The sequence below is a fragment of the Enterobacter sp. BWH64 genome (genome assembly GCF_001037645.1).
Lineage (GTDB): Bacteria > Pseudomonadota > Gammaproteobacteria > Enterobacterales > Enterobacteriaceae > Enterobacter > Enterobacter hormaechei_C.
Window position 1 is genome coordinate 2,614,424 of sequence record NZ_KQ089922.1, and the last position, 114,529, is coordinate 2,728,952.

Below are 114,529 nucleotides of genomic sequence, written 5' to 3' on the forward strand. Positions count from 1 at the left end.
TTTATTAAGTTATAACAGCTTTTTCTTAAAAGAGAAGGACGTTGAGTGATTGATTTCACGATTTTTTAACGTAAATTATTTAATTAATTACGGCTGAAATTTAAGTTAAGGTTAGATTAAATTTATTGCGTCTGCGATTATCTGTTCCTTAAGCCATTATTTGAACCCGTGCCTGGATGATTGAGACCCGCAACGGGCGCAGGTATAGTACATCACTCAGATGTAGCCGGAGGATTTCCATGAACCCTGACGACAAATCACTTTTTCTTGACGCCATGGAGGATGTCCAGCCGCTCAAACGCTGCGCGGATATTCACTGGCAGCAGAGCCGCAACACGCGGGCGCGTCAGGAAATAGATACTGAGCAGCTCGATAACTTTCTGACGCTGGGGTTTCTGGAACTGTTGCCCCTTGCCGAGCCGCTCATGTACCAGCGCGAAGGGGTACAGCAGGGGGTATTTGATAAGCTGCGTTCCGGCAAATATTCCCGTCAGGCCAGCTTAACGCTGTTACGCCAGCCTGCGGAGCAATGCCGCCAGCTGGTCTATTCCTTTATTCGCCAGGCCGGACGTGACGGGCTACGCAACCTGATCATCGTGCATGGTAAAGGGCGTGAACAGCAGTCGCATCCTAACGTGGTGCGCAGCTATCTTGCGCGCTGGCTGACCGAGTTCGACGAAGTACAGGCCTTTTGCGAAGCGCAGCCGCATCACGGCGGCAGCGGAGCATGCTATGTCTCGTTGCGTAAGTCAGAGGATGCGAAGCGAGATAACTGGGAGCGCCACGCCAAGCGCAGCCGCTAATCAGGAAGGCGGGCGAGATGCCCGCCTGTCACTCAGAAGGTTTCCCAGTTCGCGTCAGCTGTATTCGCGCCTGCCGCTGACGGGCGCAGCAGTACGGGCGTTTTCACGTTTTTAGGGCGAGCCGCCAGCGATGCCTGAGCGTTCAGCCGGAATGCCGCCACGGCCTGACGCAGCTGTTCAGACTGATCTTCCAGCGCTGCCGCCGCCGTTGCCGACTCCTGTACCAGTGCGGCGTTTTGCTGCGTGACGCTGTCCATCTGCGAGACCGCCAGGCTGACCTGCTCTATACCGCGGCTCTGCTCGTCAGACGCCGAGGAAATCTCAGCCATAATATCGGTTACGCGCGTCACGGCCGCGACGATCTCTTTCATGGTCGCACCCGCCTCGCTCACCTGTTCCGAGCCGGTATTCACCCGGCTGACAGAGTTCTCGATAAGCCCTTTGATCTCTTTTGCCGCCTGCGCGCTGCGGCTGGCCAGCGTCCGTACTTCACCTGCCACGACCGCAAAGCCGCGACCTTGTTCCCCGGCACGGGCGGCTTCAACCGCCGCGTTGAGCGCCAGAATGTTGGTCTGGAAGGCAATGCTATCGATAACGCCGGTGATATGCGCAATTTGCTGAGAACTGTCGGCAATGTCATTCATGGTACGCACCACGTTATCCACCACCTGACCGCCGCGTGCGGCGGTTTCAGACGCATTCTTCGCCAGCAGCGTCGCCTGACGGGCGTTATCCGAGTTCTGTTTCACCGTGGCAGTCAGCTCTTCCATGCTGGCGGCGGTCTCTTCCAGCGAGGCTGCCTGCTGCTCGGTTCGCGCGGAAAGGTCGTTACTCCCGGCGGCAATTTCTCCTGCGCCCGTGTAGATAGAATCGGTGCTGCCGCGCACGGCGCTGACGGTGCTCACCAGCGACTGCTGCATCTCGTGCAGACCAGCAGCCAGCTGGCCCATCTCGTTGCGCCCGGTAATCGCGACATTTTGCGTCAGATCGCCGCTCGCGATGGTGCGAATATGGTTCATGATGGCGTTGAGCGGTTTCAGGAGCAGGTGCTGTAAACCCTGCCAGATCACCACCAGCACGGCGATCACAGTCAGGAAGATCGCCGCCAGCGTCCACTGCATCTGGGTAAAGCTGCTCTGATTCTCTTCGGCGGCGGCTTTCAGCAGCACGTTGTTTTCAGCGCGCCAGCGGGTATAGACCGCCTCCATCTCATCCTGCGCCTGCTGGGCGTCCAGGTCGCCATAGGCCTGATAGTTATCGGCGCGCAGATACTCAATGGACAAGCGCATCACCTCGTGCATTTGCTTCCAGGCTTTCTGCATCTCTTCGGTGAGCGCGGCATTCTGGCCCTTCACCTGCGAAATCGCCTGCCAGTTTTTGTAATAGTCTTCGGCCTTGGTCAGCGAACCGTTCGCGGTGCCCAACAGCGTGTTGATTGCTGCGAGAGAGGCCGGATCGCGCTGGTTTTTCAGGTAGCGGATCGCCACGCGGGTGACGGTAACGCGTGTTTTCACCAGCGTGTTAACGCTGTCGCTCAGGCTCTCCTGTTGGGCATTGAGTAACCCGGAGTTCTGAAAGTTGTGACGATCGTTGTTAACGGCAGAGTAGAACAACCCTCCCGTGACAACTTGCAGCAGACAGAATATGGTGAGGGCAAAGATAATACCGGTAATCACGTGCAGATTTTTCAGCATGGCGGTCATCCGTAAGAGAAGAGGCAGGGTTACATCAATACTATCGTCGTAGCGAATTTAAACTTTAATTTTACTATTGCTTAACTAATGGTTTCGTTGCGGAACCTGTTGTAAATCCGGATCATTTTTTATGAGGAAGGTCAGCATGAGCAGCATAGATAAAAGCGGAACGTTCACGCTCGGAACGCGTACGGTTAAACGATTTGGCTATGGCGCGATGCAGCTTGCCGGGCCTGGCGTTTTTGGTCCGCCAAAAGACAAAAATGCGGCGCTGGCGGTGCTGCGTGAAGCGGTGGCGTCGGGTGTGAATCACATTGATACCAGCGATTTTTACGGACCTCATGTGACCAACCAGCTTATCTGCGAGGCGCTTCATCCGTACCGGGACGACCTTACGATTGTGACCAAGATCGGCGCCCGACGCGGCGAGGATGCCTCCTGGCTGCCGGCGTTTTCCGCGCAGGAGCTGACGCAGGCGGTGCATGACAATCTGCGTAACCTGAAGCGGGATGTGCTGGACGTGGTTAACCTGCGGATCATGTTTAGCGCCCATGGACCGGCGGAAGGCTCGATTGCCGCGCCGCTGAGTACCCTTGCGGAGCTGCAACAGCAGGGGCTGGTTCGCCATATTGGGCTGAGCAACGTCACCGCTTCGCAGGTTGCTGAAGCGCAGAAGATGGTTTCCGTGGTGTGCGTACAGAACATGTACAACGTTGTGAATCGCGGTGACGATGCGCTGGTCGATTCACTGGCGCAGCAGGGGATTGCCTGGGTGCCGTTCTTCCCGCTGGGTGGTTTCACGCCACTGCAATCTTCCGGACTACAGGCGGTGGCGGATTCACTGGGCGCGACGCCGATGCAGGTGGCGCTGGCATGGCTGCTGCAACGCTCGCCAAATATCCTCTTGATCCCGGGAACCTCGTCGGTGGCGCATCTGCGTGAAAACCTGGCGGCAGCCGATCTGGTATTGCCGCCTGAGGCGCTGGAGACGTTAAATTCGCTGGTGGGGTAATCCCGATGGCAGCAAAAGCCCGGAGGATTTTTCGGGCTTTTGCTGTTTATGATCCAATCTGACTTCTTTGGCGGTGAAGCGCTAATGCTTCCGCCACGATTTCCTGCTTACTTTTCCGTGTTTCATACGCAGTAATGCGGATGTACTCCATCAGCGCAGGATCGATGCGCGCGCTTAACATCCTGAGTTCGGCCTCCTTTGCGACACCGCGAGCAACACGCTTATCGGGATAATCACGGGCGGGCATAGAAAACGTCCTCCAAAAATTGTCTTGTTAATTTGTGCTGTAAAATATGCGCCAGTCTAAATAGAAAGTCAATGGATAGTGATTGTGCAGTGAGGCTAAGTTGTGTTTTGTGTATTTAGAAGTCATTAGTAAGTGATTTGATAGTGATGTTTTATGACGCGTTAAGCTTGCTCATACGTAAAAATTTACAAAGCAAATAATCTTCATTGCTATAGGGGGTTATAAGCGAAGCGGTTAAGGCGTAGCCAGCCGCTTACGCTGACATGGCTTGATCGATACCTCAGTTAAAACTACTGTATATAAAAACAGTATGGAGGTATTTATCATGATCTTTTTCAGACCCGCAGAGTTGCGTGAAATCGTTGCTATTCCACTTTTCAGCGACTTAGTACAGTGCGGCTTCCCCAGCCCGGCAGCGGATTATGTAGAGCGGCGTATCGATTTAAACGAGTTATTAGTCGCCCATCCCAGCTCCACTTACTTTGTCAAAGCCGCCGGTGACTCGATGATAGAAGGGGGGATTAATAACGGTGATTTGCTGGTGGTGGACAGTTCCCGCAAGCCTGAGCATGGCGATATCGTGATTGCGGCGGTAGAGGGCGAATTTACCGTGAAGCGCCTCCAGTTGCGTCCCAATATTCAACTCAACCCCATGAACAGCGCCTATTCACCGATTATTGTCGGCAGCGACGATACGCTCGATATCTTTGGTGTAGTGACGTATATCGTGAAATCCGCGAGCTGATCGTGTTTGTGAAGCTTAATTAATAGGCAATAAGTTAATTCTCATCATGCAAAAATCTTACGTTATCCGGGCTGTCTTGTCGGCAAACCTGATATTCATCGCATAAGCCGGAACTGACTGGTCAAATATTCTGGTATTGGCGAATTACAGAGTGATATCCCATTTTTTTATTTTGTTATGTTCCTGCACTTTAGTGAGTTTTCTTTTCTTCCGACAGAATACATTTTGTCTACATTATAATTTTAACTTATGATTCGCACACGAACAATCGATGTTATGCAGGGTTTTAGCATCGTGGCAGTCAATAAAACCCTGCTGTTATAAAGTAATCAGGAGATTCATTTTTATGTCAGACAATAATCCCCGCCCATCCGGCTGGTTAGGCCCGTGGTGCCTGCTGGTGGGTGTGATACTTCTTGTAACGGGGCTCTTTTTTGCCATCGGCGGTTTTAAACTGGTTTCCCTGGGGGGGAGTTGGTATTTTCTCATCGCCGGGGTTATCACTCTGCTCTCTGCGATTCAGTTCTTCCGCCGCAAGTCCTCTGCCGTGGGGCTGTTTGCCCTGGTGTTTCTTGGTACCCTGATTTGGGCATTTTTCGATGCCGGGCTCGACTTCTGGCCGCTGGTTTCCCGTTTAATGGTACCCGCCGGGCTGATGGTGCTGGCAGCCGCCACCTGGCCTGCATTGCGTAAACGTGAAGGAAAACCGTCCTGCGTAAAAGGGGCCCTGGGGGTCTGCGCGGTCCTTATTGTCGCCATGGGCGTCACCTTTGTTCAGATGTTTCAACCCCATCCGACCGTGCCGTTTAGCGGTGAAAAACGCCCGCTGGTGCCGGTAAAAGATGATGCGAAACAGCAGAACTGGGATCACTACGGTAATACGGCTGGCGGTAGTCGCTTTGTGGCGCTGGACCAGATAACCCGTGACAACGTGAAAAACCTGAAACCGGTCTGGACCTACCATACCGGTGACGTACCGGAAAGTCCGGACGGCAATGGCGCAGAAGATCAGCAAACGCCGCTACAGGTTGGCGATCGTGTCTTCCTCTGTACGCCGCATAACAACGTGATCGCCGTGGATGCCGATAGCGGGAAAGAGATCTGGAAAGCGGAAATCAACGCCAGGTCTGCAATCTGGATGCGCTGCCGTGGCCTGGCGTACTTTGATGCCACCAAACCGCTGGCGCAGCCAACGGTAGCCGGCTCCACGCCGGTTCTGCCAGCGCAGGTGGCACCGGGCGCTGCATGCCAGCGCCGTATCCTGATGAACACCATCGACGGTAAGCTGATCGCGTTAGACGCCGATAACGGCAAGTTCTGCCCGGACTTCGGTACTAACGGCAGCGTTAACCTGCATGAAGGGATGGGCGACGCGTCAGATCCCACCTACGTGCTGACGTCGGCCCCGACGCTGGCGGGTACGACGGTTGTCGTTGGCGGCCGCGTTGCGGATAACGTCAGCACCGATATGCCGGGAGGCGTTATACGTGGTTATGACGTGATCACCGGCCAGCTGCGCTGGGCGTTCGACCCGCGTAATCCGGATCCGAACTATGTTCTGAAGCCGGGCGAACACTACAAACGTAGCTCTGCAAACTCCTGGGCCCCTATATCCTGGGATGCGTCGATGAATACCGTGTTTATCCCGATGGGAAGTTCCTCTGTCGACCTGTGGGGCGCTGACCGTATTCCGGAAGATCACAAATACGCCACCTCAATCCTCGCGCTGGATGCGACTACCGGGAAAGAGAAGTGGGTATACCAGACCGTGCATAACGACCTCTGGGATTTCGATATCCCGATGCAGCCGAGCCTGGTTGATTTCCCGACGAAAGAGGGCAACAAGCCCGCGGTGGTGGTGGGCACCAAAGCGGGGCAAATTTACGTTCTTGATCGCCTGACGGGTAAACCGCTCACTGAAGTGAAAGAGGTTCCGGTAAAACCAGCGGATATTCCACGTGAACAGTACCCGGCAACGCAGCCGCGCTCTGTGGGAATGCCGCAGATTGGCGCGGAAACCCTGAAAGAATCGGATATGTGGGGGGCGACACCGTTTGACCAGCTGGCCTGCCGTATCAGCTTCAAATCAATGCGTTATGACGGTCTGTACACGATGCCGGGAACCGATATTTCCCTGAGCTTCCCGGGCTCGCTGGGGGGAATGAACTGGGGCAGCTTGTCCACCGATCCGAACAACCAGTACATCTTCGTCAACGACATGCGTCTGGGTCTGTGGGTCCAGCTGATTAAACAAGATCCGCAGAGCGCGGTGGCAAACACAGGCGGTGAAGCCGTGAACGCCGGGATGGGCGCCGTTCCGATGAAAGGAACGCCGTATTCGGTCAACAAAAACCGTTTCATGTCACCGCTGGGCATTCCGTGCCAGAAACCACCGTTTGGCTCCCTCTCCGCAATTGACCTGAAAACGCAGAAAATCGTCTGGCAGGTGCCGGTCGGTACCGTTCAGGATACCGGTCCGTTTGGGATAAAAATGCGCATGCCAATGCCTGTCGGTATGCCGACGCTGGGCGGTACGCTGGCCACGCAGGGCGGTCTGGTCTTCATTGCGGGAACCCAGGATTACTACCTGCGCGCCTTTGATTCCTCCACGGGGGAAGAAGTGTGGAAAGCGCGTCTCCCGGTGGGTAGCCAGGGCGGACCTGTCAGCTATGTATCACCGAAAACCGGCAAACAGTACATTCTGATCTCTGCCGGCGGTGCACGCCAGTCGCCGGATCGTGGTGACTACGTGATTGCCTACGCGCTGGATAAATAACAGCGAAATAAGCAGCCCGGCCCCGTCGTAGTACGGGGCTTTTTTTTGACTAAAAACTACGCACAGGAAGAAAGCGCCGGTTCCGGTCAGCCCGTGAAAAGCACCCGCCAGCGTCGGCGACGGCGAGTCATCTCTCGCCATAGCGCGACTATCTCGTCAGGTTGCAGGGCATCAATAGCCTGCGGCGTTAACACCGGCAAACCATAGCGCTGACGCAGGGCGGCCACTGCCGTGGCGCTGGCATCCATCGGTGAGCGGATCTGCGTCGCCAGCTGCTGTCGCAACACGCTGAACGCTGCCTCATCGCACGGCGTCAGCTCACGCAAAAATCGTTTGCAGCAACCCAACAGGTTCACGGGAGAACGGTCAGGCGACTGTAACGCCAGCAACAGGCCATCGCGATCGGCAATACGCTGATAACGACAGCTGACCACGTAGCCAATCTGCTGTTCCACGCGCAGGCGCTGGAAAAATTGCGGTTCGCAGCATAACGCCAGCAGCCGCAGCGCGGCGAGCGACGCGCCCGGCGGCAGGGGAATAAACACCAGCAGCGCCGAATCCGCGCTGGCGTGCGGGATGTGTTCGATCCCGCCGGGACAACCGCTTAACGGCAACGGCTTAGCGTTAACCGGCACCCGGAGCAGGCCAAGCTGCCGGGCTAACCCGTGCGCGTGTCCGGCGCTGCCGCCAACTAACGCCGCCAGCCAGCCGTCCCGTGGCGGGTCCGATGCCAGACGTTCAGGCAATTGCTGAAGCAGCTCACGGATGGCAATGCCTTCTGGCGCTGGCGTAATAGCAGGTGCGGGGTGGGAGAGGCGATCGATTATCGCCCCGATGATGGGTTCCGCCGTCACCATGGCGTCAGGAAGCCGCAGGGTGAGCTGCCAGCTACCGTCAACCGTTTGCCACTCGCCGCTGCCGTCGATATGGCGCAGTTCAGCAAGAAGAGGGCGTAACTGCTTGCCCATCGCCACCCCGTGAGCCTGTTCCACGCGCGAATAAAAAGGCCTGCGCAGGATCAGCGTCGGCGGTTGTGTCTGCGCCGACAAATGCAGCAGTGGAGCGGCTTCTGACGTCGGGGCTGGCGCAGCATACCAGGCAGTCTGCGGGTAGAAGGAAAACGCGATGGGGCTATCATCTGCAACCGGCTGGCGACGCCAATGGCTAAGCGGCAGGGCAAAACCCTGGCTGGCAATAATTTCAGCGGTTTCCATTTTTTTGCAGGCCAGATACGAGACTGGCGCCGCCAGTAAGCCAGCACAGAAGGCGGAAAAACCTACGGGCGCCGCGCCGGGCGCAAAACCAAATGCCCGCTGGCGCAGCTGCTCCAGCGTCGGCAGGGCGCTGAAACGCTGCTGTGCCAGCCGATAATAATGCCGCTGCTGCTCATCCGTCGTTTGCTGTAGCGCCCGTAGCCAGTGGGTAATATGCGGGTCAATGTCCTCGGGCCGTTCGCTATCAACCGTTAGCGCCAGCCAGCCGTAATCGTCATCCTGATAAAGCCAGTTCAGGGCTACCTCTTCTGCCAGTCCGCGCGCCCGTAGCCCGGCAATCAGGCTTCCGGAGGCGTCGTCCAGTAAAAACTCCCGAAATAAAGTGACGTTGTCACTTTTTCGAATGAGCGGACAACGCCACAGTGCGGGTCGCTCCGTTACCGCCAGCTGATAATCTGCTTCAGCGCTAAGACGCAACGGGGGAGCGGTTTCAGGCATGCCTCCTGACGCAAAACCTGACGCAAACGTATGGGCAAGCTCGGCCAGCACATCCAGCGTTTGCGGCCCTTGCAGCCACAATTGCAGGTGTCCTGCCACATAATAGCGACGATGAAAGTCGAGCAACGCGGCTTGCAGCGATCCCGGGTCCTGCCCGAGAGACTCCTTGCTACCCACCTGAAAACGGCGAAAAACCGCGGGTTCTTCCATCGCGTGGCGCGCCGCCGCTTCGCGCCGGGCGGAATCATGTTGCTGGATGAGCCGGTTTTCCGCATCAATGACCGCCACTTCGCGCTGTATGTCATGCGGTGAAAGCAGCGGCGCCTGCAACATATCCCGCAGCCGCGCGACGCCGTTGGACAGGTTATCGGCGGCAACGTCGAAGAAAAAAGCGCTGTGGCGAGCCAGCGTGGTGGCATTGACGCTGCCGCCCTGGCGCTGGACCCAGGCCATGAGTCGATCATCGCCCTGATAGCGCTGGCTACCGCGGAACAGCAGGTGCTCAAGCAAATGCGCCAGACCGGCGAAGCGCGGTGGTTCGTGATGGCTTCCGGCACTCACGCGCGCCAGCGCCGCCGCGCGTGTCGCCTGCGGCTGATGCACCAGCGTTGCGCGTAAACCGCCTGCCAGTTCCACGATGCGGGTGGTCATTATCGTTACAGTTCCCGGGTTTTATAGATAAGCTGAGAACGGGTACGGTTGCGGAACTGAAGCTGACCGATCTTCATATCACTACAGGCTGCTTCGCGTCGCGCCTTGAGGATTTTATGATGATGCGGCGATTTGCTGCACACCGGATCGGCGTTATCCGCATTCCCGGTGAGCATAAAGGCCTGACAGCGGCAGCCGCCGAAGTCCTTCTCCTTTTCATCGCAGGAGCGGCACGGCTCCGGCATCCAGTCAAACCCGCGATAGCGGTTGAAGCCGAAAGAGTCATACCAGATGGATTCCAGACTCTGCTCAAGCACCGACGGGAAATCCACCGGCAGCTGGCGCGCGCTGTGGCAGGGCAGCGCCGTGCCTTCCGGGGTCACGCTGAGGAAAATCGACCCCCAGCCGCCCATACAGCCTTTTGGCCGCTCTTCGTAATAATCGGGGGTGACGAACAGCAGGTTGGTCAGATTGCCGCTGGCGGCCATTTTTTGCCGATATTCGGTAACCACGCGTTCCGCGCGGGCGATCTGTTCCCGCGTCGGCAGAAGCCCCTGACGATTAAGGAACGCCCAACCGTAGAACTGGCAGGTGGCAAGTTCGACATCGTCGGCGTCCAGTTCGATGCACAGCTCGATGATTTTATCGATCTGATCGATATTATGTCGGTGCAGGACGAAATTCAGCACCATCGGGTAATCACGGGCTTTGACCGCTTTGGCCATCGCCAGCTTCTGCTGGAAGGCTTTTTTATTCCCCGCCAGCGCAGCGTTGAGCACTTCATCGCTGGCCTGGAAGCTAATCTGGATATGGTCCAGACCGGCCTCGCTGAACGCGTCGAGCTTGCTTTCCGTCAGGCCAATTCCCGAGGTGATCAGGTTGGTATAAAAACCGAGATCGCGGGCGGCGCGGATCAGCTCCGGCAGATCTTTACGCGTCAACGGTTCGCCGCCGGAAAAACCTATCTGCACGCTGCCCATCGCCCGCGCCTGGCGGAAAACCTCAATCCACTGTTCGGTGGTCAGCTCCTGATCCTGCCGGGCGAAGTCCAGCGGGTTAGAGCAGTAAGGACACTGTAGCGGACAGCGATAGGTCAGCTCCGCCAGCAGCCACAGCGGTGGATTGACGGCGGGTTTATTCTGGCTCACGGAAAATAATCCACTTCTGTTGATAAGCGATTTGCAGGAATTCTACGACGTCGTCATCCACGCCGCCGGCTTCCGGGAACCGTTCGTTGAGTATGGCAATGATGGCCGCCGCATCGCGTTGGCCATCGACCAGTTCGAGGATCGCGGCCGCGGTCTCATTGAGTTTGGCCATGCCTTCCGGATAGAGGATGACATGGCTGTCCTGAGCGGCTTCCCATTGCAGGCGATAGCCGCGACGAAAGGCGACGATGGAGTTTTTTTGCATGCTTATACCAGTCGGGTTGTGTGCCAGGCCGCTTTGTCGGTGACCGTGTGATAAGGCGGACGCTGTAGCGCGTAGGCCATGGTCATCGCGTCGAGCATCGACCACAGGATATCGAGTTTGAACTGAAGGATCTCCAGCATCCGATTCTGCTTTTCCGCGCTATCGCAGTAACGCTTCGCCAGCTCCAGACCGTGTTCAACGTCGCGGCTGGCCTGGCTGAGGCGGCTGCGGAAATAAAAATAGCCTTCCTCTTTGATCCACGGGTAGTGCTGTGGCCAGCTGTCGAGACGCGACTGATGGATTTGCGGGGCGAACAGTTCGGTGAGCGAGCTGCATGCCGCCTCCTGCCAGTTGGCGCGGCGGGCGAAGTTAACGTAAGCGTCGACGGCGAAACGGACGCCGGGCAGTACGTGGCGTTCGCTGATTAAGTCCTCGCGGCTGAGCCCCACGGCTTCGCCCAGCTGTAGCCAGGCTTCGATACCGCCGTCATGACCGTTGCTGCCGTCGTGATCGAGGATCCGCTGCACCCATTTGCGACGCGTGTGCGGATCCGGGCAGTTCGCCATAATTGCCGCATCTTTCAGCGGGATCGTCGTCTGGTAGTAAAACCGGTTCGCCACCCAGCCCTGGATCTGCTCGCGGCTGGCCTCGCCGTTATGCATCGCGATATGGTACGGATGGTGAATATGATAGTAGGCGCCTTTCGCCCGGAGGGCGTGCTCAAACTCTTGCGGTGAGAGCGTTTCGCGAATGTGCATAGTTAGTCCTGAAGCGTGATGTTCATCCCGTCCCAGCTCACTTCTATTCCCTGCTGCGCAAGGGCGTGACGCTGCGGCGACTGCTCGTTAAGGATCGGGTTGGTGTTATTAATGTGGATCAGAATCTTGCGCTTTGCCGGCAGCGAGGCCAGCAGCGCCATCATGCCGTGTTCATCGCCGAGCGCCAGATGGCCCATGTCGCGGCCGGTATTGCGTCCGACGCCGGTGGCCTGGAGTTCATCGTCCTGCCAGACGGTGCCGTCAATCAGCAGACAGTCCGCTTTTTTAAGCCACGGCAGGATGGTGTCATCGGGTTCACCGAGACCCGGTGCGTAGAACAGCGTCTGACCGTTGCGGCGGTTTTCGATAAACAGCGCCACGTTATGCCCCGGCAGCGGGCGGTCGCGCCACGGCGAATAGGGCGGTGCGTTACTGGCGATGGGGACAGCGGTAAACTGCAAATCAGGGCAGGCTTCCACGCTAAAGGCGGTGAGCGGCGCGATCGGGTGGTGAATCAGGCCACCGTTCCAGTGCCGGAGCATGGTAAAAATCGGGAATCCGCTGGAAAGATCTTCATGCACCTCCGGCGTACACCATACCTGATGCGGGCACCCTTCGCGCAGGCTGAGCAGCCCGGTGGTGTGGTCAATCTGGCTATCGGTGAGAATAATGCCGCCAATATGTGTGCCGCGCAGAACCTCTTTCTTATTCAGTTCTGGCGTATGGGCAATCTGCTGGCTGATATCGGGGGAGGCGTTACACAGCACCCACTCTTTGCCGTTATCGCTGACGATGATCGACGACTGGGTGCGAGGGGTCGCCTGAAGGGTACCGTTGCGCAAACCCTGACAGTTGGCGCAGTTACAGTTCCACTGGGGGAAACCACCGCCAGCGGCGGAACCGAGGACTTTAATAAACATGAAGATGGGCCAGGTAGTCAAACAAAAATGCCCGCACGGATGGCGGGCAGAGCGATTAGCGGTTGGAAATGTACAGGGTCACTTCCAGGCCAAGACGTAAATCAATAAAAGCAGGTTTCTTCCACATCGTTTTTTCCTCTTTAAAAATGCAGCACCAACGCCATTGTTTGTGCCAGTTTTGTGATGGTCATCAAATAATGCGTCACAGGAGGGCAAAGCTCAACCCGAAAGATGTAAGGAATTAACTTAATGTTTACAACGTAACCTATTGTTGCCAAACATTTTGCAATACCTTTTGCCAGTTGCCCCACAGCAGCTTATTCAGCACAAATTGATCATAGCCGCTGTCACGCAATGCGCTGATTAGCCGTGGTAAACCACTCACATCGTGTAAATCATCAGGCAACGTAATGCCGTCAAAATCGGAGCCCAGCGCGACATGATCGTCACCCATGATGTTAATAAGATAGTCGATATGACGAACGATTGTGCTCAGCGGGGTATCGCTATCGCGTTTACCGTCGGCGCGCAAAAACGCGTTGCCGAAATTGACGCCTGCCACGCCGCCGCTGTCGCGGATAGCCAGTAGCTGCCGATCGGTCAGATTGCGCGGTTGCGGGCACAGCGTATGGGCGTTGGAATGGGTGGCGACCAGCGGTGAAGAGGAATGACGAGCGGTATCCCAGAACGCTTTTTCATTCATATGCGAAACGTCAATCAGCATGTTCAGGGCGTTAGCGTGCTTAATGAGGGCGATACCCTCAGCGGTAAGCCCTGGGCCGCTGTCCGGGCTGCCGGGAAACGCCCCGTTAACGCCGGTGCCAAAACGGTTAGCAATGTTCCAGAAAGGCCCAATGCTGCGCACCCCGGCGGCATAAAAAGCCTGTAGATCGCCTCCCTCGCCGTCAAAACCGCCCGCGCCCTCAATATGCGCCACCATCGCCAGCACTTTATCCTGACGGCAGCGTTCGATATCCGCCGCGCTCAGGCACAATCGCGCCCGGCCATCGGAGTGGGCGACAAGCTGCTTAAGGATCGTCAGCTGCTGCCAGAGAATGTCGACCGGCTGCCACGGCTCGCTGGCGTATTGTGGCGCCATGCGGGCGATATACTCCTGCGGCGGCACGAACAGCGCGAACAGCCCGCCGGAAAATCCGCCTTGCTGCATGCGTGGATAATCGAGGTGTCCCGTCTCAATGCCGGAGAAGAAAGCTGTTACCGGATCCTGGCGATGGTGAAGCCATAAATTAAGCAACAGGTCATTGTGACCATCAAAAATCGCCATAGCGCATCCCACTGTCTTTTATTGCTGCGAAAGTTGCCTGGCACGATAACCGATTTGTCCGGTCCGGCAAGGGGAAAATTACAACTTAGCAGCAATTGTTAATATCACTTAACAGTGAGGAGATCCGCAAAGCGGGTGGTGTAGCGGGGTGAAAGCATTTCCCGTTTCATCTGCCACGGTTGCTGAATACCCTGTCCCGCAAAGTAAAGCGTGCCACGGCCATTTTCAGCATTCAGATGGTCTAATACATCCATTAACTTTTGGCTGTTTTTCCTGGGGGCGTTGTCGTCAAACAGATTAAGTTGCGCGACGCCCTGGCTATAAAAATCTCCCAGCATCACTCCGGCTTTCTGGTACCGATGGCCGTTCTTCCAGACCGCATCCAGACAACGAACTGATGCGCCGATAATATCCCGGCTATCCTGGGTTGGGGTGAGCAGTTTTACCGACGCGCTATTGCCATAATATGGCTCGTTAAGCGCGAAGGGCGAGGTTTTAACAAATACGGAGATAAAGCGGCAATGCTGATGCTCATTGCGAAGTTTTTCTGCTGCCCGGGCGGCATAACTACAGATGGCCTGGCGTACATCGTCATATTCGGTGAGGCGTTCGCCAAACGAGCGCGAACAGACGATTTCTTGCTTTACCGGGGCAAACTCTTCCAGTTCAAGACACGATTCGCTCCGTAATTCACGCACCGTTCTCTCCAGCACGACATTGAAATGTTTTCTTATGAACCGGATATCGGTGTCTGCCAGTTGCAGGACGGTCTTAATCCCCATCATCTCAAGCTTCTTCGCTATGCGACGCCCTACCCCCCAAACGTCTTCGACGGGTAGCGCCGCCATCAGCTTTCTCTGACGAGCTACATTGGATAAATCAACAACGCCTCCCGTCTGGCGCTGCCAGCGTTTCGCCGCGTGATTTGCCAGTTTCGCCAGCGTCTTTGTGGGTGCGATGCCCACTCCGACGGTCAGATGGGTGCGTTGCAGTACGGTCGCTCTCATTTCATGCCCAAAGTCGGAAAGATCGCGACAATTACGCACGCCGGTAAGATCGCAAAAGATCTCATCAATTGAGTATATTTCGCTACGAGGCGACATCTCTTCAAGCGTGTTCATTACCCGGTTGGACATATCCGCGTAAAGTTCATAATTACTGCTGAAACAAACCACGCCATGATGCCTGAAGAGATCTTTCTGTTTGAAGTACGGTTCACCCATTTTCACAAAGGGTTTGGCTTCAGCGGAGCGAGAGATGACGCACCCATCGTTATTGGACAACACGACCACCGGTCGTCCCTTCAGGTCCGGGCGAAAAACCGTTTCACAGGAAGCATAGAAAGCGTTCACATCACACAGTGCAAACATGGTCAGCTCGCAGATGTCGCGATACAGGTCACTACGCCGCGAGCCTTCGTGGGCGCGCTTATACGTTCATTCAGAACGTAAGGAACAGGGTCATTGAATAGGGGAAGGGCCACGCTCCGGCGTCGCTCTGATGGCGTGAAAAACTGCATGATGATCACCGTCAATTAATACTGTATTTATATACAGTATTGTATATCGATAGCAAAGATCAAGGGTAACAAGGCATCATGGCGTACGGGCGTAGAAGGGTAATTATCACGACCAGACTATTTGGGTATACTTCTTCACTTATAACTATGCATGTCAGGTAACGAAATATGCGGGAGAGCATTAACGTTCTTTTTATGGTGCTGTCTTTTGTGGCACTGATTATGCTGATACGCTTTTTCGTCAGGCGTATTCGGCATCCAACGCGCATCGTTGCCGATAGCCGGGGAATGAAAAAAATCTCAACCCATCCTGTCTGGTTTGGCGGCTCGTCAGGTAAAACCTACTTTTATGATGAGCAGTATTTATACGAGGTTATAAAGAGCAGCACCCGTAAAATTGAGCTGGCGACTATCATAAAAATTAAACCAGGCTCGATAGTGATAAATAACAGGCGGATCTGGTCTGTGACTTATCTTGACGGAACCCGTGAAAAACAGGTGCAATTTTATAATAATCTGACGGTGTTTAATCAAAACTTCGCTGCGTTTTTAGAGGCAGTAAAACGCGTGAACCCTGAGGCAGATATTAAAGCCGTGTCATTGTTCAACCTGTGACTGGAATACAACATATGTGGCTTTCTGACTGCCCATACGACAGGTATGGGCAGTGAAGCCGTCGATATTACTTCTTCTTGTTCATCATCGCCTTGAGATCGGCAAAGGGGTTAAACGTGGCGACACCCACGTCTTTTTGCGCATCCTCACCCGCGACAACGGTGGTGCCATACTGATCCGCTTCGGTGTACTTTGAGTGTTCGTGATCGTGACAAAACAGGCACAACAGCTCCCAGTTACTGCCATCTTCCGGGTTATTGGTGTGATCGTGGTCGATATGGTGAACCGTGAGTTCACGAAGATTTGAATAAACAAACTCACGCGAGCAGCGTCCACAAACCCAGGGGTAGATTTTTAGCGCTTTTTCACGGTAGCCGCTTTCCAGCCGTGCGTAGTTTTTGGGGATCAGAGCCATTGCTGATGTTACCTGTTAAAAAATCTTAGTGCCAATATATCCCATAAGAGAACGGAAGGGGAACGCGTCTCTGCCTCAAAGCGTAAATGTTCCCTCAAGCGTAATGACACATTCACCACCGACCCGAACCACAGCCCTTCCTGACGATGCATCGTATTCCGAAAACAACACGCTTGTACGCCCCATATCAACGCCCTGGCTAATCTTCAGTGAAAGTGTGGTTTGATCACGACGCAGGGCCAGCAACGCCGTGGCTGCTGCGGCTGCACTGCCTGTTGCCGGATCTTCCGTCATTCGAGGAGTAAACATACGTGCCTGAAGATCGCAGGACTCATCTGAAGCCCTGTCTAAGGTATACGTATAGACAGAGACTGCGCCGTCAAGCGGCAGAATCGCGCGGAAACCTTGTAAGTTGGGCACGCATCGACGAAGCGCATCGCGGGAGACCAGCTCTACGATCAAAAAGGGCAGGCCCACCGAGGCAACAACAGGATTATGCACGTCCCTGCGTATATCATCCGGGCTTAAGGAAAGGCAGGCTGCAACCTGTTCCGCGCTGACTTCAGAATGGCAGGAAAGCGCCTCAGGAGCTAACAGCTCAGCTCCCGTCACTGTGCCGTTCTGTTTTAACAGCCGCACCGGCACCATCCCCGCGATTTCTTCGAAGTGCAAGGTGTCGGATAATGTCTGCCCGTTTTCTATGGCGTGATGCGCCAGCACAAAGGCAGTTCCGACGTTAGGGGGCCCGGCGAAAGGTATTTCGCGCGAGGGGGTGAATATCCGCACGCGTGCCGTACTCGAGAGATTTTCTGGCGGCAGCACAAACGTCGTTTCGCTGTAGCCAAATTCAACGGCAACCTGCTGCATCTGTTCACTGCTCATACCTTCAGCATCAAGGACAACGGCGACTGGGTTGCCGAGAAACGGCGTATTCGTAAAAACATCTGCAATGACATAGCGTCTTTTCATTATCTGTTCTGCCTGGCGGGAAATGGCTTACAGTAATAGCGCTAAATCAAACAGATAACCAGAGTAGAATAAATTGAAACTTGATGGTCTCTGTCAGTTTATTTGAAGCATTCCGTTAAATAATCACCATTTATTCTCATTCGTTAATGCGTAGAGTAGGGATAACGCAATGCTTTATCAGGATACTCCACTATGAAAAAGATCGGATTTTTGTCGTTTGGTCACTGGACGCCGTCACCCCAGTCCGGCACGCGAACCGCGGCTGACACGCTGCTACAGTCCATCGATCTGGCGGTCGCCGCCGAAGAGCTGGGCGCGGAGGGGGCTTATTTCCGTGTGCATCACTTTGCCCGCCAGCTCAGTTCGCCATTCCCCTTGCTGGCTGCAATAGGCGCGAAAACCAAACGCATCGAAATCGGGACGGGCGTGATCGACATGCGGTATGAAAATCCGCTGTATATGGCGGAAGATGCTGGCGCGGCAGATCTCATCTCCGGCGGGCGATTACAGCTTGGTATCAGCCGGGGTTCCCCGGAGCAGGTGATTGATGGCTGGCGTTATTTTGGTTACGTGCCGCAGGAAGGGGAAAACGAATCAGATATGGCGCGCCGCCACACTGAGGTACTGCTTGATGTATTACGCGGTGAAGGGTTTGCAAAGCCTAACCCACAGCCGATGTTCCCAAACCCGCCGGGATTGTTGCGTCTGGAGCCGCATTCAGAAGGCTTACGCGATCGTATCTGGTGGGGGGCTGGCTCTAATGCAACGGCAGTATGGGCGGCAACACTGGGGATGAACCTGCAAAGCTCAACGCTGAAAGATGATGAAACCGGCGAGCCGTTCCATATTCAGCAGGCAAAACAGATCCGTGCCTACCGACAGGCCTGGGCTGAGGCAGGGCATACCCGTCAGCCACGCGTTTCGGTCAGCCGCAGTATTTTTGCCCTGATGGACGATCGCGACCGGATGTATTTCGGTTCAAGCCGCAATGAAAGCGACAGCGTGGGCTATCTGGATGAGAAAACGCGGGCCATTTTCGGACGCAGCTATGCCGCAGAGCCAGACAAGCTGATTGAACAGTTGAAAAAGGATGAAGCGATCGCGGAAGCGGATACGCTGTTACTTACCGTGCCGAATCAGCTGGGCGTGGAATACAACGCACATGTGATCGAGTCCATCCTGAAACATGTCGCACCGGAAATGGGATGGCGCGATCGCAATGCTTAATCTGGCCCTCTGGTATCGCCGGTTTGGTGAGCCTGAATCGGTACTGCAAGCGGAAACCACACCATTGTCGCCGCGACAGCCGGGAGAGATACGTGTGCGCATGCTTTTTTCACCGGTGAACGCCTCCGATCTCATCCCCATCACTGGAGCATATCGCCATCGCACGCCGCTGCCTGCGATAGCCGGTTATGAAGGGGTCGGAATAGTGATCGAAACGCCCGCCGCTTATCCGGCGCTGCTGGGCAAGCGGGTCCTGCCGTTACGGGGGCAGGGAACCTGGCAGCGTTATGTCGACTGCCCGGCGGCGTATGCGGTTCCCGTCCCGGACGACGTCGACTCGCTACTTGCCGCGCGGGCGTATATCAACCCGCTTGCCGCACAGATGATGCTGGACCGCTATCCTCCGGTCGGGAAAACGGTGCTGCTCACCGCTGCCGGTTCTGACTGCGCCGTTCTGCTCGGGCAATGGGCACGCCAGGCGGGTGCGGAGGCGGTTTACGGGATCCATCGTTCGCCCGTGCACGCTCAACGTCTGGCTGAAATGGGGATCGTCCCGATTGCGCAACATGATACGACCGCCGTCAACGCTGCCGCCGCGCAAGCGGAGGTGGTGTACGACGCCACGGGCGGCAGTCTGGCGGAGACGATCCTGAGCGTGATGCCCGAAACCGGCACCTTTGTCTGCTACGGGCTACTCTCCGGGCAGACCTTCCGGCAGCAGCGGCCGTTGCCGCGCGTGGCGTGGTTTCACATTCGTAACTATCTGGACGCGCTGAGCGCTGAGGCGTGGCAGGCGGAGTTTCGGCGCATCTGGCCTAAACTGCGCGCCAGCCAGTGCAGCGATGTCACCCTCTACCCGCTGTCGGAATGGCAGCGGGCAGTGGGCAACTATCGCGAAGCGGGAAGAACGGGTAAGCCCATGCTGTCGATGGACAATTAATCGGCCTTATGGCTCATGTCGCTCAGCAGTACAGCGATACTTTGTCCACCGGCGGTCTGCTCCAGGCCAATTTTGACAATAATTGTCAGCGGAACGGAGAGCAGCATGCCGACAGGCCCGAGCAGCCAGCCCCAGAAAATCAGGGACAGGAACACAACAAGGGTTGAAAGCCCCAGCCCGCGTCCCATTATCCGTGGTTCGAGAATGTTCCCGAAGACAAGGTTAATCACCAGATAGCCTGCCAGCAGAATCAGGGCATCATACAAACCGCTGAAAACCAGCACCTGAAGGATAGGGGGGATCGCCGCCAGCACGGAGCCGATGTTAGGAATATAGTTGAGCGCAAAGGCCAGCAGCCCCCAGACAAAGGCAAAACGCACATCCAGCGCGGCGAGCATCCCCCAGACCACTAATCCCGTCACCAGGCTGATGGCCGTTTTCAGCACCAGATAGCGTGAAACGCTGTCGAGCGCGCGCTGAATGGCGCCCATTCCCTCTACCGGACGCACCATGATGTGCTGGAGCTTTGCAGGCAGCTGTGGAACTTCCAGCAGCATAAACACAACCGTCAGGAACAGCAGGAAAATCGAGGTCATGGCGTTGGAGAGTTGTGCCAGCAGGCTGGTGACAATCGTCATGGCGGCATTCGGATCGATGTATTTAAGCAGTTCCTCAACCGAGACTTCGATACCCGCGCGTTGCAGCCAGGGTTCAATTTGCAGCAGCGGGGTCGCCAGGGAAGAGCGGTATGTCGGTAGCGTCCGCGCCAGCTCGTTCAGGGAGGTTCCCAGATAGGCGACTAACAGCACCATCGCAACGATAATAATACTGATAAGCAGGCTTATCGCCAGCACACGCGGGATGCGCAGCCGCACCATTCGCTGCACCAGTGGATTGAGGATCACCGCGATAAAAAGCGCCAGGATAAAAGGCACGATGATATCGGCCGCAAAACGAACGCCGGTCAGAATGATCACCAGCATGCCCAGCATGATGACGATCTTAAGCCCGTTGAGGGTGATAATAGGTTTGGCCATGGACGTTCCTGAACAGTTTTTTATTTATAATAGAGGGGAAAGCGGATTAAAAAAACTAACCAAAATCAAACAGACTGGGTAAAGAAATGAAAAGGCTTTGAGTAAATTCCTGGCTTATGATACAAATCAGGCGTGTTCAACTACCGAGGACAATTTTCATCCGCAAAGACGAGAAGCAACACCGCGGATAATTGTAATTTTATGGACAATTTGTTCAGGACGTATTTTTCAAACAACTCTGCTCTGTTTTCAACCTCCCTCTGCCTGCTTTCTGGTGAGCAACACTGGCGTTCCGCGCTATAGTCACGTCTTCTGCCTGAGCTGGCGCTATGCGCTTAGCTAACTGATTTAATTCCCAATTTTTTGGTTTGCTGTCCGCAGCGAGCCTCGATGGATTATATTCTCAAGCAGGAGAAAAAACATGTTTTACTGGATTTTATTAGCTCTGGCGATCGTCGCTGAAATTACCGGCACCTTGTCGATGAAATGGGCAAGCGTGAGTGATGGCAGCACCGGTTTTATTTTGATGCTGGTCATGATTACGCTTTCCTATATTTTCCTCTCTTTTGCGGTTAAAAAAATCGCGCTGGGCGTGGCATACGCATTGTGGGAAGGTATTGGTATTTTATTGATTACGCTGTTTAGCGTCATGTTATTTGATGAAACCCTGACGACAATGAAAATTGCCGGGCTGACGACCCTGGTCGCAGGTATCGTGCTGATTAAATCGGGTACACGCAAACCGGCAAAACAGCAGAAGGAGCAGACCCATGCAGCAGTTTGAATGGATCCACGCGGCCTGGCTGGCTTTCGCCATCGTTCTGGAAATTATTGCCAACGTCTTTCTGAAGTTCTCCGACGGTTTTCGTCGTAAAGCCTACGGCCTGTTATCGATTGCCGCGGTTCTGGGGGCGTTTAGCGCCCTGTCACAGGCGGTGAAAGGCATCGATCTGTCCGTAGCCTATGCGCTGTGGGGGGCTTCGGTATTGCCGCCACCCTGGCGGCAGGCTGGATTATGTTCGGGCAGCGTTTAAACAATAAAGGCTGGATAGGGCTGGTATTACTGCTCGCCGGCATGATCATGATTAAACTGGCCTGAGTGACCTACTGCTGCGCCAGGACTTCCAGCCGGTCGCGAAAACCGGTCACCGACAACGCCCGGTTATCGGCGCGCCAGCGGTCTTTCGCCGCTGGCGCAGAACTCTGAACGCCAATCAGCTGCCAGCCGTTATCGGTTTTTAACATCAGGGGCGATCCGCTATCACCCGGTAGCGTATCGCACTGATGCGACAGTACGCTGTTTTGCGCCCAGCCCGTCACCACGCAGTCCGTATGGGTGTACAGCGAATCGAGGTGATCAACAGGATAACCTGATTGCGTCACTTTTCGATCGGCGGCTTTCAGGGCTGCGGTGAGCGCGGCCTTATCGCCATCAAAGAGCGGCAGCGGGGTGATCCCGGACGGCGGATAACGTAAAACGATCAGCCCGAAATCCCAGGAGGCCGCCCCGGGCGGCACAATCCAGCCATCGCCATCCGGTTTCAGGCGTTTGCCAAGCGACGGATCCACTCGCCCCTCAATACCGTGAATTTCGTAGCGCCATATTCCTTTTTGCGACACAAAGCGCAGGGCGATCGCTTTATCCGGTTTGCCTTCAGGCGGCATTAACAGGCAATGACCCGCCGTCAGCGCAAGGCGTGGCGTAATGAGGGTTGCGGTACATAAATTGCCGCTGGCGGTTTCCAGTTGCCCGATGGCATCCCAGGGCGATTCGGTAGGATCGGTGACACGCGTACGATCGTCATGACCAAAAAACAGCGTCTTTACCTCTTTGGCGCTAATGGCGTCATCGTCGCCATCATCCGCATGTGAAAAGCCAGCAAAAAGGCTAAACGTTCCCAGTAACAACACAACAGATTTACGCATATCACACTCTGGTGGGGGTAATTATGATTATTAAAAGTGAACCCTATGAAAATACTATAGACGCGACGGCGAGAAAGTGGGAGTAAAATCAGCGTGCTACATTCAGGAAAGATAAAAGTGGCTGGCGATGAGCGCGCATAAAATTAGCAGGATAAGAATGAACTCAAACCGATAGCGCCGCAGCATACGCCCTCCGGATAAAAAAACGGCGCTGACCGCAAACCCGTTCAGCGCCGGTTTACCAACGTGCCCCGAAGGGCACGGTTAAGCTTGTACTCTTACGCTGCTGGCTGTGCAGCAGGTTTAGCCGCTTCGTGTTTTGCTGCTTTTTTGTGATGCTTTTTAGCCGCCTGGGCTTTCTGCTCTACCGCAGGTTTTGCCGCTTTTTTATGGTGCTTTTTCGCGGCCTGCGCTTTCTGTTCTGCCGCTGGTTTAGCCGCTTTGTGATGTTTTTTATGGTGAACCGTTTTGGCCGGAGCAGCGGTGGATGCCGCAGGCGCTGCGGTGGCGGTAGTTTCAGCCGCGAATGCAGCGGAAGACAGACCCATAGCAGCGGCAACAACCAGAGCTAATACTTTTTTCATTTTCATACCCTCGAATTTGGTTTTTCATTTAACCCCACTGCGGGGCCGTTGAAATAACTATATCCCTGTAAATTCGGGGTTTCCGTGAGTGATTGGTATCGGCGTGTAACCATATGTACAACGCCGGGGCGGCCCCCCGGCGCGTTCGGTTACAGGTAGCGGGACGTCAGGTGTTCGCGGAAGTAGCGGATATTCAGATCTTCACCTGTAGCCTGGGTGATGAGCTGCGACGTGCTGAAACGGCTGCCGTGCTGCCAGATATTCTGACGCAGCCAGTCAAACAGCGCCGAGAAATCGCCCCCGGCAATGGATGCCTGCAACCCGGGCAGCGCAGTTTTGGCGGCATGGAACAGCTGTGCCGCATACATTGCCCCCAGCGTGTAAGACGGGAAGTAGCCAAAACCGCCGTCGGTCCAGTGGATATCCTGCATACAGCCGTTGCGGTAGTTATCTTTGGTGGATAACCCAAGCCAGGCCTGCATTTTCTCATCCCATAACGCGGGAATATCATCGACTTCAATTTCGCCATTGATTAGCGCGCGCTCGATCTCATAGCGCAGCACCACATGCGCCGGATAGCTCACTTCATCCGCATCAACGCGGATGTAGCCCGGCTTCACGCGCTGGTTCCAGGCAATAAAATTCTCTTCGCTGAATGCCGCCTGGCTGCCGAAACGGGCATGAACCGCCGGAAGCAGATGCTTCAGGAAAGCGTCGCTGCGGCCCAGTTGCATTTCAAAGAACAAGCTCTGGGATTCATGGATCGCCGTAGAGCGCGCCAGCGCAACGGGCTGGCCGGCCCACGCTCGCGGAAGGTTTTGCTCGTAGCGGGCATGTCCGGTTTCGTGGATCACGCCGAAAAGCGCGCTGAGCAGTTCATCTTCATCGTAACGCGTGGTGATACGCACATCTTCCGGCACGCCGCCGCAGAACGGGTGAGCGCTAACGTCCAGACGACCGCCATTAAAATCGAAGCCAAGCATTTTCATCGCTTCCAGGCCCAGCTCGCGCTGCGTGGCGGTCGGGAAGGGACCCTGTGGCGGAACGAACGATCGTTGAGCCTGTTTTTCCACAACCTTTGCCAGCAGCTCCGGCAGCCAGGACTTCAGATCGCCGAATAGCACATCCAGGCGAGCGCTGGTCATGTCGGGTTCAAAGATATCCAGCAGCGCGTCGTAAGGCGTGCAGCCTTTAGCCTCAGCGCGCAGGCGGGCCTCTTCACGACTGAGTTTCACCACCTCTTTCAGGTTGGCTGAAAAGCCCTGCCAGTCGTTGGCCGGACGCTGAGTGCGCCACGCGTGTTCACACCTGCTGCCCGCCAGCGATTTGGCCTCCACCAGCGATTCCGGCAGTAAAGTGGCCTGCTGGTAGTGGCGTGTCATTTCACGCAGGTTGGCTTGCTCAACGTCATTCAGATCTTCGTCTGCCGCCGCCGCCAGCCATTCACCCACTTTTTTATCGGTCAGGATCTGATGTTGCAGGACGCTCATCTCCGCCAGCGCTTCACCGCGCGCGGCGCTGCCGCCTGGCGGCATCATGGTGAACATGTCCCAGCTGGCGATGGAGGAGAGGTGCGAGAAGCGGGAGAGGCGCTGGAAGGTGCGGGTGAGTTGTTGATAGTTATTGTTTTTCATGAAGTCCTCGTGTCTGAATCAGCCGATGACAAAAATTAGCATCGGCTCGATTTAAACACGAAGAGGGCTGAATGTTAATGCAGTCGTTTATGCAGGCTCGCGCCCACCAGCAGTGCCGCGCACAACATCAGCGCGATAAATCCGCCCACGCCGTTCCAGCCGTAGTTATGCCAGAACACCCCGCCGAGCGTACCGGCTATGCTGGAACCGAGATAGTAACTGAACAGATACAGTGACGAAGCCTGACCTTTGGCGCGGCGCGCGCGTGGGCCAATCCAGCTGCTGGCAACGGAATGCGCGGCAAAGAAGCCCGCAGAGAAGAGCAGCATTCCGGCAAAAATCAGCCACAGGGAAGAGAAAAGCGTCATCAGCAGTCCGAACAGCATCACGGCGGTGGAAACCAGCATCACCGGACCTCGACCGAAGCGCGCGGTCATAGCGCCCGCTTTTGGCGAACTCCATGTCCCGGTGAGATATGCCACAGAGAGCAAACCCACCAATGCCTGGCTAAGATGCCACGGTGAAAGCATCAGACGATAGCCGATGTAATTAAACAGCGTCACGAACGAGCCCATCAGCAGGAAACCGGTCAGGAACAAACGGGGCAGCCCTTGATCGCGCCAGTGCAGACGAAAGTTGATAAATAACGTTTTCGGACGCAGGGAGGTCGGGCGGAAATGGCGCGATTCCGGCAGGATTTTCCAGAACATCAGCGCCGAAGCGAGGGCGAAGCAGCCGATAACGGCCAGCGCAATGCGCCAGTTAAAGAAATCAGTAAACACACCGCTGAGCAGGCGTCCGCTCATCCCGCCGATAGAGTTCCCGCTAATGTACAGCCCCATGGAGAAGGCCACGAAGCTCGGGTGGATCTCCTCGCTGAGATAGGTCATCCCGACCGCCGCCACGCCGCTCAGGGATAACCCAATCAGCGCGCGCATGACCAGAATGCCGTGCCAGCTGGTCATCATGGTGGACAGCAAGGTACACACGGAGGCCAGCATTAACGCCGTTACCATGACCTGCTTACGTCCGATGGCATCCGAAAGTGGCCCGGTGAACAGCAGACCGATCGCCAGCATCCCGGTTGAAATGGAGAGCGAAATACTGCTGCTGGCTGGCGACACGCCAAATTCATGCGACAGGACCGGCAGGATCGGCTGAACGCAGTAGAGCAGGGCAAAAGTGGCGAGACCCGCTGAGAAGAGCGCCAGCGTGACGCGCATAAACTGGGGGGTACCACGTTTAATAAACTGAACCGGCTGCGGTGCTGCGGGTAAATCATCAATGTCGCTGGCCGGCGCGATATCAACTGTCGTTGTACGGCTCACACATAATCCTTGCTTAAACATCCCCGTGGTTTCTGGTGACGGGTATGACCACAAGATTAGGGTAGGAAAATGTAAATATTCTGTCTAATATATTAATAATCTCAAATGATACTTTAAAAATATGAATATCGAGCTGCGCCATCTGCGCTATTTTGTCGCCGTCGCCGAAGAGCTGCATTTTGGTCGTGCGGCGGCAAGGCTGAATATCTCTCAGCCACCGCTAAGCCAGCAGATCCAGATCCTGGAGCAGCAGGTCGGGGCGCGTCTGCTGGCGCGAACCAACCGCAGCGTGAGCCTGACGGCGGCGGGAAAACAGTTTCTCGCCGATAGCCGGCAGATCCTGAGTATGGTGGAGGACGCCGCCGCCAGAGCGGAACGGCTTTATCTTGGGGAGACGGGGGAGCTGCGCATCGGGTTTACCTCATCGGCCCCCTTTATCAGCGCTGTTTCACAAACGCTATCCTCGTTTCGCCGTAACTTTCCGGATGTGCATATTCAGACGCGCGAAATAAATACCCGGGAGCAGATATCGCCGCTTAACGAAGGATCGCTCGACCTGGGGCTGATGCGTAACACGCAGTTGCCTGATACCCTGGCGTGGCAGGTGATCCTCCGCGAACCGCTGATGGCGATGATCCCCCGGGATCATCCGCTCGCCGCGCAGCACAGCGTCTCGCTGGCTGAACTTGCGAAAGAGCCGTTTGTCTTTTTTGACCCACAGGTGGGTACCGGGTTGTATGACGATATTCTTGGTCTGATGCGGCGATATGGCCTTGTCCCGACTATCGCGCAGGAGGTGGGGGAAGCCATGACGATCATTGGTCTCGTTGCCGCAGGGCTTGGCGTATCGATTCTCCCGGCCTCATTTAAACGGGTACAACTGGCGGAAATGCGCTGGGTGAAGATAGCCGAGCAGGATGCAGTCTCAGAGATGTGGCTGGTGTGGTCTAAACATCATGAACAGAGCCATGCGGCACAGCGTTTCAAAGAACAATTAATTACCGCTTCTCGCGGGCGTTATTTATAGGGAAAAGTGGGCGAAAATGTGCAGTAAATCACATGGCTAAGTAAAAATTTGACGTCAGCCATTGAAGTGCTTCACCATAGCCCTCAGTTTATTTCGAAGCTCGAAAATAAGGGAGTACGAGGTGGTTGCTGATAGTCAGCCAGGGCATATCGATCAGATCAAGCAGACCAACGCGGGTGCCGTTTATCGCCTGATTGATCAGCTTGGTCCGGTTTCGCGTATCGATCTTTCGCGCCTGGCACAACTGGCACCCGCCAGTATTACCAAGATTGTCCGCGAAATGCTGGAAGCCCATCTGGTTCAGGAAACAGAAATTCAGGAGCCGGGCAGCCGTGGCCGTCCGGCGGTAGGGCTGGTGGTGGAAACGGAAGCCTGGCACTACCTGTCGCTGCGGATTAGCCGCGGGGAAATCTTCCTCGCGCTGCGCGACCTCAGCAGCAAGCTGGTGGTGGAGGACCGGCTGGAACTCCCGCTTAATGCAGAGCAACCACTTCTCGATGCCATTCTGACCCACATCGACCAGTTCTTTATTCGTCACCAGCAGCGTCTTGAACGTTTAACGGCGATTGCGATCACCCTGCCGGGAATTATTGATACCGAAAATGGCATTGTTCACCGCATGCCGTTTTATGAAAACGTCAAAGAGATGCCGCTGGGCGACGTGCTGGAAAACCACACCGGTGTGCCGGTCTACATTCAGCATGATATCAGCGCCTGGACGATGGCGGAGGCATTGTTTGGTGCCTCCCGGGGCGCACGCGACGTAATTCAGGTGGTGATTGATCATAACGTTGGCGCAGGTGTGATCACCGACGGGCGTCTGTTGCATGCTGGCAGCAGTAGCCTGGTGGAGATCGGCCATACGCAGGTCGATCCGTACGGAAAACGCTGCTACTGCGGTAACCATGGCTGTCTGGAGACGATTGCCAGCGTCGAAAGCGTGCTGGAGCTGGCGCAGGTGCGGCTCAGCCAGTCGATGAGCTCCACGCTGCACGGTCAACCGTTAAGCGTCGAGGCACTGTGCGCTGCGGCAAGGCAGGGCGATCTGCTGGCGAAGGACATTATTACCGGCGTGGGCAATAATGTCGGGCGCATTCTGGCCATTATGGTGAACCTGTTTAACCCGCAAAAAATACTGATCGGCTCCCCGCTCAGCCAGGCGGCGGATATCCTCTTTCCGGCGATTTCCGCCTGCATCAATCAGCAGGCGCTTCCCGCGTACAGTAAAAACATCGTGGTCGAAAGTACGCAATTTTCCAACCAGGGTACGATGGCCGGCGCCGCGCTGGTAAAAGATGCGATGTACAACGGCTCGTTACTGATTCGTTTGCTACAGGGCTAACTCTTTTCCAGAGATGTACGAAAAATTGCGCTATCTCAAGCCCGGTAGCGCACGCATCCCGTAGACTTTCCCCACTGAATTATTTACCTGGTTTATATTTTGAAGCATACCCAAGAGGTGGAATGAGTCATGCTTAAGCGTTTCTTTATTACTGGTACGGATACGTCTGTCGGGAAGACAGTCGTATCCCGCGCGTTACTTCAGGCCCTGGCGGCAAGCGGTAAACGCGTTGCAGGATACAAGCCGGTTGCAAAAGGCAGTAAAGAGACGCCAGAAGGGCTGCGCAATAAGGATGCCCTGGTTCTGCAAAGCGTCTCGTCTCTGGAACTGCCTTATGATGCCGTTAATCCTATCGCCTTAAGCGAAGAGGAAAGCAGCGTCGCTCACAGTGGGCTTATCAACTACAGCCTGCTTTCTGATGGCCTGGCAAATCTGAGTGAAAAGGTTGACCACGTTGTCGTTGAAGGGACCGGCGGCTGGCGCAGCCTGATGAACGATTTACGTCCCCTTTCCGAATGGGTGGTGCAGGAGCAGTTGCCGGTGATTATGGTCGTGGGCATTCAGGAAGGATGCATCAACCATGCCTTGCTGACGGCGCAGGCTATCGCTAATGACGGCCTGCCGCTGATTGGTTGGGTGGCGAACCGTATTAACCCGGGCCTTGCGCACTACGCTGAAATCATCGATGTGCTGAGCAAAAAGCTGCCTGGCCCGCTGGTGGGCGAACTGCCTTATCTGCCCCGCGCCGAGCAGCGCGAATTAGCGCACTACATCGATCTCTCGGCTTTCGGCGGTATGCTGGCCGTAGATCGAGTCGTGGCGTAGCGTTCTCGACAATACCGACGCCACAACACAGGCAACCAGCAAACCGGGAAGTAAAAAATACTGCCCGGTCATCTCACATACCATCAAGGCCGACATGATTGGCGCATGCGTTGTGGCGGCGAGCAGCGTCGCCATACCCGCCAGTCCGAGCAGGATCGCCGTCTCAGAGCCAGGAAACCACAGCGCAAAGATCTGCGCAAACAGCATTCCCGTTGCCATACCGACGAACAAGGTTGGCGTGAACACGCCTCCCGGCGCGCCGGACCCGCTGCTTGCCAGCACCGCCAGCAGCTTGCAAATAAAGACGCCAGCAATCACCGACAGCAGCGGCGGCGACTGCAAAAACGCCTGAACCACGCTATAGCCATTCCCCCATACCTTCGGCGTTAGCAGCGATAGCAGCCCGACGATCAGACCACCCAGCGCCAGCTGCCACGGCGGTGAAAGTTTGAGACGCAGAAACAGCCTGTGGCTGGCCGCCATCAGCCACATCAGCAGCGGGCCGCAAACGCCAGCCAGCAGACCCACGCCAACGATCAGGAAATAATCCACCGCCGTAAGCATCTCGCTGAGATGGACATCATATAGCGTATTCGCGCCGGGACTTAACAGGCGCGTGGTCAGCAGGGCCACTACAGCAGCAATCACCACCGGGCCGAGGGAGGCCAGCATCAGCGTGCCAAACAGGATCTCTGCGATAAACAGGCTGCCCGCCAGCGGCGCATGATAGGCGCTGGCCATCCCGGCGGCGGCACCGCAGGCGATCCACAGTTTCCATTCGGATTTCGGCGTACAACGTTGTGCAAAAAAGGAGGCGGCGAGGGCGGCGAGCAGGATCATGGCGCCTTCACGGCCGATGGCGCTGCCGCTGGCGACCACCAGCAACGACGCGAGGGATTTCACCAGGCTGGCGCCGTAATCAAACTGGCCGTCACCCGTCTCAAGCGCTTCCATATAATCGGTGGGGGCGTGGGGACGTTGTGCCGTCATGCGCTGCCATCCCCACAGTAGCATTCCCGCGGCCAGACCACCCAGCGCAGGCGTCAGCGCCCGCCGCCAGGGTGATAACGCGGCTGCGGCGTTCACCAGACTTCCGCTTTCGTTGCTGAGAAATAGCCACTCCAGCAGATACATGCTGTGGCGGAACACCGCAACGGCCAGCGCCGCCAGCACGCCGGTGACGGTAGCAATCAGGAGACGACGAAACATCGCGCGGATGTCGGGGTAAGCGTGAAGACGTTGCATGAAGTCGTGATTTAACGGGGACGATACAATATTGTGGCGGTAAATCGGGAGGTTAGCAAAAGGTATGCGTGCGGAAAAAGGCCGGGCAGTACCCGGCCTGAATGCTTAACTCTCGCTATGAATATTCAACGCCCGGCGCGTACGCCCTGAGCTCAAATACTCCGCAATATAATCCTGGGATATTTCGCCGTTATAGCGTCCGTCCTCGTCCACAATCGGCATCCAGCTGGTGTTGCTCTCATACAGGCGAGAAAGCACCACGCGCAGGTTATCCTCGGCCTTACCGGTCATGCGGAACGGATGCAGAATATCCCCGCAGCTGCCGCTGGCGTTACGCGCTTCGCGGCGCTTCACAAAGCCGAGCGGTTTGCCGTGCTCATCAACCACGGTAATGGCGCGAATATCGTTGTCATCCATGGTGGTGAAGGCCTCCGGCAGCGGCGTCGATTCGCGTACCGTAATGGTAGGCTGCTGGTCGGTGACGTCGCCCGCCGATACCAGCAGCAGGCGTTTCAACGTCCGGTCCTGACCAACAAACGAGCCAACAAACTCATTCGCGGGTTTCGCCAGCAGCTCGTCCGGGCTGGCGCACTGCACGATACGTCCCTGACGGAAGACGGCAATACGGTCGCCCAGCTTCAGCGCTTCGTCAATATCGTGGCTCACCAGCATCACGGTCTTTTTCAGCTTGCGCTGCATCTCCAGGAACTGGTTCTGGATCACCTCACGGTTAATCGGGTCGACCGCGCCGAACGGTTCATCCATCAGCAGGACCGGAGGATCCGCTGCCAGCGCGCGGATGACGCCGATACGCTGCTGCTGACCGCCGGACATTTCGCGCGGATAGCGGTGAAGGAATTTATGCGGATCCATTGCCACCATATCCATCAGCTCCTCGGCACGGGATTTACAGCGCGCTTTATCCCAACCCAGCATGCGCGGCACGACGGTAATGTTCTCTTCGATGGTCATGTTGGGGAACAGGCCAATTTGCTGGATCACGTAGCCAATGTTGCGACGCAGGGTCACGGTGTCCATTCCGCTGGTGTCTTCGCCGTTAATCAGGATCGTCCCGCTGCTTGGCGTAATGAGACGGTTGATCATCTTCAGGGTAGTGGTTTTCCCGCAGCCGGACGGGCCGAGCAGCACGCACATTTCCCCTTCAGGCACGTTCAGGTTGACGTTGTCGACGGCCTTAAACGTCTGGCCGTGTTTCTGTGAAAATTGTTTGGTGAGGTTTTCCAGTTTTATCATTATCGAATCCCCTTCGGAGTCAGTACCACCTGCAAACGGTGCAGCAACCAGTCGAGCACAATCGCTAAAAGACAAATCATCAGCGCGCCCGCAATCAACATACGAATATCACTCCCGCCAATACCGTTAAGCAGCAGCAGGCCCAGCCCGCCCGCACCGATCACGGCGGCAATCGCCATGACGCCGATGTTCATCACCACGGCGGTGCGGATGCCGCCAAAAATCACCGGCAACGCCATCGGGATTTCCACCCAGCGCAGACGCTGCCAGAAGGTCATGCCGATGCCGCGTCCCGCTTCACGCAGGCCCGGCGGCAGGCTGTCGAGCGCCGTGTGGGTGTTACGCACAATCGGCAGCAGCGAATAGAGGAACACCGCCGTAATCGCGGGCAGGGCGCCAATGCCCTGACCGATCAGCGAAAAGAGCGGGATCATGAGGCCGAAAAGCGCAATTGACGGGATGGTGAGCACAATGGTGGCAATTCCCAGCACCGGCGTTGCCAGCCATTTATGGCGGACAATTAAAATGCCCAGCGGCACGCCAATAATAATCGCCAGGCCCACGGCGAGCGCCACCAGCCACAGGTGTTGCAGCGTCAGGGTTAAGAGATAGTCCCAGTTGTCGAGAATATAGTGAATCGTCTCCATAGCGCCTCCTACAGCAACTGTTTGCTACGCAGGAAATCACGGGCGACCTGCTGCGGTGACTGATGGTCGATATCCACCTTCTTATTCAGTTCGGTGATAACGTCGTTATTGAGCTGGGCTGAAAGGGTGTTCAGCGCCTCCTCCAGCCCCGGATTAGCCTCCAGCGTGTCTTTCCGAACAACTGGCGTCACGGCATAACTCGGGAAGAAGCCTTTGTCATCTTCCAGCACTTTAAGATCGAAGCCCTTTACGCGCCCGTCGGTGGTGTAGATCAGCCCCGCATCGACAAACCCGTCGCGCACCGCGTTATAGACCAGGCCCGGATCCATCTGGCGGATCTGCGGGCGGTCCAGCTCCATGTTGTAGGCCGCCTGCAACGGTTTCATCCCGTCGCTACGCCCGGCAAATTCCAGGTCAAGGCCCAGCAGCCAGTTGTTATCCGGATCGGTTTTACGAACTTGTTCAATCTTTGCCACCATCTCAGACATGGTATTGATATGTTCAGCCTCGGCGCGCTTGCGCTGCATGGCAAAGGCATAGGTATTGTTCATATCGGCAGGTTTAAGCCACACCAGACCGTGCTTCGCATCGAGGCGTTTCACCGTCTCGTACGATTCCTGCGGCGACATGCGTTTGTTGATGTGGTTGAAGATGATCAGCGAGGTGCCGGTATACTCCCAGGTCATATCAATCTGCTTGTTGATCATCGCGTTACGGGAAATCACCGTTGCAATATTGGTCTGAGGCTGTACCTGAAACCCTTTCTTTTGCAGATACTGCACGGTCATGGCCGAGAGAATGTGCTGCTCGGTAAAGCTCTTGGTGGCCAGGATCAGCGGCGCGGCGAGCGCCTGGCTGGTGAAGAGCGCGGCGGCGCATAGCGCCGTCAGCCCGGAAAACAGTCTCATAGAAGCTCCTTGTTATAATTATCGCGCGAGATGCGGGCTCAGTAATCGGCCCAGTGCCGCCAGCAGCGTATCCAGAATCAGGGCGAACAGGGCGGTGGCCGCCGCGCCCAGGATCAGCGTCGGAAAATCATTCAGATAGATCCCCGGGAAAATCAGCTCGCCGTAGCTGCTGGCGCCAATCAGGAATGCCAGCGGTGCGGTACCGACGTTAATCGCAGTGGCAATGCGAATACCGGAAAGCATCACCGGCCACGCGTTAGGGATCTCAACCTGACGCAGGCGCTGCCATTTGGTCATGCCGATACCGTTTGCCGCTTCCAGCAACGACGCGGGAACAGAGCACAGCCCGGCATAGGTGTTACGCACAATCGGCAGCAGAGAGGCCAGAAAGAGGGCGATAATGGCCGGTTTATCACCGATGCCAATCACCACCATCGCCAGTGCCAGAACGGCCAGCGGCGGCAGGGTGTTGCCCACGTTAAAGATTTGCATCACATATTCGGCGATACCACGCGCGGCCGGACGGCTCAGCAGAATACCGCTTGGAATGCCCACCAGCAGGGCAAAGAACATTGATGAAAAGACCAGAATCAGGTGCTGTTGCCCGAGGTAAATCAGGTCAACCTGGCGCGCCTTAATCGTTTCCAGTCCTATTCCCCAGGTGAGGAGAGCGAGAACCACGATAATCGCGCCGACAAAAAGCAGCGAACGTTTAAGTAATGGGTGCATTGCGGTGTGTCTCCCTGTGCGCATGCGTTATAGCAACCACCGGTTGCCTGTTGTTATGCCATGTTTCGGCAGGGGTACTTCACCTATAGCAAGCGAAACGGAAGGGTTCCAGCGAAGGGGGTAAATCAGTAACCCTATGAAATTAGTGACAACCTGAGTGAAGCCTTATGGCATAAGGGCTGTCAGTGGGCAGGCAGAATAGTCTTAAAGAAGCACGCCTTACGTGACAACGTCACATAAGGCGTGCTGATTATACCTGTCGACTGAGCGCGGCGCGCACCTTGCGTACGCGCCACGAAATGCGGACGATAGAGAAGGCGGCGACGATTACCAGCAACAGGCCCAGCGCCAGCATCGCGTGGAATCCAAACTCTCTGAACAGGATCAGCCCCGCGATCCCGCCGCTGATAAAGGAGAAAAGGGTAGTTAAATGGGTTTTGAGCTGACTCTTTTGCGCGGCCGTATCTTTGGAGTAATCCCGGCGCAGCATGGCGACCATAACGGAGGCCAGCGAAATGCCCGCATCGGTCAGCGTGCCGGTGATGTGCGTGGATCTCACCCGACCGCCGGATAGTTGAGTGGAGGTGGAATTATGAATTCCCATCAACCCGCACAGGAAAATAATAATCTCCTGATTCGTGGCGAAGGAGTGAAAATACATTTCGTACAGGGATACCCCGGCCAGTAATAGCCCTTCAACAAACAGAACCTGGCTGAATACCAGCCTGACGTTATGGATAATCCCCCAGATAACAATAATCCGCGCAGCGATGGCGCCTGAGACAAACGAAAGAATAATGGCACCAAAGAAAAGAATATCGCTGAGATCGGTGGAGGAAACTTCGCTGGATAGCTGCGAGGTATTGCCCGTCATATGCGAGGGAAAAAAACCGAACGCGCCCAGCGCAATGGCATTCAGCAGTCCCGCGGAGGTCGCCAGCCAGAGGGCAAGACGACGATCCTCCTGATGCGTTCGTTCTTTCTTTAATTTAATCAGCAAAGAATACCTCCGGTTTGAGCTTTGCCTGAATGCTCAAGCTAACAAAGCGATGTCGCTGGCTGACCAGGATATTGCTTAATTATTATTTCTACGGGAGGTGAGCGAGGTTTTGTAATTAAATAAAACAACCCTGTTAATATAATGCCTTATTTCCGATGGCGCGACGTCGTAAAAGTCAGCACCCCTGCACTCAGGAGTAATATGCTGCTTAAAGCGAAGGTGCTCTGCCAGCCAAAGGTATCAAACACCACGCCACCCGCCGTTGAGCCAAGCGCAATGGAGAGTTGGATCACCGCGACCATTAGCCCGCCGCCAGCCTCGGCATCTTCCGGTAACGTACGGGCGATCCACGTCCACCAGCCCGTAGGGGCCGCAGTTGCCAGCATTCCCCAGAAACCTAACAGCAGGGCCACGATCCACAGGCTGTCCCCGGTGAGCATTAATACCCCTGCAATCAGTGCCATAAGCAGCGGTATGGCCATTAAGGTGAGGTAAAACGCGGCATTCAGGACCAGCGCGACGATCAGCGTGCCGATGAAACCTGCGATACCGATAGTGAGCAGGATCAGCGATAAGCCGGAAGGACTGACGTGGGTGACGGTTTCGAGGAAGGGGCGCACATAGGTAAATAACGCAAACTGTCCCATGAAGAACAGGCCGCACGCCATCAGACCCACCGAAACCGCAGGCTGGTGGAGCAGGCGAAATACGCTTTTATGTGGCGACGGCCGCTGGTTCCCGCCCATGTTGGGCAGGCTAAAATATTGCCAGATGAACGCCACAATCGCCACGGGAACCAGGCAAAGAAACGCGCCGCGCCAGCCAATGGTCGAGCCGAGATAACTGCCCAGCGGGGCGGCTACCACCGTCGCCAGCGCGTTGCCGCCGTTAAAAATCGCCAGCGCACGAGAGACCTGATGCTGAGGCACCAGCCGAATGGCGGTGGCAGCAGACATCGACCAGAAACCGCCGATGGCGATGCCGATCAGCGCCCGGCCTGCCATATACATCAAAGCGTTTGGGGCGAAGGCGATAATGATCCCTGACAGCGCCATCAGGACGGTCATGCCTGAAAGAAGATGTTTGCGATTCATATTCCCGGCAAGCCGGGAAAGAAAAAGGCTGGTCAGGACAGCCAGCGCACCAGAGAGGGCGATCCCCTGGCCAGCCATCCCCTCTGTCACCCCTAAATCTCTGGCGAGGGGCGTGAGCAGACTGACGGGCATAAATTCCGAGGCAATAAGGACAAAAACGCACAGGGTCATGGCAAAAATACCGCCCCAGTGTGCATGCTCAGCATCACGGGATGAGGTTTGATTCAGTGTGGACATTGGTGTAATTCACGGCGAAGAGAAGATAAGCCCCGTGATTGCCGGGGCTAAGAGAATTAATTCAGACTGGTTTTGAAGAACTGCCCGAACTGCGCGAACGGGATTTTCCCTGCGACGTTATCGTAGAGATCAACGTGATTCGCACCGGGAACAATCACCAGTTCCTTCTGTTTGCTGCCGACAGCTTTAAACGCATCTTCCGCAAAATAACGTGAGTGCGCGTTTTCACCGGTCACAATCAGCGTTGGGATGGTGATCTCCCCGGCATAGCTCAGCAGCGGCATATTCATAAAGGACAACGGCATGGTCGCGGTCCATGCGCCGGTGGAGTTTACGTAACGGGCATGGAAGCCGCGCGGCATACGGTAGTAATCATAGAATTCTTTCAGTACCGGATGCGGATCGGCGGGCAATGCTTCCGGCAGAATACGCCCGGCCGCCGTTACCTTACCGTTTTCATCGACATAAATATCGTGGCCGCCATGGGCGAAGGTGCCGCTTTCAGCATCTTTCCAGCGTTGCGCGTTCAGATACTGCAACACGGCCCGGCGATCGGCCGCTGAATAACGATCTTTCCCGTCGCCCACGCCGTGACCCATCGCGCGGCTCATATCGTACATTACGCTGGTGGCGGCCGCCTTCACGCGGGTATCCATGGATGCCGCGTTCAGCGCCATACCACCCCAGCCGCAGATCCCGAGAATGCCGATACGGTTACGGTCGACTTCTTTCTGTAATCCGAGGAAATCCACTGCGGCGCTAAAGTCTTCGGTGTTGATGTCAGGGGAGGCAACGTTACGCGGCTGGCCGCCGCTTTCACCCGTGTAGGATGGGTCGAAGGCCAGGGTCACGAACCCCTGTTCAGCCAGAGTCTGGGCGTAAAGACCACTGGATTGTTCTTTTACCGCACCGAACGGTCCACTGACGGCAATCGCCGCCAGCTTCTGGTCGCCGCTGTTCCTGGGAATGTACAGATCGCCGACCAGGGTGATCCCGTATCGGTTCTCGAACGTCACCTTGCGGTGGTCGACTTTATTGCTCTCGACGAAGGTCTTATCCCAGGTTGTCACCATCGAAACGGGGGCGGCAGGATTTCGTGTTTCTGCATAACTCATTGTTGTCACTCCACTTAATGATGCGCATAGCAGCAGCGCAACGGACAGTTTTTGGGTGAATGTTTGCATAAGAGGTACCGTGTGTTGTTGTAATGCGGTCATTATAGTTAGCAGAAATAGTGCTGATTAGAGGCCAAAGGCTGCTAGAATTAATATCATATTGTTATGAATTGATGAGGCATGATGGCGAAGCGGGAAAACTACAATGAGCTGTATCTGTTTATCCAGGTGGTGCGGGAGGGAAGCTTCACGGCAGCCGCGTAACGGCTCGGGCTGGCACAATCCGGGATCAGTCGATCGGTTCGCGAGCTGGAAGAGCGGCTGGGCGTTCGGCTTCTGGTGCGTACAACGCGCAAACTGTCGCTGACCCACGCCGGGGAGCAACTTTACCAGACCGCTGGTTCAGCCTTTGATGCGCTCGATACCGGGCTGACCAGACTGGCGCATTACCGCCAGACGCCATCCGGCACGGTGCGCATTAATGCCAGCCAGCACGCCATCGAAAAATGCCTGCTGCCAAAGCTCGCTATCTTCAAACAGCGTTACCCGGATATCCGTCTGGAATTGATGAATGAGAGCCGGTTCGTGGATATCATTGCCGAGCGATTCGACGCGGGCGTCCGGCTTGGGCCGGAGGTGGGACAAGGAATGATTGCCGTGCGCATCACGCCCGATATGGAGATGGCTGTGGTTGCCGCTCCGGCGCATTTTCGGCGCTATGGTTTCCCGCAGACGCCCGCCGATCTGGATGCTCATCCCTGCATTGCCTACCAGTTTGCCGACGGTAACCACTATCAATGGGAGCTTGTTCAGGACGGGAAGCATGTTACTCACCGCCCGGAGGGGCAATGGGCCTTTTCCGACAGCTACATGGAGGCCGAAGCGGCCCGGCTGGGACTCGGGCTGGCCTATGTCCCGGTTGAGCTGGTGGCTGACGATCTGGAGCGTGGCACGCTTATACGCGTCTTACAGCGCTACAGCCTGCGGATGGACGGACTGTACCTCTATTATCCACACCGCAACGTATCCCCGGCGCTGAGAGCGGTGATTGATACGCTGAAAATTTAGGGTGCCTCTTCGCTACGGTCTATACAGCCCCTACGTTTGTGATACGCTACTATTTTATATAGCGCAGCTCAACTAAGGCTCTGAAATGACAAAAATAATGCCAGAATATACGGTAGTTGACTTATCACGTTGGGCAAGAAAGGAACACTTTGAAGTATTTCAGGGCTTTGCTCAATCTACATTTAACCAAACGGTTCAGCTGGACATTACCGTGCTGCTAAAGCATATCAAAGAGGTTGGCTGGAAATTTTATCCTGCGATTATTTCCCTTATTTCTGACGTCGTAAACCGGCATCCGGAATTCCGTATGGCCATGAAGGATGATGAGCTTGTAATATGGAATGAGGTTCATCCAAGCTATACCCTTTTCCATAAAGAAACGGAGACATTTTCATCGTTATGGAGTCATTACGATGGAAATATTCACCATTTTCAGCGCGTTTATGCAGAAGATGTTGCCCGCTATGGCAATATCCTTGCTTACTGGCCTAAAGAAGAATCCCGGGAGAATATATTCTTCATATCGGATATTCCGTGGGTCAGTTTTAGCAGTTTTAACGTCAACGTCGCTAACATGCGGAATTTTTTTGCGCCCATGTTCACGTTTGGAAAATACTATAACCAGGATGGAAAGGTCTTGTTGCCTTTCGCCGTTCAGGTCCATCATTCTGTCTGTGACGGTTTCCATGTGGCCAGGCTGATCAACGAGTTACAAGAGTTGTGTGATAATTTACCGCACCATTCAGAGGCGCTCAACGTGTGATTCACGTGTTTTTAACATACGCCTGACGAGGGGAAATAATGGAACCGAATTTTACGCCAGAACAGATTGAAATGATTAACCGCATTGTTTTCGAGCAGATCGAGATCATGCATGAGAAAGTAGCTGAAATAATCGCAGATACAGAGACGGTGGCGCATCAGCGCCTGAAGGATAACGGGATCACTACGACAGATTTCTATCCTGCAAATAAAAACTTCCTGATGATGACCCTTGTACAGGATCTGATAGATAAAGTGCACGGGGGCGATAAGGACCTGGCCAAAACAATGATAACCATGGAAGCAAAAAGGCTGAATATCAGCGTAAACGTTGAGGCGGACAAATCAAGATAACAGGACGTATTTTCAGGGTTACGGTTGATGAATATAAGGTTCAGCCGACCTTAATAAAGCCGCGAGCCGTTTCCGGCCCGCGGCGGCAGGACAGGTGATGAGACGCTCTGACGATCAGGCGGCTTTGACGGCCCGGATTTTTTTGCTGCTGTCCGCATCTGATGCTGTTTTATCCGTTTCAGCATTGAGCTCGGGAAGCTTGCTGGTACGCAGGATATGCTGCACGGACTCTTTCTGCTCGGCGAGATAAAGACCAAGGTTCTCCGCCTGCGTTTCATCCATCTGCATTCCGCTTTGCAACAGCCAGTCGGTAAACGCTTCTGCCATATCGAGCAGCTTGTCGTGAGCGTCAGCCTCTTTCTTACTGGCAAATGTCATTTTTTCTTCACCTTTTCTTACGACAACAAATTTTGTTTCAACAGCCATTGTGCACCCCCGTATACTGTAATTATATACAGTATAGCAGTTGTGACGTTGTGTTGCAGCAAAAATGTGCGAGCCTGGCCTGCACAACGGGTGGACAAGCCAGGTGCTGTTATCGGTACAGCGTTTTTTCGACAATCGGGATCAGCAAAGTGGACTGCCATTCCGCCAGCGTCAGCTGGGCAAGTTTACCCAGCGCGGTGTAGAACGGATGGGCCGCGTTTTCAACGAATACGCTAAGGAAACGCGTGCTCCATGGCAGCAGATGCCAGGCAAGAAGCTGGTCGCGTTCTGTTTCGCGACCGTTCTCGGCAAGCCATGCCGCCAGCATCAGCAACGTTCCGAAATGATCTTCGGGCTCATTCTGCTGCATCTCAAAGGCGATATGGTTTTCACGCATCCACTGACGCAACGCGAGGGTCGAATCGCCAAACAGCACGGACTCGCGATCAAGCCAGACCGAGCCCCACGGGGGGGCGGGCAGGGCATACGGGCCAATAAACAGACGCTGCCAGGCGTCTTTCAACGCTTCATCCGATGGGGTCTTAAACATACTGGCGACAGGCAGCAGATTTTCCTCCGCCAGCGGCCAGTCCTGAACCCAGTCACCTGCGGTCAGGGCACTCACCAGCGGCGCGGTCTGCTCGCTGTCTGGAGCGAAATAAAACAGCGCGCCCAGTACCCGGGCGCTGAACGCGAACGATTCGCGGTGTGAGACGTCATTCATTACAACTTTCCTTACTTGCGCGCGGGTAGCCCCGCGCACCTGTGTTAACCTGCAATTGCTAACCCTGCGGTCATATGCAGACCATAAAATAGCCCACGGCCAATCAGTTCACCCAGCGCCACCAGCGCGACACCTGCAAACAGGCCGAGCGTTTTTGGCTCCTGACGACGAATCAGCGGGCAGATCCAGCAGCCTAAACCCGCCGCCAGCAACGCGATGCGCCATACCTGAAGCGAACCATAATCCGGAAGCAGGGCGTTAGCCTGCTGGATGGAACTCTGTATTGTCCCCAGCGTATTGCTTTGCAACACGACGACCGCCACGCAGACGATAAGTGCCAGTGCGCTGACTGACGCGGCAAGAGTACTTTTGAATGTCACGTTTGCAACGCGCAGCAGCAGCGCGGCCAGCAGAGGACCAGCCAGAACCATCGTCAGGAAGAAGCTCAGCGTGGTGTAACCCGTATACCAGGTCGGGACAGTCTCAATCTGATAGACCCGGGTCATCGCCCAGACAAAAACGATGCCCAGGATCTGGCTGACAACCAGCCAGATTTTGCCCAAAGCTGGGGGCATTTTACCGATAACCGACACCAGCCACCAGAAACCGCCCACGGCAAAGAAGATCGAACCCGCCGCGATCTCATTACTCAGCGCTGACGCGCCCACGCGGTTAAGCGAGTTGAAGGCACGCAGCGGGGAGCCAAGATGCAGTACCGAGGCCATAAACCCAATACCCATTACCAGCCAGAGAAAAAACAGGCTGCGCACGATGCGCATGCTGGCCTTGTCATCATTTTCCTTAAGCCAGACGAAGCCCATCACGATTAACGCGCCGGCCACGCACTGCCCGAAAACGGTGAAGATCACCAGCGGCCATTCATGCCATCCACTTCCCATCTCACACCTCCTTCGGGTTTGCCAGGTAGCCGGTGGTGTCACCCGTCGGACGGCTGTTGGCGTTAGGTTTAATCACAATACTCGGCTTCGTGAAGTGCGCAGACGGCAGCGGCGCGACGGCAGCAAGCTGACCGTGTTTTTTGCGCAGCTCCTCAATCGGGCCAAAGTCCAGCGCGCGCAGCGGGCAGGATTCGACGCAGATGGGCTTTTTACCGTCCGCCACGCGGCTGTGGCAGCCGTCGCACTTGGTCATGTGGCCTTTGGCGGCATTGTACTGCGGCGCGCCGTACGGGCAGGCCATGTGGCAGTAGCGACAGCCGATGCAGACATCCTCGTCCACCACCACAAAACCGTCGTCGCGCTTGTGCATTGCCCCGCTCGGGCAGACCTTGGTGCAGGCCGGATCTTCGCAGTGGTTGCAGGCAATCGACAGGTAATAGGCGAAGACATTCTGATGCCAGACGCCGTTGTCCTCCTGCCAGTCGCCGCCCGCATATTCATAAATACGCCGGAAGCTGACGTCCGGGGTCAGGTCTTTGTAATCCTTGCAGGCCAGCTCGCAGGTTTTACACCCGGTGCAGCGGCTGGAATCAATAAAAAATCCATACTGGGTAGTCATCGGTTAATCCTTATGCCTTCTCGATCTGCACCAGGTTCGTGTGCTGCGGGTTGCCCTTCGCCAGCGGTGACGGGCGGTGCGTGGTCAGGGTATTGATGCAGGAGCCGTGATCGACACGATCGCCATTCATGTTGGCGTCATGCCAGGCGCCCTGGCCCATCGCGCTTACGCCGGGCATGATGCGCGGGGTGACTTTCGCGGCAATACGCACTTCGCCGCGGTCGTTGAAGAAGCGCACCATATCCCCGTTTTTGATACCTCGTTGCTCTGCATCCACAGGGTTAAGCCACACCTCCTGGCGACAGGCGGCCTGGAGCACATCCACGTTGCCGTAGCTGGAGTGGGTACGGGCTTTAAAGTGGAAACCGAACAGTTGCAGCGGGAACTTGCTGCGCTCGGGCGCGTCCCAGCCTTCAAAGGTTGAGGTATAGACCGGCAGCGGGGTGATGGTTTCGTCTTTTTGCAGTTCCCAGGTTGCCGCAATATCCGCCAGCTTGCTGGAGTAGATCTCGATTTTGCCCGACGGGGTTTTCAGCGGATTGGCATCCGGATCGTCACGGAATTTTTTATAGGCCACAAAATGTCCGTTAGGATCTTTGCGCTTATAAATACCCATTTTTTTCAGCGCGTCGTAGGACGGCAGCAGCGGATCTTTGGCGACCATTTTGGCGTACAGGTAGCGCAGCCACTGCTCCTGCGTACGGCCTTCGGTGAATTTCTGATGGATATCCGGTCCGAGGCGTTTCGCCACTTCACTCATGATCCAGTAGATGGGCTTGCGCTCGAACTTCGGGGCGGTAACCGGCTGGAGGAAAATCAGGTATCCCATGTTTCCGGCGTAATCGTTGGGGATGATATCTTCCTGCTCGACGGTCATCAGATCCGGCAGAACAATATCGGCATACTTCGCGGACGAGGTCATGAAGTTATCGATGACGACGATCGTTTCGCACTTGCTCTCATCCTGCAAAATGTCGTGAGTTTTGTTGATATCGGAATGCTGGTTGATGATGGTATTACCCGCATAGTTCCAGATGAACTTGATCGGCACATCGAGCTTATCTTTGCCGCGTACGCCGTCGCGCAGGGCGGTCATCTCCGGTCCACGGGCAATGGCATCCGTCCAGCTGAAGCAGGAGATTTGCGTTTTCACCGGATTTTCCGGCAGCGGCATGCGTTCGATGGTGATGGTGTAGGTCGATTCGCGCGCGCCGCTGTTGCCGCCGTTAATGCCGACGTTGCCGGTCAGGATCGGCAGCATGGCGATGGCGCGGGACGTTTGCTCCCCGTTAGCCTGACGCTGTGGGCCCCAGCCCTGGCAAATGTAGGCCGGTTTCGCCGAACCGATTTCACGGGCCAGCTTAATGATGCGATCGGCAGAGATGCCCGTTATGCGAGACGCCCACTCAGGGGTTTTCGCGGTTTTGTCATCACCCTGGCCGAGAATATAGGCTTTGTAATGACCATTAGCCGGTGCGCCTTCCGGCAGGGTTTTTTCGTCATAACCCACGCAGTATTTATCGAGGAAAGGTTGATCGACCAGATTTTCATTAATCAGCACCCACGCAATACCTGCCACCAGCGCGGCATCGGTGCCCGGACGAATCGGGACCCACTCGTCTTCACGCCCTGCGGCAGTGTCGGTATAACGCGGATCGATAACGATCATCCGCGCGTTTGACCGTTCGCGCGCCTGCTCAAGGTAGTAAGTGATCCCGCCGCCGCTCATGCGCGTTTCCGCCGGATTATTGCCGAACATCACGACCAGTTTGGTGTTTTCGATATCCGATGTGCTGTTGCCGTCGTTGCTGCCGTAGGTGTAGGGCATTGCGCAGGCGATCTGCGCGGTGCTGTAGGTGCCGTAGTGGCTGAGGAAGCCGCCGTAGCAGTTCATCAGGCGCGCGACCAGCGAGGCATAAGGGGAGGAGCGGGTGATGTTGCCGCCTACAATTCCGGAGGAGTAGTTAATGTAGACCGCTTCGTTGCCGTATTTTTCGACCACGCTTTTCAGGCTCGCGGCGATGGTGTCCAGCGCTTCTTCCCAGGTGATACGCTCAAACTTGCCTTCTCCGCGTTTGCCCACGCGTTTCATCGGATAGTTCAGACGGTCTGGGTGATTAATGCGACGGCGAATTGAACGGCCTCGCAGGCAGGCGCGAACCTGATGGTTGCCGTAAATATCCTCGCCGGTATTATCCGTTTCAACCCAGTAGACTTCGTCATCGCGAACGTGCAGACGTAGCGCGCAGCGGCTACCGCAGTTTACCGAGCAGGCGCCCCAGACAACTTTGTCTTCTGCGGGCTGAATAGCGGACTGCACAGCGGCGGCGGCGCTTTTCAGACCAAAAGGTAATGCGATCCCACCGGCGGCAAGCGCCAGAGATCCTATGGCAGTAGATTTAACCAGAGTTCGACGGCTTATACCGCCGTGATGTTCAACTTCGGACATAACTCACCCCATCATTGTTAATAATTATTTTCACCCGTGACTACAACCGGGCTAATGATGGGGGGAGTGTTACTTATTTAGAGGTATTAAATATTAATCCTCGTCAAATCAGGGGAATTGAGTGGGAAAATCATTGCGGCTCAGCGGGCGCATTCTCTTGCGTACCTGCGCCGCTCACCGGGTAGTTGCCGCTACTGGTGCGGGTGTACAAAATTTTGAAAGTATCGTTGGCACAATGCCCAACGACCTGCGCATCCGGCTGATCGGCCTGATCGTTCGGGACGATGTTCAGGGTAAAGCCAGACTCCGGTACGCCGTTGTTGATAATCTTCTGCTGAATGTCGCTTTTCACGCGCTCGCAGGAGTCCGGGGCCGCAAGAAGAGCGGGTGAAGCACTCATTAACAGCAGGGCGGTAATCCAGGGTAACCGTTTCATCTGTAGCTCCTTTTCACTGTGTGGACTGTAAGCATAGCAGGGTTAGGGTAAGCTTTTGTTTTTGGACCTGTCTTTCTGAATTGTCCTGGAGCCCTGCCTGCGTCATAAAATAAATTGCGAGTAATGGTGCTGATTGTCTACCAGATAAGAAGGCAGGGTGCGTTTTGATACCTCTTGCCTGACCAGTTTTCGGTCTCGTCCCCAGATATCTTCGGCGTTGGTAATAACCTTCATAATATGTTCCGGGTTATTAAATTCCGGCAGATCGTATTCGGTATGAGAAATGGTAGACATTTTTTCGGAAATTCTTTCTGGAGTCATTACCCATGAGAAATGCCAGCCGCCATCTTTCACAATTTTATTATTGATTTTTAGCCAGTTCCATTTAAACCATGACCAGTTTTTATCTTTGCGCGCACGCTTCCAGTTTCTGAAAGATTCAGGCTCACCGTGGAAGAAATGCTTAAGGTTGTAATAGGACGTCGCGCGGGGCAAGGTACATTTTCTCGGCGTACCATCCGTGTTGTGAACCTGGAGATTAAACTGATAGTTGAACACGTTTTGATGAATAGTCGTGCAGAGCGCGCGCGGATTAATGGCCCTGACCGTGTCGGGAGAGAAGATTTCGTCAACGTCTGACACCAGAATCAGATCGTCGTCTGCCGCGTCTTTTAACCCGTTCATAATGGAGTTGCGAAGCGCTGCTTCATTTGCCCAGGCATCAACCTGGTTATTATCCGCACGGTTTAAAATAGGCTGCGCGTCAAAAGGCACGTAAATGATTTTGTCTTTGAATTTGGCAAACTTTGTAATATCGAAATGCAATTCTCTCGGTATGCCCGTAAAAGAGTGTGTTGCTTCTACAATGACAAAACGGTCAACGACATCAGCGAGAGTATGTAATCTGATGTCGAGCAACATATCTTCGTCATAGTATAAAAAACAGTCGTAAATCATGATGTTAACCCGAAAATTTAAGAATCTAATTTTATAATAGTGTGGAATCTTCCGCGCCCAAAGTAGCCACTTTGGCAGGTCTCGTCAATGCAAACGACGGATTTATACAGCGCAAAGAGTCAAATGAAGTGCTGTTATGTAAGTTGCTGTATTTGCTAATATGATTGTATCTCTCTTTGAACGGTAAATGATGTGAACAAATACGCAGCGATAACGCTACTGGCAACGGTACTGGTGGGATGCGACAACAACACCGCGCCGCTGTCATTTACGCCGGAGATGGCGAGTTTTTCGAACGAGTTTGACTTTGATCCTCTGCGCGGGCCGGTGAAGGATTTTACCCAGACGCTGTTCAACGATAAGGGTGAAGTCTCTAAACGTGTGACCGGCACGATGTCAACGGAAGGGTGTTTCGATACGCTTGAACTGCACGATCTCGACGCTAATACGGGCGTTGCGCTGGTGCTGGATGCTAACTACTACGTCGATGCGGAAACCCAGCAGCAGAAGGTAAAGTTGCAGGGAAAATGTCAGCTGGCGGAACTGCCGTCTGCCGGCCTGACGTGGGACACGGACGATAACGGGTTTGTGGTTGCCGCGCACAGCAAAGAGATGGAAGTGAAGTACCAGTATGACGCCGACGGCTACCCGCTGGGTAAAACTACGGTTTCCGGCGACAAGCGTTTATCGGTCAAGTCGGTGCCGTCGAAAGATCTGCGCAAGCGCATGGATTATACGGCGGTAAGCCTGTTGAACGATAAACCGATGGGCAATGTAAAGCAGAGCTGTGATTACGATCGCCACAATAACCCGGTGAGCTGTGAGCTGGTGATCACCGATGACAGCGTCAAACCTGCCGTTGAGCACAAGTACACCATCAAAAACAGCATTGAATATTATTGAGAATAAAACCGCGCAGGTTACTGCGCGGTGGGTTTAAGCAGGCTGGCGGAGGAGGACTTATGCCCGGCCAGATGCTGATGCTGGAAAATGCACATGCGGATGGTGTTACGGTATTCGCCGTTAATAAAGAACTCATGGATCAGTTCACCTTCCACCATAAAGCCCAGCTTACGGTAGATATGAATCGCTTTTTCGTTCTCTTTGTCGACGATAAGGTAAAGCTTGTAGAGATTCAGGACGTTAAACCCGTAATCCATCGCCAGCTTTGCCGCCCGCGACGCAAGACCTTTCCCCTGGTGCTCCGGTGAAATAATGATCTGAAATTCCGCTCGACGGTGAACGTGGTTGATCTCAACCAGTTCAACCAGCCCGGCTTTCTCACCTTCGCACTCCACCACAAACCGGCGTTCACTCTGATCGTGGATATGCTTGTCGTAGAGATCGGACAGCTCGACAAACGCCTCATAAGGCTCTTCAAACCAGTAGCGCATCACGCTGGCATTGTTGTCGAGCTGGTGAACAAAGCGTAAATCTTCGCGCTCCAGCGGACGGAGCTTAACGTCACACGGCGTCGACATTACGGTGCTACCGTGCGGCCAGTGCGACGATCCAGACAGCGCAGGGTGTTAGGCTCCCAATAGGCGTTGACGTTGGCACTTTGCTGGCATTTGTCGCGGGCATCAAACGCGACGTCTTCTTTATCCCACTCTTTTTCCACGCGCTTATTCACTTTCTGACGCAGGCTGCGGGTGTCATTCCATTGTTCTTTGTCCATGGCGGCGTTCTGACGGCTTTGCGCGCTGTCACCAGACTCAATGATGAGTTTGCTGGTTTCGGCTGATGCCGTTGCGGCGAAGGCGAACGATGACAGCGCCAGTACGGCTGTCAGACAAAGGCGTTTGCTTAATGTAGTCATAGCGTTTCCTTTAAACGGGTGCAGACAATCGGATTACCCCGTTGGATTCTACACCAATCCGAAAGGGTGTCATACCCGCGCGGCAGGTATGGGAACGATGTGAACATTATCGCGTATGATGTCTAAATCAATCCTCACGAAACGAGAAAAATGTTCAAAACGACGCTGCTTTTTTTCGCGACCGCGCTGTGCGAAATCATCGGATGCTTTTTGCCGTGGCTCTGGCTAAAGCGGGGCGCTTCCGCGCTGCTGCTGATCCCGGCGGGTGTGTCCCTGGCCCTTTTTGTCTGGCTGCTCACCCTGCATCCGGCCGCCAGCGGGAGGGAATATGCGGCCTACGGCGGAGTGTACGTCTGTACCGCGCTGCTGTGGCTGCGCGTTGTCGATGGCGTCAGGCTAAGCCTGTATGACTGGGCAGGCGCGCTGATTGCCCTGTGCGGCATGTTGATCATCGTGGCCGGTTGGGGACGCGCATAAGCGTCCTTATAGTGTGATCGCCCGCTGATTTTACGATCATTATACTTGTATGGTAGTAGTGTAGTTGCGTAAATTTCCTGCATCACAACGAGCGATGTAAGGAAATGGATTATGAAGATTGTCGGGGCTGAAGTATTTGTCACCTGCCCGGGGCGTAACTTTGTCACCCTTAAAATCACCACCGATGAGGGCATTGTCGGCCTGGGTGATGCCACGCTGAACGGACGTGAACTTTCCGTTGCCTCCTACCTGAAAGATCACCTGTGCCCTCAGTTGATTGGCCGCGATGCGCACCGCATCGAAGATATCTGGCAGTTCTTCTATAAAGGCGCTTACTGGCGTCGTGGTCCGGTCACCATGTCAGCGATTTCTGCCGTGGATATGGCGCTGTGGGACATTAAGGCGAAAGCCGCGAACATGCCGCTCTATCAGCTTCTGGGCGGAGCCTCCCGGGAAGGGGTGATGGTTTATTGTCACACCACCGGGCACACCATTGACGACGTGCTGGAAGATTATGCCCGTCATAAAGAGATGGGCTTCAAGGCAATTCGCGTGCAGTGCGGCGTGCCGGGAATGAAAACCACCTACGGCATGGCAAAAGGAAAAGGGCTGGCGTATGAGCCAGCGACCAAGGGCGCCTGGCCGGAAGAGCAGCTATGGTCCACTGAAAAATACCTCGACTTCACGCCGAAACTGTTCGACGCAGTGCGCAGTCAGTTCGGCTTCAATGAACATCTCCTTCACGACATGCACCACCGTCTGACGCCCATCGAAGCGGCGCGATTCGGCAAAAGCATTGAAGAGTACCGTCTGTTCTGGATGGAAGATCCGACTCCCGCTGAAAACCAGGAGTGTTTCCGCCTGATCCGCCAGCACACCGTCACGCCAATTGCGGTGGGGGAAGTGTTCAACAGCATCTGGGACTGCAAGCAGCTGATTGAAGAGCAGCTCATTGACTATATCCGCGCCACCATAACCCATGCGGGCGGCATCACCGGGATGCGTCGCATTGCGGACTTTGCCTCACTTTATCAGGTGCGTACCGGCTCACACGGCCCGTCGGATCTGTCGCCGATTTGCCACGCCGCGGCGCTGCATTTTGACCTGTGGGTACCGAACTTTGGCGTGCAAGAGTATATGGGGTATTCGGAGCAGATGCTGGAAGTGTTCCCGCACAGCTGGCGCTTCGATAACGGCTATATGCACCCGGGCGACAAGCCAGGGCTGGGCATTGAGTTTGATGAGAAGCTGGCGGCGAAATACCCGTACGATCCGGCTTATCTGCCGGTGGCTCGTCTGGAAGACGGCACCCTCTGGAACTGGTAAACGAGGAGCGAATGATGAAAAGCGTAGTGATCCAACAGCCGGATGTGCTGGTGATTGAAGAGCGTCCTCTCCCGTTGCCGGGCGCAGGCGACGTCCGCGTCAAAATTAAGCTCGCCGGTATTTGCGGTTCAGACAGCCATATCTATCGCGGGCATAACCCGTTTGCGAAATACCCGCGGGTAATCGGTCACGAGTTCTTTGGCGAAATAGACGCGGTTGGCGAAGGCGTGGAGGGCACCCGACTGGGCCAGCGCGTTTCGGTTGATCCGGTGATCAGCTGCGGGCACTGCTACCCGTGTTCCGTTGGAAAACCGAACGTTTGTACTTCGCTGGTGGTGCTGGGCGTCCACCGTGACGGCGGCTTCAGCGAATACGCCGTGGTGCCGGCGAAAAATGCCTGGCGCATTCCGGATGCGATCCCTGACCACCACGCGGTGATGGTTGAGCCATTCACCATTGCCGCCAACGTGACGGGGCAGGCGAAACCCACCGAACAGGATGTGGCGCTGATTTACGGCGCAGGCCCGATGGGGCTGGTCACCGTGCAGGCGCTGAAGGGCGTTTACAAGGTGAAGCAGGTCATCGTGGTGGATCGCATTGATGAGCGGCTGGAGATGGCGCAACGCAGCGGCGCAGACTGGGTCTTCAACAACGGCGAGCATTCTTTACAGGCCGCGCTGGATGAAAAAGGCATCAAGCCGACGTTAATCATCGATGCTGCCTGTCATCCGTCCATTTTACAGGAAGCGATTACGCTGGCGTCTCCGGCGGCGCGCATCGTGCTGATGGGCTTCTCCAGCGACCCGAGCCAGATTGTGCAGCAGGGGATCACCGGCAAAGAGCTGTCGATCTTCTCTTCGCGCCTGAATGCCAACAAATTCCCGGTGGTCATTGACTGGCTGGAAAAAGGGCTGATCGACCCTGAAAAACTGGTCACCCATACATTTGACTATCACCACGTTACAGACGCCATCGAACTGTTTGAAAAAGACCAGCGGCAGTGCTGCAAAGTCTTGCTCACGTTCGACCAATAATAATTCACGCGGTTAAGAGCCTGCGAAGACAGGCTCTCAGTGGTACGCATCTTACCTTGCAGAGATAGCCATTATGACTCAAGCACAACCTCAAAGAAGTACGTCAGATCTGGTGAAAGCCGCCGTATCTGGCTGGCTGGGCACCGCCCTGGAGTTTATGGATTTCCAGCTCTACTCCCTTGGCGCCGCGCTGGTGTTTCATGAAATTTTCTTCCCTGAGCAGTCCGCGGCCATGGCGCTGATCCTGGCGATGGGCACCTACGGCGCAGGCTACATCGCGCGTATTGTCGGGGCATTTATCTTCGGCAGAATGGGCGACAGAATTGGCCGTAAAAAAGTGCTGTTTATCACCATCACCATGATGGGGATCTGCACCACCTTAATCGGCGTCCTGCCAACCTACGCGCAGATCGGGATTTTCGCACCGGTGCTGCTGGTGACGCTGCGTATTATTCAGGGGCTGGGCGCGGGGGCTGAAATCTCCGGCGCAGGCACCATGCTGGCCGAATACGCCCCGAAGGGTAAACGCGGCATCATCTCCTCGCTGGTGGCCATGGGCACCAACTGCGGGACGCTGAGCGCCACGGCGATCTGGGCCGTGATGTTCTTTGCCCTCGATCGTGAAGAACTTATTGCCTGGGGCTGGCGCGTGCCGTTCCTCGCCAGCGTGGTGGTGATGATCTTCGCCATCTGGCTGCGTATGAACCTTAAAGAGAGCCCGGTGTTTGAGAAGGTAAACGATGCCGAAGCCGTTGCGCCGGTTGCTGCGCAGGATACCTCGGTCGGCGCGATGTTTAAGAGCAAATCGTTCTGGCTGGCGACGGGGCTGCGCTTTGGTCAGGCCGGTAACTCTGGGCTTATCCAGACCTTCCTTGCCGGGTACTTGGTACAGACGCTGTTATTTGATAAGGCGATCCCAACCGATGCGCTGATGATCAGCTCGATTCTTGGCTTCGTCTCCATCCCGCTGCTGGGCTGGCTGTCCGATAAAGTGGGGCGCCGTCTGCCATATATCATCCTTAACATTTCAGCCATTATTCTGGCTTACCCGATGCTGTCGATTATCGTCGATAAGAGTTACGCGCCGGGCGTGATTATGCTCTCTATCATCGTTATTCATAACTTTGCGGTGCTCGGGCTGTTTGCGCTGGAAAACATCACCATGGCGGAGATGTTTGGTTCGCGAAACCGCTTTACCCGCATGGCGATCTCCAAAGAGGCGGGCGGTCTGGTGGCGGTAGGCTTTGGTCCGGTGCTGGCGGGGATCTTCTGCAATATGACCGGGTCCTGGTGGCCGATTGTGGCGATGCTGGTGGCGTACTCGCTGATTGGGCTGGTCTCCGCTTTGCTGATGCCAGAAGTGCGCGACCGCGATTTGAGCCTGGTGGAAGATGCAGCTGAACCCCTGCGCCAGAGCGATACCGCAGCGAAGCAGCGGAAATATGGAGCCCTGTCATGAGTTTGATAACTTTATGATTGGCAATGCGAGAGGTGTTGAACTTTATCGTAACGTCGCGAAAGCGCTGCCAATTATTGATTATCACTGTCACCTGGACGCGAAAGATATCTTCAAGAATAAAAATCTCGATAATATTACCGAACTCTGGCTGGCTGGCGATCATTATAAATGGCGCGCCATGCGCGCCAACGGTATTGACGAAAAATACATTACGGGCGATGCCCCGGCGGAGGATAAATTTGCGGCATGGGCTGAAACGGTCGAAGCGAGCTATGGAAATCCGCTCTATCACTGGACTCATTTAGAACTTCACCACTATTTTAACTGTGACGAACCGCTGGGCAGGCATAACTGGCGTGAAATAATGGAGCACTGTAATCTGCTATTGCAGCAGCCTGATTTTACGCCGAGGGAACTCATTAAACGCTCCAGGGTAGAAGTTATTTGCACGACAGATGCTCCGCTTGATGATTTACGCTACCATCAATTATTGCGTGATGACGCGACGTTCAACGTTAAGGTATTACCGACCTTTCGTCCGGACGATGTTTTTGCGCAAAACGCGGAACAGTTTGCCGACTTTATCGATCGATTAGGTGAGACGACAGGATCTAAAATCCAGACATTCAGCGATTTTGTTAAGGGAATGAGCCAGCGTATTGCCTGGTTCCACGAAATGGGGTGCCGAATTTCCGATCACGGACCCGTGGAGATCCATTTTCAGTCAGCAGATGAAAGTCAGGTTGAATCCGTGTTTGCCCGAAAGCGCCGGGGTGAAAATCTGGACGCCCGTAATAATGCGATTCTTGACAGTGCCATTTTTATTATGCTGGCGCATAATTACAGGCAGCATAACTGGGCAATGCAGATACACTTCGGTGCGATTCGCAATAATAATTCCCGCATGTACCGTTCTTTGGGTAGTAATACTGGTTTTGACTCGCTGACCGATCAGTCGAATCTTGCGGCCAATCTCAACCAACTCCTGGATGCAATGGCGCAGGCTGAAGCTTTGCCCAAAACCATTCTATATAACCTCAACGCCAGCTATAACGATATTGTCGCGACGACTATCGCTAATTTTCAGACTGCGGAATTGGGCGTTAAATCGCCGATACAGTTTGGCTCCGGATGGTGGTTTAACGACACTCAACGCGGAATGGAAAACCAGCTACATAGCCTTGCGGATCAGGGGCTATTAATGAATTTTGTCGGTATGTTAACCGATTCCCGTAGTCTGGTTTCGTATACTCGCCACGATTATTTTCGTCGTATTTTGTGCAATATCATTGGCGGCTGGGTGGAGCGTGGTGAAGTTCCGGATAATAACGCCATCCTAACGAAGATGGTTAAAAATATTTGCCATGATAATGCTGAAAACTATTTCAGATTCTAAATTCTACTCACTGAGTGGGGATGGAACATGTCTCGTACTGCAAAAAAAATTACTATTCCGGTTAGTATCGGCTACGGACTAACGGATATTATGGGCGGCGGTGCCTTTACCGTTATCGGCGCCTGGTTATTATTCTTCTATACGACATTTGTTGGGTTGTCACCGGTTGAAGCGGCGTCTATTGTTGCTATAGCGCGCATTGTCGATGCTATCGTTAGTTTGTTTATGGGAAGTTTCACTGACCATTTTTACAAAAACTATTTTGGTAAAAAATTTGGTCGCCGACGTTTCTTTTTGCTGATCGGTGCACCGTTGATGCTGGTCTATGCATTGCTGTGGCTTGATGGCATGACATACGGTTTTTATCTCGCCGTCTATCTAGCATTTGAAATTATTGCTGCAATGGTACTGATCCCGTGGGAAACGTTACCGTCAGAAATGACAAAAGACTTTAACCAGCGGACCAAACTCTCTACCTGTCGCATGTTTCTTTCAGCGTCCGGGACGTTTCTGGCGACATTTATTCCCGGATTACTGATCGGCTATTTCGGGGAAAACAGCGCCCATGCCTACCTCATAAACGGCGTTATTTTTGCTGTACTGTTTATGGTATGTGTATTCATCTCGTGGAAAGTGACCTGGGAACGCGAGTTGACGCCGGAAATGCTCTCCGGGCTGGAAAAAAACACACGCCCACAAACAGCAGGGGAGAAGCTGGCTGCCTTTGGACGACTTTTTAAGGAGTATGGTTCCACCCTGAAAATCCGGGCCTTCAGGAAACATCTCGCCATCTATCTGCTGTCGTTTACCGGCAAAGATGTCTACAACACGGTATTTGTATTTTTCTGCGTCTACTGTCTGAATGTCTCTTCCTCACTGGCAGGCACGCTGCTGTCGATGAGTATTGTGGGGCTGCCCGTCACGTTAATTGCGGGTATAGGGATCATCAGATATGGGCCATCAAAGCTATATGTATTTGCCTATTCACTGATGTTGCTCTGTTTGGGGGGCTTCTTTGCCGTGTACCAGATCCCTGCGCTGAATACCGTCGCGACGCTGGTCATTCTGGCCGGGGTGTATCAGGTGGGGCGCTGCGTCCTTGAGTTTACACCGTGGAACGTGTTCCCGTTCATTCCAGATATCGATGAAATGGTCAGCCGTCAGCGTCGTGAGGGACTGTTTGCCGCGGTAATGACATTTTCCCGAAAAACCACGGTCGCTATTGCCACCTTTATTGTGGGTCTCCTGTTACAAAGCGGCGGATTTGTAAAAGGGAGCCAGACACAGCCAACCGAAGCCATCCACACCATCGCAATGCTGATGTTCATCGGCACTGCTGCCTTGCTTATCCTGGCCCTGTGGCAGGCTCTGACATTCAACCTGAACAAGCGTACGCACAAAATCTTTGTGGATGAGCTGGATCGCCTGAAAGCCAACGGCTCTCCCCAACGCGTATCCGCCGAAGCTCGCCGGGTCGTGGAAGATTTAACAGGCTATTCCTACGACAGGTTGTGGCGTGAGCCGACGGTCCGGTCCGGCGAGCAGACGGTGCGCACCCCTGTATGATCTGGTTTATATCTTTTGCCAGATGTCACACAACTTGATTTTTATATCACACCACTTGGCCGAAAGTTAATGTAAATCAATGTTCATGGCAGCATAACCAGTATTGTGATCGGCAGGATAAAGTAATGACACTGCCATTCTAGTTGGTTTAGTCAACCGGCGCAGCCGCACTGTCACCAGAGCGGCTGCGGATCTCAGCGTTCATAATTAACGAGTCTCAATCATGGAAAACCGTTTATTACAGGCGAAGGCAACGCGTCCTCAGTACGATCGCGACAGCCTCAAGGCACGCATTGTTCATTTAGGGTTTGGCGCGTTTCACCGTGCGCACCAGGCGGTGTACACCGATATACTCGCCGCAGAACAGGGCAGCGACTGGGGTTACTGCGAAGTTAACCTGATTGGCGGCGAACAGCAGATCGCCGATCTGAAGGCACAGGATAATCTTTATACCGTAGCAGAGATGTCTGCCGATGCGTGGACGGCGCGCGTGGTCGGCGTCGTCAAAAATGCGCTGCATGCGCAGGTCGACGGCCTTGAAACCGTGCTGGCGGCGCTGTGCGATCCGCAGGTCGCCATTGTTTCCCTGACCATCACCGAGAAAGGGTATTGCCACTCCCCGGCAACCGGACAACTGATGTTCGATCATCCGTTAATCGTTGCCGACCTGCAAAACCCCCATCAGCCGAAATCTGCGCCAGGCGTAGTGGTTGAAGCGCTGGCGCGGCGTAAGGCGGCGGGGCTGCCAGCATTCAGCGTGATGTCATGCGATAACATGCCGGAAAACGGCCATGTGATGCGCAATGTCACCTGCGCCTACGCGCGCGCTGTTGACGGCGAACTGGCCGACTGGATTGAAGCGAACGTCACCTTCCCGTCAACCATGGTGGACCGTATTGTGCCCGCCGTCACGGCTGAAACGCTGGATAAAATTGAACAGCTGACCGGCGTACGCGATCCGGCAGGTGTCGCCTGCGAGCCGTTCCGCCAGTGGGTGGTTGAAGATAATTTCGTCGCCGGACGTCCACAGTGGGAAAAGGCCGGTGCGGAACTGGTTTCTGATGTCATTCCGTTTGAAGAGATGAAGCTGCGTATGCTTAACGGCAGCCACTCGTTCCTGGCCTATCTCGGCTACCTGGCCGGTTATCAGCACATTAACGACTGCATGGAAGATGAACATTATCGCGCAGCCGCGCATGCGCTGATGCTGAAAGAGCAGGCGCCGACGCTGAAAGTGAAGGGGGTGGATTTAGCTCACTATGCCGACCAGCTGATCGCACGTTACAGCAATCCGGCCCTGCGTCACCGCACCTGGCAAATCGCCATGGACGGTAGCCAGAAATTGCCGCAGCGGATGCTCGATTCCGTGCGCTGGCACCTTGTCCACCAGAAACCCTTCCCGCTGCTGGCCCTGGGTGTGGTGGGCTGGATGCGTTATGTCGGCGGTGTGGATGAGCAGGGTAACGCGATTGAGGTGAGCGATCCGCAGCTGGCGGTGATTCAGGCGGCGGTAAACGGTAGCGCTGAAGGCGAAAGCCGCGTTAGCGCGCTGTTGGGCATTGAGGCTATTTTCGGTAACGAGCTGCCGAAGGACGCGGTGTTTGTGGCTGCGGTCATGCAGGCCTATCAAACGTTGCTGCAAAAAGGCGCGAAGGCCACGGTTGCTGAGTACGCCTCCCGGCTTTAACGCGATGACATGCCGCCGTCCGCGGCGGCATGTCGGGGCGCAGCTTAGTGCATCCCCAGGCGAATCAGCTCAATCGGTTCGAACTTACCTTCGCATCCTTCGACTTCAACCGTTTTACCACGACGCACCTGCTCGGCATTAAGGCCGTCGCTGTGGATCGCTTTAATCACGCCGAACTGGCCTGTGCCGCTAATCATGACGCGGCTGCCAGTGGTGATTGCATTTCGGTTACGGTCGTATGTCATCATGGTATTTTCTCCTCTCGTACTTATCCGTTACGGCGCTAATTCAACGGCTGCCGTTCACGGGGCACTATTAATACGCCTCTCTTTAACGAAATTATTTGCTTTTGATCAAGCTCACACTTTTTTCTTATTTCATGCAGGCGTTGACGGTTCAGGACACCACTTTACAAAGCGGACAGTTATTTTCCTTAATTGATAGTTTCCGGGTGCAAGTGTTTAGGCTTTGTTTATATCCACAATGTCATTCTGGAGGCAGAAAATAACCCTTCATCGGAAAAGGAGTCAGGCTTATGTATAAGAAAATTTTGATGCCTGTTGATGTGTTTGAAATGGATTTGAGCGATAAAGCGGTACGCCACGCGGTCAACCTCGCGAAGACGGAAGGCGCGACGATCACCCTGATCAACATTCTCCCGAACAGCAGCCGTTCGTTACTGCGGGGATTCAATGCCGATATTAAGAAGTTCGAAGAGTATATGACCGCCGAGTCTGATAAGAAGATGAAGGCGCTGAAACGGCTCTTTGATATGTCCCCGGACAATATTGACTGTGAAGTTCGCTTCGGCAACGTACGCGATGAAATCATCAAGCTCAGCAAAGAGGGGAAATATGATGTCATTGTTATCGGATCAAAAAATCCGAGCATTACAACCCATCTGCTGGGTTCGAATGCTGAAACTATCCTGCGCTACGCCACTATTCCGGTATTAGTGGTCCGCTAATTACTTCGCCGCAACCGAAAGGGGGCGGCGAGGTTTTATTCTTCGCTGAACCACTCGCGGTTTTCCTGACGAATTAACTGAACTGACTCACTAATTTCCTGAAGGTGAAGCGTCATCGCTTTATCTACGGCTTCCACGTCGCGTTTTTTCAGCGCGCTGAAAATATCATGATGCTGGCGCAGCAACATCTCTGGCGGAGAAACATGGTCGAGGCTCATGTAGCGCACGCGGTCGATGGTAGCTTTGATGTTTTCGACGGTATCCCACGCGAGCTGGCACTCGGCGATCTGCGCCAGTTTCTGGTGGAACTCGTCGTCCAGCTGGAAAAAGTCGTTTAACTGTTTGCGGTCGATGGCGATTCGTTGCTGATGCAGGTTTTGCTCCAGCAGGTAGCACTGGTTATCGTTGATGAGCGACGCGGCGCGACGCACCACGGCGCACTCGATGGCCTGGCGAACAAAACAGCCATTCCGTACCTGCGAAAGCGAAATTTTATTTACATAGCTGCCGCGCTGAGGGCGGATCTGAATAAGGCCGTTTTCTGCAAGCTTAATAAACGCCTCACGTACGGGCTGACGGGAAACGTCAAAACGTACCGAAACCTCTTTTTCTGAGAGTGGCGTTCCCGGTGGGATCAGGCAGCGAACAATATCACGGCGTAAGATGCGATATATTTGCTGATTAACGGGCTGGGTAGGATTAAGTTGCGATTCAGCGGCCATGGGTTGTGATTTCTCAGAGAGTTAACCTGAACATACTACCATTCTTTTCCCTGCCATCACATACCCGGCCCGCAGGCCGGGTGGGGTAAATTAACCGCGATGCACGCTGAGTCCGGCATAGGTCTGGCTGACGGGCATCATCTCAACCGTATTGATGTTGACATGCTTCGGCAGATTCGCGACCCACCAGACGGTTTCGGTGATATCTTCCGGCGTCAGCGCATTCGCGTTTTCATAGGTTTTATCCGCTTTGGCGTCGTCGCCTTTGAAACGCACGTTGGAGAATTCAGTTCCGCCTACCAGACCCGGTTCAACATCGGTCACGCGGATCGCGGTTCCGTGCAGGTCGGTGCGCAGGTTCAGGCTGAACTGGCGGACAAAGGCTTTGGTCGCGCCATAGACGTTGCCGCCCGCGTAAGGCCAGCTTCCGGCGGTGGAACCGATGTTAATGATATGGCCACGGTTACGTTCAACCATGCCCGGCAGCACGGCGCGGGTCATGTACACCAGCCCTTTGTTGTTGGTGTCGATCATGTTTTCCCAGTCTTCCACGCTGGCTTTGTGGGCAGGCTCCATGCCCAGTGCCAGGCCAGCGTTATTGACCAGCACGTCAATTTCACGCCATTCGGCAGGCAGGTTGGCAATCATCTCTTCGATGGCGGCGCGGTTGCGGACGTCCAGCTGCGCGGTCAGAATGCTGTCACCCAGCTCGTCTTTTAGCTCCTGCAAACGCTCCTGACGGCGCCCTGTTGCAATCACTTTGTGTCCGTTGGCGACGAAGCGACGCGTGATGCTTTCACCAAAACCCGCTGTCGCCCCGGTAACTAAAATAATCATCTCACTGTTCCTCAACGCTTTTTGTGTTGTACTAACATAGCACGCTCTCCGGCACGTCGTTAAGGCAACATTTGTATGACGCCATTGCAGGCCGGCGCAGGCTGGCCTACTCTGGGGAGAAATACCGTGCTCAGGAGTAAACGATGTCGGTCAACAATCCTTTTTTTGAAATTAGCCTGTTGCCTTATCAGGCGCCACGTTTTGATGCGATTAACGACAGCCATTATCGTCCGGCATTTGATGAAGCAATGCGCCTGAAGCGTGCAGACATTGACGCGATTATCGCGCAGCGCGCCGCGCCGGACTTCGACAATACCGTGCTGGCGCTGGAAAAGAGCGGGGCCATGCTGTCGCGCGTGAGCAGCGTGTTCTTCGCCATGACGTCCGCACACACCAACGATGATCTTCAGGCACTGGACGAGCAGTTCTCCACCGAACTGGCCGGGCTGGCGAACGATATCTGGCTAAACGATACGCTTTTCGCCCGCGTGGAAGCCGTCTGGCAGGATCGCGAGGCGCTGGATGCCGAATCCCGACGACTGACGGAGGAGATGTATCAGCACTTTGTTCTTGCGGGCGCGCGTCTGAACGCCGATGAAAAAGCCGAGCTGAAAGCCCTGAATACCGAAGCCGCCACCCTGACCAGCCAGTTCAACCAGCGCCTGCTGGCGGCGAACAAGGCGGGAGGGCTGGTGGTGGACAATGTTCACCAGCTTGACGGGCTCAGTGCGGAGGAGGTGGCTGCCGCGGCTCACGCTGCCGCAGAAAAAGGGCTGACGGATCGCTGGCTGATCCCGCTTTTGAATACCACGCAACAGCCCGCGCTGGCGGCGCTGTCGTTGCGCGAGACCCGTAAAAAGTTGTTCAGCGCGGGCTGGGAACGCACTCAGAAAGGCGACGAAAACGATACGCGCGAGCTGATCCGTCGGCTTACCGGGTTACGGGCAAGACAGGCGCAGCTGCTCGGCTTTGACAACTATGCGAGCTGGAGCATTGCCGATCAGATGGCGAAAACGCCGGAAGCCGCGCTCGAATTCATGCGCGGGATAGTTCCTGCGGCACGCGGCAGGGCCGCGCTGGAGCAGGCGGATATTCAGAAGGTCATCGACGACGAGCAGGGTGGTTTTACGGTACAGGCCTGGGACTGGGCGTTTTATGCCGAACGCGTGCGCTCAGCGAAATACGCGCTGGATGAGTCGCAGATCAAACCCTATTTCGCACTCAATACCGTGCTGGAAGATGGCGTATTCTGGACCGCCACGCAGCTGTTCGGTATCCGCTTTGTCGAGCGTTTTGATATTCCGGTTTACCACCCGGATGTTCGCGTGTGGGAGATTTTCGACCACACGGGTGAAGGCATGGCGCTGTTCTACGGCGACTTTTTCGCGCGTGATTCCAAAGCGGGCGGCGCGTGGATGGGGAATTTTGTTGAGCAGTCTTATGAGTTTGCCGCGCGTCCGGTGATTTATAACGTCTGCAACTATCAAAAACCGGCGAACGGGCAGACCGCGCTGATCTCCTGGGATGATGTGATTACCCTGTTCCACGAGTTTGGCCATACCCTGCATGGCCTGTTTGCCAGCCAGCGCTATGCCACGCTTTCAGGCACCAACACGCCACGTGATTTCGTTGAATTTCCTTCGCAAATCAATGAACACTGGGCCAGCCATCCGCAGGTATTTGCGCACTTTGCTCGTCACTATCAAACCGGCGAACCGATGCCGGATGCGCTGCGGGAAAAAATGCTCAATGCGACCCAGTTTAATAAGGGTTATGACATGACGGAGCTATTGAGCGCCGCGCTGCTGGATATGAACTGGCACGGCATTCAGGAGCCCGTTGAAGACGTGGAAGCCTTTGAAGCCGCCGCGTTGAAAAAAGAGGGGTTGGATCTTCCAGCCGTACCGCCGCGCTATCGCAGCAGCTATTTCGCCCACATCTTCGGCGGCGGCTACGCGGCGGGCTATTACGCCTATCTCTGGACGCAGATGCTGGCGGACGATGGCTACCAGTGGTTTGTCGAGCAGGGCGGTTTGACACGCGTGAACGGACAGAAATTCCGCGAGGCGATTTTGTCCCGCGGCAACAGCACTGATTTAGCTGAACTTTACCGGAACTGGCGCGGGCACGATCCGAAGATCGAACCGATGCTGGAGAATCGCGGATTGAGTGCGTAAGGCTTTTTAGTGTGGGAACAGAACCGGGCGCGAGGCCCGGTTTTTTCTTTCCCAAAATGAATCCTTAATTCTGCGAAATTTGCAGGAGGATAGGGGTCAGCTTCACGTAGCTACACCTTTACTTTTACCCAGTAAGGATCCCCGCGACTTTAGAACATCTGGCGCTTTAACTCGGCTTTATCCGTTGGCCGGACTAAAGATACTGCTTCAGCGTCCACGTTTATAAGTCAGCCATCCCTCACAGGATGGCTGTATATTGTTTAATTTAATGAAATACGAACCACACTATCCGGGCCTTTCGTCGTGTTGTCGTCATTGAAGTCCTGCTTCACGGTTACGTATAACGTTTTACCGTCCGGTGTTACCAGAAGACTGTTGGGATGGCTGGTGAACGTCCAGCTGTTTTTCACAGCATAGCTCCCGGCGTCAAGCTGCAACACCTTCCTGGATTCGCGCTGAGTGATGAAAATTTCGTTGCGCTCAGCGTTAAACTTAATTCCCAGCGCATCGCCTTTAAGACGCTTGATAACTTTCCCGCTGCGCTCATCAAATACCAGTGTGGTTTTGGCTTTTGAATCATCAGTCACGAACAGGCGCCCGGTGGACGGATCTTCTGCCATATTCAGGAACAAATACGCTTTTTTATCTCCCGGCGTCCAGCGCTGTTCGATTTTATACGTCTCCGGGTTAATCACCAGAATTTCACCGCCGCCATTGGCGGCATAAAGGCGGTCTGTCAGCGGCGAATAAATAATCCCCGTCACCCATTTCCCGGCATTTTCGATTCGGGCTTTTAGCGTCATGGTGTTGGCATCAACCACGGAGATAAACCCAGGGTCGGCAACGCCGCCGATAAACAGTTGTCCCTTGTGGAAGAGGATTTCACGCGCACCAACCGGGTCGCCATCCTTGCCTTTGCCTTCAAACATCAGGCGCTGTAGCACCTTGCCGCTTTGCACGTCCACTTTCGATACCCCGCCATCAAGGGTGTTGGTGGTGTAGTAGACCTTGCCATTATCGTCCGCTGCCATGCCGAAGTTTTTCAGGTCGGTGTGGGTTTCACCTTGCGTGGCAAGCGTTGTGGGATCCAGTTTATAGAGCACTCCGCCGTTGACGTTTTTGAAACTCTGTGCGCTCGCAACGTACAACGCGTTTGCCGTTGGGGAGTAAACCATCTCATACAGACCGTCAGCGAGTTCGCGCTGCTTGAGCTCAGCCGAACCCGGGAGGGCTGCTGACGCCGTTGCGCTCAGGGTTAACGCCGCGGTAAGAATGCTTAAGCCCCATGTCTTTCCTTTTAGCCAATGGAATGTGTTCATTTTTTGTTCCTGTCATGCGCGAGCCGCGCTGATTTTGATAAATATACATTTATTTACATTTAACTTACAAAATTACCTGTGCATAATAAAGCAAATAATTATCATTTCCATTCTTATTTGGATGAATGATTTGCACATAACGACAACAACAGACAGGTAACATGATGATTTTTAAAGGCAGGGCTAATCGCGCGAAAGCGCCCGCAGGGTTAATTCCTGCTTCCTTCTCACTTTCACTGCTTGCGCTGGCAATGTCCGCCGTCATGCACCCGGCACAGGCGGATGAAAATACGCAAGAACAAGAGATGGTTGTCTACGGTGACGGGAACGGGAGCGCCGACTCGCAGCAGGATTATGCGGTAAAAACCACGCGTTCAGGCACCAAAATGCTGCTGATCCCGCGCGATATCCCCCAGTCAGTCAGCGTCGTGACGCGCCAGCGTATGCAGGATCAAGACCTGCAAACCATTGACCAGGTACTTACCAATGCCACCGGCGTTTCGTCGCAGCAGGTTGATAGCGAGCGTTCCAGCTACTTTTCCCGCGGCTTTGAAATCACCAATTTCGCCTACGATGAGATCCCCACATCAATGGGCGACGCGTGGAACTTTGGCGATGCGCAGGAAGATACTGCCATTTATGATCGTATAGAGATTGTGCGTGGCGCAAACGGCCTGATGACCGGCGCTGGCGATCCGGGAGCAACGGTGAACATGGTGCGTAAACGTGCCGACAGTAAAACCTTCAGGGGCAACGTCAGCGCAAGTTACGGAAGCTGGAACAAACAGCGTTATGTGGGCGACATCTCCGCGCCCCTCAATTCCGACGGCAGCCTGCGTGGGCGCGTCGTGGCAGGTTATCAGGATCAGGACAGCTGGCTTGACAGATATGGCAAGCGCAAGAAATTTCTCTATGGCGTCATTGAAGGCGATGTAACGGAACACACGACGGCCTCGCTGGGCTGGGACTATCAGCAAACAAACACAGCCAACCCGACCTGGGGCGGATTACCCAGCCTGTACAGTAACGGCAGCCGTACCCATTACGATCGCAACGTCAATACCTCGGCAGTCTGGACGGGATACTCCGTTGAGTCGCGTAAAGTTTTTGCTAACCTCACCCACAACTGGGATAACGGCTGGTCGGTGCGTTTCAATGGAACCCACGGCGAGCAAACGTTCAATGATACCCTGCTTTATGTGATGGGCAATCCGGACGTCACCACCGGAGAAGGCGCATCAGGCTGGGGTAGTAAGGATCGCGGCAAGCGCACTCTGGACGCCTTTGATGCCTACGCCAGCGGGCCTTTTGAACTTCTCGGGCGTCAACATCAGCTGATGGCCGGAGCCAACTATAGCCGACAGCACAATGCTACCTTCAGCAAAGACGGGCCAATGGACAGTGCTCAGATTGGCATCTTCAACAACAGCTGGGACGGCAGCGTGGTCGAGCCGGAGTGGGGCGACTGGTATCAAAATGCGGATGATATCGTGCGGCAAAAATCGGCGTATACGGCGGCACGCCTGTCGCTGGCGGATCCCTTGTCGCTAATCGTTGGCGCACGTTATACCCAGTACAGCTCAAATGGCAGCAGCGGCGATATGCGTAAATACAACACCACCCCTTACGGCGGGCTGGTGTATGACATCAACGACAGCCTTTCCGCTTACGCCAGCTATACCTCAATTTTTGCCCCGCAAACCAAACGCACGAAAGAGGGTGCATGGCTCTCTCCCGTCACCGGTAAAAATTATGAAACCGGCCTGAAGGCAGACTGGATGGACGGTCGACTGACCACCAACGTTGCCGTATTCCGCATAGAACAGGAGAACGCGGGGGAGGAAATCAGCGGGGTATTCGTTAATGGATCCAGCGAACAAGCTTATCGCGCAACCAAAGGCGCAGTGAGCAAAGGGGCGGAATTTGAGGTGAACGGTGCCGTTACCGACAATCTACAGCTTACCTTCAGCGCGACCCGCTATGTTGCCCGTGATTCAGATGGCCGCTTCAACAGCTTCGCGCCGCAGACGCAGCTTAAGCTGTTCAGCCGTTACCGCGTCCCGGCGCTTCCGGATCTGACCGTAGGCGGCGGCGTGAACTGGCAGAATCAGGTGTACAAAGATGTCACTGGTCCGGACGGCGAGACGCAGCGCCTCTATCAGGGCAGCTATCCGCTCGTCGACTTGTTCGCGCAGTATCAGCTGACGAAACAGCTGGCGGTGCAGGCAAACGTTCGTAACCTGTTCGACCGCGAATACTACTCCTACCTCGATGACTCTGCCGTCTATGGCGAACCGCGTAGCGTCTCGGTAAGCATGAGTTACACATTCTGATCTAATCAGCTTATCGCTATCCTGGCCATCACCTGTTCCGAAATGCGCTTCGGCCCCACCAGCGGCAACGACACGGCGATGGCCGCCATGCCATTGCCATCCTGGTAACGAATAATGTGCCGGTTTGAACGGGGGACGAGCCTGGTGCCGGAAACATTGGATCAGTTAAAGAAGACGTATGTTGGATATGCAGTAAAAGAGCCAGACGCAAAAGCGTAAATATTCAATGAACAGGACGCCCTCAGACTCGAGGGTAATCCTGAGCAATACACAACTCCTCAAGTTATTTAATCACTATGTATCTATCTATATAGCGAGTTGGGCTACAACTGTGCAAAAGTCCTTGATGACAATGAGTTCAAGATTCTTCTACGCAAAGCCACGAGGAGTTTACGCAGCATGTTTCATGAATAATTGCCCACATTTGGATGACAACATCTGACCAAGTCGACCATGCACCACCCAGACCGATTTCCTTTTATTCAACCTTGCATCAACGGCGCGCTTGAGGAGGTTGTCATTGCGGTGATTTTTCTGGAAAATTCGATATATAAAAGAATACATAACGAGAGGGTGTTTATGGCCAGGAAACGAATGCAGGTTGCGCTGGTGGCGGTTGCGCTGCTGCAAATGCCATCCATGGCGCTGGCAAAGGATATCAGGGTGACTTATGCCGGTTCCATGGGCAAAGTAATGGACCAGGGGTTAGGTCCGGCTTTTTCCAGAGCAAATAACGACGGCTATCAGGGGCAGGGTCAGGGTGCATACGGGATGGCACGCCTGCTTGCAAGCCACAAAATTGAGGCTGATGTGTTTGTCTCCATCACCCCGGGGCCGATGCAAATTCTCAAAGACGCCGGGCTGATAGATGAGGCGGTCCCTGTCGCCAGTACCAGCATGGTGGTCGCTTACAGTCCTGAGGGTAAACATGCAGCGCAGTTTGAACAGGCCAACAGAAAGAAAGACGGCTCGTGGCTGACTCTGCTGACGCAGAAAGATGTCTTATTTGGCCGCACCGATCCTTATGTCGACCCAAAAGGCCAGAATATTGTGTTTAGCCTGATGCTGGCGGAAAAGTATTACAACATGCCGGGCATCACCGATAAAATTTTAGGCTCGCTGCAAAACCCACAGCAGACTCATCAGGAAGGAGGGCTGCTGGCGCGTCTGGAAAGCGGTCAGGTGGATGCAGCAGCGGGATACGAGAGTGAAGTTCGCTCAGCGCATTTGCCGTATGTCGCGCTGCCGGATGAAATAAACCTCAGCAACCCGGCGATGACGAAACAGTGGTATGACACCGTCAGTTTTACCATTAAAGACAGCAAAGGCCAGGATCAAATTCTGCACACTCAACCAATGGTGTTCTATGCGGCGGTGCTGAAAAACGCGCCGAATGGTGTAGAACAGGGACAAAAGTTCGTATCGTTCATGCAAAGCGCCGAGGGGCAGAAATTGTTCAAAGCGTTTGGCTACGCCGAACCTAAAGGAGACAGCTTATACGCCCGCTAAGAAAACCGGGCTGGGTGGCGGGGTGGTTATCTCTGCCCGCTATCCTGCTGTTAAGTATCCCCTTTATCACGCTGATTAGCGTCACGCCCTGGCATCATCTGAAGCTGGCCTGGCGCGACGACAGCGCCATTGCCGTCTCTATGGGACTGGGTGTGCTGGCACTCGGAATTATCATTCTTATCGGCATGCCGGTGGCATGGTGGCTGTCACAAGCCACGGGTCGAAAACGATTGATCGGTGAACTGCTGGTGATGATCCCTCTGCTGACGCCACCGCTGGCAATGGGGATCTTGCTGGTTTCGGCTTTCGGGCCTTATGGCGTGATTGGCCGCTGGCTTTCACTGTTGGGAGCTACGCTGGTAAATAATCCGGCGGCGTTTGTGCTGGCTCAGGTTTACGGCGCTTTGCCTTATTTTATCGTGGTGTCGCGTTCGGCGTTTGCCACTGTTCCCAAGAATATTCTTGAAGCGGGACAAACGTTGGGAGCTTCTCCCTGGAACCGCTTTCGTTTTCTTTCATTACCCCTGGCATTGCCTGGGCTGGCTTCTGCCGTAACACTCGCCTGGGTTCGCGCGGTAGGCGAGTTCGGGATCGTGATGATCTTTGCTTATTTCCCGCAGGGTATACCGGTAAAGCTGTATACCAATCTGCAAAATGACGGGGTGGACACAGTATATACTTTGCTATGGATGCTGCTGGTAGTGACGCTTCCCCTGCCAATGGTCTGCTTTGCTCTTGGCAAACGAATGGCCAGGAAATGAACACCCCTTAGATCGTCCGTTCCTCGTTCATAGCGGATGAGCTTGCTCACGTTTCCATTTCAGCGGGCTATCTCGAATAACCCCAAACCGGATTCTTCATAAAAGGCCACACACAGAAACCTCCAGTCAGTCAGACTGAAAGTACAGGGCAGGAAGAAAATGTGGCGCGCGCTGGATATGTCTTACAATCGGATCGGTGGGATTATGCTGGGGGAACCATGGAGGCGTAAATCGGTACGTCGCGATAGCGGAAGAAATTACGCAAAGTTAACGTTGTATGCTCTTTGTCTCCCGAAGCCAGAACCGGGCTTTGCGCCCGGTTACTCTTGTATTAACCACATGTCCGACTCTTCGAACATCTCCTCAAGCATGCGGTTGAGCTTTTCACGGTCGCTTTTGCTGGCGTCGCTGTTCAGGCCGTTCGCTTGCATTGGCTTAACCGTCACGCTGGCATCAGGAAAAATCCGGTGCACGCGTTTTGTCAGCTCGGCCAGGATGATTTCCCTGGCTCCCTCCAGCCCCTGTACGTTTCGCTTGTCATAAACCAGTTCCACAAACATGATTGTTTACCTTATGGATATTACGCATGTGATTCAGCCTGAACGTAAAATACTACTGTATATGGGTACAGTCAAACGGCGTTCAGACTAAAGCATTGTCCAGAGCAATGCAGACAGCGTTGCCAGCCCGCCCAGAACAACCAAAAACACCGTCACGCCGCGAAGCTCTGCCAGCGAGGGGCGGGTGTATATGAGGTACGCCGGGATAAGGAACAGGATCACCGCGATCAGTGGTCCGCAGAACATTTCAATCAGGCTGAGCACATCCGGATTGGCATAAACAATGCCATAGGTCAGCAGGAACAGCGCCAGAGAGGCCAGCCGCTTGCTGGCGTTGGCCTTTTTGCCGGATACGCTGGCAGCCAGCTGACCAAACGTTTGTGCGACCGACAGACCTACGCCGAGGAAGGATTTCGTCATACCGATGATAGCAATGAGCGGGGCAATGTGGTAAATCAGGCTGAAATCACCGTTTCCCTTCATCACCGACAGCACATTCAGGTTTTCCGCCTTCGCTCGCACAAAGTTGTCATGGGGGATCCCCAGCACGCAACTCAGCACGAAAAATAGGATACTGGCGAAGATAGCTAAGTAGGCGATGCGGATCACGAACAGTGCCTTTTTCTCACCCTCCGCTTTCCTCTCCCGGTAGTAAGAGCTCAGCGGGGAGACCATAGGCGCACAGCAAAACGAGAAGGTAATAAGCGGCAGCGTCAGCCAGATATTTTTCAGCGTTACCGGCAGCGGCGTGGCGTTCATTTCAGCGGCCGTATCGGTCAGGTTAGACAGATGCCATCCCGGGATAAGTGATACGGCGATCAGCAGTACAGATGCCGCGAACGGCAGCGCCAGTGCGCTTATAATGGCCACGACTCTGTCCCGGCCCTTGCTAAGCACCACATACAGCGCAGCAACCACGATAAACGACAATGGCCCACGGCTGATGGCGGTAATATGCAGATGCTCCACCAGTAAATTACTCAGCGCATTAATCAGCGCCACCCCGTAAACCAGGGTTACCGGGAAGAAGGTCACACAATAGAACAGGGTGATCAGCTTTTCACCCCTTCCGCTGAAGAAGGAGCCGAAGATCGGCAACGTGCCGTTTTCAGTCTTCTCTTCACGCATATACACACGACAAAGGAGTAAATGGGGGATCAGGGATAACGGCAGCCCCAGCAGGAGCATAACCAGAAAAATAACCGGACCACGGGTGCCGATTTCCACGGGAAGGAACAGTGTTCCCGCTCCGACGGCTGTACCATAAAGGCCCAGCGTCCAGATATTATCCTGCCAGTGCCAGTTAGAGCGTGTTGTAATATTAGCTGAGAGAGTTGTGGCTTTATTCATCATATTTTACCGCGTTGTTAGAGGGACGACGACTTATTTAGTTTTTATCTGTCTGTAGTCGTCGCTGCGCCATTACGTCACGGGTGGGAGGGGTTTGATGTTGCATACCGAAAACCTTATGTGTATGCCTGCAATAACTATCGTTATTCTTTGACGATGCTTTAACAGGCAGTTAATTAAGAAAGGGATTTGTTAAATTAACGAACAAATAACGACTGACTTTCCCTGCCTGCACGTCTGTTAATTAAAGAATAAACACCCTGTTTTATTAAGTACCATAAGGCGCCATCATATTGAAGGGGGGCTTATTTAATTATTTTATTGGGCGTGAAATTATCCCGTTATGCCTGAAATTAAAAAACAGAATGTAGACAATCGCGTAACCCGCTCGTAGCTTTCGAACCGTCTTGTAACATAACGCTCTCTTTATGGTGGCGAAGGGGTTCAGGACGTCGTATGCCTGCTATTAAACGCCCCATAAGAAAATCCTCTTCTATACTCAGTTACGTTTAGTGAAATATGCCGCCGCTCCACACGTCGCGTTTCCTTAATAGCGGCGGGCAGCAGGGGTATATATTCACGAAAACGCCTTAATAATGGTCAATTTTGCATTTTAGAGGGGGTTTCCTGGTATGTTGCATTCTCAATCCTCGCGGGTCGGCAGCATTTTGCTGCTGCTGACCGCGATAATAGCCTTCGCGGTGGCGCTATACGCCTGGTGGACGCCGCTTACCGGCGTCACTGGCACCATTGGCGCACTGGGCGTGGTCATTGCCAGCGTAGTGCTGGCGATACTGACCTTTATGTTACGTGCGGCATCGCGTCGCGGCGCGCGCGTTTTTCTGATTATTGTCACCCTGATGGTGTTGGCGGGTATTGCTTTCGCCGCCGCGCTGCTGCACCAGTACATCATAACGGCAGCCATGGTCGTCGGCCTGATTGGTCTGATTATGCTGAGCAGCCATTCCGCTCGTTACAACCATCCCGTCAGAAGCTGAGGAGCCGCCCGTGCACAACGATAAGCATTATCCCTTCATAAAAGTCAGCATGACGGCGCTGGCGCTGCTGGTCGCTCCGCTCGCGCTACAGGCGCAGGATAAGGCCGCTGAAGCCTCTCAGGGGACAAAGGAATCACTGAACATTGATGCGGCCGATCAGCAGGCGCCCGGAACCACAAAAACCACCGACGATGCCTCAACCGGCAGCGGTGATGGAAAGAAAGTCGCCTCGGCCAGCCAGCCAGCGACGCCGCTGGTGCCCGGCACCGCCACCTGGGACAGCTTCCACGGCCAGCTTAACGCGCAGAAATACAGTCCCCTGACCCAAATTACGGCGGATAACGTCGGGAAATTAACGAAAGTCTGGGAGTTCCATACCGGCGACGTCTCGGATGGTAAAGGCGATACGCCAGCTACCGTCTGGTCCGCAACGCCCATTTTCGCCAACGATACGCTCTACATCGGCACGCCATTCGATCGCCTGATTGCGCTGGATCCGGGGACGGGTAAAGAGAAGTGGCACTATGACACCAAATCGTCGCGCAAGGCGCTGACCCAGCCGGTGCTGAAAAATCGCGGCGTTTCCTACTGGCAGGCCAAAAATCCGGTGACAGGTGAGGCATGCCAGAAGATGGTCTATATGGGCACCGTTGACGGCAAGCTCTTTGCGCTGGACGCCGATTCAGGCAAACCGTGCAGCGGCTTTGCGAACAACGGCGTGCTGGATTTGAACCAGTGGAATACCGTTAACGCGAAGTATCCGCTCTCTGTCCTGCAACCGCCAACCGTTGTCGGCAACCATCTGCTGGTGGGCTGGGCCGGGAAGGACTGGGCCTATGCCGAAGCCCCTCCGGGCACCGTATTTTCAGTCAACGCCCAGACCGGTAAGCTTGAATGGACCTTTGAGGCGATCCCGGCAGAGATCCGCAAGCGTACCGGTACTGCCAACGTCTGGACGCACATGTCCGCCGATGAGGCCAACGGGCTGGTCTATCTCCCGGTCTCATCGCCGTCTCCCAACTATTGGGGCGGCAACCGCGTGGACGCTATTCCGCTTGGCACCTCGACCACCGCGCTGGACATCAACACCGGTAAAGTGGTCTGGTCACGTCAGTGGGTACACCACGACGTCTGGGATTACGATATCAACTCCGCCCCGACGCTGATGGACATCACCGTAGACGGCAAGCAGATCCCGGCGCTGGTGCAGGCCACCAAGCAGGGTTTCCTGTTTGTGGTTAACCGCCTGACGGGGGAGGACGTATGGCCAATCGAAGAACGTCCGGTTCCGCAGGGTGATGGGTCGGTCCAGGGCGAAGTTCTCTCGCCCACGCAGCCATTCCCGACCAAACCCGCGCCGCTGCTCGACCAGTCGAAAAAACCGGAAATCTGGAAGCTGGCGGATATCGTCGGTGGCGGCCAGTGCTCCCGCCTGTGGGATAACCTGACCTATGAGGGAATGTATACCCCGCCAACCACCAAAGGCGAAGGCACGCTCACCTATCCCGATAGCGCCGGCGGCGTCCAGTGGGGTGGGGTGGCGTTCGATCCGCAAAAACAGATCGCCATCGTCAACACCTCGCATATCGTCCAGTACGTGAAGCTGTACAGCCGTGAGGATTACGATAACGCAGACAAAGACTCCGGCAACGAAAGCGGCTTTGCCCCACAGGAAGGCGCCCCGTACGGTATGCGTCTGCTGGTGGCGAGCAACTGGCTTGGCATGCCGTGCTGGCAACCGCCGTTTGGTGAAATCGTGGCGCTGGACATGCACACGGGCGATGTGAAATGGCGTCGTCCGGTTGGCGCCTCCCAGCAGTATGGCTTCTTCATGCCGGAAAGCTGGGGTTCGCCTACCATTGGTGGTCCGGCAGTGACGGCGGGCGGCGTGATCTTCATCGGTGCTTCAATGGATGCCAAAGTGCGTGCCTACTCGGTAGAGAGCGGTGAAGAGCTGTGGTCCGATCAGGCCGAAGCTCCGGCGGTAGCGAACCCGTCCGTCTATGAATATAAAGGTCGCCAGTATGTGGCCTTCGTGGCAGGCGGGAATACGATCCTGAAGGATCAGGTGGGCGATCAGGTGGTGGTCTACGCCTTGCCGGAATAATTCAGCAGGAAGGGGAAATAAGCGTGGGGCCTGCGGGCCCCACTTTATTTTGCAGTAGTCGTTTTACCGACGCGTTATTTATCGGCTGATGCGCCAGCACGCGTTGACATCTGCTCGGCGGACTTCAGATGCTGCTCAACGACCGGAGTGTGCTCGTTGGCCAGAGCCTTCACATCCGGATCGTCGATTTTACTGGCGTCGCTCTTAAGCTTCGACAGCACCTTCTCGTGGTCCTTCACGCCAGCATATTCCATATACATTTTGTCAAAAGCGTCACCGCGCTGGTTTTCCAGCCTTGAGTTCAGGGCTTTATGCGCGGCGTCTGGTTCGGTCGGCAGCTCCACGCCCTTTTTCTGGGCAACGGTCTTGACTTTGGTCAGCGCGGCGCCGTGATCGTCGACCATTTTCTGGGCGAATGTTTTCACTTCACTGGTTTGGGCCTTGTCGAGGGCGAGCCTGGCGGCGGCAACTTCGTTGATATTGGCCTGCGCCATGTCCTTCAATGCTTTCTCGTCGCCGGAGCTGAGTCTGGCGTCCGGTTGAGCCTGGCCCGCAGTTTGAGTTTGCGCGGCGCTGGTTGTCTGGGCTTGTACGCCAACGGTGCTGAACATTGCTGCAACTGCTGATACGGCTAGCAGCCTTTTCAGGGTTTTACTCGTGTGCATATTGTTCTCCTGATGGTCATGGTACAGGTAAGTTTCAATTGCTTCAGGCGCAACCGGCAGATAAATGGCGACTGCACAGGTCAGTATAGTAGATGAACCTGCTGTACCCGCTGTTCAGGTCAGTGATGGCTGGTCGTGATGCTCAATCCTTCTACAATATTGATACGGATCATTTACATATTTGCTGCTAATGTTAAATATATAGATTCATCAACAGGAGGAATGATATGAAAAAAGCACTATTAGGGAGTGTATTGGCTTTAACAGTAGCAAGCTTCGGCGCATCTGCGGCAGATATGATTTCCAAGGATGAAGCGCACCACTTCAAGCTTGAATACCTTGGTAATGTATCTGTAGGGGCTTCAGGTGGACAAATTTCTTCACCTTCAGATCTTCATCAAAAACTCTCAAAACTGGCAGACGAGAAGGGCGGGAAATACTACGTCATCATCGCTGCCCGCGAGCATGGCCCTAACTTCCAGGCCGTCGCAGAAGTCTTTAAATAATTTTCTCAAATAACACAAAAACCCGCTTCTGGCGGGTTTTTTGCTTACAGACAGCCAAAAAAATGCCCCTGATGCGGGGCGAGTGTGAGTCAAAGCTTTTCTTATATTTGTCTTTTTTGTGCTCTAAGGCTTTGGGACAATAACACCTTGTTTAAATAATGCAATCTAAATGCATATTTAAATGCGACGGCAGCATACGTTACACAGATAGTCTACTCTTTACATACAGTTATGGTGAAAGGCAGTCAATCGTTAGCTGTCGCCTGCTGGAGAATGGAAACAGTAAACGGTTGCAAGAGGTAAACATGAACGTTGACGCACTGACGCAAAAGGCAGAAGAAGAAATTTCAGCGCTTATGACCAAAAAAATTTCAGAGTTACGTAAAAAAACAGGGCAGGAAGTGTCTGAAATTGAGTTTATCGCTCGTGAAGCCATGACAGGCCTCGAGGGGTATGAGGTAAAAATCAAACTTATTTAAGCGAAATTATTACCTGTTTCGGGACACTGGATAAATCAGAACGGCAAACGTCAGCTAAGACTATCCTGCGCGTGGCAGGATTGAAGCCAAAAAGCCCGGTGACGCTGCGCTTACCGGGCCTACAATTAACGCAATCCACAGGCCGGGCAGGGCGTAGCCGCCACCCGGGTTACCAGGCTTACACTATCGCGTTCGGGCACGCTTCTCCCTTTTCGAGTTGACGCAAATTCCCCAGCGTGGTTTCCGAAATGCTGATCAGCGCTTCGGCGGTCAGGAACGCCTGGTGTCCGGTGAACAACACGTTGTGACAGGCAGACAGGCGACGGAACACGTCGTCCTGGATCACGTCATTAGATTTATCCTCAAAGAACAGATCGCGTTCGTTCTCATACACATCCATACCCAACGCGCCGATTTTTTGCGTTTTCAACGCTTCGATAGCCGCCTGAGAGTCGATCAGCCCGCCGCGGCTGGTATTGATGATCATCACGCCGTCTTTCATCTGGTCGAACGCCGACTGGTTAAGCAGATGATAGTTCTCCGGGGTCAGCGGACAGTGCAGGGAGATAACGTCAGACTGCGAGAAGAGCGTTTTCAAATCGACATACTCCACGCCCAGCTCCAGCGCAGCGGCGCTTGGGTACGGATCAAACGCCAGCAGGCGCATGCCAAATCCTTTCAGGATACGAAGGGCGGCCACGCCAATTTTGCCGGTACCGATGACGCCTGAGGTTTTACCGTACATGGTAAAGCCGGTCAGCCCTTCCAGAGAGAAGTTAGCATCACGGGTTCGCTGATAGGCACGGTGAATACGACGGTTGAGCGACATCATCATCCCGACCGCATGTTCTGCCACGGCTTCCGGAGAATAGGCCGGGACGCGAACGACCTTCAGACCCAGCTCTTTGGCGGCATCGAGATCGACGTTGTTAAAGCCCGCGCAGCGCAGGGCAATGTATTTCACGCCCTGTTTTTTTAACTCTTCCAGCACCGGTCGGCTACCGTCGTCGTTAACGAAGATACACACGCCTTCGCAGCCGTGGGCGGTTTTAGCCGTCTTTTCAGTTAGCAGAAAGTCGAAAAATTCAAGATCGAAACCGTACGTCTCGTTAACATGTTGCAGATACTTTTTGTCGTACTGCTTTGTGCTATATACCGCGAGTTTCATAAGACTTTCTCCAGTGATTTTGGAACCACGTTAGCATGTTTAAAATTATCTTACAATTTTTCAAAATTCATTGAAATCAATAAGTTCTATGAATTATTGTAGAGCATCTACTCTTAAAAATGGCATTACCTTCAACTGACTGGCTAAACATGCGACAATGAGCGGCAAGAACGGCTTATTTTTTTCGCAAAATCAGGATATTAACTGCCCATGAAGGGTAAATACAAAGCCGCAATCGCGCTATTACTGCTGCTATTTCTTGTGCCGCTGACGCTGCTGATGACGCTCGCCCAGTGGGTACCCACGCTCGCCGGGATCTGGCTCCCCGTTGGAACGCGCATCGCGTTTGAAAAAAGCCCACGGCTCACGCGCCACGCCCTGATCATCCCCGATCTCCGCTATCTGGTAGAAGAGTGTGAAATTGCCCGCGTGGAAAACGTGACTCTGTCACACCCCAGCCGCTGGGATCTGGATATTGGCGCACTTGAACTTAACTCTGTCTGCCTGAGCAAATTACCGCAATCGGCGCCATCTACGGTGGCGCCGAAAACGCTGGCGCAGTGGCAGGCCATCCTGCCCAACACCTGGCTGACCATCCATCGCTTTACCCTTTCTCCCTGGCAGCAGTGGGAGGGTGAGCTGCATGCATCACTGACGCCAGCCCGCCAGGACATCACCTATAACGGCAAGCAGGTGAGCATTAAGGGGCAGTTGCGCGGCCAGACCCTCTCCATCAGCCAGTTCGATGTGCAACTGCCGGATCAGCCGCAGCCCGTGAAGCTGGTCGGTGAATTTACCCTGCCGCTGGTGCCGGACGGCGTGCCGGTGAAAGGGCATACGGTCGCGACCTTTAACGTGCCACAGTTATCCTCGCTGGTCGATGCCGATCTGGACTGGGAGGACAATCAGGGCCAGCTGGTGGTCATGGCGCGGGACAACCCCGATCCGCTGCTCGATTTACCGTGGCAGATCACCGCTCAGCAGTTGACCATCAGCGACGGACGCTGGAACTGGTTAGCCTCCGGCGTGCCAATGAGCGGACGCGTCGGGCTGAAAGTGGATAACTGGCAGCAGGGGCTGGAGAAAGCCACCTTCACGGGGCGGCTCAACGTGCTGACCCAGGGGGATGCGGGTAAGGGCAACGCGGTGCTGAATATCGGTCCCGGCTCGCTTAGTATGGAAAACAGCGCAATGCCGCTGCACCTGAGCGGGGAAGCCAAGCAAAACGATCTGATCCTGTATGCCAGACTCCCGGCGAAGCTGACCGGCAGCCTTTACGATCCGCAGCTTACGTTTGAACCCGGCGCTTTATTGCGTTCGCGCGGGCGCATCATCGACTCGCTGGATATCGATGAGATCCGCTGGCCGCTGGCGGGCGTGAAGCTCACGCAGAAGGGCGTGGACGGCCGCCTGCAAGCCATTCTGCGGGCGCATGAAAACGAGATGGGCGATTTTGAGCTGCATCTGGACGGCCAGGCTAACGACTTTTTACCGGACAACGGTTTGTGGCAGTGGCGCTACTGGGGTAAAGGGAACTTCACGCCGATGAACGCGCGCTGGGATGTCCGGGGAACCGGGGAGTGGCGCGACAACGTTATCGAACTGACCGATCTTTCCACGGGGTTCGACAAATTGCAGTACGGTACGATGCTGGTCAGCAAGCCGCGCCTGGTGCTGGATCACCCGGTGCGCTGGTCGCGGGACCCGGATAACCCCACCTTTAGCGGCGCGCTCGCGCTTAACGCCGGGCAAACAAGCTTTTCAGGCGGAAGCGTGCTGCCGCCGTCCGTTTTGACCTTCAGCGTTGACGGGACAGACCCGACGGTGTTCCAGTTTAAAGGGAACCTGCATGCGGACGACATCGGCCCGGTCCAGGTGAATGGACGCTGGGACGGCGAACGCCTTCGCGGTCAGGCCTGGTGGCCAAAACAGTCTCTTACGGTGTTTCAGCCGCTGATCCCGCCAGACTGGAAAATGACCCTGCGCGGCGGCGAAATGTACGCGCAGGTGGCTTTCTCCGCGGCCCCCGATCAGGGGTTTGAGGCCGGGGGGCACGGGGTGCTGAAAGCGGGCAGCGCGTGGATGCCGGATAACGAGATCAACGGCGTGGATTTTGTTCTTCCGTTCCGCTTAAGCCAGGGTACCTGGTCGCTGGGCACGCGCGGGCCGGTAACGTTACGGATCGACGAGGTGAAAAACCTGGTCACAGCCCGAAATATCACCGCGGATCTCCAGGGCGATTATCCCTGGACCGAAGCGAACCCGCTCCTGCTCACCAACGTGAAGGTGGAAGCGCTCGGCGGGAAAATCACCATGCAGCAGTTGAGAATGCCGCAGCACGATCCGGCTTTACTGCGCGTGGATAATATTTCATCCAGCGAACTGATAAGCGCGGTGAATCCGAAGCAGTTTGCCATGTCCGGCCCGGTGAGCGGCGCGCTGCCGTTCTGGCTGGACAATGAAAAATGGATCATTAAAGATGGCTGGCTGACCAACCCGGGGCCGATGACGCTGCGCATCGACCAGGACACGGCGGATGCCATTGTGAAAGACAACATGGTTGCCGGGGCGGCGATCAACTGGCTCCGCTATATGGAAATTTCGCAGTCGTGGACAAAACTCAATGTGGATAATCTGGGTGTGTTAACCATGCAGGCGGCCATTAAAGGCACCAGCCGCGTCGAAGGCAAAAGCAGTTTCGTAAACCTGAATTACACCCATGAAGAGAACATTTTTACCCTCTGGCGCAGCCTGCGCTTTGGGGACAATCTGCAAACATGGTTTGAGCAACATGCGGCGATCCCCCTTCTCCGCGGTTCGACAGGCAAGGAAAGTGAGGAACAACAATGAAAAAGAGGGCTGGTGTACTCACCGTGGCCGTCGTCGCGCTGCTGTCAGGCTGCACGCCGCGCATTGAAGTGGCGGCGCCCAAAGAGCCGATCACCATCAACATGAACGTGAAAATCGAGCATGAAATCCATATCAAGGTGGATAAAGACGTTGAAGCCCTGCTGAAATCCCGCAGCGATCTGTTCTGAGGATGTCATGAAACGATTAGCTCTGATGTTACTGGCGCTGGGGATGAACGTTCACGCCGCCACGCTTACGCTCAACGATGCGCGTGCCCAGGGGCGCGTAGGGGAAACCCTGAGCGGCTATCTTGCGCCCGTTCAGCACGACGCTGAAACCCTGGCGCTGGTGAACCGTATCAACGCCGCACGCACGGAAAGTTACCAGCAGCTGGCTGACAGTAATAATTTACCCGTCGACGAGGTGGCGAAAATGGCGGGACAAAAGCTGGTGGCCCGCGCGCAGCCGGGTGAGTACGTGAAGGGAATTAACGGCAAGTGGCTGAAAAAATAGCTAGCGATAACGCCTGCGGTATTCGCCCGGCGAAACCCCGAAACGCTGCTTAAAGGCGGTGGAAAAATGGCTATGGTCGGTGAAACCCCAGCTGTAGCCAATCCCCGCCAGCTTTTCGTCATCGCTGATGGAACGCAGCGCCTGAGCGCATAAATCGAGGCGACGGTTCTTAATATACTGCGCTACCACCAGCCCTTTCCCGGCAAACATGCGGTACAAGCTACGCACGGACATGCCGCTCTCTGAAGCTATCCACTCCGGTCTTAACGCCTCCGACTGAATATGATCATCAATCAGGGACAGAACGTGGCGGAACTGACGCTCCTTGCGCGGCAGCACCTCGTCACGCTGCTGGAAGGCCGGACGCAGCAGACACACCATCGCCTCAAGCGCCGCTTCGCTTTCACTGGCGCTGAGATCGGCATTGCCCATGCTCTCCTGCAACAGACGGTAGCTAAGCTGTACGGTAGGCAGACTGCGGGAGAGGGGCAGCGCGCATCTCACTTCCTGAAAACGCGCGTGTTGCTCAATGATTTGTCGCGGGAGCAGGAGCGAAATCTGGCGGGAACGCTCCTGCCAGTAAATGGAGCACGGGCGGGAGGCGTCAATCAGCGTGATATCCCCGGCTTTCAGCATCGCGCGCTGGTCGTCCTGTTCGATTCCGGCGCTGCCTTCCAGCTGAAACACGGTGTAGAACCAGGCGTCGTTGCCGTTTCTGATCTCCTGACGGGTGCGAAACAGGTTAACGCCTGCGGCGGTCACCGTGCTCAGCTTCAGACTTTGGGTGTAGCTGGTTTCCAGCTCGCCGAGAAACGCCCCCTCTAACGGACGTGCCGCAAAGCGCCCACAAACCTGGTTAATTTGCGCCAGCCACTGCTGAAAATTGTCCTGTTCGCTTGCACACGCCATTGATGTTCTCGCTGCACCGTCACTGTTTTCGCATTGTTGCATTTATGTTGCATTTTGTCAGGGCTACGAGGCTGACTATAGGAAAGAACACTCAACGGTTACAGCGATATAAGCGGGAATTATCACGATTTGCGGACCCTGTCACAGCTGGCAAAGCGAATGTCACACAGACAAAAGCAGGAATGCGAATCCCCTCTTAGACTGCATACACACCCTGCGAAGCATAACGAAGGAGTATTCTATGTCCGAATCACATGTCGCCATCCTGCCGGGCGTGCAGCAGTTTTTAGATCGCCAGCACGGCCTGTGGATCGAAGGGCGTCAGGCGGCATCCGATAGCGAAAAGCGTCTGAACGTCTACAACCCGGCGACCGGAGAGGTTATTGCCTCTACCGCCGATGCCAGCGTCGATGATGTCGATCGTGCGGTGATGTCTGGCTGGCGCGCCTTTGTCGCCCGAAGCTGGGCCGGACGGCTGCCGGCAGAGCGGGAACGCATCCTGCTGCGGTTTGCGGATCTGGTGGAACAGCATGGCGAAGAGCTGGCACAGCTCGAAACCCTGGAGCAGGGGAAATCGATTAACATTTCCCGCGCCTTCGAGGTGGGCTGCACCCTGAACTGGATGCGCTACACGGCAGGGCTGACCACCAAAATTGCCGGTAAAACCCTCGATCTCTCGATTCCACTGCCGCAGGGCGCGCGTTATCAGGCGTGGACGCGTAAAGAGCCGGTGGGAGTCGTGGCGGGGATTGTGCCGTGGAACTTCCCGCTGATGATTGGCATGTGGAAAGTGATGCCCGCGCTGGCGGCAGGTTGCTCCATCGTGATCAAACCGTCGGAAACCACGCCGCTCACCCTGTTACGGGTGGCGGAACTGGCGAGCGAGGCGGGGATCCCGGAGGGTGTGTTCAACGTGGTGACCGGCAGTGGCGCCGTCTGTGGCGCGGCGCTGACCTCGCACCCGCGCATTGCCAAAGTGAGCTTTACCGGTTCGACGGCGACGGGCAAGCAGATTGCCCGCGCGGCGGCGGACACGCTAACGGGCGTGACGCTGGAGCTGGGCGGCAAAAACCCGGCCATCGTGCTGAAAGATGCCGACCCGGCGTGGGTGATTGAAGGGCTGATGACCGGCAGCTTCCTGAACCAGGGGCAGGTCTGCGCGGCCAGCTCGCGCATTTATATTGAGGCTCCGCTGTTCGACACGCTGGTCAGCGGGTTTGAACAGGCCGTGAAATCCCTCAGCGTCGGGCCGGGCATGTCGCCGGAGGCGTTTATCAACCCGCTGGTGTCGCGCGCCCACTGCGATAAGGTTCAGGCGTTCCTGGATGAGGCGAAGGCGCACAATGCGGAGCTGATCGCCGGGAAGCGGGGGCCAGACGGCAAAGGCTATTACGTTTCGCCAACGCTGGTGGTCAACCCGGATAATCATCTGCGACTGACGCGTGAAGAGGTCTTCGGGCCGGTGGTGAACCTGGTTCGTGTGGCCGATGGGGAAGAGGCGCTTCAGCTGGCGAATGACACTGAATATGGCTTAACGGCCAGCGTCTGGACGCAGAACATCAGTAAAGCGCTGGCGTATACCGACAGGTTACAGGCCGGAACCGTGTGGGTGAACAGCCACACGCTGATAGACGCCAACCTGCCGTTCGGCGGCATGAAGCAGTCCGGCACCGGGCGCGATTTCGGCCCCGACTGGCTGGACGGCTGGTGTGAAACCAAGTCGGTGTGTGTGCGGTATTAAAAAAACGCCGGGTGGCGGCTACGCCTTACCCGGCCTACGGGATCGAGGAAAAGGTTGGTTTTGTAGGCCGGGTAAGCGCAGCGCCACCCGGCGTAACTTACAGCGACCACCGATCCCGCCCGGCCTCCTTAGCCCTGTACAGCGCCGCATCGGCGCGGGCGATGATTTCCGGGCCGGCCAGTCCTGCGGTATAGCCTGCAATGCCCATACTCGCCGTCACACATTCACTCACCTTCGACGCGCTGTGCGGAATGGCTGCGTTGCGCAGGCCAGCCTGGATCCGCGCGGCGACTTTCTCAGCAACGCTTTCTTCGCAGTCAAAGAGGATCACCACAAACTCCTCGCCACCGTAGCGCGAAACCACATCCTCTGGCGTGCGCACCGAGGTGTTCAGCACCTCTGCCACCCGCGCGAGGCACGCATCTCCCGCCTGGTGACCGTAGGTGTCGTTATACAGTTTGAAGTAATCGACATCCAGCATCAGCACCGCGAAGCGTTTGCCTTGCTCTACGGCGTTTTCCAGCACCAGCTCCATCGCCCGGCGGTTGGCCGTTTTCGTCAGCGGATCCTGATGGGCCAGCGCATCCAGCCGCGAAATTAAACGCTGATTCTGCTGGTTGCGACGCCACGCCTCTTCAAACCAGCTCAACAGGATATAGCGCCCGCACACGAGAATGAACGTGAATACCACCCACAGCCCGGCAAAGCGATAATTAATTTCCTGATTCAGCAGCATGCTGGCAACGGGCAGGCTTACCCATAGCGGAACGGTGAAGCAGAGCAGTGCCACCGGGTGAAAATAGAGCGCGGTCATACCGGCCATCAGCAGGGTAACGAATATAGGCCAGGGATGAGGAAGCTGTAACACGTTGATAAACCAGTAACAGCTTATCGACCACAGCAGGCTGCACATAAACAAAACAGCGCTGACGCCGCGGATGTGTCGCCAGGCCATGATCACCAGCGCCACGGAAAGGATCACCACGCCCAGCATGGAGGCGTCAATCATCTGCCGCAGAGGGGGGCTGATGTGCAGGAGGGCATCGATATGGCCGAACAACGAATTGCGCAGCAGGACCATAAGGGCAAAGCTGGCATTCACAAAGGCGAGCCACGGCAGGTTCACGGCCAGCCCGTGAACAACCATTGATTTACGGGTAGGCCATATCGCGGGTTCGGGTGTGGCTGGATGTCTTTTTTCCATTGAAGAGAATTTTCCTTGAGCGGGCGGAACGTCCGCCCGCGAGTGCTGCCTTTACGGGGTCACAATGTTAAACCAGAATTCAAATTTATCCATGTAACCGAGCATGGCATCAAGTTTTGCGGCATCGCCGGTCACTTTGATATCGCCGTTATCCTGCGCCTGTTTAAGCGTCACTTCTTTCAGGATGATTTTATTCAGCGTATCGCGGTTGAGGGTCACGGTCGCGTCAGCGTCTTTCGCTTCGGCGTTCGCCGTGTGGTTCAGCACGCCATTTTCCAGCTCCAGCTTGTATTTGCCGCCGTCGCTGCCGAGGTCGATGTTAAACACCGATTTTGCATCCGCCGCTTTTTCACCGTTAATGTGCACCGCCAGATAGTCAAAGAACATTTCTGGCGTCATCGCGCGCACGGTATCCGGGCTGGCGGTGTTCGGGGTCGGTCCTTTCACCACGCCGTTACGCAGCTCCTGGGCGCCGGTCAGGTAGAAGTTACGCCACGGGCCTGATTCAGCCTGATAACCCAGCTGCTCCAGCGCATCCGCTTCCAGGTTTCGCGCGGCCTGATTATTTGGATCGGCAAAGACCACCTTGCTGACCACCTGAGCCACCCAGCGGTAGTTCCCCTGGTCAAAGTCAGTTTTCGCTTTGCTCAGGATGGCATCCGCGCCGCCCATATAGTCCACAAATTTCTTCGCGGCTTCTTCAGGCGGCAGTTCGTCCAGGGTCGCCGGGTTGCCGTCAAACCAGCCTAAATAGAGCACGTAGGTTGCTTTAACGTCATGGCTGACAGAACCGTAATAGCCACGGTTTGCCCAGGTATTGGCCAGGGAGTTTGGCAGTTTGAAGTTGGCGGCAATCTCGTCACGGGTCAGCCCTTCGTTCGCCATGCGCAGGGTCTGGTCGTTGATGTAGCGATACAGGTCGCGCTGGCTTTTCAGCAGGTTAACCACGTTGTCATTGCCCCATGTCGGCCAGTGGTGCTGCGCCATAATGATTTCGGCTTTATCACCCCAGCGTACAATCGCCTGGTTGATGTATTTCGACCATGGCAACGGCTCACGAATTTTCGCGCCGCGCAGGGAGTAGGTGTTGTGCAGGGTATGGGTGACATCTTCCGCAGACTCGATCAGCTTTTTCTCTTCGATATACCAGAGCATCTCGGAAGGCGCTTCCGATCCCGGCGCGAGCATAAAATCATAGGTCAGGCCGTCGATCACCTCTTTCTGTCCATCTTTCTCGATGATATTGGTCGGGGCGATCAGGGTCACCGTCCCGGCGGAGGTGGTAGTGCCGAGACCCGCGCCGACCTGGCCCTTCGCATCCGGCTTCAGCAGGTTGCCGTACATATAGCTGGCGCGGCGGCTCATGACGTTACCCGCCATGATATTCTCCGCGACGGCGGCCTCCATAAATCCGGCGGGCGCGTAGACTTTCACCTTGCCGGACTTCACATCTGCTTCGTCCACCACGCCGCGCACGCCGCCATAGTGGTCAACGTGGCTGTGGGTGTAAATAACGGCGACCACAGGCTTATTACCGCGATTTTTATAGTAAAGATCCATCCCGACTTTGGCCGTTTCCGCCGACACCAGCGGGTCGACCACGGTAATGCCTTCTTTACCTTCAATAATGGTCATGTTTGACAGGTCGAGGTTACGGATCTGGTAAACGCCTTCGGTCACTTCAAACAGACCGCTGATGTTAATCAGCTGGGACTGACGCCATAAGCTCGGGTTAACCGAGTCGGGCGCCTTATCGCCTTCTTTGATAAAAGCGTACTGCTGCGGATCCCAGACGGTGTTGCCTTGCTCACCTTTGATAATGTCCTGAGGCAGCGGGGCAATAAACCCTTTGTGGGCGTTGGTAAAATCGGTGTTATCGGAGAAAGGAAGCTGGTTGAAGAGTGCGTTGTTGGCCTGTTGCGTTGCTGCGGTGGCATCCTTAGGTGCTTCTGCGGCCCAGGCGGAACTGGCAGAAATAAAACATCCCGCCAGCGCGAGACTCCTGACGATCTCATTGATTCTCATCCTAAAACCTCTCAGTAAACTGTGACGTTGTTTGTGGAGACTCCGAATCCTGGTGAAAGTGTGTCAAGAAATGCAAAAGGATTAAGCGAGGTAACAATAACTATAATCGGGGAGAGTAATTCAGCAAGTAAGCGGATGAAAAACCGGGCATTACGCCCGGTCGGTGGGTTATTTCTGCTCTTTTTTCTTGCCGAGCGTTGGCGTCTCGTCAAAGAAATTCCACGGCTTGAGTAACGTGTGCACCCATTCCGTCGGCATTATCGGCCACTCCTCGGCACGGGCGACATGGGTGGTGCCGGTGGTCATCCAGATGACGTTATCCTGGTCGTTCAGCGACTCGTTATCTTTGCTGTACTGGCCGAGGCCGGTATCGTGCGTGGAACGGTTCGGGTATTTTCCCTCCGGGTACATCTCGTCGGGATGGTAACGCGTCACCCACAGCTGTTTATCCATAAAGCTCAGGCGGTGATAAATCCACTCGTCCGGGGCAAACTTCGCGCCGGACGCGACCGGGTGTGTACCGCCCGCGTAAGGGATGATCTGATACGAGACCGGGTTGCCCATGCGGTTCTCTTTGCTGGTGTTGCTCAGCAGGCGGATGGTGCCCGGGTCAAACTTCTGGGCCGCCTGCTGTTCGGTATCAATATCATACTGATTCACCTGCATGGTGCTGGTGCGCGGTCCGCCAGCGGTGTTCGATTTGACGTCCGGATCCATGGCCACCAGCTTATTGTTGATGCCGTCCACGTCCATATCCAGACGGAAGTTGTAGATGTGCTGGTGGGTGGTACCGACAATATTATGGTCGATCAGCGTTCCGTATCGGGTGTCATCCTTCGCGGTGGCATCATGCATGGTTTTCGTCTGCACGCCTTTCACCGCTTCAATGCCCGTAGCCCCTGCATCAATGCCGATAGTGCCGTTTTCGTGGAATACCCAGTCGAAGATGTAATCGTAGTTACCCACGGTGCTGACCCAGCGCACCACCAGCTCGCGGCGTTCGGTGCTGACGTTGGGTTTACCTAACTCCTGATGCTTATATTCCGGCCCGGCGTAACGCTCGAAAATGGCGATCGCCCGGGGGATCTCCATTGGCGCGCCGGTGTAATCCGGGATGGTTTCGTTGAGCATCACGGCGTTAGACGGAACATCCTTGCCGCGCACCAGCGGGGAGGTCAGGGTACCCATGCCGTAATCGCCGGAGTCCAGGTAGGCTTTAAAGTACCAGCCGATATCCGGGTCGCCGTACGGCACAATCATGCCGCCGAGCGATCCCTGATACATCACCTGTCGCTTTTTGCCGTTGTCGTTATAGGTCACGGTGGAGATTATCGGGCCGACGCGTGAGTCCAGGCTCAGATGAAAATCCCAGTTCTGCCAGTGCACCCTATCCCCGGTGATGGTGTAGTTCTTGCCTTCCGGCTCGATAATTTCCAGCGGTTTTTTCACCGTTTCAACGCGGTCGCGGCCATCATAAGGGAGCGGCGTGAGCGGAACCGGCACGACCGGGCCTTCCTCAATCTTCTGGATTTTCTTCTGCTCGAGATCCACCACCGCAACCAGGTTTTCGATCGGGTGCGCCCAGTAGTTACCGTCGCCCACGTCAAGATAGCTGATCACTTTCAGCAGGCGGTCTTCCTGTTTCAGCCCATCCTTGCCGTCAAAAAAGCCGACGGTAAGCGGAGTGGTGATCACTTTCTTCGGGTCGGTAATGCCGCGCTTTTTCAGCACGGCGGCAAACTCCGGGCTTTCATTGATGATCTGCTGCACGGTATTGAAGTCATCCAGCAGCACCATGCCGTGCGCGTCTTTGATCGGCTCCCAGCGGAGGATCTTTTTCTCCTTCAGATCCACCCGGCTTTCGATGATGTGTTTACCATCAAGCATGATGATATTGGCCTGGCGGGGCGCATCCACCGCCGTGCCGTTAAGCACAAAGTCCCAGACTTTGGCCTTTTCTGGCTCCGCCAGCGCAATCTGGGTAAAGCGGGTATTGGGTTTAAAATCCGCTGAGGCTTTTACAATGGCTACGGCCTGGTTGATTTCATCAGCCGTCAGCGCGTTTAACGGGTGGGGGCTTTTTTCAACCTGGAATGTCTGATCAAGACCGGACTGAAAAACATCGTTGATAAAGGTCTCCGGGATATACGCCTTATTGTTCTTCATCACCACAGGCACCTGGAGCGTCAGCGGTTTGCCGTTAACGATGGCGGTGTTTGCGCCGGGTTTGACCTTCACAAAGGCACCGTCTTTGACGATGGTGAACATCTGGGCGTAATCATCCCACTGCACGTCCGCGCCAAACGCCTGAAGCGTTTTGTCCATCGGGACCATATGCGCCTCGCTGCCGTGAGCGTAAACAGGGGATTGCCAGGCGCAACAGAGCGCAACGGCCATGGCCAGTGCCGTTCTACGGGCAGAAAAAGAAGAATTGCTTCCCATCGCAGACCTCATCTTGTTGTGTTTATTGTGTTGTGTCAGCCTTATCCTGACAGGCGCGCACGAAAAGCGTTTGCCTGCATCTGCCAGGTTGTTTGTCAGTCTTGCCAGGTTAAAAAAAGACCGGGGGATATCACACCCCGGTCAGGTAGTTGTAGGCCGGGTAAGCGGAGCGACACCCGGCAAGAAAGAGGTGGGTCAGAAGTCACCCTGCTGGCGCGCCACCAGCGTCAGGATGGAGTAGAGCGCCACGGCCTGCTGGTGCTGGTTGAAGATCTCCACCGCCCATTCCACCACGCCGGTGGGTTTTTCCTCGGCAGTGCGCTGTTTCTTCAGCGTTTTACGTTTACAGGTCAGGCGCACCTGAATGGTATCACCCGGCTTGACCGGCTCGATAAAGCGCAGGTTTTCCATGCCGTAGTTGGCAATAACCGGCCCAACCCCGGCATCGACAAACAGCCCCGCCGCGGCGGAAATCAGGAAATAACCGTGTACCACGCGCTCACCAAAAATCGACTCCGCCGCGCCAATTTTGTCCATATGGGCGTAGAAATGATCCCCGCTCAGGCAGGCAAAATTCACGATATCCGCTTCCGTCAGGGTACGACGCGGGGTCAGCAGGCTGTCGCCCGGCTGTAACTCCTCGAAGTATTTACGGAAGGGATGAACGCGATCTTCCTGCACCTCCGCGCCACGGACCCACTGTTTACCGATCGCGGCGAGCATGGACGGGCTGCCCTGAATGGCCGTGCGCTGAAGATAGTGCTTCACCGCGCGCAGGCCGCCCAGCTCTTCGCCGCCGCCCGCACGTCCCGGACCACCGTGCACCAGCTGCGGCAGCGGTGAACCGTGGCCGGTGGATTCTTTCGAGGATTCCTGGTTGAGGATCTGAATACGTCCGTGGGCGCGCGCTGCCCCGGCAATAAACTGCCGCGCCACGCGGGTATCTGCCGTAACCAGCGTTCCCGCCAGGCTGCCGCCGCCCGCCCGCGCCAGCTGCATGGCGTGTTCGGTGTTACGGCAGGGCATCAGGGTTGCGACGGGGCCAAAGGCTTCGATGGCGTGGACGGCCGGGGTTTCGTCCGGCTGCGGGCAGAACAGCAGGGTGGGCGGGAAGAATGCGCCAGCCGCCTGCAAATCAGCTTTACCACCCAGACGGATCTGGCAGCCCGCGGCAAGCAGATGATCGACTTTTTCCTGCACGTCAGCACGTTGCTCACCGTTGACGAGAGCCCCCATCTTCACCCCTTCCTGGGCCGGATCGCCGACGACCACTTTCTCCAGCCGCGCAATCAGCGCCTGGCTGACGGCGTCAATCTGCGCTTCCGGCACGATGATGCGGCGGATGGCGGTACATTTTTGCCCGGCTTTGGCGGTCATCTCGCGCACCACTTCGCGGATAAACAGCGCAAACTCCGGGTGTTCCGGCGTCACGTCCTCACCCAGCACGCAGCAGTTAAGGGAATCCGCTTCCATGGTAAACGGAATGGAATGCGCGACGATATTCGGGTGGACGCGCAGGCTCTGCCCGGTGCTGGCCGACCCGGTAAACGTCACCACGTCCTGGCTGTCGAGCTGGTTAAGCAGATCGCCCGCGCCACCGCAGATCAGGCTGATGGCGCCGTCCGGCACCAGCCCGCTCTCGACGATCGCTTTCACCATCGCCTGAGTCACCTGCGCGGTGGCGGTGGCGGGCTTGATGATGGCGGGCATCCCGGCAAGCCAGGTGGGCGCGAGCTTTTCCAGCATCCCCCAGCACGGGAAGTTGAACGCGTTGATATGCACCGCCACGCCGGATTTCGACGTTAACACGTGACGTGCCGCAAAACCGCCTTCCTTCGACAGTGGGATCAGCTCATCCTCCGGCCACAGGGTATCGTCCGGCAGCTCACGGCTGCCGAGGCTTGCGTAGGTGAAGAGGGTGCCGATACCGCCTTCAATATCCACCCAGCTGTCGGCCTTCGTCGCGCCGGTCTGGGCTGACAGGGCATAAAACCGATCCTTCTGGCTCAGCAGATGTTTGGCCACCGCCTTCAGCATGGCGGCGCGCTCGATAAAGCTCATTGCGCGGAGCGCTTCTCCGCCGTGTTCAATGGCGTAACGGCGCGCGGCCGCCATATCCAGCCCTTCGCTGGTCACTTCATATAGCGTTTCCCCGCTGATGGCGTGGGTGATGGTGCGCTCGCGGCCCCGGCCCGATTGCCAGGTGCCGGACAAGAAGCTGGCTAACTGCTGCATTTCTTCTCTCCAGATGTTTCGTAATTTCACTATCAATAGTTTGATCGTGAATCATAAAAATCAAGCTGAGTTTTAATGAATTGTTAACGTTGTGATCTGTATTGCTTAGCCTGACCACCCGAAAGCCTTGCGTCATCGGCCTTTCATGAAAAGGCTTGCGAGCGTCGTCACAAAATAAACAAACGCTTCTTGGGGTTATATTTAACCTTTGTGTAACTTTTAAGAAACCAAATGATTTACCATTTTGCTATTTGTGGTGATTTAACGAATCACAAAGGTGGTTATGTGACGCAAGAACAACGCTTTGAGCAACGCATCGCACAGGAGACGGCCATCGAGCCGCAGGACTGGATGCCGGATGCCTATCGCAAGACGCTGATCCGCCAGATTGGACAGCACGCCCACTCTGAGATTGTCGGTATGCTGCCGGAAGGTAACTGGATCACCCGCGCGCCGACGCTGCGCCGGAAAGCCATTCTGCTGGCGAAGGTGCAGGATGAAGCCGGACACGGCCTGTACCTCTACAGCGCGGCGGAAACGCTGGGCTGCGCCCGGGAGGACATTTATCAAAAGATGCTCGACGGCAAGATGAAATACTCCTCCATCTTCAACTATCCGACCCTGAGCTGGGCCGATATCGGGGTCATTGGCTGGCTGGTGGACGGGGCGGCCATTGTGAACCAGGTGGCGCTGTGTCGTACGTCTTACGGCCCGTATGCCCGGGCGATGGTGAAAATCTGTAAAGAAGAGAGCTTCCACCAGCGTCAGGGTTTTGAGGCCTGCATGGCGCTGGCGCAGGGCAGCGAAGCCCAGCGGCAGATGTTGCAGGACGCCATCAACCGTTTCTGGTGGCCCGCGCTGATGATGTTCGGACCCAACGACGACAACTCCCCAAACAGCGCCCGCAGCCTGGCCTGGAAGATCAAACGCTTTGGCAACGATGAGCTTCGCCAGCGCTTCGTGGACAACACGGTGCCTCAGGTGGAGATGCTCGGTATGACCGTGCCGGACCCCGACCTGCGTTTCGATGAAGAGAGCGGCCACTACCGCTTCGGCGAAATCGACTGGCAGGAATTTGACGAAGTGATCAACGGGCGCGGGATCTGCAACCACGAACGTCTGGCCGCAAAACGTAAAGCCTGGGACGACGGCGCATGGGTGCGTGAAGCCGCTCTGGCCCACGCGGAAAAACAACGCGCCCGCCAGGCCGCATAAGAGGAATCAACCATGAGCAATGTTTACTGGCCGTTATACGAAGTTTTTGTCCGTTCGAAGCAGGGGCTGTCGCACCGGCATGTGGGCAGCCTTCACGCTGCCGACGACCGCATGGCGCTGGAAAACGCGCGCGATGCCTATACCCGCCGCAGCGAAGGCTGTTCCATCTGGGTGGTGAAGGCGAGTGAAATCGTCGCTTCCCAGCCGGAAGAGAGCGGGGAGTTTTTCGATCCGGCGGAAAGCAAGGTCTACCGCCATCCGACGTTTTACACCATCCCTGATGGCATCGAGCATATGTGAGGTTGGGGATGAACAACGTATCTGCTTATGCCCTGCGTCTGGGCGACAACGGTCTGGTGCTCTCACAGCGTCTGGGCGCCTGGTGCGGCCACGCGCCGGAGCTGGAAATTGACCTGGCGCTCGCCAATATCGGCCTTGATCTGCTCGGGCAGGCGCGCAATTTCCTGACCTACGCCGCTGAACGGGAGGGTAAGGGCGATGAAGACACCCTGGCCTATGGCCGCGATGAGCGTCAGTTCCGCAATCTGCTGCTGGTGGAACAGCCAAACGGCAGCTTCGCCGACACCATTGCCCGTCAGTATCTGATGGATGCGTGGAACGTGGCGCTCTACGAGCGGCTGATCCACAGCAGCGACAGTCAGCTTGCCGCCATCGCGGCAAAAGCCATTAAGGAGGCGCGCTATCACCTGCGCTTTAGCCGCGGCTGGCTGGTGCGGCTGGGGGACGGAACAGAAACCTCCGCACAAAAAATGCAACAGGCGGTGGATAGCCTGTGGCGCTTTACGGCTGAACTGTTCGACGCCGACGACGTCGAGCTGGCGCTGATTGATGACGGCGTGGCGGTTGATCCGCGCGACCTGCGGGACCCGTGGGAGCGCGAAGTGTTTGCTGGCCTGGCGGAAGCCACCCTCCGCGTGCCCGAAGAGGTGGCGTATCGCACGGGCGGCAAGAAGGGGCTACATACCGAACACCTCGGGCCGATGCTGGCAGAGATGCAGTATCTCCAGCGCGTTTACCCCGGCCAGCAGTGGTAAAGGAGGACGCCATGCAACGCCTCGTCGACATCGCGCCTGCACAAATCCCGCAGATTTGGGCGCTGTTAAGCCAGATCCCCGACCCGGAAGTGCCGGTGCTGACCATTACCGACTTAGGCATGGTGCGCAGCGTGAAGGCGCAGGGGGAAGGCTGGGTCATCGGCTTCACGCCAACCTATTCGGGCTGTCCGGCAACGGAGCATCTGCTGGGGGCGATCCGCGAAACTCTGACCGGGAACGGCTTTAGCCCGGTACATATTGTGCTGCAACTGGAGCCCGCGTGGACCACCGACTGGATGACCGACGATGCCCGCAGGCGCTTGCGTGAATATGGCATCAGCCCACCTGTCGGCCATAGCTGCCATGCCCACGTTCCCGCGGAGGTGAGCTGCCCGCGCTGTGCGAGCACCGATACCTCGCTTATCAGTGAATTTGGTTCCACGGCCTGCAAAGCGCTCTACCGCTGCAATACCTGCCGTGAGCCCTTCGACTATTTCAAATGTATTTGAGGCTGCCATGACAACGTTTCATTCATTAACAGTGGCAAAAGTGGAACCCGAAACCCGCGACGCGGTGACCATTACCTTCGCGGTGCCGCAGGCGTTACAGGAGGCGTACCGCTTCCGTCCCGGTCAGCATCTGACCCTGAAAGCCAGTCCTGGCGGGGAGGAACTGCGCCGCTGCTACTCCATCTGCCGGAGCACCGCGTGCGGTGAGATCAGCGTGGCGGTCAAAGCCATCGAGGGCGGACGTTTTTCCCGCTATGCCCGGGACGAGATCAAACCGGGCATGGCGCTGGAGGTGATGGTGCCGCAGGGGCATTTTGGCTACCAGCCGCAGGCCGAACGCGAAGGCCATTATCTGGCGATTGCCGCCGGGTCCGGGATCACCCCGATGCTGGCAATTATATCCGCTACGCTGGACACTGAAGCCCACAGCCACTTCACCCTGATTTACGGCAACCGCAGCAGCCAGAGCATGATGTTCCGCCGGGCGCTGGCGGACCTGAAAGATAAATACCCGCAGCGTTTGCAGCTGATCGCCATCTTCAGCCAGGAGACGCTCGACAGCGATCTGCTCCATGGCCGCATTGACGGGGAAAAGCTCAAGGCGCTGGCAAAAACGCTGGTGAATTTCCGCCAGTACGATGAAGCCTTCATCTGCGGCCCGTCGGCGATGATGGACGAGGCCGAAGCGGCGCTGAAAGCGCTGGGTATGCCGGAAAAAGCGATCCATCTTGAGCGCTTTAACACGCCGGGTACCGCCGTTAAACGGACAGCCAGCGTGCAGGCCGACGGGCAGAAGGTCACCGTCCGTCAGGACGGGCGCGACCGTGAAATCACCCTGACGGCGGACGACGAGAGCATTCTTGACGCGGCCCTGCGTCAGGGGGCGGATCTGCCTTACGCCTGCAAGGGCGGCGTATGCGCTACCTGCAAATGCAAAGTGCTGCGCGGAAAAGTCGATATGGCGACCAACTACAGCCTGGAGCCGGACGAGCTGGCCGCAGGCTATGTGCTGAGCTGTCAGGCGCTGCCGTTAACCGCCGACGTTATCGTCGATTTTGATGCGAAGGGGATGGCATGAGCGAACTGATTGTCACCCGTCATGGCCGCGTGTTGCAGCTGACGCTTAACCGTCCGTCGGCGCGCAACGCGCTCAACAATGCGCTGCTCACGCAAATCGCAGAGCAGCTTGAGGCCGCCGCCGCGGATGCTGAGATCGCCGTCTGTGTGATTTCCGGCAACGAACGCTGCTTTGCCGCCGGGGCCGATCTCAACGAAATGGCGGAGAAAGACCTGCCCGCCACCCTGAACGATATCCGCCCGCAGCTGTGGGCGCGGATCAACGCCTTCACCAAACCGCTGATTGCCGCCGTGAACGGCTTCGCGCTGGGGGCAGGCTGTGAGCTGGCGCTGCTCTGCGATGTCGTGATTGCCGGTGATAACGCCCGTTTTGGCCTGCCGGAAATCACCCTCGGGATCATGCCGGGCGCAGGCGGCACCCAGCGGCTGATCCGCAGCGTGGGCAAATCGCTGGCCAGCAAAATGGTGCTGACGGGCGAAAGCATCACGGCGGTTCAGGCGCACAGCGCCGGGCTGGTCAGCGACGTCTACCCGGCCTCGCTGACGCTGGAGTATGCCCTGAAACAGGCGGCGCGGATGGCGCGCCACTCGCCGCTGGCGCTACAGGCAGCGAAGCAGGCGCTTCGCCAGTCGCAGGAAGTCCCGCTTCAGGCCGGGCTGGCGCAGGAGCGTCAGCTGTTTGCGCTGCTCGCGGCCACCGACGATCGCCGGGAAGGTATCAACGCCTTTTTACAAAAACGCACCCCAGACTTTAAAGGACGCTAATTGTGGAATCTATTCTGAGCCATGTTGAGCAGGGCGTAATGACCATTACGCTGAACCGCCCGGAGCGCCTGAACAGCTTTAACGACGTCATGCACCAGCAGCTTTCCGAATGCCTGAAGCAGGCCGAACGCGATGACGCTATCCGCTGCCTGCTGATCACCGGGGCAGGACGCGGTTTCTGCGCCGGGCAGGATCTTAACGACCGTAACGTGGACCCGAACGGCCCCGCGCCGGATCTGGGCATGTCCGTTGAGACTTTTTACAACCCGCTGGTGCGCCGCCTGGCAAAACTGCCGAAGCCGGTGATTTGCGCGGTTAACGGCGTGGCGGCGGGCGCGGGGGCCACGCTGGCCCTCGGCTGCGACATGGTGATTGCGGCCCGTTCAGCCAGCTTTGTGATGGCCTTCAGCAAGCTCGGGCTGGTACCGGACTGCGGCGGAACCTGGCTGCTGCCGCGCGTGACCGGACGCGCCCGCGCCATGGGGCTGGCATTGCTGGGCGATAAGCTCAGCGCCGAGCAGGCACAGGCCTGGGGAATGATCTGGCAGGTGGTGGACGACGACCAGCTCTCCGCCACCGCACAGCAGATGGCGCTGCATTTTGCCTCGCAGCCGACCTTTGGCCTGGGCTTGATCAAGCAGGCGATCAACGCCGCCGAAACCAATACCCTAGACGCCCAGCTTGATCTGGAGCGCGACTATCAACGTCTGGCCGGACGCAGCGACGACTACCGGGAAGGCGTCAGCGCGTTCCTGGCAAAACGCGCGCCGAACTTTACGGGGAAATAAGATGGTGAATATCCATACGGTCGCCGTCATTGGCAGCGGCACTATGGGCGCCGGTATTGCCGAAGTGGCAGCCAGCCACGGTCATCCGGTTCTGGTGTACGACATTGATGCAGCGGCGATTTCCCGCGCCATCGACGGCATTCGCCAGCGGCTCTCCTCACGCGTTGCGCGCGGAAAACTCTCTGCCGACGCCGGGGAACTGATCCTCGCCCGCCTGACGCCGGTGACGACTATCAGTGCTCTGGCGAAAGCCGATCTGGTGATCGAGGCGGCCTCCGAGCGGCTTGAGGTAAAAAAAGCGCTGTTTACCCAGCTGGCAGAGATCTGCCCGCCGCAGACGCTGCTTGCCAGCAATACCTCGTCCATTTCCGTTACCGCGATTGCGGCGGAGATAAACCACCCTGAACGCGTCGCCGGGCTGCACTTCTTCAATCCTGCCCCGGTGATGAAGCTGGTGGAAGTGGTCAGCGGGCTGGCGACCTCTCCGGAAGTGGCCGATGCACTGTGCGAGCTGGCGCTGAACTGGGGAAAGCAGCCGGTACGCTGCCAGTCCACGCCGGGGTTTATCGTCAACCGCGTGGCGCGCCCGTTCTACTCGGAAGCCTGGCGCGCGCTGGAAGAGCAGGTGGCAACGCCCGAGGTGATCGACGCCGCTCTGCGAGACGGCGGGGGCTTCCCGATGGGGCCGCTTGAACTGACGGACATGATTGGTCAGGACGTCAACTTTGCCGTGACCTGCTCCGTGTTTAACGCCTTCTGGCAGGAGCGTCGTTTTCTGCCGTCGCTGGTGCAGCAGGAGCTGGTGCTGGCCGGGCGTCTGGGCAAGAAAAGCGGGCAGGGGGTTTACCGCTGGCAGGAGGAGAAACCCGCCGTCAGCTGGCTCGCCCCGGTCAGCGACAGCTTCAGCCCGATGCGCGTTCAGCGAAGAAGTGACGGCGTCACGGAAATCGACGATCTGTTGCTGATCGAAACGCAGGGTGAAACCTCGCAATCGCTGGCGTTGCGCCACGGCTGCCCGGTGGTGGTGGTCGACCGCATTGAGCGGGATGTGGCCGTGATAGCCGTCGCGCCCGGCAACCCGCACGCCGCCACGCAGAAAGCCATTTACTGGTTGCAGCAGCAGGAGAAACGGGTGGTACAGATTGCCGATTACCCCGGCCTGCTGGTCTGGCGCACGGTAGCGATGATTGCCAACGAAGCGCTGGACGCCCTGCAAAAAGGGGTCGCCAGCGAGCAAGACATCGATACCGCCATGCGCTTAGGGGTCAACTATCCCTGCGGGCCCATCGCCTGGGGCGAGCGCCTTGGCTGGCAGCGTCTGTTAACGCTGCTGGAGAATCTGCAACGTCACTACGGCGAGGAACGCTATCGCCCCTGTTCACTGCTGCGCCAGCGTGCGCTTCTGGAGAGTAGCTATGAGTCATAACGCCTGGCATAACGCCCGCGCGATGTATGAACGGGACGCCTGCGCGCAGGCGATGGGGATGGACATTATCGACATGGGCGAGGGCTACGCGGTGGTGACCATGACCATCACCCCGCAGATGCTCAACGGGCATAAAACCTGTCACGGCGGACAGCTGTTCTCGCTGGCCGATACGGCCTTTGCCTACGCCTGCAACAGTCAGGGGCTGGCGGCGGTGGCCTCAGGCTGCGCCATCGATTTTCTGCGTCCGGGCTTTGCCGGAGATAAGCTCACCGCCACCGCGCGGGTGAAGCATCAGGGCAAACTGACCGGCGTCTACGACATTGAAATTCAGAACCAACAACAGAAAACCGTCGCTCTTTTTCGCGGGAAATCGCACCGCACTGGCGGCAGTGTGACAGGAGAAGCCTGATGCGTGACGCATTTATTTGTGAGGGGGTGCGTACCCCGGTTGGTCGCTACGGCGGAGGATTATCCAGCGTGCGCGCCGATGACTTAGGTGCCGTGCCGCTGCGTGCGCTGCTGTCGCGTTACCCGCAGCTCGATCTGGAGCGCATAGATGACGTGATCTTCGGCTGCGCGAATCAGGCCGGGGAGGATAACCGCAACGTGGCGCGCATGTCGGCGCTGCTGGCCGGGCTGCCGCAGACGGTATCCGGCACCACCATTAACCGCCTGTGCGGCTCCGGTCTGGATGCCATTGGCTTTGCGGCGCGCGCCATCAGGGCCGGGGATGGCGATCTGCTGATCGCAGGTGGCGTCGAATCCATGTCCCGTGCGCCGTTCGTGATGGGCAAAGCCACGGCGGCGTTTCAGCGTCAGGCGGAGATCTTCGACACCACCATCGGCTGGCGATTTGTGAATCCGCTCATGCATCAGCAATACGGAACTGACAGCATGCCGGAAACGGCAGAGAATGTAGCGGAATTGTTAAATATAAGCCGTGCCGATCAGGACGCATTTGCCCTGCGCAGCCAGCAGCGCACCGCGCGGGCGCAGCAGAATGGCGTTCTGGCGCAGGAGATTATCCCGGTACAGGTGGCGGGCAAAAAAGGTGCGGTAACGGAAGTGAGCGTGGACGAGCATCCGCGCGCCGAAACCACCCTGGAACAGCTTGCCGCGCTGAAAGCCCCGTTCCGTAAGAACGGTGTGGTGACGGCGGGGAACGCCTCTGGCGTCAACGACGGGGCGGCGGCGCTGATTATCGCCAGCGAGCCGATGGCGCTTGCCCAGGGGTTAACCCCGCGCACCCGCATTGTGGCCATGGCGACAGCGGGCGTCGAGCCGCGCCTGATGGGATTAGGCCCGGTGCCCGCCACCCGCAAGGTGCTGGAGCGTGCCGGACTCAGTATCACCGATATGGACGTCATTGAGCTTAATGAAGCCTTCGCCGCACAGGCGCTGGGTGTGCTGCGTCAGCTGGGCTTGCCGGATGACGCGGAGCATGTCAACCCGAACGGCGGGGCGATCGCGCTAGGTCATCCGCTGGGAATGAGCGGTGCCAGACTGGCGCTGGCCGCAAGCAATGAATTGCACCGACGCGGCGGTCGCTACGCGCTGTGTACGATGTGCATCGGTGTGGGTCAGGGCATTGCCATGATCCTTGAGCGTGTTTGAGCGAACAATAATGTGAGTACCCTGCGATGATAAATACAACAAAGCTTGATCCGATCGAAACCGCGTCCATTGATGAATTGCAGGCGTTGCAGACCGCGCGCCTGAAGTGGACGCTGCACCACGCCTACAACAACGTTCCGATGTACAAACGCAAGTTTGATGCCGCGGGCGTTCACCCTGACGATTTCACCGAGCTGGCGGACCTGCAAAAATTCCCGTGCACCACCAAGCAGGATCTGCGCGACAACTACCCGTTTGATACCTTTGCGGTGCCGATGGAGCAGGTGGTGCGTATCCACGCTTCGTCGGGCACCACCGGAAAGCCGACCGTGGTGGGGTATACCCAGAATGATATCGACAACTGGGCCAATATCGTCGCCCGTTCCCTGCGCGCCGCCGGGGGCAGCGCGAAGGATAAAATTCACGTCGCTTACGGTTACGGGCTCTTCACCGGCGGGCTGGGGGCGCACTACGGTGCCGAGCGTCTGGGAGCGACGGTGATCCCGATGTCCGGCGGCCAGACGGAGAAGCAGGGGCAGCTGATCCGCGATTTCCAGCCGGATATGATCATGGTGACGCCGTCGTACTGCCTGAACCTGATTGAAGAGCTGGAGCGTCAGATGGGCGGCGATGCCAGTGCCTGTTCCCTGCGCGTCGGCGTGTTTGGCGCCGAGCCGTGGACGCAGGCGATGCGCCGCGAAATTGAAAAACGGCTGGGCATTACCGCGCTGGATATCTATGGTCTCTCCGAAGTGATGGGGCCGGGCGTGGCGATGGAGTGTCTTGAAACCGCCGACGGCCCGACCATCTGGGAAGATCACTTCTACCCGGAGATCGTCAACCCGAATGACGGCACGCCGCTGGCCGACGGCGAGCAGGGTGAGCTGCTGTTCACCACGCTGACCAAAGAGGCGCTGCCGGTGATCCGCTACCGCACCCGCGACCTGACGCGCCTGCTGCCGGGCACCGCACGCACCATGCGCCGGATGGATCGCATCAGCGGGCGCAGCGACGACATGCTCATCATTCGCGGGGTTAACGTCTTCCCGTCACAGCTGGAAGAGGAGATCGTTAAGTTCGAACACCTTTCGCCGCACTATCAGCTGGAGGTGAACCGCCGCGGGCATCTTGATTCACTTTCGGTGAAGGTCGAGCTGAAACAGAGCAGCTTAACGCTGACCCATGAACAGCGCTGTCAGGTCTGCCATCAGCTGCGTCATCGGATTAAATCGATGGTGGGGATCTCGACCGACGTGATGATCGTGAACTGCGGCAGTATACCGCGCTCCGAGGGTAAAGCCTGCCGGGTATTTGATTTGCGTAAAGTGGCAGCCAACGGTTGAATTTCCCTCACCCCAGCCCTCTCCCAAAGGGAGAGGGTGTATTAAGTATCCTCTCCCTTTGGGAGAGGATACACCCCAGATTCGTATGCTATGATTCATCCAGGAAAAAAATAACAACAGAATGAATCACATGAATAAACTTGATGCCTTTATCCAGCACGCAGTCAGCTCTGTTCCCGTCAGCGGAACGTCGCTTATCTCCTCGCTGTATGGCGACGCGCTTTCCCATCGCGGCGGAGAGATCTGGCTCGGCAGCCTGGCGGCCCTGCTGGAAGGGATGGGTTTCGGGGAGCGCTTTGTGCGCACCGCGCTGTTTCGCCTGAACAAAGAGGGCTGGCTGGACGTGTCCCGCATTGGCCGTCGCAGCTTTTACCGTCTCAGCGATAAGGGGCTGCGTTTGACCCGCCGCGCGGAAAATAAAATCTACCGTGCGGAACTGCCGGCGTGGGATGGTAAATGGCTGCTGCTGCTTTCCGAGGGGCTGGATAAAACCACGCTCGCGGACGTGAAAAAACAGCTCATCTGGCAAGGGTTCGGCACGCTGGCGCCGAGCCTGATGGCCTCGCCGTCGCAGAACCTGGCGGACGTGCAGTCTCTGCTGCATGACGCGGGCGTGGCGGAAAACGTCATTTTCTTTGAAGCCCATTCGCCGCTGGCCTTGTCACGCGCGGCACTACGATCCCGCGTGGAAGAGTGCTGGCAGCTGACCGAACAAAACGCGATGTACGAAACGTTTATCAACTCGTTCCGTCCGCTGCTGCCGCTGCTGAAAGAGGCGCCGCCTGAGGATTTGACCCCGGAACGCTGCTTCCAGATCCAGCTGTTACTCATTCATTTTTATCGTCGCGTGGTGCTGAAAGATCCGCTGTTGCCGGAGGAGTTACTTCCTGCGCACTGGGCGGGACAGAGCGCGCGACAGCTGTGTATTAACATCTACCAGCGCGTGGCGGCGGGAGCCCTGGCGTTTGTCAGTGAGAAGGGGGAAACCTCCGTGGGCGAGCTGCCCGCTCCCGGCACGCTTTATCACCAGCGTTTTGGTGGTCTGAATATCACATAAGGAGAGGGTATGCCTGTTTATCAAATTGATGGTCTGACGCCGGTCGTGCCTGAAGAGAGCTATGTTCACCCGACCGCGGTGCTGATTGGCGACGTGATCCTCGGAAAAGGTGTTTACGTGGGCCCTAACGCCAGCCTGCGTGGTGATTTTGGCCGGATCGTGGTGAAAGACGGCGCGAACATCCAGGATAACTGCGTGATGCACGGTTTTCCGGAGCAGGACACGGTGGTGGAAGAGGACGGGCATATCGGCCACAGCGCGATCCTGCACGGCTGCATTATCCGCCGTAATGCGCTGGTGGGGATGAATGCGGTCGTGATGGACGGGGCGACGATCGGCGAAAACAGCATCGTCGGGGCGGCGGCGTTTGTGAAGGCCAAAGCGGAGATGCCTGCGAATCACTTAATTCTTGGCAGTCCGGCGAAAGCGATTCGTGAGTTAAGCGCGCAGGAAATAGAGTGGAAAAAGCAGGGCACGCGGGAGTATCAGGTACTGGTGGATCGCTGTAAGCAGACGCTGCATCAGGTGGAGCCGCTGCGGGAAGAAGAGCCCGAACGCAAACGGCTGGTCTTCGATGAGAATTTACGGCCCAAGTCGGCTGGCCGGGATAAATAAGGCCGTTCGTTCCCGCATGTTGCTCAAGGCGTGAAGATGAGCTTAATACGCTTCCGGCAGGGGCCGGTCAATCGACACCAGCTTTCCGCGCTTCATGGTGATATAGCCCCCGGCTTTGAGATCTGCCAGCACGCGAAAGACATGCGTGCGTGACAGGTTGGTGCGCTTAATGATAAACAGCGCCAGGCCCTCATTCTCTCCCGTGTGGGTCTCCTGCCGATAGAGATAGCGGTACAGCATCGGTTTTATGGTCTGGTAGCTGGTGACCTGCCTGCGTTCATTGTGCAGGTCGATGGTGAAAATGGACATGTAGGTCAGTATGGTGGCCAGCGCCTGCATGCGCTCAGACCCGCCCTCGAAAAATAGCTGGTCGAAGTCGGCCCAGGCTATTCTCACCAGCTTCACCTTCGCACTGCTGCGATATTCATACTTCGCCAGTGGACAATACCTTTCCATTAACCCTATCGGCATATACTCGATAGTATTGCCAATATTTAGGCCATCATCAGGCATTAATATTGTCAGCGACCCTTCAGTGCAAAAATAGATATAGCCAGGCTCGACGGTGAATTTTTTATTTGCGGCAACGGTTAAGGCCTCGCCTTTACAAAGCATGTGCGGAAAGAATTGCCCAATATTGAGTTGCTGATAATAGGTATGGATATCCTGAAAATTCACGCTAAGCCTCTCCCCGCAACGTCTGCCGTGGTAACGAGTATAGCAGCAATAGCCCCCGGATTACGAACCGATAAATAACCAGTCCCATATGGGACTATGATGAGAAAGTATTCTGATTAGAATGGTCGTCAATGAGTTCGCATTAAAATTATCCGCCAACCGTAAATATCCAGGCGGCGCAATTAATCTATGAGGCCATTCAATGAAATTAACCCTAATTGCTAAACATCTGGCGCTTGCCGGTGTGTTGACGTCGCTGTCGCTTTCCGCGTTTGCGGAAGTGCAGCCGCAGGATGCCACTGCCACAACCCGGCAGGCAAATAACGCCCTGTATAACAAATTACCGTTTGCCGATAAAACCGACTTTGAGAACGCCCATAAAGGTTTTATCGCCCCGCTGCCACAAAACATGATTAAAGGCGAGCAGGGGAATGTTATCTGGAACCCGGCGAAATATGATTTCGTGAAAGAGGGTGAAAAAGCCCCGGATACGGTAAACCCGAGCCTGTGGCGTCAGTCACAGCTGATCAACATTGGCGGGCTGTTTAAGGTCACCGATGGCGTGTATCAGATCCGTAATCTCGATCTCTCCAACATGACCATCATTGAAGGTGAGAAGGGCATCACCGTTATCGACCCGCTGTTAAGCGCTGAACCGGCGAAAGAAGCGCTGGATCTCTACTATGCAAACCGCGGCAAGAAACCGGTCGTCGCTGTGGTGATCACCCACAGTCACGTCGACCACTACGGCGGCCTGCGCGGTGTGGTTGACGAAGCCGACGTGAAGTCCGGCAAAGTGAAGATCTACGCCCCGGAAGGCTTTATGAAAGAAGCGGTTTCCGAAAACATTATGGCCGGGAATGCGATGAGCCGCCGTGCGAGCTATATGTACGGCAACCTGCTGAAGCCGGATGCAAAAGGCCAGGTGGGGGCGGGTCTTGGCACCACCACCTCTGCGGGTACGGTGACCCTGATCCCGCCGACCAACTACATTACCCATACCGGCCAGCAGGAAGTGATTGACGGGCTGACCTACGACTTTATGATGGCGCCGGGCTCAGAAGCCCCGTCCGAAATGCTGTGGTATGTCAAAGAGAAGAAAATGATCGAAGCCGCAGAGGACGTGACCCATACCCTGCACAACACCTACTCCCTGCGCGGCGCGAAAATCCGCGATCCGCTGGCCTGGTCCAAGTACATCAACGCCGCCATTGAGCGCTGGGGCGCGGACGCGGAAGTGATTATTGCGCAGCACCACTGGCCGACCTGGGGCAACGAGAATATCGTCAAGCTGATGAAAGGCCAGCGCGATATGTATCGCTACATCAACGACCAGACCCTGCGTATGGCAAACAAGGGGCTGACCCGCGACGAGATCGCCGCTGAATTTACACTGCCGGAATCGCTGGAAAAACAGTGGGCTAGCCGCGGCTATTACGGTTCCGTCAGCCACGACGTCAAAGCCACCTACGTGTTTTATCTCGGCTGGTTCGACGGCAACCCGGCTACCCTCGACGAACTGCCGCCTGAACAGGCTGCGAAGAAGTTTGTGGAATACATGGGAGGGGCCGATGCCATCATGCAGAAAGCCAAAGCTGACTATCAGCAGGGCAACTACCGCTGGGTGGCGCAGGTGATCAGCAAAATTGTCTTCGCCGATCCGCAGAACGCTGCGGCACGTAATCTGGAAGCCGACGCGCTGGAGCAGTTAGGTTACCAGGCGGAAGCGGGCACCTGGCGTAACTTCTACCTGACCGGCGCGCAGGAACTGCGTAATGGCGTGAAGAAGCTGCCGACGCCGAACACCGCCAGCCCGGATACCGTGCGGGCGATGACCCCGGAAATGTTCTTCGACTACCTGGGCGTGCACATCAACGGGGTGCGGGCCGGTAACGCGAAAGCGGTCTTTAACATCGATCTCGGTAAGGATGGCGGCAAATACAAGCTGGAGCTGGAAAACGGCGTGCTGAACCATACCGCCAACGCGCAGGCGAAGGATGCCGACGCAACCATCACCCTGGACCGCACCACGCTGAATGACATCATCCTTAAGAAAGAGACGCTCAAGCAGGCGATGGACAAGGGTGACGTCAAGGTGAGCGGAGACGGAGCGAAGCTGGAAGAGATGCTGAGCTACATGGACACATTTGACTTCTGGTTCAATATTGTCACGCCATAAGTTTAGCGTTCATCCTGGTTAATCCTGGCGCCTTATTACGATAAGGCGCTATTTTTTTCATTCACGCATCGCCAGCGCGCTGGCGCTTGCCGGATCGAACAGCGAAATACTCTCGATCTGATCCAGCATGATCACTTTGCGAAAATCCATGGCGCTTTTGGGCTCCGAATCGAGCGTAATGTCATGCTCGGCATACCATTTGCTGTAGTTATGTTCGATACAGAGCTGCATGTTCTTCCCGTCACGGTAGCCGCTCAGCATCGGAATAAGCACGATATTGGCCGTTTTTTCATACTCCAGCGTGGCGGTATGGATCATGCCAATATAGATCCGCCGCGATTTCAGCGTGACGTGCGCCAGTTCACCTTCCTCCATGCACTGATAGAGCAGTTGTTCAATCCCGCTCGACTGCGCCAGCCGCTTGTACAATTTTTTCCGGCCATCGCCGTCCAGCCGCGCGCTTCCGGCCCAGTTCGATCGGTAGAGACAAAACAGGATCGCGAAGGTCAGCATCACCACCACCGGGGCCTGAATCCCCAGGAAGCTCCAGTTCATAAAATCAATTTGCCAGTCGGCATATTTTGCTGACGTGAAATGGAACGTGTTATCGGCGGCGGAGAGGGCGAACAACAGCAGCCACAGCAGGCCGGTGGCGATCACCCCCTGAAGAACAAAAATACAGCCATACAGTGCAACAAGAAAATAGACGTCCCAGCCAAAGGATCGCTTGATTTTAAACCGTGTTGAGAGGTCGCGGCTGGTGTACCAGTACCCGCATACCATCAATACCATGAATATTGCCGTTCCCATTTCAGGCCCTCTTCAGCGCGTTGACATGGCGCAGAAAGTCCTGCCGCACCTCGTGGCTTTTGTAGTTAACCGAGGCGTTTCCATCCTGATCGATGATGATGCGGTCGCCATCCTCTACGGCTTCGATAATTTCCTGGTGACTCATGACCTGCAACAAGGATTCCGGGCTGGAAAAGAGCGTCATCAGTAAATGTTTCATCGCGTGACATCCTTATGAATTAAAAGGATAAGTCTGGAAGATAAATGGCACCTTTGCCTTAAGGTTATCCCTAAAAAATCGGCAGCCTGGCGGCGAAATTCATATTTTTCACAAAATGGTTGTGCGTGGTGATATTCCATATAACTGAAAAATAATAAGAATAAAAAATATTTCTGCGCAAACTTGGACAAATAAAGTTAATTGTGTAAGTTTAAATTATGCGATTCCGCTACGTTGTTTACACCCAGGATGTGACCCATGAGCACGTTGCCGTCCGTCATCAGTCGGTTCGTTGATTACTACGCCACGCTGGATACCCAGCCACCTTCGGCGCTGGCGGGGATTTATCGCGCCGATGCCACGCTTATCGATCCCTTTGGCGAACACAGCGGGGTGTTCGCGATTCAACGCTATTTCACCCATCTGCTGGCTAACGTCCAGCACTGTCGCTTTACCGTCGATGCACCGTTGCAGCAGGGCGATCGCTTTGTGGTCACCTGGATGATGCACTGGTCGCACCCGCGTATCGCCGGGGGGGCAATGCGCCAGCTGCCGGGCTGCTCCGTGGTAGACATGCGCGACGATCGCATTGTTCGCCAGCGGGATTACTACGATGCCGGAGAGATGATTTACGAACATCTCCCGATACTCGGCTGGGCCGTGCGCGGCGTGAAGCGAAGAGTGAAATCATGAAAACGGTTCTGATCACCGGCGCAAGCTCGGGCATCGGGGTGGGGCTGGCGAAATCTTTTGCCGACGATGGTTACCGGGTGATTGCCTGCGGGCGCGATGCGCAACGTCTGGCAGCCGTGCATCAGTACAGCCCCAACATTACGGTGCGCCTGTTCGATATGACAGACAGGGACGCCTGTCGCCAGGCGCTGGCGGACTGTACTGCCGACACGGTGATTCTCTGCGCCGGAACCTGCGAGTATCTCGACCGCGGCGAGGTGGATGCCGAGCTGGTGACGCGGGTCATGACCACCAATTTCATCGGGCCGGTAAACTGCCTTGCGGCGTTGCAGCCGCAGCTGGTATCCGGCAACCGCGTGGTGCTGGTCAGTTCGATGGCGCACTGGCTTCACTTCCCGCGAGCCGAAGCGTATGGCGCCTCCAAGGCGGCGTTAACCTGGTTCGCCGATACGCTGCGCCTCGACTGGGAACCGAAAGGGATTGCCGTCACGGTCGTTTCACCCGGTTTTGTCGACACGCCGCTGACCCGCAAAAACGATTTCCCGATGCCGGGCCGGGTCAGCGTGGGGGACGCCGTCCACGCCATTCGTCGCGGTCTGGCAAAAGGGAAGGATCACATCGCGTTTCCCGCCGGGTTCAGCCTGGCGCTGCGCCTGCTTTCCGGCCTGCCCGATGTACTTCAGCGCGCACTGCTGCGCAGGATGGTGCGACCATGAAAATCGCAATTATCGGCAGCGGCATCGCCGGGTTAACCTGTGCCTGGCGGCTCGCCGGACATCATCAGGTCACGCTGTTTGAGGCGCAGGCCACGCCGGGCGGCCATACCGCAACGGTGGATGTCGATACGCCGCAGGGCAGCTTTGCCATCGATACCGGTTTTATCGTCTACAACGACCGCACCTATCCGCGCTTCATGGGGCTGCTCAGCGAACTGGGCATCTGCGGGCAAAAAACGCAGATGAGCTTTTCGGTGCACAACCCGCAGAGCGGGCTGGAGTACAACGGGCACACGCTGACGTCGTTGTTCGCCCAGCGACGTAATCTGCTCAACCCGGCTTTCTGGACGCTGCTGAAGGAGATCGTGCGCTTTAACCGGCTGGCGAAACAGACGCTCCGGGGCGAAGTCGATGGTTCCGCCACGCTGGAAACGTTCCTGCGCCAGCACCGTTTTACGCCCTTTTTTGCGCGCCACTACATCCTGCCAATGGGGGCGGCTATCTGGTCGTCGTCGCTACAGGAGATGAAACGCTTTCCGCTGCCGCTCTTTTTACGCTTTTTTGAAAACCACGGTCTGCTGGACATTACCCATCGTCCGCAGTGGTATGTGGTGCCAGGCGGCTCCAGGGAGTATATCCGCGCGATGCTGGATACGCTCGGCGATCGCCTGACGCTGCACCTTAACGCGCCGGTGCAGCAGGTTATTCGCCACGATCGTGGGGTTGATATTGCGCGTGAGGGCGTAACAGACACTTTTGATCAGGTGATCTTCGCCTGCCACTCCGCTCAGGCGCTGGCGATGCTCGCCAGCCCAACGCAGGCTGAACGCGAGGTGCTGGGGGATATCGGCTGGCAGCGTAACGAGGTGGTGCTTCACCGCGATCCGCGCTGGCTGCCGGTGCGCGAACGCGCGTGGGCGAGCTGGAACTACCGCCTCAGCGAGCAGGATCAGGCCAGCGCCTGCGTCACCTACAACATGAATATCTTGCAGGGACTGCCGCCGGGTTGCCCGCTGTTTTGCGTCACCCTCAACCCGGAAACGCCGGTGGAGGAACGGTTTGTGCTGCGCCGCTTTGTCTATGAGCATCCGCTTTTTAACCCGCAAAGCTGGCAAGCTCAGGCCCGGCGCGGCGAAATAAACGGTCGCCAGCGGAGCTGGTTCTGCGGCGCGTACTGGTACAACGGCTTCCACGAAGATGGCGTGCGCAGTGCGCTGGACGTGGTCAACGCTATCGCGACCGGGGAGGGCAACTGAGATGAACAGCTGCCTTTACCACGGTACATTGCGCCATCGTCGGCTTGCGCCGAAAGCGCACCACTTTACCTACAGCGTGTTTATGGCCTGGCTCGATCTGGATGAGCTGGACGCGCTGCCCTCTGTCGGCGTGCGTCGTAACCGTGTTGCGCCCGCGGCATTTTATGATGCGGATTACCCGCTGGGCACGCCGCTCAAAGCGCGTGTCCTTGAGCGTCTGGAAAATCTGACCGGCGAACGTCCGGCGGGGCGGGTCATGCTTCTGACTCAGCTGCGCTATTTCGGTTTTCATTTCAACCCGGTCAATTTTTACTACTGCTATGACGGGGAAGACACCCTGCGCTGGGTTCTCGCCGAAGTCCGTAACACGCCGTGGAATGAACGACATTACTACGCGGTAGCGGGGCGGGACGCCCCGCCGACGGAGAAAGCGTTTCACGTCTCGCCTTTTAATCCGATGGATATGATCTACCACTGGCGCTTCAACAGCCCGGACAGCACGCTGCGCATGCATATCGAAAACCATCAGGAGACGAAGGTGTTTGATGCCACCCTGACGCTGCGCCGGGCGCCGCTGACGCGCACGGCGCTGCGTGCGCTGCTGGTGCGGATCCCGTTGATGACCCTCAAAACCGTTTTCGCCATTTACTGGCAGGCGCTCAGGCTGTGGCTGAAGCGCGTGCCGCTGCATAACCATCCCCTCAGCAGGAGTGAACACTCATGACCAATCCCGTCTTTGCGCTTGAACCCGATATCCCGCGCAACGTCCGCGTCGCGCGATGGTTGCTCTTCCGCCTGCTGAATGGCCTGCGCGGTGGCTCGCTGACGCTGCGTGAAGGCGCGCAGACGTTCCAGTTCGGCGACGCCTCCGCCGCGCTTCACGCTGAGGTGCAGGTACTTGCTCCAGGCGTCTACTGGCGCATTTTAACCGGGGGCAGCCTCGCCGCGGCACAAGCGTGGATGGATGGCGACTGGGAGACGCCCCACCTGACGCCGCTGCTGGAGTTGATTGCGCGCAATAGCCAAATCCTCGGAAAGCTGGAAAAAGGGTTTCGCCTGCTCGGGAAACCGGTGGAGCGGCTGCGGCACTGGATGCGGCGCAACTCCCGCGCGCAGGCGCGGGAAAATATTGCCGCCCATTACGATCTGGGCAACGCCTTTTACGCCCATTTCCTTGATGAACATCTCCTGTACTCCAGCGCGCTGTTTAGCGGGGACGAGCAGGATCTGACCGCGGCTCAGCAGGCGAAAATGGGGAGGCTGTGCGACCAGCTGGCGCTCACGGCAAACGATCATCTGCTGGAGATTGGCACTGGCTGGGGGGCGATGGCGGAATATGCCGCCCGTCATTACGGCTGCCGGGTGACCACCACCACGCTGTCGCAGGAGCAGTACCACTGGGCCACCGCGCGCATCGCCCGGGCAGGGTTGCAGGATCGCGTTGAGGTGCTGCTCTGCGACTACCGCGATCTGACCGGGGTCTACGACAAGCTGGTGTCGGTTGAGATGATTGAGGCCGTCGGTCAACGCTACCTGCCAACATTTTTCCGCACCTGCCAGGCGCGTCTGCGTCCAGGCGGGCGGATGGCGATTCAGGCCATCACCATTCAGGATCAACGCTATCGCGACTACAGCAAAAGCGTCGATTTTATTCAGCGCTACATCTTCCCCGGCGGCTTTTTGCCCAGCATCACCGCCATGAATGAACTCATGACCCGCCATACCGATTTTGTGGTGCGTAACCTCTTCGATATGGGGCCGGACTACGCCCGCACGCTGGCGCACTGGCGTCAGCGGTTCGTTCACGCCTGGCAGGAGATTGAAAAGCTCGGGTTTGATGACCGTTTCCGCCGGATGTGGCTGTACTACCTCGGCTACTGTGAAGCCGGGTTTAATGCCCGCACCATCAGCGTGGTGCAGCTGACTGCGGAACGCGTGTGAAGCGCTACGGGCAGGTATTTCTGCTGGCCATCGGGTTTGATCTCTACTGGACGCGCTCTGGGCGCTGACGGGGCTGATTGCGTTCACGGGCGCGTCCCTGATGCCGCTATGGATGGTGGCGCTGTGGCTAATGTTTGCCACCGTCTGGACGCAACTGACCCGCACGACCACCTTGCCGGGCTGGTTGCTGACGGTACTGGCGACCCTGGGCGGGCCGGTGGCCTACCTGATCGGCGAGCGTCTGGGGGCCGTTTACCGTTTATACCTCTCAGCTTCTGACGCCCGACGGCAGCTATACAGGGTTAGACGGCGATAATGCGCTGATTATCACCTATGCCCGGGACATCGATGGTGACGACCTGGTTGAGGCGACCCGCGACCAGTGGCAGGCGCAGGGCATTTTGCAGCAGGAGCCGCAGAGTGAAGCATGGCTGAGCGAGTATCCTGAACTGCGTCAGCAGTTAATCGGAGGACCACAATGAAACGTTTCCTGTTAATGGCGCTTGCCCTGACGATGCTGGTGGCCGGATGTAGCACCGAGGTGACAGAGTATCGTCAGCAGCAGCCACGGCTTGATATTTTTACTTACTTCCAGGGGAAAACCGAGGCGTGGGGGATGGTGCAGGATCGCAGCGGTAAGCAGATCCGTCGTTTTCACGTCGAGATCGCCGGGGATGTTATCGGCGATACGCTGACCCTGAATGAACATTTTGTCTACGATGACGGCGAGAAGCAGCAGCGCGTCTGGCATATCCGCCGCGTTGGGCAGAATCGCTATGAAGGCACGGCGGGTGACATAGAAGGTGTCGCGACAGGCCAGGCGGCGGGCAATGCCCTTAACTGGCGCTACAGCATGAACGTGAAGGCGGACGGTAAAACCTGGCTGCTGCACTTTGATGACTGGATGTATTTGCAGGACAGCACCCGTCTGTTTAATAAAACCGAGATGAAGAAATTTGGCGTCACCGTCGCCACGGTGACGCTGTTCTTTACCCGCAAAGAGGGCGGTTAATCCTCTTCGGGCTGAGGTTTACTGCTTGAGTAGATGAAGAAGAGCGCAATACTCAGGCAGACGACGGCCCCGAAACGGCTCACTGAAAACGGAATGGCTTCATTGTTCAGCCAGCCAAAGTTATCAATCAGCATGCTCATGGCCAGCTGGCCCAGGATAACCGCTACCGTGGCAACGGCGGTCCCGATGCGCTGCACTGCGAGCACCATAATCACGATATAGGGCACGCCGCACAGGGCCCCCAGAAGCTGCCATTTGGGCACATCCATCAGGCTGACCGCCTGTTTCGGCTCAAAAAAGAAGATCAGCATGGCGGTCACCAGCGCGCCGACGGAAAACGTCAGAAACGCGCTTTTAAATACCCCCACGCTGCTGCCTAATTGCCCGTTAATGGCAGCCTGAATGCTCAGCGTTGCGCCGCCAATCACCGCCAGAATAATCATAATCACTGTCATAACGTTACCCCTGCGCCACGAGAATGAGCGCGGCGATTATAAATCCCAGCGCAATAATGCGTTTTGTATCGATCCTGCGGTGCGGCGTACCCAGCAGGCCATAGTGGTCAATAATCAGGCTTTTAAAAACCTGGCCTGCCAGAATGCCGATCATCGTCATGGCAATGCCGATCGCAGGCGTGGCAATGGTGAGAATGATGACGTAAACCGGGCCGAGCACGCCGCCCAACAGGTGCCATGAAGGCTGCGCAAAAAATGAGGGACTGTTGCGCGGGCTGAAAAACAGCATCAGCAGAAACGTCAGCCCCGTTCCCACGCTGAATATGCTGAACGCCGCCCACAGGTCGCCCACCTCTGCGCCCAGCGGCCCCAGCAGCCCGGCTTCCACGGACAGCCCCATGCCACCAGCAATCACCAGTAAAATTAAAATAATGTGCATAACGCTTTTTCTCCTTTTTCCAGGCGGAGAAGATTACGTCTGAACATCATTGAGAAAAATGCCATAATGCAGGAAACACCTTTGCAGGAAATGCATTAATGATGGATGCCGGACATATCAGCATTCGCGCGCTGCTGATCTTCATCGACGTTTATGAAACGCAGAATTTTTCCGTGGTGGCGAGGCGGGAAGGGATTTCTGCGTCGCAGGTCTCACGCGTGATCCACCAGCTTGAGGACGCCCTCGGGCAACAGCTTTTCTACCGCAACACGCGGGCGATTATGCCCACAGAGAGCGGGCATCTTTTTGTGCGCTATGCCCGTGCGATGGCCGGGAATATGGAGGACGCGCGACGCGAGCTGGATGAACGCGCCCGCGAGCCGTCGGGCACGCTGCGTATCAATGGCCCGGTCTTTTTCGGACAAAGGCACATCGCGCCGGGCCTGCCGGGGCTTCTGGCGCGTTACCCTCGTCTCTCCATTGAACTGACCCTCACCGACGATTTTATCGATCCGCACCGTGATGCCGCGGACGTTATCTTCCGCATCGGCGCGCTGACGGACTCCTCGTTTCACGCCCGGGTGTTCGGGCAGCAGTTCTATCATCTGGCGGCCTCGCCGGACTATCTGCAAAAACATGGCGCGCCCGAGGGGCCAGACGATCTCAGCCGTCACCACTGTCTGGTTTACCGCGGCTCGTCCGGGCCTAACCGCTGGCTGATCCGGCGGCCGGGCGAGGCGTGGGTTCATTATCCCATTGTACCGCTGATGACTTCCAATAACGCGGAAACGCTCCTGATTGCGGCGCTGGGCGGCATGGGCGTTGTGCTTTTCCCGGACTGGATGGTGAGCGAACGGCTCAAAAGCGGTGAGCTGGTGGCACTGCTGCCGGAAATGGAGTGTTCAATTAATACGGAGCCACTGACGATTGCGGCGATTTACCCGAACGCGCGTCATCCGCCCCTGAACGTCAGGGCGGTGATTGATTACTATATTGAGCGATTCGGTACGCCACTGTACTGGCAAACCTGAAGGTTAGCGGGCAAGCTCGCGACGGATAATGTCAGCCCCGGCGCTTAACGCCTTCAGCTTACCGTTGGCGACCTGGCGGGAAAGGGGGGCCATACCGCAGTTGGTGGACGGATAGAGCTTGTCTGCATCAACAAACTGCAACGCCTTGCGCAGCGTATCGGCCACCTCTTCCGGCGTTTCGATGGTCTGGGTGGCGACGTCAATTGCCCCGACCATCACTTTTTTACCGCGGATAAGCTCCAGCAGATCCATCGGCACGCGCGAGTTGTGGCACTCCAGCGAGATGATATCGATCTTCGAGGTCTGTAACTTTGGAAATGCCTCTTCATACTGGCGCCACTCGGAGCCGAGCGTCTTTTTCCAGTCCGTATTGGCTTTGATGCCGTACCCGTAACAGATATGTACCGCGGTTTCGCATTTCAGCCCTTCAATGGCGCGCTCCAGTGCGGCGATACCCCAGTCATTCACCTCGTCGAAAAAGACGTTAAAGGCAGGTTCGTCGAACTGAATAATGTCGACGCCGGCCGCTTCCAGCTCGCGGGCCTCCTGATTGAGAATTTTAGCGAACTCCCAGGCCAGCTTTTCGCGGCTTTTATAGTGGGCATCGTATAGCGTGTCGATCATGGTCATCGGGCCGGGCAGCGCCCACTTGATCGGCTTGTCAGTCAGCTGGCGCAGGTATTTCGCGTCGTCAACAAACACCGGCTTCTGGCGCGCCACCGCGTCTACCACGGTCGGCACGCTCGCATCGTAACGGTTACGGATGCGTACCGTCTGACGGTTCTCAAAATCCACGCCGCTGAGATGTTCAATAAAGGTGGTGACAAAATGCTGGCGGGTTTGTTCCCCGTCGCTGACGATATCAATCCCGGCGCGAATCTGTTCATCCAGAGACAAACGCAGCGCATCCTGTTTCCCTGCCAGTAATTCCTCGTCCTGGAGTTTCCACGGCGACCAGAGCGTTTCCGGCTGCGCAAGCCAGGTGGGTTTCGGCAGGCTGCCAGCCGTTGATGTCGGGAGCAATGTTTTCATAAAAGAACCTTTTATCCGTATTAAATTAAAGCGTGAAGTGTTGAGACCACTGCTCAAGAAGGGTTTTATAGGGTTTGATAAACCGCTCTTCGGTATATTTACCCTGTTCAATGGCCAGCCGGCTGCGCTCTTCACGGTCATAGACGATTTTGGTTAATGAGTGATCCTGCTGATTCAGGTCGGGCTGATAGCACTGTCCCGCAGCGGAATTGGCATTGTAAATTTCTGGTCGATAGATCTTCTGGAACGTCTCCATGGTGCTGATGGTGCCGATCAGTTCCAGATTGGTGTAATCACGCAGTAAATCGCCGGTGAAGAAGAAGGCGAATGGCGCGACGCTGTTTTCCGGCATGAAATAGCGAACCTTCAGGCCCATCTTCGCGAAGTACTGTTCCGTTAGCGACTCGCCGTCCGGCTGGTACTCATAGCCCAGCACCGGGTGGTGGTTACCGGTACGACGATAGGTGACTTTGCTGGAGACGCTCAGGCAGATCACCGGCGCTTTTTTGAAGTTCGCCTGATATTCCGCAGAATGCACGAAGCTTTTAAAGATATTGCCGTGCAGCTCGCCAAAATTCTCGGGGAGAGAGAAACGGGCCCGGTCTTTATTATGCTCCAGCAGCAGGACGCTGAAATCATAGTCACGAACATACGATGAGAAGTTATTTCCGACGATGCCTTCGATGCGCTCGTGGGTTTTTTTATCCACGATCGTCGTTTGCAGAATTTCGATGGCCGGGAAAGTAAAATCGCCGCCGATATTCATATCGACTGAAATAATCTCCAGCTCGACGGCATAGCGGTCAGCTTTCGGGTTATCCCAGCTCGCCAGCGCGTTAAAGCGGTTGTTGATCATCACCAGCGTATTGCGCAGGTTCTCCTGACGCTTCTCGCCACGCGCCAGGTTGGCGAAGTTGGTGGTGGTACGCGTGTTTTCTGACGGGTTATAATTTTCATCAAAGCAACTGCGCTTAAGGGTAAATGTGAAAGCCTGACTCATTTGGTTATGCATCCTAAGTTCATGTTGCCGGAACGTTATCAATGCATAATTTATGCCTGAGCCACTGGCGCAGGGGAAGTGACTTAATTTCACTGCAACATGAGGGTTCTTCATGAACTGCGCGATTCAGGTATAATCCCCCGACATTTCCAA

111 protein-coding genes and 3 pseudogenes are annotated in these 114,529 nt (G+C 55.9%); 59 read left to right on the plus strand and 55 right to left on the minus strand.

Features of this window, described 5'->3' with window-relative positions; translation table 11 throughout:
• Positions 1-239: 239 nt before the first annotated feature.
• Positions 240-803, plus strand: coding sequence for a DNA endonuclease SmrA (gene smrA / locus SK50_RS12585; protein WP_015570640.1), 564 nt, complete (start codon positions 240-242; stop codon positions 801-803).
• 32 nt (positions 804-835) lie between these two features.
• Here the strand turns inward: smrA and SK50_RS12590 are convergent, their stop codons facing one another.
• Positions 836-2,497, minus strand: a complete 1,662-nt coding sequence (locus SK50_RS12590) for a methyl-accepting chemotaxis citrate transducer (protein WP_017384568.1) — start codon at positions 2,495-2,497, stop codon at positions 836-838.
• Positions 2,498-2,642: 145 nt separating this feature from the next.
• Here SK50_RS12590 and SK50_RS12595 point away from each other — a divergent pair, with 145 nt between their 5' ends.
• The gene (locus SK50_RS12595) at positions 2,643-3,509 is read left to right on the plus strand and encodes an aldo/keto reductase family oxidoreductase (RefSeq protein ID WP_045142525.1); all 867 of its coding nucleotides are present in this window, start codon (positions 2,643-2,645) and stop codon (positions 3,507-3,509) included.
• A gap of 46 nt (positions 3,510-3,555) precedes the next feature.
• On the opposite strand, the gene SK50_RS12600 is transcribed toward SK50_RS12595, so the two are convergent.
• Positions 3,556-3,756 (minus strand): hypothetical protein, encoded by a 201-nt coding sequence (locus tag SK50_RS12600; RefSeq protein WP_003857516.1) that lies wholly within the window; start codon positions 3,754-3,756, stop codon positions 3,556-3,558.
• Positions 3,757-4,081: 325 nt separating this feature from the next.
• Here SK50_RS12600 and SK50_RS12605 point away from each other — a divergent pair, with 325 nt between their 5' ends.
• Positions 4,082-4,501 carry a translesion error-prone DNA polymerase V autoproteolytic subunit gene (locus SK50_RS12605; RefSeq protein ID WP_003857514.1) on the plus strand — a complete coding sequence of 140 codons (420 nt, stop codon included), beginning with the start codon at positions 4,082-4,084 and terminating at the stop codon, positions 4,499-4,501.
• Between the two features lie 346 nt (positions 4,502-4,847).
• Entirely contained in the window at positions 4,848-7,277 is a 2,430-nt protein-coding gene (locus SK50_RS12610; protein WP_048229500.1) for a glucose/quinate/shikimate family membrane-bound PQQ-dependent dehydrogenase, read from the plus strand.
• 86 nt (positions 7,278-7,363) lie between these two features.
• On the opposite strand, the gene pqqF is transcribed toward SK50_RS12610, so the two are convergent.
• The 8 genes from pqqF to SK50_RS12645 all read right to left on the minus strand — a co-directional run bounded on the left by pqqF (position 7,364) and on the right by SK50_RS12645 (position 15,386).
• Positions 7,364-9,640, minus strand: coding sequence for a pyrroloquinoline quinone biosynthesis protein PqqF (gene pqqF, locus SK50_RS12615; protein WP_048229502.1), 2,277 nt, complete (start codon positions 9,638-9,640; stop codon positions 7,364-7,366).
• Between the two features lie 5 nt (positions 9,641-9,645).
• Entirely contained in the window at positions 9,646-10,788 is a 1,143-nt protein-coding gene (gene pqqE / locus SK50_RS12620; protein WP_047642455.1) for a pyrroloquinoline quinone biosynthesis protein PqqE, read from the minus strand.
• On the minus strand, positions 10,775-11,053 hold the full coding sequence (pqqD, locus tag SK50_RS12625) for a pyrroloquinoline quinone biosynthesis peptide chaperone PqqD (protein WP_003857508.1): 279 nt from the start codon (positions 11,051-11,053) through the stop codon (positions 10,775-10,777). The genes pqqE and pqqD overlap by 14 nt, the downstream gene beginning before the upstream one ends.
• A 2-nt stretch (positions 11,054-11,055) precedes the next feature.
• Entirely contained in the window at positions 11,056-11,811 is a 756-nt protein-coding gene (gene pqqC / locus SK50_RS12630; protein WP_003857506.1) for a pyrroloquinoline-quinone synthase PqqC, read from the minus strand.
• Between the two features lie 2 nt (positions 11,812-11,813).
• Complete coding sequence (gene pqqB / locus SK50_RS12635) at positions 11,814-12,731, minus strand: pyrroloquinoline quinone biosynthesis protein PqqB (RefSeq protein ID WP_045344727.1); 918 nt, start codon at positions 12,729-12,731, stop codon at positions 11,814-11,816.
• A 55-nt stretch (positions 12,732-12,786) separates the two neighbouring features.
• Positions 12,787-12,858: a pyrroloquinoline quinone precursor peptide PqqA gene (gene pqqA, locus SK50_RS23285; protein ID WP_002905689.1), complete on the minus strand. Its 72-nt coding sequence runs from the start codon at positions 12,856-12,858 to the stop codon at positions 12,787-12,789.
• 138 nt (positions 12,859-12,996) lie between these two features.
• Positions 12,997-14,016 (minus strand): dipeptidase, encoded by a 1,020-nt coding sequence (locus SK50_RS12640; protein ID WP_017694093.1) that lies wholly within the window; start codon positions 14,014-14,016, stop codon positions 12,997-12,999.
• 104 nt (positions 14,017-14,120) lie between these two features.
• Positions 14,121-15,386, minus strand: coding sequence for a Y-family DNA polymerase (locus tag SK50_RS12645; RefSeq protein ID WP_048229504.1), 1,266 nt, complete (start codon positions 15,384-15,386; stop codon positions 14,121-14,123).
• A 317-nt stretch (positions 15,387-15,703) separates the two neighbouring features.
• On the opposite strand from SK50_RS12645, the gene SK50_RS12650 reads away from it, so the two are divergent.
• The gene (locus tag SK50_RS12650; protein WP_048229506.1) at positions 15,704-16,150 is read left to right on the plus strand and encodes a hypothetical protein; all 447 of its coding nucleotides are present in this window, start codon (positions 15,704-15,706) and stop codon (positions 16,148-16,150) included.
• Positions 16,151-16,217: 67 nt separating this feature from the next.
• On the opposite strand, the gene yajD is transcribed toward SK50_RS12650, so the two are convergent.
• The gene (yajD, locus tag SK50_RS12655) at positions 16,218-16,565 is read right to left on the minus strand and encodes an HNH nuclease YajD (protein ID WP_006808895.1); all 348 of its coding nucleotides are present in this window, start codon (positions 16,563-16,565) and stop codon (positions 16,218-16,220) included.
• A 75-nt stretch (positions 16,566-16,640) separates the two neighbouring features.
• Entirely contained in the window at positions 16,641-17,534 is an 894-nt protein-coding gene (locus tag SK50_RS12660) for a PhzF family phenazine biosynthesis protein (RefSeq protein WP_048229507.1), read from the minus strand.
• Between the two features lie 192 nt (positions 17,535-17,726).
• On the opposite strand from SK50_RS12660, the gene SK50_RS12665 reads away from it, so the two are divergent.
• The gene (locus tag SK50_RS12665; RefSeq protein WP_048229508.1) at positions 17,727-18,761 is read left to right on the plus strand and encodes an LLM class flavin-dependent oxidoreductase; all 1,035 of its coding nucleotides are present in this window, start codon (positions 17,727-17,729) and stop codon (positions 18,759-18,761) included.
• The gene (locus tag SK50_RS12670; protein ID WP_047642456.1) at positions 18,754-19,701 is read left to right on the plus strand and encodes a zinc-dependent alcohol dehydrogenase family protein; all 948 of its coding nucleotides are present in this window, start codon (positions 18,754-18,756) and stop codon (positions 19,699-19,701) included. Before SK50_RS12665 ends, SK50_RS12670 begins: the two co-directional genes overlap by 8 nt.
• Here the strand turns inward: SK50_RS12670 and SK50_RS12675 are convergent.
• Positions 19,698-20,738, minus strand: coding sequence for an AI-2E family transporter (locus SK50_RS12675; protein ID WP_003857467.1), 1,041 nt, complete (start codon positions 20,736-20,738; stop codon positions 19,698-19,700). The genes SK50_RS12670 and SK50_RS12675 overlap by 4 nt on opposite strands.
• A gap of 421 nt (positions 20,739-21,159) precedes the next feature.
• Between SK50_RS12675 and mdtJ the strand changes: the two genes are divergently transcribed.
• Positions 21,160-21,522 (plus strand): multidrug/spermidine efflux SMR transporter subunit MdtJ, encoded by a 363-nt coding sequence (mdtJ, locus tag SK50_RS12680; protein ID WP_015570633.1) that lies wholly within the window; start codon positions 21,160-21,162, stop codon positions 21,520-21,522.
• A pseudogene (gene mdtI / locus SK50_RS12685) lies at positions 21,509-21,837 on the plus strand (multidrug/spermidine efflux SMR transporter subunit MdtI). The gene mdtJ and the pseudogene mdtI overlap by 14 nt, the downstream one beginning before the upstream one ends.
• 5 nt (positions 21,838-21,842) lie before the next feature.
• Here the strand turns inward: mdtI and SK50_RS12690 are convergent.
• From SK50_RS12690 to SK50_RS12705, 5 genes are all read right to left on the minus strand, one after another.
• Positions 21,843-22,664, minus strand: coding sequence for a trypsin-like serine peptidase (locus tag SK50_RS12690; RefSeq protein WP_045344732.1), 822 nt, complete (start codon positions 22,662-22,664; stop codon positions 21,843-21,845).
• Between the two features lie 102 nt (positions 22,665-22,766).
• Positions 22,767-22,850 carry a small membrane protein YdgU gene (locus SK50_RS24280; RefSeq protein ID WP_057979992.1) on the minus strand — a complete coding sequence of 28 codons (84 nt, stop codon included), beginning with the start codon at positions 22,848-22,850 and terminating at the stop codon, positions 22,767-22,769.
• Positions 22,851-22,942: 92 nt separating this feature from the next.
• Positions 22,943-23,248 carry an acid resistance repetitive basic protein Asr gene (gene asr, locus SK50_RS12695; RefSeq protein ID WP_003857459.1) on the minus strand — a complete coding sequence of 102 codons (306 nt, stop codon included), beginning with the start codon at positions 23,246-23,248 and terminating at the stop codon, positions 22,943-22,945.
• A 149-nt stretch (positions 23,249-23,397) separates the two neighbouring features.
• Positions 23,398-24,882, minus strand: coding sequence for a carboxypeptidase M32 (locus SK50_RS12700; protein WP_015570631.1), 1,485 nt, complete (start codon positions 24,880-24,882; stop codon positions 23,398-23,400).
• A 74-nt stretch (positions 24,883-24,956) separates the two neighbouring features.
• Positions 24,957-26,210: an MFS transporter gene (locus tag SK50_RS12705; RefSeq protein ID WP_017384556.1), complete on the minus strand. Its 1,254-nt coding sequence runs from the start codon at positions 26,208-26,210 to the stop codon at positions 24,957-24,959.
• Positions 26,211-26,331: 121 nt separating this feature from the next.
• On the opposite strand from SK50_RS12705, the gene SK50_RS12710 reads away from it, so the two are divergent.
• The 3 genes from SK50_RS12710 to bioD all read left to right on the plus strand — a co-directional run bounded on the left by SK50_RS12710 (position 26,332) and on the right by bioD (position 29,404).
• A complete protein-coding gene (locus SK50_RS12710; RefSeq protein ID WP_032653407.1) occupies positions 26,332-27,237 on the plus strand; it encodes a LysR family transcriptional regulator in 906 nt (301 codons plus the stop codon).
• Between the two features lie 121 nt (positions 27,238-27,358).
• Complete coding sequence (mlc, locus tag SK50_RS12715; protein WP_003857451.1) at positions 27,359-28,579, plus strand: sugar metabolism global transcriptional regulator Mlc; 1,221 nt, start codon at positions 27,359-27,361, stop codon at positions 28,577-28,579.
• A 129-nt stretch (positions 28,580-28,708) separates the two neighbouring features.
• The gene (gene bioD / locus SK50_RS12720) at positions 28,709-29,404 is read left to right on the plus strand and encodes a dethiobiotin synthase (RefSeq protein WP_015570628.1); all 696 of its coding nucleotides are present in this window, start codon (positions 28,709-28,711) and stop codon (positions 29,402-29,404) included.
• Here the strand turns inward: bioD and clcB are convergent.
• The 8 genes from clcB to SK50_RS12760 form a co-directional block, all read right to left on the minus strand.
• Positions 29,339-30,649, minus strand: a complete 1,311-nt coding sequence (clcB, locus tag SK50_RS12725) for a voltage-gated ClC-type chloride channel ClcB (protein ID WP_023296525.1) — start codon at positions 30,647-30,649, stop codon at positions 29,339-29,341. The two genes, bioD and clcB, sit on opposite strands and share 66 nt — an antisense overlap.
• 105 nt (positions 30,650-30,754) lie before the next feature.
• Positions 30,755-31,903 carry an osmoprotectant ABC transporter ATP-binding protein OsmV gene (osmV, locus tag SK50_RS12730; RefSeq protein ID WP_045344733.1) on the minus strand — a complete coding sequence of 383 codons (1,149 nt, stop codon included), beginning with the start codon at positions 31,901-31,903 and terminating at the stop codon, positions 30,755-30,757.
• Positions 31,903-32,550, minus strand: coding sequence for an osmoprotectant ABC transporter permease OsmW (gene osmW / locus SK50_RS12735; RefSeq protein WP_006808875.1), 648 nt, complete (start codon positions 32,548-32,550; stop codon positions 31,903-31,905). The genes osmV and osmW overlap by 1 nt, the downstream gene beginning before the upstream one ends.
• An 8-nt stretch (positions 32,551-32,558) precedes the next feature.
• Positions 32,559-33,458 (minus strand): osmoprotectant ABC transporter substrate-binding protein OsmX, encoded by a 900-nt coding sequence (gene osmX / locus SK50_RS12740; protein ID WP_045334124.1) that lies wholly within the window; start codon positions 33,456-33,458, stop codon positions 32,559-32,561.
• An 18-nt stretch (positions 33,459-33,476) separates the two neighbouring features.
• Positions 33,477-34,187 carry an osmoprotectant ABC transporter permease OsmY gene (gene osmY, locus SK50_RS12745; RefSeq protein ID WP_003857442.1) on the minus strand — a complete coding sequence of 237 codons (711 nt, stop codon included), beginning with the start codon at positions 34,185-34,187 and terminating at the stop codon, positions 33,477-33,479.
• Between the two features lie 250 nt (positions 34,188-34,437).
• Positions 34,438-35,187 carry a YoaK family protein gene (locus SK50_RS12750; protein ID WP_017384553.1) on the minus strand — a complete coding sequence of 250 codons (750 nt, stop codon included), beginning with the start codon at positions 35,185-35,187 and terminating at the stop codon, positions 34,438-34,440.
• A 146-nt stretch (positions 35,188-35,333) separates the two neighbouring features.
• The gene (locus SK50_RS12755; RefSeq protein WP_047726958.1) at positions 35,334-36,518 is read right to left on the minus strand and encodes an MFS transporter; all 1,185 of its coding nucleotides are present in this window, start codon (positions 36,516-36,518) and stop codon (positions 35,334-35,336) included.
• Between the two features lie 56 nt (positions 36,519-36,574).
• The gene (locus tag SK50_RS12760) at positions 36,575-37,702 is read right to left on the minus strand and encodes an alpha/beta hydrolase (RefSeq protein WP_048229510.1); all 1,128 of its coding nucleotides are present in this window, start codon (positions 37,700-37,702) and stop codon (positions 36,575-36,577) included.
• 204 nt (positions 37,703-37,906) lie between these two features.
• On the opposite strand from SK50_RS12760, the gene SK50_RS12765 reads away from it, so the two are divergent.
• The 3 genes from SK50_RS12765 (at position 37,907) to SK50_RS12775 (ending at position 39,817) form a co-directional block, all read left to right on the plus strand.
• Positions 37,907-38,701: a LysR family transcriptional regulator gene (locus SK50_RS12765; protein WP_255353974.1), complete on the plus strand. Its 795-nt coding sequence runs from the start codon at positions 37,907-37,909 to the stop codon at positions 38,699-38,701.
• An 85-nt stretch (positions 38,702-38,786) separates the two neighbouring features.
• The gene (catA, locus tag SK50_RS12770) at positions 38,787-39,464 is read left to right on the plus strand and encodes a type A chloramphenicol O-acetyltransferase (RefSeq protein WP_015570622.1); all 678 of its coding nucleotides are present in this window, start codon (positions 38,787-38,789) and stop codon (positions 39,462-39,464) included.
• A gap of 38 nt (positions 39,465-39,502) precedes the next feature.
• Positions 39,503-39,817: a hypothetical protein gene (locus SK50_RS12775; RefSeq protein WP_017694081.1), complete on the plus strand. Its 315-nt coding sequence runs from the start codon at positions 39,503-39,505 to the stop codon at positions 39,815-39,817.
• 114 nt (positions 39,818-39,931) lie between these two features.
• Here SK50_RS12775 and SK50_RS12780 read toward each other — a convergent pair whose 3' ends face one another.
• From SK50_RS12780 to SK50_RS12810, 7 genes are all read right to left on the minus strand, one after another.
• Positions 39,932-40,243: a YebG family protein gene (locus SK50_RS12780; protein WP_017384548.1), complete on the minus strand. Its 312-nt coding sequence runs from the start codon at positions 40,241-40,243 to the stop codon at positions 39,932-39,934.
• A gap of 109 nt (positions 40,244-40,352) precedes the next feature.
• Positions 40,353-40,967 carry a Tat proofreading chaperone DmsD gene (gene dmsD, locus SK50_RS12785; protein ID WP_017384547.1) on the minus strand — a complete coding sequence of 205 codons (615 nt, stop codon included), beginning with the start codon at positions 40,965-40,967 and terminating at the stop codon, positions 40,353-40,355.
• Positions 40,968-41,011: 44 nt separating this feature from the next.
• On the minus strand, positions 41,012-41,866 hold the full coding sequence (locus tag SK50_RS12790; RefSeq protein WP_023296531.1) for a dimethyl sulfoxide reductase anchor subunit family protein: 855 nt from the start codon (positions 41,864-41,866) through the stop codon (positions 41,012-41,014).
• A gap of 1 nt (position 41,867) precedes the next feature.
• The gene (locus SK50_RS12795) at positions 41,868-42,485 is read right to left on the minus strand and encodes a DMSO/selenate family reductase complex B subunit (RefSeq protein WP_017384545.1); all 618 of its coding nucleotides are present in this window, start codon (positions 42,483-42,485) and stop codon (positions 41,868-41,870) included.
• Between the two features lie 10 nt (positions 42,486-42,495).
• The gene (gene ynfE, locus SK50_RS12800) at positions 42,496-44,934 is read right to left on the minus strand and encodes a selenate/tellurate reductase subunit YnfE (protein ID WP_048229512.1); all 2,439 of its coding nucleotides are present in this window, start codon (positions 44,932-44,934) and stop codon (positions 42,496-42,498) included.
• A 130-nt stretch (positions 44,935-45,064) separates the two neighbouring features.
• Positions 45,065-45,370: a DUF1161 domain-containing protein gene (locus tag SK50_RS12805; protein WP_003857424.1), complete on the minus strand. Its 306-nt coding sequence runs from the start codon at positions 45,368-45,370 to the stop codon at positions 45,065-45,067.
• Between the two features lie 102 nt (positions 45,371-45,472).
• A complete protein-coding gene (locus SK50_RS12810; protein ID WP_003857421.1) occupies positions 45,473-46,327 on the minus strand; it encodes a glycosyltransferase family 17 protein in 855 nt (284 codons plus the stop codon).
• A gap of 192 nt (positions 46,328-46,519) precedes the next feature.
• On the opposite strand from SK50_RS12810, the gene SK50_RS12815 reads away from it, so the two are divergent.
• Positions 46,520-47,230, plus strand: a complete 711-nt coding sequence (locus SK50_RS12815) for a YnfC family lipoprotein (RefSeq protein ID WP_017384542.1) — start codon at positions 46,520-46,522, stop codon at positions 47,228-47,230.
• A 17-nt stretch (positions 47,231-47,247) separates the two neighbouring features.
• On the opposite strand, the gene speG is transcribed toward SK50_RS12815, so the two are convergent.
• Both speG and SK50_RS12825 read right to left on the minus strand, forming a co-directional pair.
• Entirely contained in the window at positions 47,248-47,808 is a 561-nt protein-coding gene (gene speG / locus SK50_RS12820; protein ID WP_003857416.1) for a spermidine N1-acetyltransferase, read from the minus strand.
• Entirely contained in the window at positions 47,808-48,146 is a 339-nt protein-coding gene (locus SK50_RS12825; RefSeq protein WP_006808856.1) for a DUF1283 family protein, read from the minus strand. Before SK50_RS12825 ends, speG begins: the two co-directional genes overlap by 1 nt.
• Before the next feature lie 150 nt (positions 48,147-48,296).
• On the opposite strand from SK50_RS12825, the gene SK50_RS12830 reads away from it, so the two are divergent.
• The 7 genes from SK50_RS12830 (at position 48,297) to SK50_RS12860 (ending at position 57,091) form a co-directional block, all read left to right on the plus strand.
• Positions 48,297-48,623, plus strand: coding sequence for a YnfA family protein (locus tag SK50_RS12830; protein WP_048229513.1), 327 nt, complete (start codon positions 48,297-48,299; stop codon positions 48,621-48,623).
• A gap of 111 nt (positions 48,624-48,734) precedes the next feature.
• The gene (manD, locus tag SK50_RS12835) at positions 48,735-49,949 is read left to right on the plus strand and encodes a D-mannonate dehydratase ManD (RefSeq protein WP_017384541.1); all 1,215 of its coding nucleotides are present in this window, start codon (positions 48,735-48,737) and stop codon (positions 49,947-49,949) included.
• A gap of 14 nt (positions 49,950-49,963) precedes the next feature.
• The gene (locus SK50_RS12840; protein WP_023296536.1) at positions 49,964-50,983 is read left to right on the plus strand and encodes a Zn-dependent oxidoreductase; all 1,020 of its coding nucleotides are present in this window, start codon (positions 49,964-49,966) and stop codon (positions 50,981-50,983) included.
• 73 nt (positions 50,984-51,056) lie between these two features.
• Positions 51,057-52,442: an MFS transporter gene (locus tag SK50_RS12845; protein ID WP_017694076.1), complete on the plus strand. Its 1,386-nt coding sequence runs from the start codon at positions 51,057-51,059 to the stop codon at positions 52,440-52,442.
• Positions 52,426-53,838, plus strand: coding sequence for a glucuronate isomerase (gene uxaC, locus SK50_RS12850; protein ID WP_045344782.1), 1,413 nt, complete (start codon positions 52,426-52,428; stop codon positions 53,836-53,838). The genes SK50_RS12845 and uxaC overlap by 17 nt, the downstream gene beginning before the upstream one ends.
• A gap of 27 nt (positions 53,839-53,865) precedes the next feature.
• Positions 53,866-55,404 (plus strand): MFS transporter, encoded by a 1,539-nt coding sequence (locus SK50_RS12855; RefSeq protein ID WP_015570613.1) that lies wholly within the window; start codon positions 53,866-53,868, stop codon positions 55,402-55,404.
• Positions 55,405-55,627: 223 nt separating this feature from the next.
• Entirely contained in the window at positions 55,628-57,091 is a 1,464-nt protein-coding gene (locus tag SK50_RS12860) for a mannitol dehydrogenase family protein (RefSeq protein ID WP_048229514.1), read from the plus strand.
• 44 nt (positions 57,092-57,135) lie between these two features.
• Here SK50_RS12860 and ydfZ read toward each other — a convergent pair whose 3' ends face one another.
• Entirely contained in the window at positions 57,136-57,339 is a 204-nt protein-coding gene (ydfZ, locus tag SK50_RS12865; RefSeq protein ID WP_003857405.1) for a putative selenium delivery protein YdfZ, read from the minus strand.
• Between the two features lie 287 nt (positions 57,340-57,626).
• On the opposite strand from ydfZ, the gene SK50_RS12870 reads away from it, so the two are divergent.
• On the plus strand, positions 57,627-58,058 hold the full coding sequence (locus tag SK50_RS12870) for a universal stress protein (RefSeq protein WP_017694075.1): 432 nt from the start codon (positions 57,627-57,629) through the stop codon (positions 58,056-58,058).
• 35 nt (positions 58,059-58,093) lie between these two features.
• On the opposite strand, the gene SK50_RS12875 is transcribed toward SK50_RS12870, so the two are convergent.
• Entirely contained in the window at positions 58,094-58,780 is a 687-nt protein-coding gene (locus SK50_RS12875) for a GntR family transcriptional regulator (RefSeq protein ID WP_017694074.1), read from the minus strand.
• 90 nt (positions 58,781-58,870) lie between these two features.
• On the minus strand, positions 58,871-59,617 hold the full coding sequence (ydfG, locus tag SK50_RS12880; protein WP_015570609.1) for a bifunctional NADP-dependent 3-hydroxy acid dehydrogenase/3-hydroxypropionate dehydrogenase YdfG: 747 nt from the start codon (positions 59,615-59,617) through the stop codon (positions 58,871-58,873).
• A 143-nt stretch (positions 59,618-59,760) separates the two neighbouring features.
• Here ydfG and dcp point away from each other — a divergent pair, with 143 nt between their 5' ends.
• Complete coding sequence (dcp, locus tag SK50_RS12885; protein WP_045344783.1) at positions 59,761-61,794, plus strand: peptidyl-dipeptidase Dcp; 2,034 nt, start codon at positions 59,761-59,763, stop codon at positions 61,792-61,794.
• Positions 61,795-62,054: 260 nt separating this feature from the next.
• Here the strand turns inward: dcp and SK50_RS12890 are convergent, their stop codons facing one another.
• Complete coding sequence (locus SK50_RS12890; protein WP_048229516.1) at positions 62,055-63,113, minus strand: YncE family protein; 1,059 nt, start codon at positions 63,111-63,113, stop codon at positions 62,055-62,057.
• Positions 63,114-63,277: 164 nt separating this feature from the next.
• On the opposite strand from SK50_RS12890, the gene fhuE reads away from it, so the two are divergent.
• From fhuE to SK50_RS12905, 3 genes are all read left to right on the plus strand, one after another.
• Positions 63,278-65,446 (plus strand): ferric-rhodotorulic acid/ferric-coprogen receptor FhuE, encoded by a 2,169-nt coding sequence (gene fhuE, locus SK50_RS12895; protein ID WP_048229518.1) that lies wholly within the window; start codon positions 63,278-63,280, stop codon positions 65,444-65,446.
• Positions 65,447-66,040: 594 nt separating this feature from the next.
• Positions 66,041-66,955 carry an extracellular solute-binding protein gene (locus SK50_RS12900; RefSeq protein WP_017694070.1) on the plus strand — a complete coding sequence of 305 codons (915 nt, stop codon included), beginning with the start codon at positions 66,041-66,043 and terminating at the stop codon, positions 66,953-66,955.
• A 14-nt stretch (positions 66,956-66,969) separates the two neighbouring features.
• Positions 66,970-67,716, plus strand: a complete 747-nt coding sequence (locus SK50_RS12905) for a molybdate ABC transporter permease subunit (protein ID WP_017694069.1) — start codon at positions 66,970-66,972, stop codon at positions 67,714-67,716.
• Between the two features lie 320 nt (positions 67,717-68,036).
• Here SK50_RS12905 and SK50_RS12910 read toward each other — a convergent pair whose 3' ends face one another.
• On the minus strand, positions 68,037-68,276 hold the full coding sequence (locus SK50_RS12910; protein ID WP_003857390.1) for a DinI family protein: 240 nt from the start codon (positions 68,274-68,276) through the stop codon (positions 68,037-68,039).
• Between the two features lie 87 nt (positions 68,277-68,363).
• Positions 68,364-69,626 carry an amino acid permease gene (locus tag SK50_RS12915; protein ID WP_082197605.1) on the minus strand — a complete coding sequence of 421 codons (1,263 nt, stop codon included), beginning with the start codon at positions 69,624-69,626 and terminating at the stop codon, positions 68,364-68,366.
• Between the two features lie 632 nt (positions 69,627-70,258).
• Here SK50_RS12915 and SK50_RS12920 point away from each other — a divergent pair.
• Positions 70,259-70,624: a hypothetical protein gene (locus SK50_RS12920; RefSeq protein ID WP_017694067.1), complete on the plus strand. Its 366-nt coding sequence runs from the start codon at positions 70,259-70,261 to the stop codon at positions 70,622-70,624.
• A 10-nt stretch (positions 70,625-70,634) separates the two neighbouring features.
• Complete coding sequence (locus tag SK50_RS12925) at positions 70,635-72,731, plus strand: pyrroloquinoline quinone-dependent dehydrogenase (protein WP_045344786.1); 2,097 nt, start codon at positions 70,635-70,637, stop codon at positions 72,729-72,731.
• Positions 72,732-72,805: 74 nt separating this feature from the next.
• Here SK50_RS12925 and SK50_RS12930 read toward each other — a convergent pair whose 3' ends face one another.
• Positions 72,806-73,396 (minus strand): DUF4142 domain-containing protein, encoded by a 591-nt coding sequence (locus SK50_RS12930; protein WP_017694065.1) that lies wholly within the window; start codon positions 73,394-73,396, stop codon positions 72,806-72,808.
• 227 nt (positions 73,397-73,623) lie between these two features.
• Between SK50_RS12930 and SK50_RS12935 the strand changes: the two genes are divergently transcribed.
• Both SK50_RS12935 and SK50_RS23290 read left to right on the plus strand, forming a co-directional pair.
• Complete coding sequence (locus tag SK50_RS12935) at positions 73,624-73,902, plus strand: YdgH/BhsA/McbA family protein (RefSeq protein ID WP_003857380.1); 279 nt, start codon at positions 73,624-73,626, stop codon at positions 73,900-73,902.
• Positions 73,903-74,207: 305 nt separating this feature from the next.
• Entirely contained in the window at positions 74,208-74,381 is a 174-nt protein-coding gene (locus tag SK50_RS23290) for a GnsA/GnsB family addiction module toxin (RefSeq protein ID WP_045344787.1), read from the plus strand.
• Positions 74,382-74,559: 178 nt separating this feature from the next.
• Here SK50_RS23290 and SK50_RS12940 read toward each other — a convergent pair whose 3' ends face one another.
• Positions 74,560-75,549, minus strand: coding sequence for a 2-hydroxyacid dehydrogenase (locus tag SK50_RS12940; RefSeq protein ID WP_045344788.1), 990 nt, complete (start codon positions 75,547-75,549; stop codon positions 74,560-74,562).
• Between the two features lie 210 nt (positions 75,550-75,759).
• Here SK50_RS12940 and SK50_RS12945 point away from each other — a divergent pair, with 210 nt between their 5' ends.
• From SK50_RS12945 to SK50_RS12955, 3 genes are read left to right on the plus strand one after another with little or no spacing between them, the layout of a single operon-like run.
• The gene (locus tag SK50_RS12945) at positions 75,760-78,399 is read left to right on the plus strand and encodes a YdbH family protein (protein ID WP_040117603.1); all 2,640 of its coding nucleotides are present in this window, start codon (positions 75,760-75,762) and stop codon (positions 78,397-78,399) included.
• Complete coding sequence (locus tag SK50_RS12950; protein ID WP_003857369.1) at positions 78,396-78,587, plus strand: YnbE family lipoprotein; 192 nt, start codon at positions 78,396-78,398, stop codon at positions 78,585-78,587. Before SK50_RS12945 ends, SK50_RS12950 begins: the two co-directional genes overlap by 4 nt.
• Before the next feature lie 7 nt (positions 78,588-78,594).
• Positions 78,595-78,912, plus strand: a complete 318-nt coding sequence (locus SK50_RS12955; RefSeq protein WP_006808832.1) for a YdbL family probable chaperone protein — start codon at positions 78,595-78,597, stop codon at positions 78,910-78,912.
• Here the strand turns inward: SK50_RS12955 and feaR are convergent, their stop codons facing one another.
• Positions 78,913-79,821 (minus strand): transcriptional regulator FeaR, encoded by a 909-nt coding sequence (gene feaR, locus SK50_RS12960; RefSeq protein WP_017694062.1) that lies wholly within the window; start codon positions 79,819-79,821, stop codon positions 78,913-78,915. It lies immediately after the preceding gene.
• A 241-nt stretch (positions 79,822-80,062) separates the two neighbouring features.
• Here feaR and SK50_RS12965 point away from each other — a divergent pair, with 241 nt between their 5' ends.
• On the plus strand, positions 80,063-81,562 hold the full coding sequence (locus SK50_RS12965) for an aldehyde dehydrogenase family protein (RefSeq protein ID WP_017694061.1): 1,500 nt from the start codon (positions 80,063-80,065) through the stop codon (positions 81,560-81,562).
• 97 nt (positions 81,563-81,659) lie between these two features.
• Here the strand turns inward: SK50_RS12965 and SK50_RS12970 are convergent, their stop codons facing one another.
• The 4 genes from SK50_RS12970 to paaZ all read right to left on the minus strand — a co-directional run bounded on the left by SK50_RS12970 (position 81,660) and on the right by paaZ (position 89,468).
• A complete protein-coding gene (locus SK50_RS12970) occupies positions 81,660-82,766 on the minus strand; it encodes a GGDEF domain-containing protein (RefSeq protein ID WP_017693486.1) in 1,107 nt (368 codons plus the stop codon).
• A 51-nt stretch (positions 82,767-82,817) separates the two neighbouring features.
• Entirely contained in the window at positions 82,818-84,791 is a 1,974-nt protein-coding gene (locus SK50_RS12975; protein ID WP_017693485.1) for an alkyl/aryl-sulfatase, read from the minus strand.
• A gap of 168 nt (positions 84,792-84,959) precedes the next feature.
• Positions 84,960-87,233, minus strand: a complete 2,274-nt coding sequence (gene tynA / locus SK50_RS12980; RefSeq protein ID WP_048229520.1) for a primary-amine oxidase — start codon at positions 87,231-87,233, stop codon at positions 84,960-84,962.
• A 195-nt stretch (positions 87,234-87,428) separates the two neighbouring features.
• The gene (gene paaZ / locus SK50_RS12985; protein ID WP_017693483.1) at positions 87,429-89,468 is read right to left on the minus strand and encodes a phenylacetic acid degradation bifunctional protein PaaZ; all 2,040 of its coding nucleotides are present in this window, start codon (positions 89,466-89,468) and stop codon (positions 87,429-87,431) included.
• Between the two features lie 285 nt (positions 89,469-89,753).
• On the opposite strand from paaZ, the gene paaA reads away from it, so the two are divergent.
• From paaA to paaY, 13 genes are all read left to right on the plus strand, one after another.
• The gene (gene paaA, locus SK50_RS12990) at positions 89,754-90,683 is read left to right on the plus strand and encodes a 1,2-phenylacetyl-CoA epoxidase subunit PaaA (RefSeq protein WP_003857355.1); all 930 of its coding nucleotides are present in this window, start codon (positions 89,754-89,756) and stop codon (positions 90,681-90,683) included.
• Between the two features lie 12 nt (positions 90,684-90,695).
• Positions 90,696-90,983, plus strand: coding sequence for a 1,2-phenylacetyl-CoA epoxidase subunit PaaB (gene paaB / locus SK50_RS12995; RefSeq protein WP_003857353.1), 288 nt, complete (start codon positions 90,696-90,698; stop codon positions 90,981-90,983).
• 8 nt (positions 90,984-90,991) lie between these two features.
• On the plus strand, positions 90,992-91,738 hold the full coding sequence (gene paaC / locus SK50_RS13000; RefSeq protein WP_015570597.1) for a 1,2-phenylacetyl-CoA epoxidase subunit PaaC: 747 nt from the start codon (positions 90,992-90,994) through the stop codon (positions 91,736-91,738).
• A gap of 11 nt (positions 91,739-91,749) precedes the next feature.
• Positions 91,750-92,247, plus strand: coding sequence for a 1,2-phenylacetyl-CoA epoxidase subunit PaaD (gene paaD, locus SK50_RS13005; RefSeq protein WP_003857347.1), 498 nt, complete (start codon positions 91,750-91,752; stop codon positions 92,245-92,247).
• A 7-nt stretch (positions 92,248-92,254) separates the two neighbouring features.
• On the plus strand, positions 92,255-93,325 hold the full coding sequence (gene paaE, locus SK50_RS13010; RefSeq protein WP_017693481.1) for a 1,2-phenylacetyl-CoA epoxidase subunit PaaE: 1,071 nt from the start codon (positions 92,255-92,257) through the stop codon (positions 93,323-93,325).
• Positions 93,322-94,089, plus strand: coding sequence for a 2,3-dehydroadipyl-CoA hydratase PaaF (paaF, locus tag SK50_RS13015; RefSeq protein ID WP_017693480.1), 768 nt, complete (start codon positions 93,322-93,324; stop codon positions 94,087-94,089). Before paaE ends, paaF begins: the two co-directional genes overlap by 4 nt.
• Positions 94,089-94,877 (plus strand): 2-(1,2-epoxy-1,2-dihydrophenyl)acetyl-CoA isomerase PaaG, encoded by a 789-nt coding sequence (gene paaG, locus SK50_RS13020; protein WP_026094304.1) that lies wholly within the window; start codon positions 94,089-94,091, stop codon positions 94,875-94,877. The genes paaF and paaG overlap by 1 nt, the downstream gene beginning before the upstream one ends.
• Before the next feature lies 1 nt (position 94,878).
• Positions 94,879-96,303 carry a 3-hydroxyacyl-CoA dehydrogenase PaaH gene (gene paaH, locus SK50_RS13025; protein WP_047642463.1) on the plus strand — a complete coding sequence of 475 codons (1,425 nt, stop codon included), beginning with the start codon at positions 94,879-94,881 and terminating at the stop codon, positions 96,301-96,303.
• A complete protein-coding gene (gene paaI, locus SK50_RS13030; protein WP_015570592.1) occupies positions 96,293-96,715 on the plus strand; it encodes a hydroxyphenylacetyl-CoA thioesterase PaaI in 423 nt (140 codons plus the stop codon). The genes paaH and paaI overlap by 11 nt, the downstream gene beginning before the upstream one ends.
• Positions 96,715-97,920: a 3-oxoadipyl-CoA thiolase gene (gene pcaF, locus SK50_RS13035; RefSeq protein ID WP_017384512.1), complete on the plus strand. Its 1,206-nt coding sequence runs from the start codon at positions 96,715-96,717 to the stop codon at positions 97,918-97,920. Before paaI ends, pcaF begins: the two co-directional genes overlap by 1 nt.
• A 26-nt stretch (positions 97,921-97,946) precedes the next feature.
• A complete protein-coding gene (gene paaK, locus SK50_RS13040; protein ID WP_048229523.1) occupies positions 97,947-99,263 on the plus strand; it encodes a phenylacetate--CoA ligase PaaK in 1,317 nt (438 codons plus the stop codon).
• Positions 99,264-99,384: 121 nt separating this feature from the next.
• A complete protein-coding gene (gene paaX / locus SK50_RS13045; protein ID WP_032103751.1) occupies positions 99,385-100,320 on the plus strand; it encodes a phenylacetic acid degradation operon negative regulatory protein PaaX in 936 nt (311 codons plus the stop codon).
• 9 nt (positions 100,321-100,329) lie between these two features.
• Positions 100,330-100,935, plus strand: coding sequence for a phenylacetic acid degradation protein PaaY (gene paaY / locus SK50_RS13050; protein ID WP_045338257.1), 606 nt, complete (start codon positions 100,330-100,332; stop codon positions 100,933-100,935).
• Between the two features lie 42 nt (positions 100,936-100,977).
• Here paaY and SK50_RS13055 read toward each other — a convergent pair whose 3' ends face one another.
• Positions 100,978-101,613 (minus strand): helix-turn-helix domain-containing protein, encoded by a 636-nt coding sequence (locus SK50_RS13055; protein ID WP_023296565.1) that lies wholly within the window; start codon positions 101,611-101,613, stop codon positions 100,978-100,980.
• A gap of 202 nt (positions 101,614-101,815) precedes the next feature.
• On the opposite strand from SK50_RS13055, the gene SK50_RS13060 reads away from it, so the two are divergent.
• Complete coding sequence (locus SK50_RS13060) at positions 101,816-103,792, plus strand: alkyl/aryl-sulfatase (RefSeq protein ID WP_048229525.1); 1,977 nt, start codon at positions 101,816-101,818, stop codon at positions 103,790-103,792.
• A 57-nt stretch (positions 103,793-103,849) separates the two neighbouring features.
• On the opposite strand, the gene SK50_RS13065 is transcribed toward SK50_RS13060, so the two are convergent.
• Both SK50_RS13065 and SK50_RS13070 read right to left on the minus strand, forming a co-directional pair.
• Positions 103,850-104,602: a hypothetical protein gene (locus SK50_RS13065; protein ID WP_017384508.1), complete on the minus strand. Its 753-nt coding sequence runs from the start codon at positions 104,600-104,602 to the stop codon at positions 103,850-103,852.
• Between the two features lies 1 nt (position 104,603).
• Positions 104,604-104,801: a hypothetical protein gene (locus tag SK50_RS13070; RefSeq protein WP_003857318.1), complete on the minus strand. Its 198-nt coding sequence runs from the start codon at positions 104,799-104,801 to the stop codon at positions 104,604-104,606.
• Between the two features lie 258 nt (positions 104,802-105,059).
• Here SK50_RS13070 and SK50_RS13075 point away from each other — a divergent pair, with 258 nt between their 5' ends.
• The 8 genes and pseudogenes from SK50_RS13075 (at position 105,060) to SK50_RS13110 (ending at position 110,419) form a co-directional block, all read left to right on the plus strand.
• Positions 105,060-105,494: a nuclear transport factor 2 family protein gene (locus tag SK50_RS13075; protein WP_017384507.1), complete on the plus strand. Its 435-nt coding sequence runs from the start codon at positions 105,060-105,062 to the stop codon at positions 105,492-105,494.
• The gene (locus SK50_RS13080) at positions 105,491-106,210 is read left to right on the plus strand and encodes an SDR family NAD(P)-dependent oxidoreductase (protein WP_017693470.1); all 720 of its coding nucleotides are present in this window, start codon (positions 105,491-105,493) and stop codon (positions 106,208-106,210) included. The genes SK50_RS13075 and SK50_RS13080 overlap by 4 nt, the downstream gene beginning before the upstream one ends.
• The gene (locus SK50_RS13085; RefSeq protein WP_017693469.1) at positions 106,207-107,466 is read left to right on the plus strand and encodes an NAD(P)/FAD-dependent oxidoreductase; all 1,260 of its coding nucleotides are present in this window, start codon (positions 106,207-106,209) and stop codon (positions 107,464-107,466) included. Before SK50_RS13080 ends, SK50_RS13085 begins: the two co-directional genes overlap by 4 nt.
• Position 107,467: 1 nt before the next feature.
• On the plus strand, positions 107,468-108,190 hold the full coding sequence (locus SK50_RS13090) for a DUF1365 domain-containing protein (protein ID WP_032648232.1): 723 nt from the start codon (positions 107,468-107,470) through the stop codon (positions 108,188-108,190).
• Positions 108,187-109,407 (plus strand): SAM-dependent methyltransferase, encoded by a 1,221-nt coding sequence (locus SK50_RS13095; RefSeq protein ID WP_032648234.1) that lies wholly within the window; start codon positions 108,187-108,189, stop codon positions 109,405-109,407. Before SK50_RS13090 ends, SK50_RS13095 begins: the two co-directional genes overlap by 4 nt.
• A 46-nt stretch (positions 109,408-109,453) precedes the next feature.
• A pseudogene (locus SK50_RS13100) lies at positions 109,454-109,660 on the plus strand (DUF2878 family protein); the annotation flags it as partial.
• Positions 109,650-109,862 (plus strand): annotated as a pseudogene (locus SK50_RS24285) (hypothetical protein); the annotation flags it as partial. The pseudogenes SK50_RS13100 and SK50_RS24285, both read left to right, overlap by 11 nt.
• A 23-nt stretch (positions 109,863-109,885) precedes the next feature.
• On the plus strand, positions 109,886-110,419 hold the full coding sequence (locus SK50_RS13110; protein WP_032653483.1) for a DUF3833 domain-containing protein: 534 nt from the start codon (positions 109,886-109,888) through the stop codon (positions 110,417-110,419).
• On the opposite strand, the gene SK50_RS13115 is transcribed toward SK50_RS13110, so the two are convergent.
• The gene (locus SK50_RS13115; protein ID WP_023296569.1) at positions 110,416-110,874 is read right to left on the minus strand and encodes a DMT family transporter; all 459 of its coding nucleotides are present in this window, start codon (positions 110,872-110,874) and stop codon (positions 110,416-110,418) included. The two genes, SK50_RS13110 and SK50_RS13115, sit on opposite strands and share 4 nt — an antisense overlap.
• Positions 110,875-110,878: 4 nt before the next feature.
• Positions 110,879-111,313, minus strand: a complete 435-nt coding sequence (locus SK50_RS13120; protein ID WP_003857304.1) for a DMT family transporter — start codon at positions 111,311-111,313, stop codon at positions 110,879-110,881.
• A 98-nt stretch (positions 111,314-111,411) separates the two neighbouring features.
• Here SK50_RS13120 and SK50_RS13125 point away from each other — a divergent pair, with 98 nt between their 5' ends.
• The gene (locus tag SK50_RS13125; RefSeq protein ID WP_015570582.1) at positions 111,412-112,344 is read left to right on the plus strand and encodes a LysR family transcriptional regulator; all 933 of its coding nucleotides are present in this window, start codon (positions 111,412-111,414) and stop codon (positions 112,342-112,344) included.
• 3 nt (positions 112,345-112,347) lie between these two features.
• Here the strand turns inward: SK50_RS13125 and SK50_RS13130 are convergent, their stop codons facing one another.
• Together SK50_RS13130 and SK50_RS13135 are read right to left on the minus strand one after the other, a co-directional pair.
• Complete coding sequence (locus SK50_RS13130) at positions 112,348-113,376, minus strand: methionine synthase (protein ID WP_003857302.1); 1,029 nt, start codon at positions 113,374-113,376, stop codon at positions 112,348-112,350.
• A gap of 25 nt (positions 113,377-113,401) precedes the next feature.
• The gene (locus SK50_RS13135) at positions 113,402-114,376 is read right to left on the minus strand and encodes a DUF1852 domain-containing protein (protein WP_048229980.1); all 975 of its coding nucleotides are present in this window, start codon (positions 114,374-114,376) and stop codon (positions 113,402-113,404) included.
• Positions 114,377-114,529: the final 153 nt, after the last annotated feature.

Coding starts and splice junctions, on each gene's coding strand:
- SK50_RS12825 (WP_006808856.1), bottom strand. CDS start 48,146: ATGACTACATTAAGCAAACGCCTTTGTCTGACAGCCGTACTGGCGCTG.
- SK50_RS12975 (WP_017693485.1), bottom strand. CDS start 84,791: ATGAGAATCAATGAGATCGTCAGGAGTCTCGCGCTGGCGGGATGTTTT.
- SK50_RS12945 (WP_040117603.1), top strand. CDS start 75,760: ATGAAGGGTAAATACAAAGCCGCAATCGCGCTATTACTGCTGCTATTT.
- SK50_RS13060 (WP_048229525.1), top strand. CDS start 101,816: ATGAAATTAACCCTAATTGCTAAACATCTGGCGCTTGCCGGTGTGTTG.
- osmW (WP_006808875.1), bottom strand. CDS start 32,550: ATGGAGACGATTCACTATATTCTCGACAACTGGGACTATCTCTTAACC.
- SK50_RS12650 (WP_048229506.1), top strand. CDS start 15,704: ATGCGGGAGAGCATTAACGTTCTTTTTATGGTGCTGTCTTTTGTGGCA.
- SK50_RS13135 (WP_048229980.1), bottom strand. CDS start 114,376: ATGAGTCAGGCTTTCACATTTACCCTTAAGCGCAGTTGCTTTGATGAA.
- SK50_RS12810 (WP_003857421.1), bottom strand. CDS start 46,327: ATGATTTACGACTGTTTTTTATACTATGACGAAGATATGTTGCTCGAC.
- SK50_RS12595 (WP_045142525.1), top strand. CDS start 2,643: ATGAGCAGCATAGATAAAAGCGGAACGTTCACGCTCGGAACGCGTACG.
- SK50_RS12970 (WP_017693486.1), bottom strand. CDS start 82,766: ATGGAAAAAAGACATCCAGCCACACCCGAACCCGCGATATGGCCTACC.
- SK50_RS12790 (WP_023296531.1), bottom strand. CDS start 41,866: ATGGGAAGTGGATGGCATGAATGGCCGCTGGTGATCTTCACCGTTTTC.
- SK50_RS13130 (WP_003857302.1), bottom strand. CDS start 113,376: ATGAAAACATTGCTCCCGACATCAACGGCTGGCAGCCTGCCGAAACCC.
- SK50_RS12780 (WP_017384548.1), bottom strand. CDS start 40,243: ATGGCTGTTGAAACAAAATTTGTTGTCGTAAGAAAAGGTGAAGAAAAA.
- SK50_RS12670 (WP_047642456.1), top strand. CDS start 18,754: ATGCTTAATCTGGCCCTCTGGTATCGCCGGTTTGGTGAGCCTGAATCG.
- clcB (WP_023296525.1), bottom strand. CDS start 30,649: ATGCAACGTCTTCACGCTTACCCCGACATCCGCGCGATGTTTCGTCGT.
- paaI (WP_015570592.1), top strand. CDS start 96,293: ATGAGTCATAACGCCTGGCATAACGCCCGCGCGATGTATGAACGGGAC.
- SK50_RS12855 (WP_015570613.1), top strand. CDS start 53,866: ATGTCTCGTACTGCAAAAAAAATTACTATTCCGGTTAGTATCGGCTAC.
- SK50_RS12755 (WP_047726958.1), bottom strand. CDS start 36,518: ATGTCCACACTGAATCAAACCTCATCCCGTGATGCTGAGCATGCACAC.
- pqqC (WP_003857506.1), bottom strand. CDS start 11,811: ATGCACATTCGCGAAACGCTCTCACCGCAAGAGTTTGAGCACGCCCTC.
- SK50_RS12640 (WP_017694093.1), bottom strand. CDS start 14,016: ATGGCGATTTTTGATGGTCACAATGACCTGTTGCTTAATTTATGGCTT.
- tynA (WP_048229520.1), bottom strand. CDS start 87,233: ATGGGAAGCAATTCTTCTTTTTCTGCCCGTAGAACGGCACTGGCCATG.
- uxaC (WP_045344782.1), top strand. CDS start 52,426: ATGGAGCCCTGTCATGAGTTTGATAACTTTATGATTGGCAATGCGAGA.
- SK50_RS13070 (WP_003857318.1), bottom strand. CDS start 104,801: ATGAAACATTTACTGATGACGCTCTTTTCCAGCCCGGAATCCTTGTTG.
- SK50_RS12805 (WP_003857424.1), bottom strand. CDS start 45,370: ATGAAACGGTTACCCTGGATTACCGCCCTGCTGTTAATGAGTGCTTCA.
- paaC (WP_015570597.1), top strand. CDS start 90,992: ATGAACAACGTATCTGCTTATGCCCTGCGTCTGGGCGACAACGGTCTG.
- smrA (WP_015570640.1), top strand. CDS start 240: ATGAACCCTGACGACAAATCACTTTTTCTTGACGCCATGGAGGATGTC.
- SK50_RS12930 (WP_017694065.1), bottom strand. CDS start 73,396: ATGCACACGAGTAAAACCCTGAAAAGGCTGCTAGCCGTATCAGCAGTT.
- feaR (WP_017694062.1), bottom strand. CDS start 79,821: ATGGCGTGTGCAAGCGAACAGGACAATTTTCAGCAGTGGCTGGCGCAA.
- SK50_RS12840 (WP_023296536.1), top strand. CDS start 49,964: ATGAAAAGCGTAGTGATCCAACAGCCGGATGTGCTGGTGATTGAAGAG.
- SK50_RS13075 (WP_017384507.1), top strand. CDS start 105,060: ATGAGCACGTTGCCGTCCGTCATCAGTCGGTTCGTTGATTACTACGCC.
- ynfE (WP_048229512.1), bottom strand. CDS start 44,934: ATGTCCGAAGTTGAACATCACGGCGGTATAAGCCGTCGAACTCTGGTT.
- paaZ (WP_017693483.1), bottom strand. CDS start 89,468: ATGCAGCAGTTAGCCAGCTTCTTGTCCGGCACCTGGCAATCGGGCCGG.
- SK50_RS12645 (WP_048229504.1), bottom strand. CDS start 15,386: ATGTTTGCACTGTGTGATGTGAACGCTTTCTATGCTTCCTGTGAAACG.
- yajD (WP_006808895.1), bottom strand. CDS start 16,565: ATGGCTCTGATCCCCAAAAACTACGCACGGCTGGAAAGCGGCTACCGT.
- paaD (WP_003857347.1), top strand. CDS start 91,750: ATGCAACGCCTCGTCGACATCGCGCCTGCACAAATCCCGCAGATTTGG.
- ydfG (WP_015570609.1), bottom strand. CDS start 59,617: ATGATTATTTTAGTTACCGGGGCGACAGCGGGTTTTGGTGAAAGCATC.
- SK50_RS12590 (WP_017384568.1), bottom strand. CDS start 2,497: ATGCTGAAAAATCTGCACGTGATTACCGGTATTATCTTTGCCCTCACC.
- ydfZ (WP_003857405.1), bottom strand. CDS start 57,339: ATGATGACATACGACCGTAACCGAAATGCAATCACCACTGGCAGCCGC.
- asr (WP_003857459.1), bottom strand. CDS start 23,248: ATGAAAAAAGTATTAGCTCTGGTTGTTGCCGCTGCTATGGGTCTGTCT.
- SK50_RS12775 (WP_017694081.1), top strand. CDS start 39,503: ATGGAACCGAATTTTACGCCAGAACAGATTGAAATGATTAACCGCATT.
- SK50_RS12795 (WP_017384545.1), bottom strand. CDS start 42,485: ATGACTACCCAGTATGGATTTTTTATTGATTCCAGCCGCTGCACCGGG.
- SK50_RS13125 (WP_015570582.1), top strand. CDS start 111,412: ATGATGGATGCCGGACATATCAGCATTCGCGCGCTGCTGATCTTCATC.
- SK50_RS12950 (WP_003857369.1), top strand. CDS start 78,396: ATGAAAAAGAGGGCTGGTGTACTCACCGTGGCCGTCGTCGCGCTGCTG.
- SK50_RS13085 (WP_017693469.1), top strand. CDS start 106,207: ATGAAAATCGCAATTATCGGCAGCGGCATCGCCGGGTTAACCTGTGCC.
- SK50_RS24280 (WP_057979992.1), bottom strand. CDS start 22,850: ATGCTGCGGCGCTATCGGTTTGAGTTCATTCTTATCCTGCTAATTTTA.
- dmsD (WP_017384547.1), bottom strand. CDS start 40,967: ATGAATGACGTCTCACACCGCGAATCGTTCGCGTTCAGCGCCCGGGTA.
- SK50_RS13090 (WP_032648232.1), top strand. CDS start 107,468: ATGAACAGCTGCCTTTACCACGGTACATTGCGCCATCGTCGGCTTGCG.
- SK50_RS12955 (WP_006808832.1), top strand. CDS start 78,595: ATGAAACGATTAGCTCTGATGTTACTGGCGCTGGGGATGAACGTTCAC.
- speG (WP_003857416.1), bottom strand. CDS start 47,808: ATGTCGACGCCGTGTGACGTTAAGCTCCGTCCGCTGGAGCGCGAAGAT.
- SK50_RS12760 (WP_048229510.1), bottom strand. CDS start 37,702: ATGCAAACATTCACCCAAAAACTGTCCGTTGCGCTGCTGCTATGCGCA.
- SK50_RS12605 (WP_003857514.1), top strand. CDS start 4,082: ATGATCTTTTTCAGACCCGCAGAGTTGCGTGAAATCGTTGCTATTCCA.
- dcp (WP_045344783.1), top strand. CDS start 59,761: ATGTCGGTCAACAATCCTTTTTTTGAAATTAGCCTGTTGCCTTATCAG.
- SK50_RS12675 (WP_003857467.1), bottom strand. CDS start 20,738: ATGGCCAAACCTATTATCACCCTCAACGGGCTTAAGATCGTCATCATG.
- SK50_RS13115 (WP_023296569.1), bottom strand. CDS start 110,874: ATGACAGTGATTATGATTATTCTGGCGGTGATTGGCGGCGCAACGCTG.
- paaF (WP_017693480.1), top strand. CDS start 93,322: ATGAGCGAACTGATTGTCACCCGTCATGGCCGCGTGTTGCAGCTGACG.
- SK50_RS12935 (WP_003857380.1), top strand. CDS start 73,624: ATGAAAAAAGCACTATTAGGGAGTGTATTGGCTTTAACAGTAGCAAGC.
- paaE (WP_017693481.1), top strand. CDS start 92,255: ATGACAACGTTTCATTCATTAACAGTGGCAAAAGTGGAACCCGAAACC.
- paaX (WP_032103751.1), top strand. CDS start 99,385: ATGAATCACATGAATAAACTTGATGCCTTTATCCAGCACGCAGTCAGC.
- osmX (WP_045334124.1), bottom strand. CDS start 33,458: ATGAGACTGTTTTCCGGGCTGACGGCGCTATGCGCCGCCGCGCTCTTC.
- SK50_RS12860 (WP_048229514.1), top strand. CDS start 55,628: ATGGAAAACCGTTTATTACAGGCGAAGGCAACGCGTCCTCAGTACGAT.
- mdtJ (WP_015570633.1), top strand. CDS start 21,160: ATGTTTTACTGGATTTTATTAGCTCTGGCGATCGTCGCTGAAATTACC.
- SK50_RS12665 (WP_048229508.1), top strand. CDS start 17,727: ATGAAAAAGATCGGATTTTTGTCGTTTGGTCACTGGACGCCGTCACCC.
- SK50_RS12875 (WP_017694074.1), bottom strand. CDS start 58,780: ATGGCCGCTGAATCGCAACTTAATCCTACCCAGCCCGTTAATCAGCAA.
- pcaF (WP_017384512.1), top strand. CDS start 96,715: ATGCGTGACGCATTTATTTGTGAGGGGGTGCGTACCCCGGTTGGTCGC.
- paaH (WP_047642463.1), top strand. CDS start 94,879: ATGGTGAATATCCATACGGTCGCCGTCATTGGCAGCGGCACTATGGGC.
- SK50_RS12660 (WP_048229507.1), bottom strand. CDS start 17,534: ATGAAAAGACGCTATGTCATTGCAGATGTTTTTACGAATACGCCGTTT.
- SK50_RS13120 (WP_003857304.1), bottom strand. CDS start 111,313: ATGCACATTATTTTAATTTTACTGGTGATTGCTGGTGGCATGGGGCTG.
- osmV (WP_045344733.1), bottom strand. CDS start 31,903: ATGATAAAACTGGAAAACCTCACCAAACAATTTTCACAGAAACACGGC.
- pqqD (WP_003857508.1), bottom strand. CDS start 11,053: ATGCAAAAAAACTCCATCGTCGCCTTTCGTCGCGGCTATCGCCTGCAA.
- SK50_RS12900 (WP_017694070.1), top strand. CDS start 66,041: ATGCAGGTTGCGCTGGTGGCGGTTGCGCTGCTGCAAATGCCATCCATG.
- SK50_RS12600 (WP_003857516.1), bottom strand. CDS start 3,756: ATGCCCGCCCGTGATTATCCCGATAAGCGTGTTGCTCGCGGTGTCGCA.
- paaY (WP_045338257.1), top strand. CDS start 100,330: ATGCCTGTTTATCAAATTGATGGTCTGACGCCGGTCGTGCCTGAAGAG.
- SK50_RS12965 (WP_017694061.1), top strand. CDS start 80,063: ATGTCCGAATCACATGTCGCCATCCTGCCGGGCGTGCAGCAGTTTTTA.
- SK50_RS23290 (WP_045344787.1), top strand. CDS start 74,208: ATGAACGTTGACGCACTGACGCAAAAGGCAGAAGAAGAAATTTCAGCG.
- osmY (WP_003857442.1), bottom strand. CDS start 34,187: ATGCACCCATTACTTAAACGTTCGCTGCTTTTTGTCGGCGCGATTATC.
- bioD (WP_015570628.1), top strand. CDS start 28,709: ATGCTTAAGCGTTTCTTTATTACTGGTACGGATACGTCTGTCGGGAAG.
- SK50_RS12610 (WP_048229500.1), top strand. CDS start 4,848: ATGTCAGACAATAATCCCCGCCCATCCGGCTGGTTAGGCCCGTGGTGC.
- SK50_RS12845 (WP_017694076.1), top strand. CDS start 51,057: ATGACTCAAGCACAACCTCAAAGAAGTACGTCAGATCTGGTGAAAGCC.
- SK50_RS12830 (WP_048229513.1), top strand. CDS start 48,297: ATGTTCAAAACGACGCTGCTTTTTTTCGCGACCGCGCTGTGCGAAATC.
- pqqB (WP_045344727.1), bottom strand. CDS start 12,731: ATGTTTATTAAAGTCCTCGGTTCCGCCGCTGGCGGTGGTTTCCCCCAG.
- catA (WP_015570622.1), top strand. CDS start 38,787: ATGACAAAAATAATGCCAGAATATACGGTAGTTGACTTATCACGTTGG.
- SK50_RS12690 (WP_045344732.1), bottom strand. CDS start 22,664: ATGCGTAAATCTGTTGTGTTGTTACTGGGAACGTTTAGCCTTTTTGCT.
- paaB (WP_003857353.1), top strand. CDS start 90,696: ATGAGCAATGTTTACTGGCCGTTATACGAAGTTTTTGTCCGTTCGAAG.
- SK50_RS12710 (WP_032653407.1), top strand. CDS start 26,332: ATGAATATCGAGCTGCGCCATCTGCGCTATTTTGTCGCCGTCGCCGAA.
- fhuE (WP_048229518.1), top strand. CDS start 63,278: ATGATTTTTAAAGGCAGGGCTAATCGCGCGAAAGCGCCCGCAGGGTTA.
- pqqF (WP_048229502.1), bottom strand. CDS start 9,640: ATGACCACCCGCATCGTGGAACTGGCAGGCGGTTTACGCGCAACGCTG.
- SK50_RS12920 (WP_017694067.1), top strand. CDS start 70,259: ATGTTGCATTCTCAATCCTCGCGGGTCGGCAGCATTTTGCTGCTGCTG.
- SK50_RS13065 (WP_017384508.1), bottom strand. CDS start 104,602: ATGGGAACGGCAATATTCATGGTATTGATGGTATGCGGGTACTGGTAC.
- SK50_RS12915 (WP_082197605.1), bottom strand. CDS start 69,626: ATGAATAAAGCCACAACTCTCTCAGCTAATATTACAACACGCTCTAAC.
- SK50_RS12700 (WP_015570631.1), bottom strand. CDS start 24,882: ATGAAAAACAATAACTATCAACAACTCACCCGCACCTTCCAGCGCCTC.
- SK50_RS13110 (WP_032653483.1), top strand. CDS start 109,886: ATGAAACGTTTCCTGTTAATGGCGCTTGCCCTGACGATGCTGGTGGCC.
- manD (WP_017384541.1), top strand. CDS start 48,735: ATGAAGATTGTCGGGGCTGAAGTATTTGTCACCTGCCCGGGGCGTAAC.
- SK50_RS13095 (WP_032648234.1), top strand. CDS start 108,187: ATGACCAATCCCGTCTTTGCGCTTGAACCCGATATCCCGCGCAACGTC.
- SK50_RS12870 (WP_017694075.1), top strand. CDS start 57,627: ATGTATAAGAAAATTTTGATGCCTGTTGATGTGTTTGAAATGGATTTG.
- SK50_RS12910 (WP_003857390.1), bottom strand. CDS start 68,276: ATGTTTGTGGAACTGGTTTATGACAAGCGAAACGTACAGGGGCTGGAG.
- SK50_RS12890 (WP_048229516.1), bottom strand. CDS start 63,113: ATGAACACATTCCATTGGCTAAAAGGAAAGACATGGGGCTTAAGCATT.
- SK50_RS12940 (WP_045344788.1), bottom strand. CDS start 75,549: ATGAAACTCGCGGTATATAGCACAAAGCAGTACGACAAAAAGTATCTG.
- SK50_RS13080 (WP_017693470.1), top strand. CDS start 105,491: ATGAAAACGGTTCTGATCACCGGCGCAAGCTCGGGCATCGGGGTGGGG.
- paaK (WP_048229523.1), top strand. CDS start 97,947: ATGATAAATACAACAAAGCTTGATCCGATCGAAACCGCGTCCATTGAT.